Origin of the sequence: Pseudomonas sp. CFBP2511, assembly GCF_030209255.1 — a bacterium.
GTDB classification, from domain to species: Bacteria; Pseudomonadota; Gammaproteobacteria; order Pseudomonadales; family Pseudomonadaceae; genus Aquipseudomonas; species Aquipseudomonas avellanae.
Genome location: NZ_JARVSI010000001.1, coordinates 172,749 through 287,185, shown reverse-complemented (window position 1 = coordinate 287,185; position 114,437 = coordinate 172,749). Strand labels below are relative to the sequence as shown.

At 57.8% G+C, this 114,437-nt stretch carries 110 protein-coding genes, 6 tRNA genes and 1 pseudogene (2 of these 117 cut by a window edge); 65 read left to right on the top strand and 52 right to left on the bottom strand.

From position 1 onward, the window contains the following. Positions 1-395, bottom strand: the beginning of a protein-coding gene (locus QRN38_RS01340; RefSeq protein ID WP_005736179.1) for a LysR family transcriptional regulator. 532 nt of this gene lie to the left of the window's left edge; the window shows 395 of its 927 coding nt (coding positions 1-395); the start codon lies at positions 393-395; the stop codon falls past the left edge of the window. Positions 396-518: 123 nt separating this feature from the next. Here QRN38_RS01340 and fpr point away from each other — a divergent pair, with 123 nt between their 5' ends. Then, positions 519-1,298 (top strand): ferredoxin-NADP reductase, encoded by a 780-nt coding sequence (gene fpr, locus QRN38_RS01335; protein WP_005616041.1) that lies wholly within the window; start codon positions 519-521, stop codon positions 1,296-1,298. Between the two features lie 79 nt (positions 1,299-1,377). Here the strand turns inward: fpr and tsaA are convergent, their stop codons facing one another. From tsaA to QRN38_RS01305, 6 genes are all read right to left on the bottom strand, one after another. Then, complete coding sequence (gene tsaA / locus QRN38_RS01330) at positions 1,378-2,070, bottom strand: tRNA (N6-threonylcarbamoyladenosine(37)-N6)-methyltransferase TrmO (RefSeq protein ID WP_057418679.1); 693 nt, start codon at positions 2,068-2,070, stop codon at positions 1,378-1,380. Positions 2,071-2,083: 13 nt separating this feature from the next. Next, positions 2,084-2,545, bottom strand: coding sequence for a YehS family protein (locus tag QRN38_RS01325; protein ID WP_004397572.1), 462 nt, complete (start codon positions 2,543-2,545; stop codon positions 2,084-2,086). Positions 2,546-2,626: 81 nt separating this feature from the next. Continuing rightward, the gene (locus QRN38_RS01320; RefSeq protein WP_007245430.1) at positions 2,627-3,337 is read right to left on the bottom strand and encodes an rRNA pseudouridine synthase; all 711 of its coding nucleotides are present in this window, start codon (positions 3,335-3,337) and stop codon (positions 2,627-2,629) included. Between the two features lie 93 nt (positions 3,338-3,430). After that, positions 3,431-3,871: a GNAT family N-acetyltransferase gene (locus QRN38_RS01315; RefSeq protein WP_057418672.1), complete on the bottom strand. Its 441-nt coding sequence runs from the start codon at positions 3,869-3,871 to the stop codon at positions 3,431-3,433. Between the two features lie 101 nt (positions 3,872-3,972). Further along, a complete protein-coding gene (rimO, locus tag QRN38_RS01310; protein WP_004397566.1) occupies positions 3,973-5,316 on the bottom strand; it encodes a 30S ribosomal protein S12 methylthiotransferase RimO in 1,344 nt (447 codons plus the stop codon). Between the two features lie 350 nt (positions 5,317-5,666). Beyond that, entirely contained in the window at positions 5,667-6,755 is a 1,089-nt protein-coding gene (locus QRN38_RS01305; RefSeq protein WP_057418671.1) for a catalase family protein, read from the bottom strand. 323 nt (positions 6,756-7,078) lie between these two features. Between QRN38_RS01305 and QRN38_RS01300 the strand changes: the two genes are divergently transcribed. Continuing rightward, positions 7,079-8,974: a potassium transporter Kup gene (locus tag QRN38_RS01300; RefSeq protein WP_007245433.1), complete on the top strand. Its 1,896-nt coding sequence runs from the start codon at positions 7,079-7,081 to the stop codon at positions 8,972-8,974. Positions 8,975-9,068: 94 nt separating this feature from the next. On the opposite strand, the gene QRN38_RS01295 is transcribed toward QRN38_RS01300, so the two are convergent. The 4 genes from QRN38_RS01295 to QRN38_RS01280 form a co-directional block, all read right to left on the bottom strand. After that, on the bottom strand, positions 9,069-10,403 hold the full coding sequence (locus tag QRN38_RS01295; RefSeq protein WP_011104820.1) for a virulence factor family protein: 1,335 nt from the start codon (positions 10,401-10,403) through the stop codon (positions 9,069-9,071). After that, positions 10,403-13,033 carry a bifunctional lysylphosphatidylglycerol flippase/synthetase MprF gene (gene mprF, locus QRN38_RS01290; protein ID WP_371245710.1) on the bottom strand — a complete coding sequence of 877 codons (2,631 nt, stop codon included), beginning with the start codon at positions 13,031-13,033 and terminating at the stop codon, positions 10,403-10,405. The genes QRN38_RS01295 and mprF overlap by 1 nt, the downstream gene beginning before the upstream one ends. Before the next feature lie 362 nt (positions 13,034-13,395). Continuing rightward, positions 13,396-13,472, bottom strand: a tRNA-Met gene (locus tag QRN38_RS01285). A 191-nt stretch (positions 13,473-13,663) separates the two neighbouring features. Beyond that, a tRNA-Met gene (locus QRN38_RS01280) sits at positions 13,664-13,740 on the bottom strand. 259 nt (positions 13,741-13,999) lie between these two features. On the opposite strand from QRN38_RS01280, the gene dinB reads away from it, so the two are divergent. Beyond that, positions 14,000-15,061 carry a DNA polymerase IV gene (gene dinB / locus QRN38_RS01275; RefSeq protein ID WP_005766057.1) on the top strand — a complete coding sequence of 354 codons (1,062 nt, stop codon included), beginning with the start codon at positions 14,000-14,002 and terminating at the stop codon, positions 15,059-15,061. A gap of 35 nt (positions 15,062-15,096) precedes the next feature. On the opposite strand, the gene QRN38_RS01270 is transcribed toward dinB, so the two are convergent. The 3 genes from QRN38_RS01270 to QRN38_RS01260 form a co-directional block, all read right to left on the bottom strand. Then, complete coding sequence (locus tag QRN38_RS01270) at positions 15,097-16,053, bottom strand: lipoprotein (RefSeq protein WP_007245435.1); 957 nt, start codon at positions 16,051-16,053, stop codon at positions 15,097-15,099. 66 nt (positions 16,054-16,119) lie between these two features. Next, positions 16,120-17,835 carry a proline--tRNA ligase gene (locus QRN38_RS01265; RefSeq protein ID WP_024666831.1) on the bottom strand — a complete coding sequence of 572 codons (1,716 nt, stop codon included), beginning with the start codon at positions 17,833-17,835 and terminating at the stop codon, positions 16,120-16,122. A gap of 176 nt (positions 17,836-18,011) precedes the next feature. Further along, entirely contained in the window at positions 18,012-19,358 is a 1,347-nt protein-coding gene (locus QRN38_RS01260) for an OprD family porin (RefSeq protein WP_046463746.1), read from the bottom strand. A gap of 916 nt (positions 19,359-20,274) precedes the next feature. Here QRN38_RS01260 and QRN38_RS01255 point away from each other — a divergent pair. After that, the gene (locus QRN38_RS01255) at positions 20,275-20,706 is read left to right on the top strand and encodes an HIT domain-containing protein (protein ID WP_011104815.1); all 432 of its coding nucleotides are present in this window, start codon (positions 20,275-20,277) and stop codon (positions 20,704-20,706) included. Continuing rightward, a complete protein-coding gene (locus QRN38_RS01250; protein ID WP_005766070.1) occupies positions 20,703-20,909 on the top strand; it encodes a SlyX family protein in 207 nt (68 codons plus the stop codon). Before QRN38_RS01255 ends, QRN38_RS01250 begins: the two co-directional genes overlap by 4 nt. Positions 20,910-20,990: 81 nt before the next feature. Here QRN38_RS01250 and QRN38_RS01245 read toward each other — a convergent pair whose 3' ends face one another. Next, the gene (locus QRN38_RS01245) at positions 20,991-21,599 is read right to left on the bottom strand and encodes a cold-shock protein (protein WP_007245438.1); all 609 of its coding nucleotides are present in this window, start codon (positions 21,597-21,599) and stop codon (positions 20,991-20,993) included. A 467-nt stretch (positions 21,600-22,066) separates the two neighbouring features. Here QRN38_RS01245 and QRN38_RS01240 point away from each other — a divergent pair, with 467 nt between their 5' ends. The 19 genes from QRN38_RS01240 to QRN38_RS01150 all read left to right on the top strand — a co-directional run bounded on the left by QRN38_RS01240 (position 22,067) and on the right by QRN38_RS01150 (position 37,676). Further along, entirely contained in the window at positions 22,067-22,540 is a 474-nt protein-coding gene (locus QRN38_RS01240) for a Dps family protein (protein ID WP_003314356.1), read from the top strand. Positions 22,541-22,899: 359 nt separating this feature from the next. Further along, positions 22,900-23,244 carry a ribbon-helix-helix domain-containing protein gene (locus tag QRN38_RS01235; protein ID WP_007245440.1) on the top strand — a complete coding sequence of 115 codons (345 nt, stop codon included), beginning with the start codon at positions 22,900-22,902 and terminating at the stop codon, positions 23,242-23,244. Positions 23,245-23,528: 284 nt separating this feature from the next. Continuing rightward, positions 23,529-25,304 carry an aspartate--tRNA ligase gene (gene aspS, locus QRN38_RS01230; protein ID WP_010209281.1) on the top strand — a complete coding sequence of 592 codons (1,776 nt, stop codon included), beginning with the start codon at positions 23,529-23,531 and terminating at the stop codon, positions 25,302-25,304. Between the two features lie 114 nt (positions 25,305-25,418). Further along, complete coding sequence (locus QRN38_RS01225) at positions 25,419-26,165, top strand: YebC/PmpR family DNA-binding transcriptional regulator (protein ID WP_003378984.1); 747 nt, start codon at positions 25,419-25,421, stop codon at positions 26,163-26,165. 130 nt (positions 26,166-26,295) lie between these two features. Continuing rightward, positions 26,296-26,820 carry a crossover junction endodeoxyribonuclease RuvC gene (gene ruvC, locus QRN38_RS01220; RefSeq protein WP_003364732.1) on the top strand — a complete coding sequence of 175 codons (525 nt, stop codon included), beginning with the start codon at positions 26,296-26,298 and terminating at the stop codon, positions 26,818-26,820. A gap of 108 nt (positions 26,821-26,928) precedes the next feature. Then, entirely contained in the window at positions 26,929-27,537 is a 609-nt protein-coding gene (gene ruvA, locus QRN38_RS01215) for a Holliday junction branch migration protein RuvA (RefSeq protein ID WP_007245442.1), read from the top strand. Beyond that, positions 27,538-28,599, top strand: coding sequence for a Holliday junction branch migration DNA helicase RuvB (gene ruvB, locus QRN38_RS01210; protein WP_057418670.1), 1,062 nt, complete (start codon positions 27,538-27,540; stop codon positions 28,597-28,599). 134 nt (positions 28,600-28,733) lie between these two features. Next, entirely contained in the window at positions 28,734-29,201 is a 468-nt protein-coding gene (gene ybgC / locus QRN38_RS01205) for a tol-pal system-associated acyl-CoA thioesterase (RefSeq protein WP_003378990.1), read from the top strand. Then, complete coding sequence (gene tolQ / locus QRN38_RS01200; RefSeq protein ID WP_002554655.1) at positions 29,191-29,886, top strand: protein TolQ; 696 nt, start codon at positions 29,191-29,193, stop codon at positions 29,884-29,886. Before ybgC ends, tolQ begins: the two co-directional genes overlap by 11 nt. Positions 29,887-29,900: 14 nt before the next feature. After that, positions 29,901-30,365, top strand: a complete 465-nt coding sequence (tolR, locus tag QRN38_RS01195) for a protein TolR (protein ID WP_002554654.1) — start codon at positions 29,901-29,903, stop codon at positions 30,363-30,365. After that, positions 30,365-31,435: a cell envelope integrity protein TolA gene (tolA, locus tag QRN38_RS01190; protein ID WP_005616090.1), complete on the top strand. Its 1,071-nt coding sequence runs from the start codon at positions 30,365-30,367 to the stop codon at positions 31,433-31,435. The genes tolR and tolA overlap by 1 nt, the downstream gene beginning before the upstream one ends. Positions 31,436-31,482: 47 nt before the next feature. Next, positions 31,483-32,733 (top strand): Tol-Pal system beta propeller repeat protein TolB, encoded by a 1,251-nt coding sequence (gene tolB, locus QRN38_RS01185; protein ID WP_007245445.1) that lies wholly within the window; start codon positions 31,483-31,485, stop codon positions 32,731-32,733. Positions 32,734-32,785: 52 nt separating this feature from the next. Next, the gene (gene pal, locus QRN38_RS01180) at positions 32,786-33,286 is read left to right on the top strand and encodes a peptidoglycan-associated lipoprotein Pal (RefSeq protein WP_002554651.1); all 501 of its coding nucleotides are present in this window, start codon (positions 32,786-32,788) and stop codon (positions 33,284-33,286) included. A gap of 6 nt (positions 33,287-33,292) precedes the next feature. Then, positions 33,293-34,111 carry a tol-pal system protein YbgF gene (gene ybgF / locus QRN38_RS01175; RefSeq protein ID WP_011104810.1) on the top strand — a complete coding sequence of 273 codons (819 nt, stop codon included), beginning with the start codon at positions 33,293-33,295 and terminating at the stop codon, positions 34,109-34,111. 171 nt (positions 34,112-34,282) lie between these two features. After that, on the top strand, positions 34,283-34,930 hold the full coding sequence (queE, locus tag QRN38_RS01170) for a 7-carboxy-7-deazaguanine synthase QueE (protein ID WP_011104809.1): 648 nt from the start codon (positions 34,283-34,285) through the stop codon (positions 34,928-34,930). Between the two features lies 1 nt (position 34,931). Then, on the top strand, positions 34,932-35,621 hold the full coding sequence (queC, locus tag QRN38_RS01165; protein ID WP_003378999.1) for a 7-cyano-7-deazaguanine synthase QueC: 690 nt from the start codon (positions 34,932-34,934) through the stop codon (positions 35,619-35,621). A 63-nt stretch (positions 35,622-35,684) separates the two neighbouring features. Next, positions 35,685-35,760, top strand: a tRNA-Lys gene (locus QRN38_RS01160). Positions 35,761-36,107: 347 nt separating this feature from the next. Further along, positions 36,108-36,719, top strand: coding sequence for an LbetaH domain-containing protein (locus QRN38_RS01155; RefSeq protein WP_057415482.1), 612 nt, complete (start codon positions 36,108-36,110; stop codon positions 36,717-36,719). 426 nt (positions 36,720-37,145) lie between these two features. Further along, a complete protein-coding gene (locus QRN38_RS01150; protein ID WP_057418669.1) occupies positions 37,146-37,676 on the top strand; it encodes a LysE family translocator in 531 nt (176 codons plus the stop codon). 30 nt (positions 37,677-37,706) lie between these two features. Here the strand turns inward: QRN38_RS01150 and QRN38_RS01145 are convergent. Further along, positions 37,707-37,850 (bottom strand): annotated as a pseudogene (locus QRN38_RS01145) (transposase domain-containing protein); the annotation flags it as partial. 180 nt (positions 37,851-38,030) lie between these two features. Between QRN38_RS01145 and QRN38_RS01140 the strand changes: the two are divergent. After that, complete coding sequence (locus QRN38_RS01140; RefSeq protein WP_057418668.1) at positions 38,031-38,840, top strand: YopT-type cysteine protease domain-containing protein; 810 nt, start codon at positions 38,031-38,033, stop codon at positions 38,838-38,840. Between the two features lie 123 nt (positions 38,841-38,963). Here the strand turns inward: QRN38_RS01140 and QRN38_RS01135 are convergent, their stop codons facing one another. After that, a complete protein-coding gene (locus QRN38_RS01135) occupies positions 38,964-40,562 on the bottom strand; it encodes a glycoside hydrolase family 28 protein (RefSeq protein ID WP_057418667.1) in 1,599 nt (532 codons plus the stop codon). A gap of 406 nt (positions 40,563-40,968) precedes the next feature. Here QRN38_RS01135 and nadA point away from each other — a divergent pair, with 406 nt between their 5' ends. Further along, the gene (gene nadA / locus QRN38_RS01130; RefSeq protein ID WP_010210284.1) at positions 40,969-42,027 is read left to right on the top strand and encodes a quinolinate synthase NadA; all 1,059 of its coding nucleotides are present in this window, start codon (positions 40,969-40,971) and stop codon (positions 42,025-42,027) included. Positions 42,028-42,128: 101 nt separating this feature from the next. Here nadA and QRN38_RS01125 read toward each other — a convergent pair whose 3' ends face one another. After that, positions 42,129-43,562: a M48 family metalloprotease gene (locus tag QRN38_RS01125; RefSeq protein ID WP_007245779.1), complete on the bottom strand. Its 1,434-nt coding sequence runs from the start codon at positions 43,560-43,562 to the stop codon at positions 42,129-42,131. Positions 43,563-43,702: 140 nt separating this feature from the next. On the opposite strand from QRN38_RS01125, the gene QRN38_RS01120 reads away from it, so the two are divergent. Together QRN38_RS01120 and QRN38_RS01115 are read left to right on the top strand one after the other, a co-directional pair. Next, on the top strand, positions 43,703-43,954 hold the full coding sequence (locus QRN38_RS01120; RefSeq protein WP_005767669.1) for a sulfurtransferase TusA family protein: 252 nt from the start codon (positions 43,703-43,705) through the stop codon (positions 43,952-43,954). Between the two features lie 32 nt (positions 43,955-43,986). Beyond that, on the top strand, positions 43,987-45,057 hold the full coding sequence (locus QRN38_RS01115; RefSeq protein ID WP_007245780.1) for an AI-2E family transporter: 1,071 nt from the start codon (positions 43,987-43,989) through the stop codon (positions 45,055-45,057). Positions 45,058-45,123: 66 nt separating this feature from the next. On the opposite strand, the gene QRN38_RS01110 is transcribed toward QRN38_RS01115, so the two are convergent. Then, entirely contained in the window at positions 45,124-45,597 is a 474-nt protein-coding gene (locus QRN38_RS01110; protein ID WP_005767667.1) for a peroxiredoxin, read from the bottom strand. 9 nt (positions 45,598-45,606) lie between these two features. Beyond that, complete coding sequence (locus tag QRN38_RS01105) at positions 45,607-46,170, bottom strand: glycine cleavage system transcriptional repressor (RefSeq protein ID WP_003379024.1); 564 nt, start codon at positions 46,168-46,170, stop codon at positions 45,607-45,609. 325 nt (positions 46,171-46,495) lie between these two features. Here QRN38_RS01105 and dapA point away from each other — a divergent pair, with 325 nt between their 5' ends. The 16 genes from dapA (at position 46,496) to QRN38_RS01025 (ending at position 61,590) form a co-directional block, all read left to right on the top strand. Continuing rightward, the gene (dapA, locus tag QRN38_RS01100; RefSeq protein ID WP_003379025.1) at positions 46,496-47,374 is read left to right on the top strand and encodes a 4-hydroxy-tetrahydrodipicolinate synthase; all 879 of its coding nucleotides are present in this window, start codon (positions 46,496-46,498) and stop codon (positions 47,372-47,374) included. 18 nt (positions 47,375-47,392) lie between these two features. Then, positions 47,393-48,511 carry an NlpB/DapX family lipoprotein gene (bamC, locus tag QRN38_RS01095; protein ID WP_007245782.1) on the top strand — a complete coding sequence of 373 codons (1,119 nt, stop codon included), beginning with the start codon at positions 47,393-47,395 and terminating at the stop codon, positions 48,509-48,511. Further along, on the top strand, positions 48,512-49,270 hold the full coding sequence (locus QRN38_RS01090) for an MBL fold metallo-hydrolase (protein WP_054090007.1): 759 nt from the start codon (positions 48,512-48,514) through the stop codon (positions 49,268-49,270). It abuts the gene before it with no gap. Between the two features lie 28 nt (positions 49,271-49,298). Then, positions 49,299-50,009: a phosphoribosylaminoimidazolesuccinocarboxamide synthase gene (gene purC, locus QRN38_RS01085; RefSeq protein WP_003379028.1), complete on the top strand. Its 711-nt coding sequence runs from the start codon at positions 49,299-49,301 to the stop codon at positions 50,007-50,009. A 91-nt stretch (positions 50,010-50,100) separates the two neighbouring features. Then, positions 50,101-50,190: transfer RNA gene (locus QRN38_RS01080), tRNA-Ser, on the top strand. Between the two features lie 735 nt (positions 50,191-50,925). Then, positions 50,926-52,107, top strand: a complete 1,182-nt coding sequence (locus tag QRN38_RS01075) for a reverse transcriptase family protein (RefSeq protein WP_007245785.1) — start codon at positions 50,926-50,928, stop codon at positions 52,105-52,107. A gap of 2 nt (positions 52,108-52,109) precedes the next feature. Beyond that, entirely contained in the window at positions 52,110-52,328 is a 219-nt protein-coding gene (locus QRN38_RS01070) for a retron Se72 family effector protein (RefSeq protein WP_007245786.1), read from the top strand. A 452-nt stretch (positions 52,329-52,780) separates the two neighbouring features. Further along, entirely contained in the window at positions 52,781-53,062 is a 282-nt protein-coding gene (tnpB, locus tag QRN38_RS01065) for an IS66 family insertion sequence element accessory protein TnpB (protein ID WP_046463462.1), read from the top strand. Positions 53,063-53,160: 98 nt separating this feature from the next. Then, positions 53,161-53,826 (top strand): hypothetical protein, encoded by a 666-nt coding sequence (locus tag QRN38_RS01060; protein ID WP_007245789.1) that lies wholly within the window; start codon positions 53,161-53,163, stop codon positions 53,824-53,826. Between the two features lie 110 nt (positions 53,827-53,936). Further along, positions 53,937-54,356: a type VII toxin-antitoxin system MntA family adenylyltransferase antitoxin gene (gene mntA / locus QRN38_RS01055; RefSeq protein ID WP_057418666.1), complete on the top strand. Its 420-nt coding sequence runs from the start codon at positions 53,937-53,939 to the stop codon at positions 54,354-54,356. A gap of 239 nt (positions 54,357-54,595) precedes the next feature. Continuing rightward, positions 54,596-55,078 carry a gas vesicle accessory protein GvpU gene (gene gvpU / locus QRN38_RS01050; RefSeq protein ID WP_003379032.1) on the top strand — a complete coding sequence of 161 codons (483 nt, stop codon included), beginning with the start codon at positions 54,596-54,598 and terminating at the stop codon, positions 55,076-55,078. 312 nt (positions 55,079-55,390) lie between these two features. Next, on the top strand, positions 55,391-57,082 hold the full coding sequence (locus QRN38_RS01045) for an NAD-dependent malic enzyme (protein ID WP_003379033.1): 1,692 nt from the start codon (positions 55,391-55,393) through the stop codon (positions 57,080-57,082). A 232-nt stretch (positions 57,083-57,314) separates the two neighbouring features. Then, on the top strand, positions 57,315-58,958 hold the full coding sequence (locus QRN38_RS01040; protein ID WP_005770396.1) for a phosphoethanolamine transferase: 1,644 nt from the start codon (positions 57,315-57,317) through the stop codon (positions 58,956-58,958). Positions 58,959-59,163: 205 nt separating this feature from the next. After that, positions 59,164-60,297, top strand: a complete 1,134-nt coding sequence (gene rnd / locus QRN38_RS01035; RefSeq protein ID WP_057418665.1) for a ribonuclease D — start codon at positions 59,164-59,166, stop codon at positions 60,295-60,297. Continuing rightward, positions 60,294-60,587: a YcgL domain-containing protein gene (locus QRN38_RS01030; protein WP_005770399.1), complete on the top strand. Its 294-nt coding sequence runs from the start codon at positions 60,294-60,296 to the stop codon at positions 60,585-60,587. The genes rnd and QRN38_RS01030 overlap by 4 nt, the downstream gene beginning before the upstream one ends. 70 nt (positions 60,588-60,657) lie before the next feature. Next, positions 60,658-61,590: a D-2-hydroxyacid dehydrogenase gene (locus QRN38_RS01025; RefSeq protein WP_007245793.1), complete on the top strand. Its 933-nt coding sequence runs from the start codon at positions 60,658-60,660 to the stop codon at positions 61,588-61,590. 75 nt (positions 61,591-61,665) lie between these two features. Here the strand turns inward: QRN38_RS01025 and QRN38_RS01020 are convergent, their stop codons facing one another. After that, entirely contained in the window at positions 61,666-62,259 is a 594-nt protein-coding gene (locus QRN38_RS01020) for a nitroreductase family protein (RefSeq protein ID WP_005770403.1), read from the bottom strand. A gap of 211 nt (positions 62,260-62,470) precedes the next feature. On the opposite strand from QRN38_RS01020, the gene QRN38_RS01015 reads away from it, so the two are divergent. Continuing rightward, positions 62,471-62,920: a YcgN family cysteine cluster protein gene (locus QRN38_RS01015; RefSeq protein WP_005619852.1), complete on the top strand. Its 450-nt coding sequence runs from the start codon at positions 62,471-62,473 to the stop codon at positions 62,918-62,920. 4 nt (positions 62,921-62,924) lie between these two features. On the opposite strand, the gene QRN38_RS01010 is transcribed toward QRN38_RS01015, so the two are convergent. From QRN38_RS01010 to QRN38_RS00980, 7 genes are all read right to left on the bottom strand, one after another. Then, the gene (locus tag QRN38_RS01010) at positions 62,925-63,305 is read right to left on the bottom strand and encodes a YgaP family membrane protein (RefSeq protein ID WP_005770406.1); all 381 of its coding nucleotides are present in this window, start codon (positions 63,303-63,305) and stop codon (positions 62,925-62,927) included. Between the two features lie 108 nt (positions 63,306-63,413). After that, complete coding sequence (locus QRN38_RS01005) at positions 63,414-63,911, bottom strand: RNA methyltransferase (RefSeq protein WP_007245794.1); 498 nt, start codon at positions 63,909-63,911, stop codon at positions 63,414-63,416. Between the two features lie 72 nt (positions 63,912-63,983). Next, positions 63,984-64,859 (bottom strand): copper resistance protein B, encoded by an 876-nt coding sequence (locus tag QRN38_RS01000; RefSeq protein WP_057417952.1) that lies wholly within the window; start codon positions 64,857-64,859, stop codon positions 63,984-63,986. 11 nt (positions 64,860-64,870) lie between these two features. Further along, complete coding sequence (locus QRN38_RS00995) at positions 64,871-66,640, bottom strand: copper resistance system multicopper oxidase (RefSeq protein ID WP_057417953.1); 1,770 nt, start codon at positions 66,638-66,640, stop codon at positions 64,871-64,873. A gap of 298 nt (positions 66,641-66,938) precedes the next feature. Continuing rightward, positions 66,939-67,310, bottom strand: coding sequence for a YajD family HNH nuclease (locus QRN38_RS00990; RefSeq protein ID WP_057417816.1), 372 nt, complete (start codon positions 67,308-67,310; stop codon positions 66,939-66,941). A 65-nt stretch (positions 67,311-67,375) separates the two neighbouring features. Next, positions 67,376-67,852, bottom strand: coding sequence for a cyclic nucleotide-binding domain-containing protein (locus QRN38_RS00985; RefSeq protein WP_007245797.1), 477 nt, complete (start codon positions 67,850-67,852; stop codon positions 67,376-67,378). 84 nt (positions 67,853-67,936) lie between these two features. Next, a complete protein-coding gene (locus QRN38_RS00980) occupies positions 67,937-69,994 on the bottom strand; it encodes a S9 family peptidase (RefSeq protein WP_057417817.1) in 2,058 nt (685 codons plus the stop codon). Between the two features lie 132 nt (positions 69,995-70,126). Here QRN38_RS00980 and QRN38_RS00975 point away from each other — a divergent pair, with 132 nt between their 5' ends. From QRN38_RS00975 to QRN38_RS00965, 3 genes are all read left to right on the top strand, one after another. Further along, on the top strand, positions 70,127-70,603 hold the full coding sequence (locus QRN38_RS00975; RefSeq protein WP_005770416.1) for a hypothetical protein: 477 nt from the start codon (positions 70,127-70,129) through the stop codon (positions 70,601-70,603). A 76-nt stretch (positions 70,604-70,679) separates the two neighbouring features. Beyond that, complete coding sequence (locus tag QRN38_RS00970) at positions 70,680-71,468, top strand: class II glutamine amidotransferase (protein ID WP_005619831.1); 789 nt, start codon at positions 70,680-70,682, stop codon at positions 71,466-71,468. 46 nt (positions 71,469-71,514) lie between these two features. After that, positions 71,515-72,039, top strand: a complete 525-nt coding sequence (locus QRN38_RS00965) for a DUF2937 family protein (protein WP_005770418.1) — start codon at positions 71,515-71,517, stop codon at positions 72,037-72,039. Positions 72,040-72,071: 32 nt separating this feature from the next. Here the strand turns inward: QRN38_RS00965 and QRN38_RS00960 are convergent, their stop codons facing one another. The 4 genes from QRN38_RS00960 to QRN38_RS00945 all read right to left on the bottom strand — a co-directional run bounded on the left by QRN38_RS00960 (position 72,072) and on the right by QRN38_RS00945 (position 76,461). Continuing rightward, a complete protein-coding gene (locus QRN38_RS00960) occupies positions 72,072-72,788 on the bottom strand; it encodes a WbqC family protein (RefSeq protein WP_005770420.1) in 717 nt (238 codons plus the stop codon). Positions 72,789-72,989: 201 nt separating this feature from the next. Continuing rightward, a complete protein-coding gene (locus tag QRN38_RS00955) occupies positions 72,990-74,168 on the bottom strand; it encodes a vWA domain-containing protein (protein ID WP_054089997.1) in 1,179 nt (392 codons plus the stop codon). A gap of 39 nt (positions 74,169-74,207) precedes the next feature. Continuing rightward, positions 74,208-75,053, bottom strand: coding sequence for an AAA family ATPase (locus QRN38_RS00950; RefSeq protein ID WP_005770425.1), 846 nt, complete (start codon positions 75,051-75,053; stop codon positions 74,208-74,210). 337 nt (positions 75,054-75,390) lie between these two features. Further along, a complete protein-coding gene (locus tag QRN38_RS00945) occupies positions 75,391-76,461 on the bottom strand; it encodes a DUF748 domain-containing protein (protein ID WP_005770427.1) in 1,071 nt (356 codons plus the stop codon). 127 nt (positions 76,462-76,588) lie between these two features. Between QRN38_RS00945 and cysK the strand changes: the two genes are divergently transcribed. Both cysK and QRN38_RS00935 read left to right on the top strand, forming a co-directional pair. Beyond that, a complete protein-coding gene (gene cysK / locus QRN38_RS00940; protein WP_054089996.1) occupies positions 76,589-77,563 on the top strand; it encodes a cysteine synthase A in 975 nt (324 codons plus the stop codon). A 177-nt stretch (positions 77,564-77,740) separates the two neighbouring features. Then, entirely contained in the window at positions 77,741-78,679 is a 939-nt protein-coding gene (locus QRN38_RS00935) for an aspartyl/asparaginyl beta-hydroxylase domain-containing protein (RefSeq protein ID WP_003383332.1), read from the top strand. A 55-nt stretch (positions 78,680-78,734) separates the two neighbouring features. Here QRN38_RS00935 and QRN38_RS00930 read toward each other — a convergent pair whose 3' ends face one another. After that, positions 78,735-82,208: a hybrid sensor histidine kinase/response regulator gene (locus tag QRN38_RS00930; protein WP_054089995.1), complete on the bottom strand. Its 3,474-nt coding sequence runs from the start codon at positions 82,206-82,208 to the stop codon at positions 78,735-78,737. Between the two features lie 243 nt (positions 82,209-82,451). On the opposite strand from QRN38_RS00930, the gene QRN38_RS00925 reads away from it, so the two are divergent. Further along, positions 82,452-84,326 carry an MFS transporter gene (locus QRN38_RS00925; protein WP_044392495.1) on the top strand — a complete coding sequence of 625 codons (1,875 nt, stop codon included), beginning with the start codon at positions 82,452-82,454 and terminating at the stop codon, positions 84,324-84,326. Between the two features lie 637 nt (positions 84,327-84,963). Here QRN38_RS00925 and QRN38_RS00920 read toward each other — a convergent pair. Together QRN38_RS00920 and rdgC are read right to left on the bottom strand one after the other, a co-directional pair. Next, the gene (locus tag QRN38_RS00920; protein WP_057417819.1) at positions 84,964-85,911 is read right to left on the bottom strand and encodes a bile acid:sodium symporter family protein; all 948 of its coding nucleotides are present in this window, start codon (positions 85,909-85,911) and stop codon (positions 84,964-84,966) included. Positions 85,912-85,999: 88 nt separating this feature from the next. Further along, positions 86,000-86,920, bottom strand: a complete 921-nt coding sequence (gene rdgC / locus QRN38_RS00915; RefSeq protein ID WP_005770437.1) for a recombination-associated protein RdgC — start codon at positions 86,918-86,920, stop codon at positions 86,000-86,002. A 171-nt stretch (positions 86,921-87,091) separates the two neighbouring features. Between rdgC and QRN38_RS00910 the strand changes: the two genes are divergently transcribed. From QRN38_RS00910 to QRN38_RS00890, 5 genes are all read left to right on the top strand, one after another. Continuing rightward, positions 87,092-87,167, top strand: a tRNA-Val gene (locus QRN38_RS00910). A 20-nt stretch (positions 87,168-87,187) separates the two neighbouring features. Further along, positions 87,188-87,264, top strand: a tRNA-Asp gene (locus QRN38_RS00905). A gap of 361 nt (positions 87,265-87,625) precedes the next feature. Further along, positions 87,626-88,021, top strand: coding sequence for a hypothetical protein (locus QRN38_RS00900; protein ID WP_005770439.1), 396 nt, complete (start codon positions 87,626-87,628; stop codon positions 88,019-88,021). A gap of 122 nt (positions 88,022-88,143) precedes the next feature. Beyond that, positions 88,144-89,334, top strand: coding sequence for a CaiB/BaiF CoA transferase family protein (locus QRN38_RS00895; protein ID WP_057417820.1), 1,191 nt, complete (start codon positions 88,144-88,146; stop codon positions 89,332-89,334). A gap of 56 nt (positions 89,335-89,390) precedes the next feature. Next, a complete protein-coding gene (locus tag QRN38_RS00890) occupies positions 89,391-89,780 on the top strand; it encodes a VOC family protein (protein WP_005770444.1) in 390 nt (129 codons plus the stop codon). 72 nt (positions 89,781-89,852) lie between these two features. Here the strand turns inward: QRN38_RS00890 and QRN38_RS00885 are convergent, their stop codons facing one another. Further along, positions 89,853-90,368, bottom strand: coding sequence for a cupin domain-containing protein (locus tag QRN38_RS00885; protein WP_057417821.1), 516 nt, complete (start codon positions 90,366-90,368; stop codon positions 89,853-89,855). A 266-nt stretch (positions 90,369-90,634) separates the two neighbouring features. On the opposite strand from QRN38_RS00885, the gene QRN38_RS00880 reads away from it, so the two are divergent. The 5 genes from QRN38_RS00880 to QRN38_RS00860 all read left to right on the top strand — a co-directional run bounded on the left by QRN38_RS00880 (position 90,635) and on the right by QRN38_RS00860 (position 94,681). Beyond that, complete coding sequence (locus QRN38_RS00880; RefSeq protein ID WP_057417822.1) at positions 90,635-92,050, top strand: DUF4329 domain-containing protein; 1,416 nt, start codon at positions 90,635-90,637, stop codon at positions 92,048-92,050. 206 nt (positions 92,051-92,256) lie between these two features. Next, on the top strand, positions 92,257-93,030 hold the full coding sequence (gene bamJ / locus QRN38_RS00875; RefSeq protein WP_005770450.1) for a BamJ family beta-barrel-assembly machinery protein: 774 nt from the start codon (positions 92,257-92,259) through the stop codon (positions 93,028-93,030). 388 nt (positions 93,031-93,418) lie between these two features. Next, positions 93,419-93,871, top strand: coding sequence for a YkvA family protein (locus QRN38_RS00870; protein ID WP_005770452.1), 453 nt, complete (start codon positions 93,419-93,421; stop codon positions 93,869-93,871). Positions 93,872-93,971: 100 nt separating this feature from the next. Further along, the gene (locus tag QRN38_RS00865) at positions 93,972-94,313 is read left to right on the top strand and encodes a helix-turn-helix domain-containing protein (RefSeq protein WP_005770454.1); all 342 of its coding nucleotides are present in this window, start codon (positions 93,972-93,974) and stop codon (positions 94,311-94,313) included. Continuing rightward, the gene (locus QRN38_RS00860; protein WP_005770456.1) at positions 94,310-94,681 is read left to right on the top strand and encodes a hypothetical protein; all 372 of its coding nucleotides are present in this window, start codon (positions 94,310-94,312) and stop codon (positions 94,679-94,681) included. Before QRN38_RS00865 ends, QRN38_RS00860 begins: the two co-directional genes overlap by 4 nt. A gap of 198 nt (positions 94,682-94,879) precedes the next feature. Here QRN38_RS00860 and QRN38_RS00855 read toward each other — a convergent pair whose 3' ends face one another. Further along, on the bottom strand, positions 94,880-96,652 hold the full coding sequence (locus QRN38_RS00855) for a bifunctional diguanylate cyclase/phosphodiesterase (protein ID WP_005770458.1): 1,773 nt from the start codon (positions 96,650-96,652) through the stop codon (positions 94,880-94,882). 133 nt (positions 96,653-96,785) lie between these two features. Continuing rightward, on the bottom strand, positions 96,786-98,867 hold the full coding sequence (locus tag QRN38_RS00850; protein WP_174518569.1) for a carboxy terminal-processing peptidase: 2,082 nt from the start codon (positions 98,865-98,867) through the stop codon (positions 96,786-96,788). Positions 98,868-99,005: 138 nt separating this feature from the next. On the opposite strand from QRN38_RS00850, the gene QRN38_RS00845 reads away from it, so the two are divergent. Then, positions 99,006-99,968: an NAD(P)H-quinone oxidoreductase gene (locus QRN38_RS00845; RefSeq protein WP_005770462.1), complete on the top strand. Its 963-nt coding sequence runs from the start codon at positions 99,006-99,008 to the stop codon at positions 99,966-99,968. Between the two features lie 18 nt (positions 99,969-99,986). On the opposite strand, the gene QRN38_RS00840 is transcribed toward QRN38_RS00845, so the two are convergent. From QRN38_RS00840 to QRN38_RS00815, 6 genes are all read right to left on the bottom strand, one after another. Further along, complete coding sequence (locus tag QRN38_RS00840; RefSeq protein WP_003382736.1) at positions 99,987-100,640, bottom strand: HAD family hydrolase; 654 nt, start codon at positions 100,638-100,640, stop codon at positions 99,987-99,989. Positions 100,641-100,714: 74 nt separating this feature from the next. Further along, entirely contained in the window at positions 100,715-101,704 is a 990-nt protein-coding gene (locus QRN38_RS00835) for an ABC transporter ATP-binding protein (protein WP_005770464.1), read from the bottom strand. A 1-nt stretch (position 101,705) separates the two neighbouring features. After that, a complete protein-coding gene (locus QRN38_RS00830) occupies positions 101,706-102,503 on the bottom strand; it encodes an ABC transporter permease (protein WP_005770465.1) in 798 nt (265 codons plus the stop codon). Continuing rightward, positions 102,490-103,332, bottom strand: a complete 843-nt coding sequence (locus tag QRN38_RS00825; RefSeq protein WP_007245814.1) for an ABC transporter permease — start codon at positions 103,330-103,332, stop codon at positions 102,490-102,492. The genes QRN38_RS00830 and QRN38_RS00825 overlap by 14 nt, the downstream gene beginning before the upstream one ends. Continuing rightward, entirely contained in the window at positions 103,329-104,135 is an 807-nt protein-coding gene (locus QRN38_RS00820; protein ID WP_005770470.1) for an alkaline phosphatase family protein, read from the bottom strand. Before QRN38_RS00820 ends, QRN38_RS00825 begins: the two co-directional genes overlap by 4 nt. A gap of 78 nt (positions 104,136-104,213) precedes the next feature. After that, positions 104,214-105,281 (bottom strand): ABC transporter substrate-binding protein, encoded by a 1,068-nt coding sequence (locus QRN38_RS00815; RefSeq protein WP_005770471.1) that lies wholly within the window; start codon positions 105,279-105,281, stop codon positions 104,214-104,216. Positions 105,282-105,638: 357 nt separating this feature from the next. Here QRN38_RS00815 and QRN38_RS00810 point away from each other — a divergent pair, with 357 nt between their 5' ends. Further along, positions 105,639-106,358 (top strand): UTRA domain-containing protein, encoded by a 720-nt coding sequence (locus QRN38_RS00810; protein WP_005770472.1) that lies wholly within the window; start codon positions 105,639-105,641, stop codon positions 106,356-106,358. A gap of 57 nt (positions 106,359-106,415) precedes the next feature. Here the strand turns inward: QRN38_RS00810 and QRN38_RS00805 are convergent, their stop codons facing one another. From QRN38_RS00805 to minC, 5 genes are all read right to left on the bottom strand, one after another. Next, positions 106,416-107,705: a M18 family aminopeptidase gene (locus tag QRN38_RS00805; RefSeq protein WP_007245816.1), complete on the bottom strand. Its 1,290-nt coding sequence runs from the start codon at positions 107,703-107,705 to the stop codon at positions 106,416-106,418. Positions 107,706-108,076: 371 nt separating this feature from the next. Next, positions 108,077-108,712 carry an RluA family pseudouridine synthase gene (locus QRN38_RS00800; RefSeq protein WP_005770474.1) on the bottom strand — a complete coding sequence of 212 codons (636 nt, stop codon included), beginning with the start codon at positions 108,710-108,712 and terminating at the stop codon, positions 108,077-108,079. A gap of 90 nt (positions 108,713-108,802) precedes the next feature. Beyond that, complete coding sequence (gene minE / locus QRN38_RS00795) at positions 108,803-109,057, bottom strand: cell division topological specificity factor MinE (protein ID WP_002552653.1); 255 nt, start codon at positions 109,055-109,057, stop codon at positions 108,803-108,805. Then, positions 109,057-109,869 (bottom strand): septum site-determining protein MinD, encoded by an 813-nt coding sequence (minD, locus tag QRN38_RS00790; protein ID WP_003382726.1) that lies wholly within the window; start codon positions 109,867-109,869, stop codon positions 109,057-109,059. Before minD ends, minE begins: the two co-directional genes overlap by 1 nt. Before the next feature lie 229 nt (positions 109,870-110,098). Continuing rightward, positions 110,099-110,839, bottom strand: coding sequence for a septum site-determining protein MinC (minC, locus tag QRN38_RS00785; protein WP_005770475.1), 741 nt, complete (start codon positions 110,837-110,839; stop codon positions 110,099-110,101). A gap of 120 nt (positions 110,840-110,959) precedes the next feature. Between minC and QRN38_RS00780 the strand changes: the two genes are divergently transcribed. Both QRN38_RS00780 and QRN38_RS00775 read left to right on the top strand, forming a co-directional pair. Then, complete coding sequence (locus QRN38_RS00780; protein WP_005770476.1) at positions 110,960-111,892, top strand: lipid A biosynthesis lauroyl acyltransferase; 933 nt, start codon at positions 110,960-110,962, stop codon at positions 111,890-111,892. A gap of 32 nt (positions 111,893-111,924) precedes the next feature. After that, positions 111,925-113,106 carry a patatin-like phospholipase family protein gene (locus QRN38_RS00775; RefSeq protein WP_057417610.1) on the top strand — a complete coding sequence of 394 codons (1,182 nt, stop codon included), beginning with the start codon at positions 111,925-111,927 and terminating at the stop codon, positions 113,104-113,106. A gap of 62 nt (positions 113,107-113,168) precedes the next feature. On the opposite strand, the gene QRN38_RS00770 is transcribed toward QRN38_RS00775, so the two are convergent. The 3 genes in view from QRN38_RS00770 to QRN38_RS00760 are tightly spaced (each overlapping or abutting the next) and all read right to left on the bottom strand, a layout consistent with a single transcriptional unit that may run on beyond the window. Beyond that, positions 113,169-113,405: a Rieske (2Fe-2S) protein gene (locus QRN38_RS00770; protein WP_005770478.1), complete on the bottom strand. Its 237-nt coding sequence runs from the start codon at positions 113,403-113,405 to the stop codon at positions 113,169-113,171. Beyond that, complete coding sequence (locus QRN38_RS00765) at positions 113,389-114,246, bottom strand: iron-containing redox enzyme family protein (RefSeq protein ID WP_007245820.1); 858 nt, start codon at positions 114,244-114,246, stop codon at positions 113,389-113,391. Before QRN38_RS00765 ends, QRN38_RS00770 begins: the two co-directional genes overlap by 17 nt. Continuing rightward, positions 114,246-114,437, bottom strand: partial view of a dihydrodipicolinate synthase family protein gene (locus QRN38_RS00760; RefSeq protein ID WP_005770480.1) — the end only. The gene runs 606 nt beyond the window's last position; 192 of the gene's 798 nt are visible here — the last part of the coding sequence; the start codon falls outside the window, past its right edge; its stop codon occupies positions 114,246-114,248. The genes QRN38_RS00765 and QRN38_RS00760 overlap by 1 nt, the downstream gene beginning before the upstream one ends.

The following is a 114,437-nucleotide window of genomic DNA, read 5'->3' as shown; positions in this document are numbered from 1 at the left end:
ATATGCGCTGTGTTCTGGACGTGCAGCTTGACCTGGCTTTCCGGGTGACGCTGCATGTAGCCGCCGATGAGCAGGGTCGCCAGGTAGTTGCCGATGGTCAGCGTGGCCCCCACGGCCAGCGAGCCAAAGCCTGATTTGCCATTGAGCAGGTCTTCGATTTCCTTGGCCTGATCCAGCAGCGCAACGGCCTGAGGCAACAGTTGCCTGCCGGTGGCGTTGAGGCTCAGCCGTTTACCGGCACGATCAAATAGCTGGCAGCTCGACTGGCGCTCCAGTTCGGTGATGGAGGTGCTGGCAGCCGACTGCGACAGCGAAAGCAGCACTGCCGCTTTGGAGACGCTTTCCTGTCGGGCTACGGCGACGAACACTTGAAGCTGGCGGAGAGTAAATCGCATATCTATATAACCGATAACCTATATCTTGATAATTCATTTAACAGATATTGTGTCTGCCACTAGAATGTCGCGCAATAGCGCAGTGCTTCTGCGCGCACTATTTTTTCAGGAGTCCTCACGTACATGAGCAACATGAACCACGAGCGTGTCCTCAGCGTCCACCATTGGAACGACACCCTCTTCAGTTTCAAGTGCACCCGCGACCCTGGTCTGCGTTTCGAGAACGGTCAATTCGTCATGATCGGTCTGCAGCAGCCCAATGGTCGTCCGCTCATGCGCGCTTACTCGATTGCCAGCCCGAACTGGGAAGAGCATCTGGAGTTCTTCAGCATCAAGGTGCCGGACGGCCCGCTGACCTCGCAGTTGCAGCACCTCAAGGAAGGCGACGAAATCATCATCAGCAAGAAGCCTACGGGTACGCTGGTGCTGGATGACCTCAAGCCGGGCAAGCATCTATACCTGCTGAGCACCGGTACAGGCCTCGCGCCGTTCATGAGCGTCATCCAGGACCCGGAAACCTACGAGCGTTTCGAGAAGGTCATCCTGTGCCACGGCGTGCGTTACGTGAACGAGGTCGCCTATCGCGAGTTCATCACCGAGCACCTGCCGCAGAACGAGTTCTTCGGTGAATCGCTGCGCGACAAGCTGATCTACTACCCGACTGTCACTCGCGAGCCGTTCGAGAACGAAGGCCGCCTGACCGATCTGATGCGCAGCGGCAAGCTGTTCAGCGACATCGGCCTGCCACCGATCAACCCTCAGGACGACCGCGCCATGCTGTGCGGCAGTCCGAGCATGCTCGACGAAACCAGCGAAGTACTGAACAGCTTCGGCCTGACTGTGTCTCCGCGCATGCGTGAGCCGGGCGATTATCTGATCGAGCGTGCATTCGTCGAGAAGTAAATCAGGCTGACAAGACCCGCCTTTTCCTTGACCGGATCAGGCGGGTTTTTAGTGCGCGGGATTTGTTGCAGACATCGTTTCAGGCGCGCAGCACTTCAAGCACACAAATAACGCCCGTTTGCGGGTAGTGCCAGCGCACATCCACATCCCAGAACCGGGCACCGTAGCGGCGTTCCGGCGCAGGCAGCTGATAAGCTGGACGCGGGTCCTGCGCCAGGCACTGTTCGATCAGCTCGACCAGCGGCTCACTCAGGCGTAATGCGTGTTCACGAGCCTGTAGAAGGGCGGCGTTCTGCCATTGCACCGGTATCAGGGCCGGCGCAGAACTGGCAATTTGGTTGGTCGCTTCGGCAATGACATCGGCGTAGGGCACGTAAGGCTTGATGTCGAGCACTGGCGTGCCATCCAGCAAATCGATGCCCGACAACCACAACCGGCCGGCTTCCACCTTGTCCAGCTTGACCACGGACTGGCCGATGCCATTGGGGCGATGCGTTGCCCGAGTGGCAAATACGCCCATCGATTGATTGCCGCCCAGGCGTGGCGGGCGCACCTTCAAACGCGGTTTGTCTTCCAGCGCCAGATGGAACAGAAACAGCAGCCAGACATGACTGACCTGTTCCAGCCCCTGTACGGCTTCACCCTGATCGAACGGCGCGACCAGCTCGAGCACTCCGCGAGCGGCCGGAGCCAGCTGTGGCTGGCGCGGGATGGCGAACTTCTCCTTGAAGCAGGAGCGCACGAAGCCGACAGGGGAGACGTTGTAACTCATGGTGTCAGCCGGTTCAGCCACGTACACGCAGGGTCAGACCCTTGAGGAAGTTGCGCAGCAGTTGATCGCCGCACGCGCGGTAGTTGGTGTGCCCGACCTTGCGAAACAGTGCGCTCAGCTCTGGCTTGGAAACCGGAAATTCTGCAGCTTTGAGGATGGCATGCATGTCGTCTTCTTTCAGTTCGAAAGCTACACGCAGTTTTTTCAGAACGATGTTGTTGGTGATCGGTAGATCGATCGGCTGCGGCGGACGGCTTTCGTCCTTGCCGCGCTTGAAGTACACCAGCCCATCAAGGAAATGCGCCATGATTTCATCGCTGCAATCCAGATAGCCTTCTTCTTCCTCTTTCTTCATGAAGGCGATGACATCGCTTTTGGATACTTCAAAACCGGTCAGGCCGATGATCTCGACAATCTTGCTGTCGCTGATATCGAGCATGTAGCGCACGCTGCGCAGTACGTCGTTGTTCATCATGAGGCGTGTTTCCTGATAAGTCGTATGGCGGCGCATGACGGCGATCATGCGCGCTGAAAATAGGTGAGGGTGGCGAAGGCGTTAAAACTTTTCCTTGGTCGTCATGTAGCGCCACTGGCCTTCGGGCAGTTTACCCATGGACACGCCGCCGATGCGGATGCGGCGAATGGCGACGATTTTCAGGCCGACGGCCTCACATAAAAGGGCGATGATGCCGGGCTGCGGGTTTTTCATCGCAAAACGCAGGCGGTTCTCGTTCTGCCAGCTGGCCTTCACGGCGGGCAGTTCCTTGCCCTTGTAGGTCAGGCCGTGGTTGAGACGGTTCAGGCCGTGAGCGACCATCTCGCCCGAGATTTCCACCACGTATTCCTGTTCGATTTTGCTGCGGTCGTCGGTGAGCTTGCGCAGGATTTTCCAGTCCTGGCTGAACACCATCAGCCCGCTGGCATTGGCTTGCAGGCTCGAAATCGCCTCAAGGCGCATGAAATGGCCCTTGAGCGGACGCTTGCTGTAGCTATGCTCTGCAGAAAGGGTGCCCGGGGTAATCATCTGCAAGGCGCTTTCGGCGCTGGCCGAGGCAGGCTTGTGCAGAATGATGGTGACCGATTCCGGCGAATCGGCCTTGGCCTCCGGGCTCAGTTCGATTTTCTGGGTGCTGACCTTGAAGTGCGGCTCGTCGATAACCACGCCATCCACTGTGACCCAGCCACCCTCGATAAACAGTTCGGCCTCCCGGCGGGAGCAACCGACCAGCTCGATAAGGCGTTTGGAAAGGCGAATGGGGTCTGTCATGACAAAAAAGCCGCTTACTGATGAGAAAGAAGCCATTGTAACCGCCAAAGCCCGGTTAATCGCGGCAACATTGCATTTGCTCTGCAATCGACATCATGGCGGGCTGATCAGGCGCATTCTGAGCATGGGGTAAGGCTGGCCAAGACCATCGACTTCAGAGCGGCTGACAACCTCAAACCCGTGCTTGCAATAAAAGCCCAAGGCTCTGGGGTTCTGCTCGTTCACGTCCAGTTCGGTAATGCCGAAGTGGCCGACAGCATGTTGCAACAGCTGTGTGCCCAAGCCCTGATGGCGGTACTCCGGAGCGACGAAGAGCATGTCCAGCCGGCCACGGTTGACGCCGGCAAAGCCTGCGATGCTCTGCTTATCGGTACGCAGGCAGAACAACGTGACGCTGTCCAGGTACTGGGTGAGCAAACCCTTGAGCCGGATAACGTAAGCGTCCGGCATAAAGTCGTGGGTGGCGCGTACCGAGCGCTCCCACACTTCAGCCAGTTCCGGATAATCCTTTATGTCCGGTGCACACAACTGCATAGCGCGTCCTCTTTTCATACCAGTCGTCGATAGACACCATCGGCCGACAAAAAAGCCCTGCCGTGTGAAGGGCAGGGCTTTTTGATAACGCGTGGCCGATGTCAGAGCATCTCGGCCCACAGGTCATATTCGTCGGCGTCGGTGACGCGACACATGATCTTGTCGCCCGGCTGGACGGTACTGCCGTCTTCAAGGCCGATGAACACGTTGCCATCGATTTCCGGCGCGTCGAAGAAACAACGGCCTACCGCGCCGCGATCATCGACTTCGTCGATCAGCACTTCGATTTCCTTGCCGATCTTCATCTGCAGGCGGGCGGCGCTGATGGCCTGTTGATGAGCCATGAAGCGATCCCAGCGATCCTGTTTGACGTCATCCGGCACAATGGCGGCGTCCAGCAGGTTGGCAGGAGCACCTTCTACCGGCGAGTACTGGAAGCAGCCGACGCGATCCAGCTGAGCTTCGGTCAGCCAGTCCAGCAGGTACTGGAAGTCCTCTTCGGTTTCACCAGGGAAGCCGACGATGAACGTCGAACGGATGATCAGATCAGGGCACTGCTCGCGCCAGTTCTTGATACGCGCCAGGGTCTTGTCTTCGAAGGCCGGGCGCTTCATCAGCTTAAGGATTTTCGGGCTGGCGTGCTGGAACGGGATGTCCAGGTACGGCAGAATCTTGCCTGCCGCCATCAGCGGGATCAGCTCATCGACGTGCGGGTACGGGTAGACATAGTGCAAACGAACCCAGACCCCCATCGAGCCCAGAGCCTGACACAGCTCGGTCATGCGGGTCTTGACCGGCTGACCGTCCCAGAAACCGGTGCGGTATTTGACATCGACGCCGTAGGCGCTGGTGTCCTGAGAGATCACCAGCAACTCCTTCACGCCGGATTTGACCAGACGCTTGGCCTCGTCCAGCACATCGCCAACCGGACGGCTCACCAGCTTGCCGCGCATCGACGGGATGATGCAGAAGCTGCAACTGTGGTTGCAGCCTTCGGAAATCTTCAGGTACGCGTAATGGCGCGGGGTCAGCTTGACGCCTTGCGGTGGCACCAGGTCGATCAGCGGGTTGTGATCCTTGCGGGGCGGCACGACATCGTGCACGGCATTGACCACCTGCTCGTACTGCTGCGGGCCGGTCACCGACAGCACACTCGGGTGTACGGCGCGAATCACGCTTGCATCGACGCCCATGCAGCCGGTGACGATGACCTTGCCGTTTTCCTTGATCGCTTCGCCGATCACTTCCAGCGACTCGGCCTTGGCCGTGTCGATGAAGCCGCAGGTATTGACCACAACCACGTCGGCGTCCTCGTAGGTCGCAACGACTTCGTAACCTTCCATGCGCAGTTGGGTCAGGATGCGTTCGGAGTCAACGAGCGCCTTGGGGCAACCCAGAGAAACGAATCCGACCTTGGGGGCGGATGGCGTGGTGACGGTGGACATGGCAAACCTCGGCGTGAAGGGCACCTGAACGCAACGCGCAGGCACTGACTGGGCGCTCGTTGCGCCTCTGATCAAAAAGTGCGCAATTCTAGCGGTGAGTGGCCGGGATGACCAGCGTTTGGGTGAGAATAACGATGAGTGTTGTGTGGGGGAGGGCATCAAACGTGACTGAGCTGAGCAAATTATAATGCACCACTCAGCAACGTGTTCAAGGCGATGCCGGGTACTGGAGAGGGGGGTGTGACAATGTCTATGTTGATATCGGGTAAGCCGGTTCCCATGAATTTGTCAGTCCAAAGCCCGCAATTGCGGACTTTGATTCATATGCCGTTTACCTCGCGGACACTCCGTCAGCCCCGCGGCTCACGCATCGGACACCCATTATGCTGGCTGCGAAACCCGGCCGAGTGCTCATAAGCAGGCTTGCGCACACGCATGACTCCGCCCAGCGGGCGGTGTGCTTCCAGGCCTTGCCATGGGCTGAAGGCCATCGCTTCGTCGATTTCCTGAACGCTTTGCTCCGACCACGACGACTGGCGTGGCACATCGATCCGAGCGACGGCCACGTAAGGGCTGAGGTCTTCCGGCCAGACGGCTGAGGCGTCTTCGATGGGCATTTTTTCAAGGTCTGTTGCCAGCTGGATACGGACCTCCCAGCTGGCATCGTTTTCGAGGAAGAACGTTTTGACCGCTTCACGCAAGCCGTCAGGATTATCCTTCAGGTCCACAGCCTTGTCGGTCAACGCAACCAGCTCTGCCGAGATGGGAACGATGCTCAGTTTTGCGTAGTAAGGCCCGTACAGAAAAGGCACGACCGTGTAGTACGTTTCGCCGAGGATATGGGTAATCGGATGCCCGCCCAGACTTTTCAGCGTGCCGCTTTCACCCCCCACCGACTCGATCACAGACTCGATGCCCCGAAGTACGGCGGAGAGCGCCTTCTTCATGCCCGGTGCCTTGTCGGTCGTTTTGGCCAGCAGCTTCAAGGTCTTCAAGAAGGCCTTGGGGTCCTTGGCGGTGAATGCCTTGGCGTTCTGCATGACAAAATCCTGCGTAGACGCCTCGGCACTGCCCGGCAATCGCGGTCCTTCGACACCGAAGATTTTGACCGCCAGGCCGCGGGGCGTCGATACCTTGTCATCAAGGATGTCTCCGGGATTGGTCGAGAAGCGCATGACGACTGGCAGGTTGCCGGGTGTCGCAAACGCGCCTTGAGCCAGGGGCTCGGGCAGCTCGCCGTACACCTGTATATGCCCGTGCAGCAGGCCGTGAGCTTTTGCGTGCACACTGCGTATGGCGTGGCCGGTGTCCTGAAACGTGGTTTCAAGGATGGCGTGCATCGCTTCCACCAGCTCTTTACTGGTTTGCGCTTCATCGTCAGGGATCACTTCAAATGAGGGCTGGAAGTGCAATGGCTGAACAGTCAGTTCGTTGGTCATCAGAGCATCTCGGTCAGGAAAGAATCAGGGCGCCTGAGCGTCGATGCGGTTCTTGAGTGACCCTATGAGCGACAGGCCTGACTAGTGACTGGCCGGTTTTGCGGTCGTTCCAAAAGAAACGTCGCGCCGCGATGGCGCGTCAAGGGCGTCGTAACAAGACCATCACACGCAAGATCTGCGTTTCACCAAGAATTACAACCGGTGCTGCGTTATGCTTCGCGCCATCGTGGTCGGGCGTGTCAACGTCTGGCTGAATCTGAATTGTTACGTGTTGTGATGTTCTCAGTGTGTTGAACCTCATGTCTGGTTTCCGGGAGTAGTGGATGAGTCAAACAAACAGTCATGCCCAGGCCGGAGGCACTGCGAAGCCCATCGGGTTGTTGATTGCAGCAGTGGGGGTGGTTTACGGCGACATCGGCACCAGCCCGCTGTACACCCTCAAAGAGGTGTTTCAGGGCGGATACGGCGTAGAAGTCACGCATGACGCGATACTTGGGGTTTTGTCACTGATCTTCTGGTCGCTGATCTGGGTGGTTTCGTTCAAGTACATGGCGTTTGTTCTGCGTGCCGATAACCAGGGTGAGGGCGGCATCATGGCGCTGATGGCGCTGGCGCGCAGGGCGTCGGCCAAACACCCCAAACTGCAAATGATGATGGTGGTGTTCGGCCTGTTCGGTGCTGCACTGTTCTATGGCGACAGCATGATCACCCCGGCGGTGTCGGTTCTGTCGGCGATGGAAGGGCTGGAACTGGCGTTCGATGGCCTTGATCACTGGATCGTGCCCATGGCACTGGTCGTGCTGGTGGGGCTGTTTCTGATTCAGCGCCACGGCACGGCGCGCATCGGCGTGCTGTTCGGGCCGGTGATGGTCGTCTGGTTTTTGGTGCTGGGCGCGCTGGGCGTTTACGGCATCATGCAGTCGCCGGAAGTGCTGAAAGCGGTCAATCCGGCATGGGGTCTGAATTTCTTCATTATCCATCCAGGGATCGGCGTTGCCATTCTGGGCGCTGTGGTCTTGGCGCTGACCGGCGCCGAGGCGCTGTACGCCGACATGGGCCACTTCGGTCGCAAGCCCATCTCGCGTGCCTGGTTCATCCTCGTATTGCCCGCGCTGTTGCTCAACTATTTTGGTCAGGGCGCGCTGGTGCTGGGTAATCCGGAAACAGTGCGTAACCCGTTCTACCTGCTGGCGCCGAGCTGGGCGCTGCTGCCACTGATCGGCCTGTCGACCATGGCGACCATTATTGCCTCCCAGGCGGTCATTTCCGGCGCGTTCTCGATGACGCTGCAGGCCATCCAGCTGGGCTACATTCCACGGATGCATATCCAGCACACCTCCAGCGACGCGCAGGGCCAGATCTATATCGGTGCCGTGAACTGGGCGTTGATGGTGGGTGTGATCATGCTGGTGATCGGTTTCGAGTCTTCCGGCGCGCTGGCCTCGGCCTATGGCGTGGCGGTAACCGGGACCATGCTCTGCACCACGATTCTGGTCTCGACGGTCATGCTGATGCTCTGGAAATGGCCGCCGTTGCTGGCCGTTCCGCTGTTGATCTGCCTTTTGCTGGTAGACGGCCTGTTCTTTGCGGCCAACGTGCCGAAGATCTTTCAGGGCGGTGCCTTTCCGGTGCTGGCAGGCGCGGTGTTGTTCATCCTCATGACCACCTGGAAGCGTGGCAAGCAATTGCTGGCCGAGCGGATCGACGAAGGCGGGCTGCCGCTGCCAATCTTCATTGGCAGCATTCGCGTGCAGCCGCCGCATCGCGTGCAGGGTACGGCGGTGTTCCTGACCGCGCGTTCGGACGCTGTGCCTCATGCGTTGCTGCACAACATGCTGCATAACCAGGTGCTGCATGAGCAAGTGGTGCTGTTGACGGTGGTGTATGAAGACACACCTCGCGTGCCTTCTGCGCAGCGCTTTGAAGTGGAGTCGTATGGCGAAGGCTTCTATCGGGTGATCCTGCACTTCGGCTTTATCGACGAGCCTGATGTACCTGCTGCGTTGGCGCTGTGTCATCTGGCCGAGCTGGACTTCAGTCCGATGCGCACCACCTACTTCCTCAGTCGCGAAACCGTCATCCCGTCCAAGATGGATGGCATGGCGCGCTGGCGTGAAGCGCTGTTCGCCTTCATGCTCAAGAACGCCAACGGCAACCTGCGCTTCTTCAAGCTGCCGTTCAACCGCGTGATCGAGCTGGGTACGCAGGTCGAGATGTAACCCGCTGCTGTACAGCCGTCAGTGCAGACAAAAAAATCCCGGCGACCTTACGGTGCCGGGATTTTTTATGCCTGCAGACTTCGATAGGCGATGCTTACTGAGCGGCAACCTTGCCCTGACGCTTGTTGATGGCATCGATCAGGCGCTTGGCCAGTGCCGGGTAGTCTTCATCAAAGTGATGACCACCGGGCAACTGAACGGCCTCGCCGACTGCGGTGGTGTCGGTACAACCGCTGTCTTTCTTCTCTTCGATGCCATACACACAGAACACCTTGGCGGCCGGCAGTCTGGCCATTTCCTGCCCGGTGGTGGCTTCCTTGCCTGCGTTGCCAAGCCAGCCGTCTACGTGAATCTCGAAGCTGCCGGTGCGCGCGAAGGCGAGCAGAATGATCGCATCGACCCGGTTCTGATCATCCGCTGCAAGGCGATTGTAGATGGCAGGCATGACATCGGCACCGAACGAATAGCCCGCCAGAATGAAGCGCTTGGTGCCCCACTTCTGCCGGTAGTGGTTCATCAGGTCGGTGAGGTCGGCAGCGGTCTGTTCCGGCGTCTTGTGTTCCCAGTAATAGCGCAGCACGTCGATGCCCACGACCGGATAACCCATCTTGGCCATGTCGCCTGCGACGACCTTGTCCAGGTCGCGCCAGCCACCGTCACCGGACATGAACAGCGTCACGGTGTCGGAAGGCTGGCTTGCCGGCACTTCGACGGTCGGGATGCCCAGGCCGCCGCTGTCGTTTTCACCAAGCAGCAGGTGACGCAGCTCGCTGTTGAGGACCTGCGGCAGCGGAATGTCGTAGTCGCTGATGCTGGTTTCGGCATTGGTCTGATCGCGCACGAACGCTGCACTCGGATCATCCGGTGCGTCGTTCCAGGCGGCCAGCCAGTGCCCGTGTGCAGCTTTTTGTGGCAGCGGCACGTCACAGATTTGTGGCGGCTTCTCGTCCTCCTCCAGAACAGGCGGAGGATTGGAAACATGTTCAAGCGCAAAGCCGACGGAGATGGCCTGCGCTTTGTCGTCAGTTTGTTCCGCCAGCCAGCGCCACGCCAGCGTTGCGCCAGGGCCTATGCCGCCGACAACCTTCGCTGGGCCGTCGAGCTTCTGCAGGGCAGCCTGAAAGGTTTTCTGTTGCAGTACGCAGTCGTCCTTGGGCAACACCACCTGAATGATACGTGCCGAAGCATCTTTACTGATCGCCAGCAATTGCTTGTCAGTGAGCATTTCTTCGGCGGTGACTGCCAGTGCAATGCGGGTCTTGATGGTGGTGGCCGGTGTCACGCTGGTCAGCGGCGCACCGCCTTCCAGGTCCAGGTGTTCCAGCGATGCGGGTGGAGCGGGGCGCGTCCAGATCCATACGCCCGAAGCTACGATAAAAAGAACAATTGCCAGGGCTGCGAGCAAAAGGCGCCAGGAGCGTCGAATCATCAGCGTTTCACCAATCCAGTCAGGCCGCCCGCAATCAGGGCGGCGGTGTCAGCCAGTGCCACAAGCGGATCAAGTCCGGCAGGCACGGCCATATATCGAGGTTCCCAATCGGGCTGGAACTTGTCCTTGAAGCGGCGCAGCCCCTGGAAGTTGTACAACTGTTCGCCGCGTCGGAAGATCATCGACCCCAAACGCTGAGTGATCGGCGCGCCGCGTCGCGGTTGCAGGCCGGAGAGCGGCACCATCCCCAGGCTGAAGCGTGCGTAGCCCTGGGCTTTGTAATGCAGAATCAGACCGACCATCATGAACTCCATGGTCAGTTTCGGAGCGTCCGGGTGCGAGCGCATCAGGTCTAGGCTGGCCAGTTCCGGGCTGGTGGTTTCCAGCAGGTTGGAAAAGGCTACCGGCTTGCCCTGAAAGTGCACGATGGCAATGCGGAAATACTTGAGGTACTCAGGGCTGAAGCGGCCCAGCGAGAAGCCTTTTTCGCGCACGTTCTTACCGGTCAGCCAGGCATCGGAAATGACTTTCAGCTCGTCGATGGGCGCTTGGCCCGGCTCGTATATTTCCAGCGAAAGCCCATCACGCCCACCACGGTTCCAGGTGTAGCGCAGGTCTTTCATCTCCTTGCCCTTGGCTTCGATGTCGAAGCGTCGCAAATCCACACGCGCTTCTTCGCCAAGCTTGATCGCCGTCAGCCCGATGTCCATATAAAACGGCAGGTTTTCCGCGCGTACCTGGTAGAACACCGGGCGAGCATGGTGCACGTCGCACAGGTCGCGGAACTGCCAGATCAGCTCTGCACGCTGTTGGGTCGGACCGATCGGATCGTACAGCGCCACCAGACTGCGCCCGCGATGCGAGTACATCAGAAACGCGTTGCCGGTCGGGTGAAACAGAATGGCCTTGTCGCCGGTCAGAACCAGCCCACCATCGGGCTGGCTGGAGGCCTTGAGAATTTCGGCGGCCTTGTCCAGGTCGGCGGCATCGGGCAGCTTGATCACCGGCCTTGCGGTGCGCAGCAGCCAGGTCAGCGAGACCACGACCAACAATACCGCACTGCCCAACGCCGAACGCAGCCCGCGCGGCGCGTCCGCATCAAGGGTGAATTGCCACCACAGTTGATGGCTGTAGGGCACGTCCTGATAAGCGAACAGCAGCAGCCAGATAGACGCACCGACCACGCAGATGCTGGCAATCAGGTAGAGCGGCGAGAACGGCAACTCCAGCAGGCGACTTGGACGGTAGAACGAACGACGGAAGGTCAGCAGCAGGCAGGCGGTCAGCAGCAGCATGCTGGCCTCTTCCCAGTCGAAGCCCTTGAGTATCGACAGCACTGCACCTACCAGCAGCAAAATGGACGTCAGCATCCAGGCGGCAGACAGTCGACGACGCAGGCCCTGGGCAAGCAGCAGGCACAGCACGCCGACCAGGCTGGCACCAAAGTGCGAAGCGTCGATCAGCCGATGCGGAATCATGAAGCCGACGTTTTCCAGCCGGGTATCGATTTCAGGGGTGGCACCAGAGAAGAGCAGCACCACCCCCGACAAGAAAACCAGTAGGGCCAGAATGGGCGCCGCCAACCCCGAGGCAACGCGCATGGCTTGCTTGGTCGGCAGCAGGCGCTGGGCTTCGGTAAACAGCAGGGTCAGACAGGCCAGCAGCAGTGGCAGCACTACGTAGATCAGGCGGTACAGTAGCAGCGCAGCGGCGAGAGGGGCAGCCCCCAGTTCGTTGGCAAACGCTGCGAGCAGAATGGCCTCGAACACGCCAACGCCGCCAGGCACATGACTGAGTACGCCTGCCGCGAGTGCCAGCAGGTAAATGAGGATGAACGCGCCGAGAGGTGGCGCATGCGGCAGCAACAGGTACAGCACCATCGCGGCGGCGGCGACGTCGAGCGCGGTGATCACCAGCTGGATCAGGGTCAGCTTCAGGTTCGGAAGGCGCAGGGTGCGGCGACCCAGGCGGACCAGAATATTGTGCGCAATGTTCTGTTCCGGCAAGCGACGACGATAGACGAAGGCCGCCAGCAGCAGGCTGCCGATCAATACGGCTGTGGCAACGACGGCCAGCACTTCTACCGGAAGCTTGAGCGCCAGTGAGGCACCGGACAGGTTGCTCAGCGTTGCCAATGCAGCGAGTGGTGGTAACGCGCAGCCGAGTGAAAGGCTGGCAAATACGGTCATGCGGGCGATTTCGATTGCCCCCACGCCGTAGCGTGAGTACAGGCGATAGCGCACCGATCCACCGGAGAGCATCGACAGGCCTACCGCGTTACCGATGGCAAACGAGGTAAAGCCGCCGAGTATCAGCGTTTTTGTCGGCAGGTCGACGTTGGCGTAGCGACTGGCGGACAGTTCATAGCCCATGAGAATGACATAGCCAATGACTGCCGCCAGCAGCGCTCCGCCCAGAGCGGGCAGGGGGACCGCGAACAACGAGTCGTGCAGCGCATACCAGTCCATTTCAACCAGCATGTGGCGGCAGGCAATCAGGGCAAGACCGAACAACAGCAGCATCACCGCCAGCCCGATAGGCTGTCGGTATTTGCTCAGCAGCTCCCGCCAGTTCAGGCGCGGTGCGGAGCCTTGTTGTTCTGCATCAACTGTTTCATTGGAATCGGACATTTTGTCGCGCATCAATCACTCCTTGGATCGTGCGCGACAGGATGGAGGTATACAGCCAAGTTACCAATCCCTACGCAGAAAATATTTCAGGATGTTAGCGCGTCAACGCCTAACGAGCGAATAGCGAATCGAGCCGGTTGAAGCTGTTCAGCTACGGTTCAGTCGTGATCAGCTTAGTAACAAGCCTATCGGCAGCGCATGCTAAAACTGTCGTCAATGAAAGCATTACGTTACAGATGTGATGATAGGGTTTCAAAGGGCTTTGGAAATAGTCTTTTTTGTCAGACAGTTAGCAGTTGCGTGGAGTGTTTTTCCAGCGCAAACAAAAAAGGCCACTCTTTCGAGTAGCCTTCTTTGATGTTTGGTTGCGGGAGCCGGATTTGAACCGACGACCTTCGGGTTATGAGCCCGACGAGCTACCAGACTGCTCCATCCCGCGTCTGTGTGGCGGCATTCTACAGCCGAACGCGAAAGTGTCAACCCTTAATCTCGAAAGGAGGTAAATGAGTGGTGATGCGTGTTTTTCTCCACAGGGAGTTTTCGTCGCGAACCGGAGAAGCAAGCGTGAGCGAAGCACTTTTCAGGCGCGCACAAAAAAGGCCACTCTTTCGAGTAGCCTTTTTTGATGTTTGGTTGCGGGAGCCGGATTTGAACCGACGACCTTCGGGTTATGAGCCCGACGAGCTACCAGACTGCTCCATCCCGCGTCTGTGTGTCGGCATTCTACAGAGAGATAGCGGGGTGTCAATGGCTAGTTTTAAAAAAGTGCTTTTTCTTCAATCGCTTAGCGAGGCAGATCAACCGTTTGGTCCAGCACTGGTGCAGTTATGACGGGATTGTCGGGCCATAAAGGTCGCGCTTGTGGCCGGCTACGCGATTTTTCCGCTGCCTTTTGCATCATGGGGTGTTACTTGTTGATACGGGTGAGATACTGCGCAGCCATTGATTGCAAAATCCCATCAGGTCATGACGCAGCGCAAAATCATCCACATCGACTGTGACTGCTTTTATGCAGCCATCGAAATGCGTGACGAGCCCGAACTCGCCGGCAAGCCGCTGGCGGTGGGCGGCTCTGCGGAACGGCGCGGGGTGATTGCTACCTGTAACTATGAAGCGCGTGCGTATGGGGTGCGCTCGGCCATGTCGTCTCGCCATGCGCTCAAGCTCTGCCCGGACCTGACCATCGTCAAGCCGCGCATGGAGGCTTATAAAGAAGCCTCGCGGGAAATTCACAGCATCTTTCGTGATTACACCGACCTGATCGAGCCTTTGTCGCTGGATGAGGCGTTTCTGGACGTATCTGACACCCATCACTTTTCCGGCAGCGCCACGCGCATCGCCCAGGACATTCGGCGTCGGGTCTCGAATCAGTTGCACATCACGGTTTCGGCGGGCGTGGCCCCCAACAAGTTTTTGGCCAAAATCGCCAGCGACTGGAAAAAGCCCAACGGTTTGTTCGTGATTACGCCGGATCAGGTCGAGGATTTCGTTGCTTCGTTACCGGTGACCAAGCTGCACGGCGTCGGAAAGGTGACTGCCGACAAGCTGGGTCGGCTGGGAATCGTCGACTGTGCGGACCTGCGCAGCCGTAGCAAGCTCGCGCTGGTACGCGAATTCGGCAGCTTCGGCGAGCGTCTCTGGAGTCTGGCGCACGGGATAGATGACCGGCCGGTGCAAAACGACAGTCGACGTCAGTCAGTCAGTGTTGAAAATACTTACGACACAGATTTACCCGATCTGGCCGCCTGCCTGGAAAAGCTCCCCGCCTTGCTGGAAACCCTGGGTACGCGCATGGACAGAATGGAAGGGCAGTACCGGCCCGGCAAACCGTTCGTCAAAGTGAAGTTTCATGACTTCACACAGACCACGCTTGAACAGTCCGGGGCAGGCAGGGATCTGGGTAGCTATGAGCAGTTGTTGACGCAGGCGTTTGCCCGGGGGGGCAAGCCGGTTCGGTTGCTGGGCATCGGCGTGCGTCTGCACGACCTGCGCGCCGCTCATGAGCAGTTGGAGTTGTTTTCAACGTAATGGAGGACTGCGGTTGCATCCCGCAGCCGCTCGCATTACTCGCTTTGGGCGGGAACCGCGACCAGTCGGCCAGCGTCCCTGGCAAGTGATTTGAGAAACTCGCCCTGCAACTGCGGATCGTTGCGCGTGAGTTCGATCAGGCTTTGCTCAAGCTCGCTCGCTTCCTCTTCCAGGCCCATGTCAGAGAGGCGTTTGACTCGATGCACCCACTGGCTGACCTCGTCATCTTCCAGGTCGTCGTAGATCAGCGCATGCGCCTCCAGCAATTTACCGCGCAGAGAATGGCTGATCGGCAAGCTGGCATTGGCGTGTGCGCTGTCCTGATCATCTTCGACATTGATGTAAATGCGCGTGATGCGGCTCAGGTCCTGTTCGGCAAACGGACTGTCCAGCAGATTCAGGCGCAACACGCCGTTGCGGTCAGTGCTCATTTCATGCGTTTGGTTGCCGGCCTTGACCATCACCGGGCGCTCATTCCATGGCAGCGTGGAGTTCTCGATTCGCTTGTCCTTCTGGACCTCATCGATACTCGCAAGATTCTGCTGGGCGCGACCATGGGAAGGGGCGTTCATGAATGGATTCAGGCCAGCCACTCCATAGTGAATCCAGTCCTTGGTCATGCTTTCCGGCAAGTTGCCCAGTGCAAACACGTTGACCACATTCGCGCCGACGCCAGCGACGACTGCAACCGCGCCAAGCGGGATCTCGTAGATTTCCCGCCACGGCTGATAAGGGGTGTAGCGGTCATAGTGACGCGTCACCTCGAAATCGGTGACTTCGAATGACTTGTGTTCGTGAATCCGCACACGCCGTTGCGGCAACTCCAGCGTTTTGGGTTCGCCAATGTCGACTTGCAGCGTGTGTTCGAGCAGTTTGCGCTCGACGCGCTCTTCGTGCTCACTGCGTTGCGATAACTGGTTGGCACAGCCGCCGACGAGAAAAGTGCCGCACAGAACGGCGCTGCCGAGGCTTAAGGTGCTTCGTTTGAGCATGGGATCTCTGATGCGGATGGGGTAAGTGATGAGCGGCGCACCTGTAAGGCAGGTGCGCCTTGTGGCTCAGCGTTTCACTCGGCCCTGAATGAACGACAGCACATCCGCGACGGCAATGGCTTGCGGTTGCGACTCGGTACGGCTCTTGTATTCCAGATTGCCTTCGGCCAGGCCACGATCACTGACCACGATGCGATGCGGAATACCGATCAGTTCCATGTCGGCGAACTTGATGCCCGGGCTGGTCTTCTTGTCGCGGTCATCAAGCAGCACTTCAAAGCCGGCGGCGGTCAGCTCGGCATACAGTTTGTCTGTCGCTTCACGGACGGCGTCGGTTTCGTAACGCAGTGGAATCAGCGCGATCTGGAAAGGTGCCAGTGTGTCGTTCCAGATAATGCCGTTTTCGTCACTGTTCTGTTCGATGGCGGCGGCAACCACTCGAGAAACGCCGATACCGTAGCAACCCATGGCCAGATTGACCGGTTTGCCGTTTTCACCCAGTACCTGACACTTCATCGCTTCGCTGTATTTGGTGCCCAGCTGAAAGATGTGGCCCACTTCGATACCGCGTTTGATTTCCAGCGTGCCCTGGCCATCCGGGCTTGGATCGCCGGCAACCACGTTACGCAGGTCAGCAACGGTCGGCACCGGCAAGTCGCGCTCCCAGTTGACGCCGAAATAATGTTTGTCGTCGATGTTGGCGCCGACGGCGAAGTCGCTCATCAGCTCGACCGAACGGTCGATGATGCACGGCAGCGGCAGATTCAATGGGCCGAGCGAGCCTGCGCCTGCGCCGATGGCGTCACGCAGTTCTGCTTCGGACGCCATCACCAGCGGGCTGGCGACCAGTTCTTGCTGGCTGGCCTTGATTTCGTTGAGTTCGTGATCGCCACGAATGATCAGCGCGATCAGCTTGCCTTCTTCGGCAGCGTGCACAACCAGCGTCTTTACTGTCTTTTCGATTGGCAAACCGAAGCCTTCGACCAGTTGCGCGATGGTCTTGGCATTCGGTGTGTCGACCAGGCGCAGCTCTTCAGTAGCGGCCGCACGCGCTTTTTCGCGAGGCACTGCCTCGGCTTTTTCGATATTGGCGGCGTAATCGGAGCCGTTGCTGAACACGATATCGTCTTCGCCGGATTCGGCCAGGACGTGGAACTCGTGCGAGCCTGCGCCACCGATCGAACCGTTGTCAGCCTCGACCGGGCGGAACTTCAGGCCCAGGCGACTGAATACGTTGCTGTACGCCAGGTGCATGCGGTCGTATGTGACCTGCAACGAAGCGTTGTCGGCGTGGAACGAGTAGGCGTCTTTCATGACGAACTCGCGGCCGCGCATCAGGCCGAAGCGCGGGCGGATCTCGTCACGGAATTTGGTCTGGATCTGGTACATGTTGATAGGCAGCTGTTTATAGCTGTTGAGCTCATTGCGGGCCAGATCGGTGATGACTTCTTCGTGGGTCGGGCCCAGGCAGAATTCGCGGTTGTGGCGGTCGACCAGGCGCATCAGCTCCGGGCCGTATTGCTCCCAGCGACCGGATTCCTGCCACAGCTCTGCAGGCTGAATGCCGGGCATCAGAATTTCAAGTGCGCCGGCAGCGTTCATTTCTTCACGAACGATCGCTTCGACCTTGCGCAGCACGCGCAGGCCCATGGGCAGCCAGGTGTAGAGGCCGGACGCCAGTTTACGGATCATGCCGGCACGCAGCATCAGCTGATGGCTGACCACGACCGCATCGGAAGGGGTTTCTTTCTGTGTGGCGAGCAAAAATTGACTGGTGCGCATGGTAGGCCGTTGTCGGTTGCTGAGACTGGAAATGACCTTGCATTGTACGGAGGTGTTCCGGTCGCGTACAGGGCAGGGCGGGCATGCAGATGGCGGGAGGGTATTTCAGGTCTTGATGAAAATGAAAAAGCCCGGCATGCGCCGGGCTTCGTCTATTAACGAGTGCTGAGTTGCGATTACAGGATCGAGATCGGGTAATCGACAATCAGGCGGAACTCGTTGACGTCGCCGTCTGACTGAGCATCATTGCCGCGGTGCCAGGCTTGACGCATGCGGAAGGACAGATCTTTCGCCGGGCCAGCCTGAACTACATATTTAGCTTCAAGGTTGGTTTCGTGGTGTTTGCCGTCTGCGCCGTACATGTTGGCGTACAGGCTGGAGGCATCCACTTTGGTACCGTCAATATTGTCACCATTGAGGTAGCGAGTCATAAAGCTCAGGCCAGGAACGCCATAAGGAGTCATGTTCAGGTCATAGCGAATCTGCCACGACTTTTCGCCCGGGCCGTTGAAGTCAGAGTACTGAACGGAGTTGGCCAGGAAGATAGAGTCGCCACCACGATTATTGTCGCCGATGCCGATGTAGTCGAATGGAGTGTCACCGTCGACCTTCTGATACGCGACAGTAACGGTGTGCGCTGCCAAGAAGGAATAGGCTGCCGAAGCTGAATACGTAGTGTTGTTGATCGAGCCAGCTTTGGAGCTACCCTCGTCAAGTGTGCGATAAAGGTTGACGTCAAACGCCAAGGACTGGTCATTGCCCAGAGGCAGCGCGTAGTTCACGTTGCCGTAGTACTGATCCCAGATATCTTCGAGCTTGGCTGCGTAAAAAGCTACGCCCAGGCCGTCGGTTATTGCGTATTTACCGCCCAGGAAATCCGCACTATTAGCTTTCAGGCCATTAAAACCATTGGCGTAGGTTGCCCAGATGCTACCGTTGTGGCTGGTGTCATCCTGGCTTGTGCCTGAGTAAAAATGTCCAGCTTCAAGGTCAAGACCGGCAATCTCGCTGCTCTGCAGGCTCAGGCCGCTAGCGGTCTGAGGCAGTATGCGCGAACCGCCAACTGCGAATACAGGGCTGGTCGGCTGCATGTCGCCCACTTTCAGCTCTGTCTTCGAAACGCGGAATTTCACAGCACCGCCAAATTTACCTTGTGTTGCTTCGTTGTCGCCATTGGAGTCGGTAACCAGGTTGCCCGAGCCCGAATACTTGTCTGGACCCCAGAGTCTGAGGGCGCCGTAACCGAAGGCCTCTGCGGCGACACCTATAGTGCCTTGGGTGTAGCCAGTGCTGAAGTTGGCCCAGATGCCCTGAGTCCAGTCTTTGTCACTACGGCCGCCCGGAGCGGGATTATTCTTTCTGTCACGGTTGTAGTAGTAATTGCGCAACTTCAGGTCAAGCGTGCTGCCTTCGACGAAACCCTTGGCCTCAGCCTGATCGCTGACGAAAGGTGCCGCTGTTGCCAGTTGGGTGCTGGCTGCCGTAACGGCCAGTGCGATTGCGCTCCACTTCATCACTCTCATCGTGATTGCTCCTTTGGTTTTTAGAAGATTTTTGCCGTCCACCTGTTTTTTTATCTGGGCGGCTCTTTCTATTTTTGGTCGGCGGAATCTATATCACGCTGACGCTGGTTGCTATAGGTACAGCTCTATCCTTTCAGATTCTTTACGACAGGGTGTTCGGCACGTCGTGTGAAGCAGGCACAGTGCCTTTACTCAAGTGTGTCCGGATCTCGTCGCTACGTTCTGTGCCTGATCAGATCGACTCAAGCCCAGACCACCGAAACGTCTCCCAGGGTCGTACGCCTTTTCCCTTGATCTTTTCATCCCTGTTTTCCGCCAGGGATGCTTTGATCATGTGGGTGATAAAGCAACAAGCGTGCACAAAGTTCCTGGAAATGAAAAAATTTTGTGAAAAATCAGAATTCGCATTGCGTTTTGATCATAGGTAATTGATTTATATAGATATATTAATTTTGTAAAAATAGCGATAGCTTTTCATCGGTGCATCTATGCGTGGTTTTTTCACCCCAAAGCGTTACCTGAGGCCCTGCCAATTGAGTAGAAAAAGAACCCGCAGTGTTGCTGTTGCAACAGCGGTGTGTTGTTTTGGTGCAGTGATTGCCCGCTTCGCTTGAACCTGGAGCACGGTCCGGGCGACGCCTATGGTGAGGGAAGGGTTGTTTCATTTTCGTGTACCAGAGTCAGGCGGTTGTCAGGCGGCAGGTCTGCATGTGGTGGCTTGCCCCGTATTCATCGGCATGGGTACCCGGTTACGGCGTCAAATCGGTGCGATTCGAATTCTGTGGGTCGCATTCTGGTGCGCGGACACGCCAGCAGGTGAAGCGTGGCAAGAACCCTAGTATTCTGCGTGGCATCTCGCATCACCCTGTTACCCACAGGGCAGGTACATTCACCTGGCCGTCAGGAGTTTTTTATCGTGTTCGTTCTGGATTCTCGTCTTCAACAAGACACCTTGCCCATCGGCGACTTCCCGCTGTGCCGCCTGTTGCTCTCCAACGATACACATTACCCATGGTTCATTCTGGTGCCGCGTCGGGCTGATATCACCGAGGTGTTCCAACTGAGCGCCGCGGATCAACTGCAGCTCTGGCAGGAAACGACTGCGCTGTCGAAGGTGCTGAAGGAGGTCTTCGTTGCGGATAAAATCAACGTTGCTGCACTGGGCAACGTGGTCAGCCAGCTTCATATGCACGTCATTGCGCGCAAGCGTGACGACATTGCGTGGCCTGCGCCCGTCTGGGGCAAGCATGCGGCGGTTGCCTATTCCGATGAGCAATTTGCAGAGATCTGCCGGCAGCTCAAGCCTGCACTGACCAATGATTTTCGATTTGAGGGAGAGCGGCCATGAACCTTGAAGAGCGAGTCATGGAGCTGGAAAGTCGTATGGCCTTTCAGGACGACACGATTCAGGCACTCAATGATGTGCTGGTAAAGCAGCGGCGCGAGTTTGATCATCTGCAGCAGCAGATGGCGGCGATGATCAAGCGCCAGGAGGAAATGGGCAGCCAGTTCGATACGTTCGAGGAAGATGCACCGCCACCTCACTATTGATCTGTCTGCATAAAAAAACCGCGACGTCCGTTGGGATGTCGCGGTTTTTTAATGCCTGAAGCAAATTATTGATTCAGGCAATCAGCGGCGGGGCAGGGCAGCGATGACATCTTCAGCCTGCAGGCCCTTGTCGCGGTTCATGACAGAGAACTCGACGCGTTGGCCCTCGACCAGCACGCGGTGACCTTCACCGCGAATGGCTCGAAAATGCACAAAAATATCGTCGCCCGAATCCCGGGAGATAAAGCCGAAGCCTTTGGATGTGTTGAACCACTTTACGGTGCCAGTATCGCGATTTCCCATGTCGTGACTTTGAGTGGCGGGCGAAGGGGAGTAGGACCTGTAAAAGCTGACACCCAGATGCAGGGCGACGGCCACAATGGCGATGGCAAGGCTCACCATGACTGCAGGTTGACCGGCAATTATCTGTAATGGAACAAGCAATGTCAGCGTTTGCGCGACTACCGCAATGACAAGCAGGGCGCTGACCAGATTTTGCAGATTGTGTCGTGGGCCTCGATTCCAGTAAGGGATCACCGGAGCGAGTATCAGGTTAAGCAACCCAAGAAAGGCGAGGCAAAGCGCGTCAGGGTTTTGCAGGTAGGGAGACACGGCTTCGCTGCGCAGACTGGGTATGAAAGAAAGCAGCAGGGCTGCTGCTCCCGTTACCAGATGGACGATTTTCAACATTTTAAAAAGCTCACATGCAAGAAGGATTACAAGAAATAGCGGGTAACGCCCGGTACGCTTCTGAACAAGATGAGGCGTGATGCACGAGCGGTGGGCCAGCCTATGCGCCGATGCTGAATGGCAACTCATTGGCGACACGCCGTGTATTTAACAGCAAACACCGATGCTACTCAAATCAGCAATCAATAACGCCCCCTGAGCAAGCCCTGCATGGGCAGCAAGACGCTGTAGTGCGCCTCTACAAGTACCGGCGCAGAGAGCTCGAGTCGGGTTTGGTGATGTTTCCCCTCTATGTGTCTGAAAGGTCCGCTGATAACGACCCCTGCTACGGCGTCGAACCGGTGGAAGAATTTCTGGCTGGCCCTTTACGGACGGCGTGGGCTGCACGGAAAGCTGCACCATTCGGGTTCTCTTGATAGAGTAGCGGTCGTTACTGATTTTCAATCCTCACTAAAAGGGCATGAAACATGGCAATCGATATTGGTATCAGTGAAGAGGATCGCAAATCGATCGTGGACGGTCTTTCGCATCTGCTGTCGGATACTTATGTGCTTTACCTCAAGACTCATAACTTTCACTGGAATGTCAGCGGGCCGATGTTTCGCACGCTGCACCTGATGTTTGAAGAGCAATACAACGAACTGGCGCTGGCGGTTGACTCTATCGCCGAGCGTATTCGCGCGCTGGGCTTCCCGGCACCCGGCACTTACTCGACGTATGCTCGCCTGTCTTCCATCAAGGAAGAAGAAGGCGTGCCAAGTGCCGAAGATATGATCAAAAGTCTGGTTCAAGGTCAAGAAGCCGTTGTCCGCACTGCTCGTAGTATCTTTCCTCTTTTGGATAAGGTTAGTGACGAGCCGACCGCTGATCTGTTGACCCAGCGCATGCAGGTTCATGAAAAGACTGCCTGGATGCTCCGCTCGATGCTTGAGTCGAAGTAACCGCTATGGCGAGTGGCTTTCAGTGCCGCTCGCCTGCTCTGTATCTCCGCTTTTACCTGCCGCCTTGCAGCCAGCACTTGTCTGGCTGTTACTACGTTTTCGGTTCAAGGGCGCTGCGCTGTAGGCCCCAGACCTTGGCGTGCTCTGCCTGCCGCTAATTTCGTGGGCTTTCAACGTCTATTCATTAGCCCTTCAAAGTTAAACGATATTCCGCTGCGTGCTGTAGCCATGTCCTACAGTTACAGAGTGTAGGGGCGGCTGGATATATAGTCTTGAATCCTGTTTTATACATCGAAGCATTTATTTGTTTTTTAATATTTCTTCTGGTGTTTTGAATTTAATGATTCGAGGTGGTTGTCATGATATTACGAGGTGTTGAACGAGAGGTTAAAGCTTTACCGCGGGAGGTGGAAATACGCCATGATCCTTTTGTCGAGGATTTCAATATGACGCTGGCGCAGCCTCACTCGAAATCGGTTCGGCTCAACGGTCTGGCAACGTGCCTGCGGCTAGAGAACGTCTATTGGAATATTCTTACAGGCATCGCAACTTCCAATGAATGTTCCGTCAATGCGGTATTGTCCTACATCGATAGGGAGGTTCACTTGCGCTACGGCGGGGTCAAAAATTTCAGTGGCCTGATTCGTGTTGTCTGCGTTGCGCATCTGTTGAAAGGCGATCGCCTGGAAAATTCCCACGCCTAGCTCGACCTTGTCCTCATTTCTGCGGGTCCGCTTCGGCGGGCCTGCTTCCCTCCACAGTAGCACTGCCGGGCTGTGGGGGGCGCTCACGAACTTATCCGGACGGGATAGGTTCGTTCGGCTGCACGCTGGCAATTAACTCTATATAATCCTCCGTCTTGCTAGCGGGCGTGACTCTGCATGGGCCAAGGCTGGTTTGAACCTTGTGCCGGTGTCTTGTGCCACCGAGCGCAAGCCAGGAGCGAAAGCGCCACCGAATTCGAATTACGAGAAGTGAAAACACCATCATGATGCGCAGCCATTATTGCGGCCAACTGAACGAGAGTCTGGAAGGCCAGGAAATTACCCTTTGCGGATGGGTCCACCGTCGTCGTGACCACGGGGGCGTTATCTTCCTTGATATCCGCGACCGTGAAGGCATGGCTCAGGTAGTGTTCGACCCCGATCGTGCAGACAGCTTCGCTGCCGCCGACCGTGTGCGCAGCGAGTACGTGGTCAAGGTCGTCGGCAAGGTCCGCGCCCGTCCTGCCGGTGCCGTCAACGCCAACATGGCATCCGGTGCCATCGAAGTGCTGGGCTACGAGCTCGAAGTACTGAACGAGTCCGAAACTCCGCCGTTCCCGCTGAACGAATATTCCGATGTCGGCGAAGAAACGCGCCTGCGTTATCGCTTCATCGATCTGCGTCGTCCGGAAATGGCTGAAAAGCTGCGTCTGCGCTCGCGTATCACCACCAGCATTCGTCGTTATCTGGATGAAAACGGCTTTCTCGATGTCGAGACGCCGATCCTGACCCGTGCCACGCCGGAAGGTGCTCGCGACTACCTGGTTCCAAGCCGCACACACCCGGGCAGCTTCTTCGCGCTGCCGCAATCGCCTCAGTTGTTCAAGCAACTGCTGATGGTGGCCGGCTTCGACCGCTACTACCAGATCGCCAAGTGCTTCCGCGACGAAGACCTGCGTGCTGACCGTCAACCGGAATTCACTCAGATCGACATCGAGACCAGCTTCCTCAACGAGGAAGACATCATTGGTCTGACCGAGAAGATGGTTCGCCAGTTGTTCAAGGAAGTTCTGGACGTTGAGTTCGGTGACTTCCCGCACATGACCTTCGAAGAAGCCATGCGTCGCTACGGTTCCGACAAGCCGGACCTGCGCAACCCGCTGGAACTGGTAGACGTCGCCGATCAGCTAAATGCCGTGGAATTCAAGGTGTTCAGCGGTCCGGCCAACGATCCGAAAGGGCGTGTTGCCGCACTGCGTGTACCGGGCGCTGCCAGCATGGCGCGCAGCCAGATCGACGACTACACCAAGTTCGTCAGCATCTACGGCGCCAAAGGCCTGGCCTACATCAAGGTCAACGAGCGTGCGAAAGGGCCTGAGGGCTTGCAGTCGCCGATCGTCAAGTTCATCCCTGAAGAAAACCTCAACGTCATCCTTGATCGCGTGGGCGCGGTCGATGGCGATATCGTTTTCTTCGGTGCGGACAAATTCAAGGTCGTCAGCGAAGCTCTGGGCGCGCTGCGGATCAAGATCGGTAACGACCTCAAGCTGCACACCTGCGAGTGGGCGCCGATGTGGGTCGTCGACTTCCCGATGTTCGAAGAAAACGACGACGGCAGCTTCTCGGCGTTGCACCACCCCTTCACTGCACCCAAGTGCACGCCTGAAGAGCTGGAAGCCAACCCTGCCACGGCGCTTTCCCGTGCTTACGACATGGTCCTCAACGGCACCGAGCTGGGTGGCGGTTCGATCCGTATCCACCGCAAGGAAATGCAACAGGCGGTATTCCGTCTGCTGGGCATCGCCGAAGACGAGCAGCAGGAGAAGTTCGGCTTCCTGCTCGATGCCTTGAAGTACGGTGCACCGCCGCACGGTGGCCTGGCATTCGGTCTCGACCGTCTGGTCATGCTGATGACCGGCGCGCAATCGATTCGTGAAGTCATCGCCTTCCCGAAAACCCAGAGCGCGGCCGATGTCATGACCCAGGCGCCTGGCGTTGTCGATGCCAAAGCGTTGCGCGAGTTGCACATCCGTCTGCGCGAGCAGCCAAAAGCCGAGTGATGCCGGACAGGGCGTATCGTCGATACGCCCTGTATTACCCTTATTGAGTGAAGCTTTTTGCCTGGTTGTTCGGGGCGAAAGGTGAAGGTGTTTCAAAAGAATCTGGAGCGGAAAATGGCAGGTCATTCTAAGTGGGCGAACATCAAGCACCGCAAAGAGCGTCAGGATGCCAAAAAAGGCAAGATTTTCACCAAGTGGATTCGTGAGCTGACCGTTGCTGCGCGTCAGGGCGGTGGCGATCCGGGTTCCAATCCGCGTCTGCGTCTGGCGCTGGACAAGGCGCTTGGTGCGAACATGACCCGTGACACCATTGATCGCGCCGTGGCGCGTGGCGTGGGTGCATCAGATGGCGACGATGTCGAAGAGCTGGGTTACGAGGGCTACGGCCCGGGCGGCGTAGCGGTCATGGTCGAAACCATGACCGACAACCGCAACCGCACCGCGGCGGCGGTTCGCCATGCGTTCACCAAGTGCGGGGGTAATCTTGGCACCGACGGCTCTGTTGCCTACTTGTTCGATCGCAAGGGCCAGATTTCCTTTGCTGCTGGCGTTGACGAGGATTCCCTTATCGAGGCCGCCATGGAGGCCGATGCCGACGATGTCGTGACCAACGACGACGGCTCGATCGACGTGTTCACATCGTTCTCCGGGTTCTACGCGGTGCGTAACGCTTTGGAGGCGGCCGGTTTCAAGGCTGCAGATGCAGAAATCGTCATGTTACCGACCACCAGTGCTGTGCTCGATCTGGAAACCGCTGAAAAAGTCCTCAAGCTGATCGACATGCTTGAAGACCTGGATGACGTGCAGAACGTGTATTCAAATGCGGAAATTCCTGATGAAGTCATGGAGCAACTGGGCTGATCGCCGACAGGTAACACCGTGTCAGAAGCCGGGGGAACGACGCTGTGCACATCACGCAGCTATCGGCCTCCGGCTTCTGCCTTTATGCTGCACCTATTGTTTTGCGTGACCTTCTCAAGCTGCAGGCGTTATGACTCTTATTCTTGGTATCGACCCCGGTTCGCGAATCACCGGCTATGGCGTGGTGCGTGACACCGGGCGTGGCTGCGTTTACGTGGCCTCGGGGTGTATTCGCACCGGCAGCGGCGAGCTGCATGAGCGTTTGCAAATCGTCTATCGTGGTGTGCGTGAGGTCATCAAGACCTACGGGCCCGTGACGATGGGCATCGAAAAGGTATTCATGGCGCGCAATGCCGATTCGGCGCTCAAGCTGGGGCAGGCGAGGGGGGCGGCTATCGTCGCAGGGGCCGAAGAGGCACTGGAAATCGCCGAGTACACAGCCACTCAGGTCAAACAGGCGGTGGCCGGGACGGGCGGGGCCAATAAAGAGCAGGTAATGATGATGGTCATGCATCTGCTCAAACTGACCCAGAAGCCGCAAATCGATGCGTCCGATGCCCTCGCCATCGCGTTGTGTCACGCACACACGCGTTCCAGTCTGATTCCCCACGGGCTGGGCACGGCGCGCAGTCGTGGCGGTCGGTTAAGGCTCTGATTGCATCATTCGCACGCATATTTTTACTTGCAGGCCGGTTACTCCTGTGATGATTGTATTCAACTTCTTCTTCGCGCAAGCGACAGGCAACACGAAAGGATCTGAAACGTGATTGGACGTTTACGCGGCGCCATTGCCGAAAAACAGCCTCCGCACCTGGTGTTGGATGTCAACGGCGTTGGCTATGAGCTGGAAGTGCCGATGACGACGCTGTACAGGCTGCCGCATGTCGGCGAGACCGTGACCTTGCACACCCATCTGGTGGTTCGCGAGGACGCGCATCTGCTGTATGGCTTCTATGAAAAACGCGAGCGTGAGCTGTTTCGTGAGCTGATCCGTCTGAACGGCGTCGGGCCGAAGCTGGCGCTGGCATTGATGTCCGGTCTGGAAGTCGATGAGCTGGTGCGCTGCGTTCAGGCTCAGGATACGTCCGCGCTGACCCGTATCCCCGGTGTCGGCAAGAAGACTGCCGAACGTCTGCTGGTCGAGCTCAAGGATCGTTTCAAGGCCTGGGAGAGCTTGCCAGGCACTTTTACACTGGTTTCCAATGGTCCGAATCACGCAGATCCCGTGGCCTCGGCCGAGTCCGATGCGGTCAGTGCGCTGATTTCGCTGGGCTACAAACCTCAGGAGGCGAGCAAGGCCGTCTCCGCGATCAAGGAAAAAGACTTGAGCAGTGCAGATCTGATTCGCCGTGCGTTGAAGGGGATGGGTTAAGTGATAGATGCCGACCGCCTGATAACCGCCGTTGGCGGCCGTGATCGTGATGAACAGCTGGATCGTGCGATTCGCCCGCTCAGCCTTGCGGACTATATCGGCCAGCCCACCGTGCGCGAGCAGATGGAGCTGTTCATCCAGGCTGCCCGAGGCCGCAGCGAGGCGCTGGACCACACGCTGATCTTCGGCCCGCCCGGTCTGGGCAAGACGACCCTGGCCAATATCATCGCCCAGGAAATGGGCGTGTCGATCAAGAGCACCTCCGGCCCGGTGCTGGAGCGGCCCGGTGATCTGGCGGCAATCCTGACCAACCTTGAACCGAACGACGTGCTGTTTATCGACGAGATTCATCGGTTATCACCGATTGTCGAGGAAGTGCTGTATCCGGCGATGGAGGACTTCCAGCTCGACATCATGATTGGCGAAGGCCCTGCAGCACGCTCGATCAAGCTTGATCTACCACCGTTTACGCTGGTTGGCGCAACCACCCGCGCGGGCATGCTGACCAACCCGCTGCGCGACCGCTTCGGGATTGTGCAGCGTCTGGAGTTCTACAATATTGCCGATCTTTCGACGATCGTGGCTCGTTCGGCAGGCATTTTGGGGCTGGTCATCGAGCCCGCAGGTGCGTTCGAGATCGCCAGACGCGCCCGTGGTACGCCGCGTATAGCCAACCGTTTGTTGCGCCGCGTGCGGGACTTCGCCCAGGTGCGTGGCAATGGTCAGATCACCCGGCAGACAGCCGACAAGGCGCTTAACCTGCTGGATGTCGACGAGCACGGCTTTGATCATCAGGACAGGCGTCTGCTGCTGACCATGATCGAGAAGTTTGACGGCGGGCCTGTCGGTGTCGACAGCCTCGCGGCCGCGATCAGTGAAGAGCGTCACACAATTGAAGACGTACTGGAGCCCTATTTGATCCAGCAAGGCTATATCATGCGCACACCTCGCGGGCGCGTGGTCACCCGTCATGCGTATCTGCATTTCGGGCTGAACATTCCGACGAGGATGGGCGAGATGCCGGTCGCAGCTGAATTTGTCGACGATGCCGCGGATTTATAGCAATGGTTTGCAATTTATTTGCAGTCGGCGTGGTCACATTGCCAGTTCTGCTGCCATTACCGCTCACCGAGTGGCAAATCGTTGAAAAACAGTTGCCTGACCCGATTGGCAACCCGAGGAGTAAGCACTAGAGTATGCGCGCGCAAAACGGGGTTCAGTCGTTCGCACATCGCTGTCGCGTTTATTACGAGGACACCGATGCAGGCGGCATCGTCTACTACGTCAATTATCTGAAATTCATGGAGCGGGCTCGTACCGAGCGGCTACGGGAATTGGGTTTTGCCCAATCCGAACTGGCGCAGGAAAACCTTTTATTTGTCGTGCACTCCAGTGAGGCCCGTTATCACAAGCCTGCGCGGCTGGATGACGAGTTGCTCGTCAGTGCACAAGTAACCGAATTGAACCGTGTCAGCCTGCGCTTTCAACAGCAGATCAGGCGGGCGTCGGATGCAACACTGCTCTGTGAAGGGCAGTTTCTGGTGGCGTGTGTACGCGCCGATAGTTTCAAACCCCGGGCCATTCCCGAAGCTCTGCGAGCGGCCTTTGCCGACCAGGGCGGCGCGGGCATACATTCAGAGCAGGAGATAAAGCGTGGAAGCTAACGTCGTCGACCATTCCTCCATGTGGAGTTTGGTCAGCAATGCCAGCATTGTTGTTCAGTTGGTCATGCTGATTCTGGTGGCCGCTTCGGTCACCTCGTGGATCGTGATTTTTCAGCGCAGCAACATGCTGCGTGCAGGTCGGCGTGCACTGGACAGCTTCGAAGAGCGTTTCTGGTCGGGTATCGACCTGTCCAAGCTGTACCGTCAGGCAGGTAGCAATCCTGATCCTGATTCGGGCGTCGAGCAGATTTTCCGTGCCGGTTTCAAGGAATTCTCCCGCCTGCGTCAGCAGTCCGGCGTTGATCCTGATGCGGTCATGGAAGGTGTGGCGCGTGCCATGCGTGTAGCCATTTCCCGCGAGGAAGAAAAGCTCGAAGCAGGCCTGCCGTACCTGGCAACCGTAGGTTCTACCAGCCCTTATGTCGGTCTGTTCGGTACGGTCTGGGGGATCATGAACTCCTTCCGCGGCCTGGCAACTGCCCAGCAGGCAACATTGGCCACCGTGGCGCCAGGTATTGCCGAAGCACTGATTGCAACGGCCATCGGCCTGTTCGCAGCCATCCCGGCCGTTATTGCCTACAACCGTTTCGCCGCGCGCAGTGAGACCTTGATCAGCCGTTACTACACGTTCGCTGACGAGTTCCAGGCCATCCTGCACCGTAAAGTGCACACCAGCGAAGAGTGAGCAGGTAATTCCCCATGGCTTTAATCGCTCGAGATCGTCGCAGAAAACGCAAGCCGGTCGCTGAAATGAACGTAGTGCCCTACATCGACGTGATGCTGGTGCTGCTCGTGATTTTCATGGTGACGGCTCCCATGATCAACCAGGGCGTGAAAGTCGATTTGCCCAAGGTCTCCAGCGAGGCTTTGCCGCAAGACAACAACAATCAGGTCCTGACCATTTCGATCAAGGCTGACAAGACCTATTACTGGAACCTTGGCAGCGAAGTCGATACCGACAAGCAGATGGACAAGGCAATGACCCTGCCGCAACTGACCGCTGCAGTGACCAAGATCGTCGCTGCCGGTCGTGACGCAGGCAAGCAGACGCAGGTTTTCATTCGTGGTGACAAGACCGTTGATTACGGCTCGGTCATGGGCACGATGGGCGGGCTGCAGAAGGCTGGGGTCGGGAATGTTGGTTTGATTACCGAGGCACCCTGATGCAGCCGATTCGAGAGCCGTCCGCCTCGGAAAGCTTCTTCTGGCCCAGTGTCTGGGCAGTGGCATTGCATATCCTGATTTTCGGCATGCTGTTCGTCAGTTTTGCCATGACTCCGGATCTGCCCGAAGCCAAGCCTATCGTTCAGGCAACGCTCTATCAGCTCAAGTCCAAGAGCCAGGCCACTACCCAGACCAACCAGAAGATTGCCGGTGAGGCGAAGAAAACTGCTGCGCGACAGACTGAAGTCGAACAGCTGGAGCAGAAAAAGATCGAGCAGCTCAAACAGGAAGCTGTAAAAGCTGCGGAACAAAAGAAAGAAGAGTCGGCTCAAAAAGCCGAAGAGCAGAAAGCCGCCGACGAGGCCAAGAAAGCCGAGCAGAAGGCAGAAGAGGCCAAAAAGGCTGATGATGCAAAGAAAGCTGACGAAGCCAAGAAGGTCGCTGACGCTAAAAAGGTTGAAGAAAAACAATTGGCTGATATAGCCAAGAAGAAGGCCGAAGACGAGGCGAAGAAAAAAGCCGAAGAAGACGCCAAGAAAGCTGCTGCCGAGGAAGCCAAGAAACAGGCTGCTGATGAGGCCAAGAAAAAGGCCGCAGAAGACGCCAAGAAAAAGGCTGCCGAGGACGCGAAGAAAAAAGCCGCTGCCGATTCTGCCAAGAAGGCGCAGGAAGCAGCTCGTAAATCCGCTGAAGACAAGAAGGCGCAGGCACTGGCCGATTTGCTGTCCGACAAACCGGAACGGCAACAGGCTTTGGCTGACGAACGTGGCGATGAGACGGCTGGCAGTTTCGATGATCTGATTCGTGTTCGGGCGTCCGAGGGCTGGAGTCGTCCACCATCGGCACGTAACAACATGTCGGTAACGTTGCAGATCGGAATGTTGCCGGACGGTACGATTGCTTCCGTATCGATTGCCAAGTCCAGTGGAGACGGGCCGTTTGACAGCTCTGCAGTTGCAGCGGTGAAGAACATTGGACGTTTGACAGAAATGCAGGGTTTGAAGCCGGCTGACTTCGCTCCCTATCGTTCATTCAAGATGACATTCACACCTGGAGATCTAGCCTTGTGATCAACCTTTTTCGAGGACTGCTCGTCGTTCTCTGTTTCGCCTCCGCAATGGTGGCGGCAGAAGAAAAGAACATTCTGGTCACCAGCGGCAGTGACCGCGCGGCTCCAATCGCGGTCGTGCCATTCGGTTGGCAGGGCGGTAACGTGCTGCCGGAAGACATGGCTGAGATCGTCAGCAATGACCTGCGCAACTCCGGTTATTACGCGCCGATTCCAAAGCAGAACATGATCAGCTTGCCGACCCAGGCCAGCGAAGTCATTTTCCGTGACTGGAAAGCGCTGGGTGCACAGTACGTCATGGTCGGCAACATCACGCCGGCTGGTGGACGTCTGCAGATTCAGTACGCGTTGTTCAACGTGGCCACTGAACAGCAGGTCCTGACCGGTAACGTGTCCGGCACCAACGATCAACTGCGGGACATGGCGCATTACATTGCCGACCAGTCGTTCGAGAAGCTCACCGGTATCAAAGGTGCATTCTCTACTCGCATGCTGTACGTGACTGCCGAGCGTTTTTCGGAGAACAACACGCGTTACACGCTGCAGCGTTCGGATTACGACGGTGCTCGTGCGGTAACCCTGTTGCAATCCCGTGAGCCGATCCTGTCGCCGCGTTTCGCGCCAGACGGCAAACGTATTGCCTACGTGTCGTTTGAACAGAAGCGTCCACGCATCTTTGTTCAGCATATCGATACCGGCCGTCGCGAGCAGATCACCAACTTCGAAGGCCTGAACGGCGCACCTGCGTGGTCGCCGGATGGCAGCAAGCTGGCGTTCGTACTGTCCAAGGACGGTAACCCGGAAATCTACGTCATCAATCTGGCTTCGCGTCAGTTGAGCCGCGTAACCAATGATTCTTCGATTGATACTGAACCTTTCTTCGGCAAGGACGGGTCTACGCTATACTTCACGTCGGACCGTGGCGGGAAGCCACAGATCTACAAGACAAACATTAATGGCGGCGGTGCCGAACGTGTAACGTTCGTGGGTAACTACAACGCCAACCCGAAATTGTCAGCCGATGAAAAGACGCTGGTAATGATTCACCGGCAGGACGGCTTCACTAATTTCAAGGTGGCAGTGCAGGATTTGGCCCGCGGTAGCGTAAAAATCCTCACAGATAGCAACCTTGATGAGTCGCCTACTGTTGCGCCCAACGGCACCATGGTAATCTACGCCACCCGCCAGCAGGGCCGGGGAGTCTTGATGCTCGTGTCCATCAATGGACGCGTAAGGCTCCCGCTTCCTACCGCTCAAGGCGAAGTCAGAGAACCTTCCTGGTCCCCTTACCTGAACTGACGCGGCGCTACACGATTTGCTTAACACACTGGGGTTCATTAGGAGTTTCAAGATGGAAATGCTGAAGTTTGGTAAATTTGCTGCGCTGGCTCTGGCCATGGCTGTAGCTGTAGGTTGCTCGTCCAAAGGCGGCGACAATGCCGGTGCAGGCGGTGCTGTTGATCCTAACGCTGGTTACGGCGCCAACACTGGTGCAGTTGACGGCTCCCTGAGCGAAGAAGCTGCTCTGCGCGCAATCACCACCTTCTACTTCGAATACGACAGTTCGGACCTGAAGCCAGAAGCCATGCGCTCCCTGGACGTGCACGCCAAAGACCTGAAAGCTAACGGCGCTCGCGTTGTTCTGGAAGGCAACACCGACGAACGTGGTACTCGCGAGTACAACATGGCACTGGGCGAGCGTCGTGCGAAAGCCGTTCAACGCTACCTGGTTCTGCAAGGTGTTTCCCCAGCTCAGCTGGAACTGGTTTCCTACGGCGAAGAGCGTCCAGTTGCTACCGGCAACGACGAGCAGTCCTGGGCTCAAAACCGTCGCGTCGAACTGCGTAAGTAATTTGACATGCGAACGTGCCGACGTGCTCTAACCGTTTTGGCCCTCGCCCTTCCGCTTTCAGCGTTGGGTGCGGCACCTGTGGTCGATAACAATTCTGGCTCTGGCAGCAGCAGTTATCCGCCAGCGGGTTATGGCACGTCCGGCGCCTATGCCGGGGGAGGGGTTACGGCCCCTGCCTCGGCACAAGGTCAGCTGTTCATGCAATTGCAGCAAATGCAGGACGAAATCGCGCGTTTGCGCGGTGTTGTCGAGGTCCAGCAAAACGACATCCAGCGCATGAAGCAAGAAGCTCTGGAGCGTTATCAGGAACTCGATCAACGCATAGCCAGTGGCGCATCCGCTCCGGCTACCAATAATTCTCAACCTTCTGGTGGCGCTATCGACGCCAGTGGGACGCCTTCGGCCTCAGCGGCTCAGCAGGCACCGGCAGCAGGCACGGAGCCTCCTGATCCGGCGAAGGAAAAGCTGTATTACGAAGCGGCCTTCGATTTGATCAAGGCAAAGGATTTCGACAAGGCCAGTCAGGCCTTCACCGCTTTCCTGCGCAAATACCCCAACAGTTCATACGCGGGCAATGCCCAGTATTGGCTGGGCGAAGTGAATCTGGCCAAAGGCGACCTTCAGGGTGCCGGTCAGGCGTTCGCCAAAGTCAGCCAGCAGTACCCCAAGCATGCCAAGGTGCCTGACTCGCTGTACAAGCTGGCTGATGTCGAGCGTCGTCTGGGTCATACCGACAAGGTCAAAGGCATACTGCAGCAGGTTGTCGCCCAGTATCCGGGCACTTCAGCTGCACAGTTGGCGCAACGGGATCTTCAGCGCCTCTGATGTTCTGACCCGCTGATCAAGAAAGCCGCGCTAGTCGCGGCTTTTTTCGTTAGAATCTCGCACCCGAAATTCCGGTACACCTTACGCTTTTCCGGATTCTGCGATTGCAGGGTTCCTTGAAGTGCCTGACGGAGGCGGACGGCCTGTTTAGCTGTTACGCCCGTGGCTGATATGCAAGAAACATTACGCATCACCGAAATCTTTCACTCGTTGCAGGGTGAAACCCGTACGGCTGGCCTGCCCACCGTATTTGTCCGCCTGACCGGCTGCCCATTGCGCTGTCAGTATTGCGACAGTGCCTACGCGTTCAGTGGCGGCACCATTCAGACGCTGGATGACATCGTCGGGCAAGTCGCGTCCTATCGTCCTCGCTATGTCTGCGTGACCGGTGGCGAACCGCTCGCCCAGCCCAACGCCATTCCATTGCTCAAGCGTCTTTGTGATGCGGGCTATGAAGTGTCGCTGGAGACCAGTGGCGCATTGGATATCTCGGCAGTGGACCCTCGTGTCAGCCGCGTCGTCGATCTCAAGACCCCGGGGTCGAAGGAAGTCGCACGCAACCGCTACGAAAACATGGCGTTGCTGACGCCGAACGATCAGGTCAAGTTCGTGATTTGCTCGCGCGAGGATTATGACTGGGCGGTTTCCAAGCTGATCCAGTACGGCCTCGATCGCCGTGCCGGCGAAGTGCTGTTCTCTGCCAGCCATCACGAGCTTAAAGGCCGCGACCTGGCAGACTGGATAGTGGCCGACAATCTGCCGGTACGCCTGCAGATGCAACTGCATAAAATTCTTTGGGATGACGAGCCGGGGCGCTGACATGAGTGAATTGACCAATACCGAAAAAAGAGCTGTGATCCTGCTGTCCGGCGGGCTCGACTCCGCGACCGTGGTCGCCATGGCCCGCGCAGAAGGTTACGCCTGCTACACCATGAGCTTCGACTACGGCCAGCGTCATCGCGCCGAGCTGGATGCCGCAGCCCGCGTTGCCCGCGATCTGGGTGCGGTCGAACACAAGGTTATCGGCCTGAACCTCAACGGCATTGGCGGCTCGGCACTGACCGACAGCTCCATCGCCGTGCCTGAGTCGCCCTCTGAGGGCATTCCGGTAACCTACGTACCGGCACGCAACACCGTGTTCCTGTCGCTGGCGCTGGGCTGGGCAGAAGTGCTCGGTGCGCGGGATATCTTCATCGGCGTCAATGCGGTGGATTACTCAGGCTACCCTGATTGCCGTCCCGAGTTCGTCGAGTCTTTCGAGCGCATGGCCAACCTGGCGACCAAGGCTGGAGTGGAAGGGCAGGGCTTCACAATCAGGGCGCCGCTGCAGAACCTGAGCAAGTCGGACATCGTTAAGGCGGGCACTGCTTTGGGTGTCGACTACGCACTGACGGTTTCCTGCTATCAGGCTGACGATCAGGGCCGCGCCTGTGGCAAATGCGACAGCTGCCGCCTGCGCGCAGAGGGCTTCACAGCCGCCGGCATGGCAGACCCGACACGTTATTTTTAAAGTTTTTCAAAAAAGGTGTTGAATTACTGATAAAAATCAGTAATATACGCGCCACACAACAGAGGGTCGTTAGCTCAGTTGGTAGAGCAGTTGGCTTTTAACCAATTGGTCGTAGGTTCGAATCCCACACGACCCACCATTTCAAAAATCTGGAAGGCCCATGAAAATGAGGATTTCCGGGTTTTTTTTTGCTTTGCGGATTGTGTTTCAGGATCGCTGCCTGAGCCGTCGTCCAGGGTTGAGGCAACAATCTGTAAAGCAGATCGCAAGCCTTCAAGGTTGAACGCAAGCAGTACCGTTTGAGTGCAATGTGCTTCCGGTCAAGCCGCCGTCTGTCGCGAAACATAGTGCCGGCAAGTGGTGATCTAAAATTGCAGCGCGGAGAGTTTTCCTGGCGTCAGCGCACACACCCTTCGGCTCAGGCGATTTTAACAATATTGTTTGCTGGCCCGGACGCTGCACCTTACATGTATAGGAGGAGTTTCTATGAAGCTATCTGAGATCAGTACGTTTATTGCTCAATGGCCCTCGTTAGGCTTGGAACCCCCTAGCGCGTGGCTTGTAGCTCAAGACTGCGAAAATCAGGTTTTAGCATTGCAGGCGGGCCTTGGCGCGGGTTATCGGCGTCACGGCAACTGTGTCGTCCATGAGAGTGCGATTGTCGAGGAAGGAGCAGTGCTGAAAGGCGCGATTATCATCGGCGAAGGTTCATTTGTGGCGTCGGGAGCTTACCTGCGTGGAGGCGTCTATCTTGGCAGCAATTGCATCGTTGGCCCAAGCTGCGAAATAAAAAGCAGCTTCATGCTTAGTGGAAGCAAACTGGCGCACTTCAACTTTGTTGGCGACTCGTTAATCGGTGAGGGCGTGAATATTGAAGCAGGTGCAATCATTGCCAATTACCGTAACGAACTGGATGGCGCAGATATCAAAATCCTTCATGACGGCGATGTCATCGTGACGGGAGTGAAAAAGTTCGGTGCTTTGGTCGGTGACGGCTGCAAAATTGGGGCAAACGCCGTCATCGCTCCGGGCGCGTTACTACGGCCAAATACCCACGTTCCACGTCTGGGGTTGATTGACCAGTTCGCCTACGATTAATTTTAGGGCTTGCGTTCTCAGGCCAGGAGTGAGGCTTGGCTGATATCTCTCAAGAGCGCAATAGTTCGTTCTTCCCCAAGACACACCTCCGACGTAGTTGGGATTGTCCGCCCAGGCAATCCCAACTACCTAGTCCAGAAGTCCGCTTCCTCGCCTGTTTTTGCCTTGCCTGACCTTCGCCCGCCGACTTTTTGTACAGAGCCTAAGTATGGATACAAGATGACATAGTGGCCCGAGCGTCAGATCAGTAAATCTAGCAAGGACTCGTAGATTCGACGAGTACCTACTGCAGAAACAAAGTTTGAAAACTCGATCCGCCCATGGCGGTCCAGTGCCAAATGACGCCGAGTGCCGCTCCAGTAGTTTAGATGGCCAGTTGCGATCGCCTTGGCAGTGCCGATTGCTAGTGTTTAAATCGGGTACCTAATGTCCTTGGCGCACAAAAATCGACTACGGAAAATTCGATATGAGCGGAGTTATATAGCTCTAACTTTCGCCGGGCTAACGGCTGTGATCTTGGCATCCAAAACGATTTTTATTATCATAAAATTGCTAGGTGCTGCCTACCTTATCTACTTGGCGTACAAGTTATGGGTCGGCGATGTGAGTGCAATGGCTCAAAAGGGTGGTGAGTCAGAAGGAAGAATACCAACGCTAATGCGTCGAGAATTTCTTTTGGCAATTGGAAACCCTAAAGCGATATTGATATTTACTGCATTCCTGCCTCAATTTGTCGTACCTGATGAGGATGTACTCACGCAATTTATTATTCTTGGAGCTATATTCTTAGCTCTCGAATGGGTCGCTATTGCAATTTATGCATATTTGGGGCTGCATCTTCAGCGGTGGCTTGCGGGAGCCAAGGCAAAAAAGATATTTAATCGAGTTTGCGGTTCGCTTCTTGGTGGGGCCGGTTTATCTTTGCTCGTTGCTGGACATGCGGTAAGTGCTCCATAAACCCCATCCTGTCAAAAACGGGCAGTGCGTTTAGGAACGCAAATGAAGCGTGCAGTTCCACGGCAACAGGGCTTCGTAATCTTCAACTGAGGTCGCCAGTGGCAGCCGTTCTAATGCCTGGCGTAGTCACGCATAGGGTTTTTGGTCGTTGGCTTTAGCCGTCTCGACCAAGCTGCTCGCTGACTTCTTCGCCAAGGGTGTGTTTGCGGCAGCCACAAAGGCATGTCAGTTCATGCTACTCATAGTCCTTCCGCCACCAGCTAATAAACAGAGCTGCCCCACATCAGATAGCCAGGGAACCGATTCGCTTCTAAAACCACTCAATCCGCATCTTTTGATTAGGGTGCTGAAAATATGACAAACGTCTCTGGACACATTGGAAAATACCCGAGCCTCGCTAACGTTCAGGCTGGGTCTTCGGCGTCGGTCGAAAACCAGATGCCTGATCCTGCTCAGCACAGCGATGGTCGGTGGAAACAGCTTCCGACTCAGCTATCGTCTATTGCATTGTCGAGATTTGATCAAGGTATTTGCACGAATAATCACGGCATAAGCCAGCGTGCAATGTGCTTTGGCCTTTCGTTGAGCTGGATCAATATGATTCATGCAGGGAAAGACCATGCAACACCCTATGCGTCGGCAGAAAGAATGAGATTTTTGGGGTCATTCGAGGGTGTGGTGCACGCTCGTACTATTCATAACTTTTATCGAACTGAACATAAGTTTCTGTTGGAGCACTCGTCCTCAAATCCCGGTGTGTCGACTGGCGCCATGGCTGGTACGGAAAGCTTGTTGCAAGCGGCTGAGATTAAAGGGCTAAAACTTCGGCCCGTGTTGGAGGATAAGTCAAACTCTGGGCTGCCATTTCTAATTGCCTGTAAGCAATCAGGCAGGCAGATCGTTACTGATGAAGCGGCGCTGAATTCCTTATGTGAGGCAATTGTAGAGAATCGCAAAGGGGTATTGGTCATATACAGTGAAGAAATTGCTCATGCTTTGGGTTTCTCTGTGTCACCCGACGGCAAAAGCGCAACCTTGTTTGATCCCAATCTAGGAGAGTTTCATACGCACTCTAAGGCGTTGGCGGACACTATCGAAAATATATCATCAGCAGACGGGCTGACTTTAGTCGGCGTTCAGATATTCGCTTCAAAAATGCGCTGATCTGAGGTCTCCAGATTTGTATTCGTAGGGTGTTTTTATTGTTCGGGCAAGGATGTTCGCAACTGAGCAGCCGTCTGCGGAGGACTTCAATTCCCCCGCAGCCTTGGCTGAAAAGAATACCCCTTAAAACGGAGCCCCAGGCACCACCGATTTCATCGGCACAAACGCTGCCGTGCAATCGACCGGCGTGCCCTCTCCAGGACTGCCGGACACCGTGACGTCATCCTTTATCGAAGGCACCAGCTTGTTGGCAAAACTCACCGGCCCTGGCCCCAGAATGAAGTGGGTCGCCGTAAGACCGGTGAGGTTGGGCTGGGTGCCATCGAAAACAACGTTATCCAGCGTAATGGAAATCGGCCGTTTCTGACCGTTGTCGTTGTAGCCGACAAAAGTCATCTTGCCGCCGCCGAATCTCGGGCTGCCCAGGTAGTGGAAGCCTTTGACGGTGATACCGCTGAAGTCAGGGTACGAGGTTCCGCTGGCGCTGCCATACTGAGTGTCGAACACCAGCGGGAATTTGACGTTACGCATGCACACGTTCTCGTAGCTGACGCCGTCTACGGTTCCGCCGTTTTTGGCTCCCGACTTTATTCTGAGCCCAATGCCGTCCTGGCTGTCTGCGCCGTCCGCTGCCAGGTCCACAACGCTGACGTTATGTACGCCGCCGTTGGTTTCACTGCCGATGGACAAGCCGTGCCCATAGTAGAAATGGTTGTGCGCAAACATCAGGTCGCGGCTGCCGGAGGTCCGGCTGGACTTTATCGCTACATTGTCGTCGCCGGTGCTGATGTAGGAGTAGGCCAGCAGTACCTTGTTCGATTGGCCTGGGTCGAAGCCGTCTGTGTTCTTCACGGTTTCCGGGGTGAAGCAGGTGCCAGGGGTCTTCTGGTCGGGCGTCGAGCCGGTAGGGCAGTGGTAGCCTTCAACCGTGTAGACCCGGCTTGGAGTCAGAATCTTGATCCCCCAGACGGTCACGCCTGTTACGCCGTCAGTCACAATGTTGAAGTCCGGGGCGTTTTGCAGTGTCACTCCCTGGATAACGAAGTCCGCTCCGCCGCTGACCTGGATGAGACGCGGTTTTTGCTGATAAACGTTGGACAGGGTCTTCTGGTAGACGAGGTCCCACCAGCTGCGCTGGTTGGCATTTGCCCCGGAGGTGAGCAGGCTGCCACCTCGACCGTCTATCACGCCTTTTCCGATCACGCCGCTGGCGCGGGTATTTTTTGCTGAAATCAGCGCGCTGCAGGCGTCCTGATTGGCGACCGTTGTTACGCCGCAGGTGCCTTTGCCGTTGTCGTAGTCTTTGGGGTTGCGTGACGCGAAGAGCGTAACGCCGTCGTCGATCCACAGCGTCACGCCGGATTTAAGCTGCAGGGCTCCGCTGAGGAATGCCGAGTTGTCGCCAGTGCCTTTGACCAGTTGGACGGCTTGCCCGGCTGCGCAGCCATTGATTGCGCTCTGAATTCTGTCCTGGTCAGGTCTGGAGTCGAGCGCCGCACTGTCGACGCTGTCCAGCGAGCCATCCTTGGGGGCCAACGTGGCCGGTAGTTGCTTGCAGACCTGCGGGCTGGCGGGCTCGTTTATCGTGCCCCAGGGCGTTACCACCGCAGCCTCGCCAGCGGCCTGTACGGGCGCGGCGATCATCAGCGAAGCGGTCAGAGAGGTCATTGCCCAGGAGGTTTTTCGGAAAACGGAGTTGGAGAAGTGTGCGGCGCCTGACATCAAGAATCCCTGTGAAATTGAGTAGTTTTATTTGGAGCACGAAAGATAGTTTACGAATGTGTCAAAGTGAAATTTATTACTGATTGTTGCCAAATATTATTTTGAAATGAGCCTGCGTATTCTGAGCAGTCAAGTGCTCAAGAACGCTTCTCATCAGCATCCGGGAAGCCAGAAACTGCTGTTAAATCAGTTTTTTAGCGTTAGAATCGGCGCGCCGTCAGATGTCAGTCTGATCTCTACTGAACATTTGCAACCTGCTTGATCGCAGGCAGTAGCGCCTAAACAGCGCGATGCATGCGTAAAGCTGGATTGGCCATCTCAGATGAGGTTTCCGGCTTTTTTATGGCCTGTCTTTATCGGGTGTAAACTTGCCTCTCGCGCTCAAGCGCCTTCAGGTATCGCGAACATGACACAGATTTCCGAACGCTTTCTGGTGCAGGCGCACCTTGATGCCAAGCAGCCCAAGGCGCTGAGCCCCGAAGAGCAAGCGCACTACCGTGCCGCGATTGCTGCCGAGCTCAAGAAGCAGGATGCGGTCATGGTCGCTCATTACTATTGCGACCCGGTGATTCAGGCGCTCGCCGAAGAAACCGGCGGCTGCGTGGCTGACTCCCTGGAAATGGCGCGCTTCAGCAACAATCACCCGGCCAGCACCGTACTGGTCGCTGGCGTGCGTTTCATGGGCGAGACCGCCAAGATCCTCAACCCGGAAAAACGCGTGTTCATGCCGACGCTGGAAGCCACCTGCTCGCTTGATGTGGGTTGCCCGGTCGATGAGTTTTCCGCGTTTTGCGATCAGCATCCAGAACGTACCGTGGTGGTCTACGCCAACACCTCGGCGGCAGTAAAGGCCCGTGCCGACTGGGTGGTGACCTCAGGCTGCGCACTGGAAATCGTCGAAAGCCTGATGGACAACGGCGAAAAGATCATCTGGGCGCCTGACAAACACCTCGGTCGCTACATTCAGCGCGAAACCGGCGCCGACATGCTGTTGTGGGACGGTGCCTGCATCGTCCACGAAGAGTTCAAATCCAAGCAGCTGGAAGACATGAAAGCCCTGTACCCCGAGGCTGCGATTCTGGTTCATCCAGAGTCTCCGGAAGCGGTCATCGAGCTGGCTGACGTGGTCGGCTCCACCAGTCAGATGATTGCAGCCGCCCAGCGTCTGCCGAACAAGATGTTTATTGTGGCCACGGATCGAGGCATCTTCTACAAGATGCAGCAGCTGTGCCCGGACAAGATATTCATTGAGGCGCCTACGGCCGGTAACGGCGCGGCGTGCCGCAGTTGCGCACATTGCCCGTGGATGGCGATGAATACGCTTGAGCGCACCTTGCAGTGCCTGCGCGAGGGCAGCAACGAGATCTTCGTTGAGCCTGCGCTGATTCCCAATGCAGTGCGCCCGTTGCAACGCATGCTGGACTTCACGCAGGCCGCTCGCTTACGTCAGGCGGGCAATGCCTGACCGCTGCAGCGAGAAATGCAACGAAAAAGCCCGACTGACGTGTCGGGCTTTTTCATTCTGGTGACGGTAAGGCCGTTTTAACGGAGCTCGCTCATGAACTATCAGTTCATCATGTCCTTTACCATGCGCTCCTGCTCGATCAAATCCTTTTGCCGGGCATCGATGCGCGAGGCCAGCTGGAAGTTGTTGGCGGCCCGGCGTTTGGCGAAGTCCAGTTGCTGGATCGCCTGACGGAAGTCGCCGACCAGCGCGAAGTACTCGGCACGGGCCTGATGCAGGCCGACCGTGTTGCCGTTCAGGCCACGGGTTTCTGCCACCACGTACCAGATGTCCGGATCATCGGGACGGGTCTTGAGCAACGCTTCAAGGCTTTTTTCGGCTTCGGCGGTACGGTTCTGTTTGAGCAGCACATCAATACGCACATCGTTGAGCGGGTAACTGGTCGGGTACAGCGTCAACATGCGATCGACCCGTTGCTGTGCATCCGCCAGCCGGTTGTTGGTGATGTCCAGGTCGATTTGCGTCAGGTTGTAAGTGATGTCGTTCGGCGATTTTTCCAGCAGAGGCTTTAGGCTTTCCCGTGCTTCATTGAGCTGTCCACCCTTGATCTGCGCGATGGCCAGACCGTAGCGCGCGGGCTCGGATTTCGGATTTTCAACCAATTGTGCACGGAAGCGCTTGGCGGCAATGCCTGGCGTTTCTTCATAGACAAGCGCCACCCGCGCGCGCATCAGTTGGTACAGCACGCTGTCTTCCTTGCCGCCCGGTTTGGCCTGCTCGGCGCGGTTGCGCGTGTCGGCGATACGCGATTCGCTGACCGGGTGAGTCAACAGAAACTCCGGAGGCCTGGCGTCGAATCGGTACTGGCGCATGAGACGCTCGAACATGGTCGGCATATTGCGCGGGTCATAGCCGGCTTTTTCCAGGTTGAGAATGCCGATGCGGTCAGCTTCCTGCTCGTTCTGACGCGAGAACCGGCGCTGCTCCTGAATCGCAGCCGCCTGTGAGCCGGCGATGGTCGCGATACCGGCATCACCGGCACCCGCAGCCGCCATGACAATACCCGCCAGCATCGCCGCCATTACGGGCACCTGCATGCGCTGCTGGGCTTCTATGCCTCTGGCGAAGTGGCGCTGGGACAAGTGAGCCAGTTCGTGAGCCAGAACCGATGCGTATTCCCCCTCGGTCTGAGCGTTGAGAAACAGGCCGCCGTTGACGCCGATGATCCCGCCAGGTGCTGCGAAGGCGTTGAGCTGCGGGCTATTGATGAGGATAAATTCAAGTCGCCGGTCCTGAACCTGGCTGGTTTCGGCCAGACGATAGACCGATGTCTCGACGTAGTCCTTGAGTTGCGGGTCCGACAGTTGCCCGACCTGACCACGCAGTAAACCCAGCCATGCACGGCCCAGGCGGTGTTCCTGCTCCGGGGAAACAATCGATGAGCTGGAGTCGCCCAGTGACGGAAGATCGTCAGCGATGCCGTGTGTGGCGAACAGGCAGGCGAGGGTGAGCAGTGTAGGACGCAAAAAATTCATGCACGAAGCTCTGGTCAGAAGAACCTGTACTGTAGCTGGCCCAATGGCGTGCTGACCAGAGTGAGGTATTCTTGCTGCCTTGTCCGCTTTGCCTTTTCGGACCTGCTTTGTAATTCGATGTGTCCGCCTGGAGAGAAACGATGTCTGACGCTGTACTGCGCCCCGAGGCCTGTGACGCCGAACTGGATGCCAGCGGGCTCAACTGCCCGCTGCCCCTGCTGAAGGCCAAGATGGAACTCAATCGTCTGGCCAGCGGTGCGGTGCTGAAGGTGATCTCGACCGATGCCGGGTCGCAACGGGATTTTCGAACCTTTGCCAGGCTCGCCGGCCATGAACTGTTGCATGAAGAAGCCGAGGCCGGCATTTACCGCTACTGGCTTCGCAAGGCCTGATCTACCGCCGTTTTTTCCGAAAAGGATGTTTGATGTTCAATGTGCTTCGCAATTGGGTGCAACGCTATTTCTCTGACGAGGAGGCGGTGGTACTGGCGGTCTTGCTGTTTGTGGCGTTTACCCTCGTCCTGACACTGGGCGGGATGCTCGCTCCGGTGCTGGCCGGGCTGGTTCTGGCTTTTTTGATGCACGGGCTGGTCGGTCTTCTGGAGCGCCTGCGGATGCCCGAGGTGGCCGCAGTCGGCGTGGTGTTCACGTTGTTCATCGGCGCGCTGCTGGTGTTTCTGCTGGTGCTGGTGCCGTTGCTCTGGCATCAGTTGATCACGCTGTTCAACGAGGCCCCGGGCATGCTTGCCAAATGGCAGTCGGTGCTGCTGTTGCTGCCCGAGCGCTACCCGCATCTGGTTTCCGACGAGCAAGTGCTGCTGGCAATCGAAGTCGCCCGTGGCGAGGTCGGCAAGATCGGCCAGCTGGCACTGACGTTCTCGATCTCCAGCCTGCCGTTGCTGGTCAACCTGATGATCTATCTGGTGCTGGTGCCGATTCTGGTGTTCTTCTTCCTCAAGGATCGCCATGTGATCGGTCGCTGGGCGCGTGGCTATCTGCCTCGCGAGCGTGCGTTGCTCAATCGGGTGGCGGACGAGATGAAGCGCCAGATTGCCAATTACATTCGCGGCAAGGTCATCGAGATCTTCATCTGTGGCGGCGTGACCTACATCGCCTTCGTGGCGCTCGGGCTCAATTACGCCGCGCTGCTGGCAATGCTGGTGGGCATCTCGGTGGTGGTGCCTTATGTCGGCGCGGTGGTGGTCACGGTGCCGGTGGCGCTGATCGGTCTATTCCAGTGGGGCTGGAGCGATCAATTCATCTACCTGATGATCGCTCACGGTGTCATTCAGGCGCTGGATGGCAACGTTCTGGTGCCGCTGCTGTTTTCCGAAGCCGTCAATCTGCACCCGGTCGCGATCATCTGCGCCGTCTTGCTGTTCGGCGGGCTGTGGGGCTTCTGGGGGATCTTCTTTGCGATTCCGCTGGCGACCCTGTTCAAGGCCGTGCTGGATGCCTGGCCACGCAATGAGCCCACCGTAGCGCCGCTGCTTTAGCGCGTTGCTGCGAATAGCAGGGCGCAATCGCTGCGGCACCTTGCGTGCCGCAGCCGGTATCGGTCATCAGCCTTTGTTAAGGGCTTGGGCCTTGGCCAGCACATCAGCGACATGGCCGGGCACTTTCACGCCGCGCCATTCCTCACGCAACACGCCTTCCTTGTCGATCAGGAACGTGCTGCGATCAACGCCCAGGTATTCCTTGCCATAAAGCTTTTTCAGCTTGATCACGTCGAACAGCTGGCAAAGCGCTTCTTCCTTGTCCGAAATCAGCTCGAACGGAAATGACTGCTTGGCCTTGAAGTTCTCGTGGGTTTTCAGGCTGTCGCGGGAAACGCCCAGTACCACAGTGTTGGCTGCCTGGAATTGAGCGATGTGATCGCGAAAGTCCTGACCCTGCGTGGTGCAGCCGGGCGTGTTGTCCTTGGGGTAGAAATAAATCACGACCTGCTGACCCTTGAGCGCAGACAGCTCTACCGTCTGCCCGCTGGTAGCAGGCGCCTGAAAATCGGGAACCGGTTGATCTACTGTAACGGCCATGAGGATTCCTTACATGGGGGCTTGTGGGCGCCACGGTTCGATCAGCGCATCAAGATTCAGCGCATCGGCAAAATCGAGGAACTGATCACGCAGCCAGCTGATTTGCGTACCGGCGGGCAGTGTTACCGTGAACGTTGCATTGAGCATGGTGCCGCCGGTCTGCGGGGCCTGATAGGTATCGCAGATCAGGTTTTCCAGCTCGACATTGTGGTCGATAAAGAACTGGCACAGCTCGTTGATGATGTCCGGGCGGTAGGCCGAACTGACATACGCCACGTAGGGCAGGGCCTCGGGGCGGCTTTCCAGCGTGGCACTGCGCACCACGCTGGTGGTGAAGGCGTGCTTCTTGGAGAGGCTCGACAGGCCGGTTTCAAGACGCGCCAGCGCGTCCCAGCTACCCGATACCTGCAGAATCAGTGCACTGCACTCACCATGACGGGTCAGGCGAGAGGTGACGACCGAGCAGCGGTTTTCATGGCTGGCGCGGCACAGGACGTTGGTCAGCTCCATGGGGTTGGCGCCAAGGGCACTGATGACAAGGAATTGTTCGCGAACTGTGGGGGTGGACGACATGCAGCATTCCTAGACGATGAGCGGTCGGTACTTTTTCGGACTTGCGGGGCTGTTTCGCCAATCGGCGGAGCGAGATAGCTGCCCGGGTCCCGGAGCGTCTGGCTTGCATGGACATGCCATGACTGGGCTGGAGTGCACTGGGGCGGGGCTTCTGGCGACAAATTCGACCGATTGAGCGAGGTGCGCAGGTGACCAGTACCGATCAAAGCACGAAGGGTAGCGAAAACCATCGCTCAGGGGAATGCTCAGAGCGCGGTACTTCGCTTGTACAAGGTTGATAGCGCCAGTACCATTACCGCTCTCTTTTTCCGGCAGGAGCGGTTGCATGATTGCGGGCAGTATGGTGGCACTGGTCACACCAATGGATGCACAAGGTCGTCTGGACTGGGACAGCCTGAGCAAACTGGTTGACTTCCACTTGCAAGAGGGCACCAACGCCATTGTTGCCGTCGGCACCACAGGTGAATCGGCGACGCTGGATGTGAGCGAACACATCGAAGTCATCCGCCGTGTGGTTGCTCAGGTTGCAGGACGTATTCCGGTCATCGCCGGTACAGGCGCCAATTCGACGCGCGAAGCCGTCGAGCTGACCACCAACGCCAAGACCGCTGGCGCTGATGCGTGCCTGCTGGTAACGCCTTATTACAACAAGCCGACGCAGGAAGGCCTGTTCCAACATTTCAGCCACATCGCCAATGCCGTAGACATCCCGCAGATCCTCTACAACGTGCCGGGCCGTACGGCCTGCGACATGCTGCCAGAGACTGTTGCGCGTCTGTCCAGGGTCAAGAACATCATCGGCATCAAGGAAGCCACCGGCAACCTGCAGCGCGCCAAGGACATTCTGGCCAGCGTCAGCAGCGATTTTCTGTTGTACTCCGGTGATGACGCGACGGCTGTCGAACTGATGCTGTTGGGCGGCAAGGGCAATATTTCCGTCACGGCCAACGTTGCACCACGCGCCATGAGCGATCTGTGCGCAGCGGCCATGCGTGGCGACGCCGAGACTGCACGGGCGATTCACCAGACGCTCATGCCGCTCAACAACACCCTGTTCATCGAATCCAACCCTATCCCCGTGAAATGGGCCTTGCATGAGATGGGTTTGATGCCAGACGGTATCCGTCTGCCGCTTACCTGGCTCAGCGAAGCCTGTCACGAACCGCTGCGTCAGGCCATGCGCCAGTCCGGCGTCCTGGTTTAATTGAGGAAGTATCACGCAATGAAGCGATTGGCCGGACTATCCGCACTTGCTCTTATTATCTCCAGCACCAGCGGTTGCGGTTGGCTCTGGGGTGAAGATGGCTACTTCCGTGATCGCGGTAGCGATTACCTTCAGGCAACCCAGACCCCTCCCATGCAGGTGCCTGCCGATGTTTCCGGCGTCAAGCGCCTGGATCCGTTGTTGCCGATCCCGCGTAACGTGGCTGACAGCACCCAGAAAGACGGTGAATACACCGTTCCTCGTCCTCTGCCGCTGGCCTCGACGTCCGAGTCGAGTGATTTCAGCTTGCAGAAGAGCGGTGATTCGCACTGGATTCTGGCCCAGCGCCAGCCAGCCGAAGTCTGGCCGGTGGCCCACCAGTATTTTGAAGACAATGGTTTTCGCATCGCTGAAGAGCGTCCGCAGACGGGCGAATTCAGCTCTTCGTGGCAGCGTCTTGATGAGCTATCCGCCTCGGTGGCCAAGCGTCTGAGCGCGGCGGGTGTCGCGGCCGACGCAGAAACCCGTGTGCGGGTTCGCATCGAGCCAGGCGTGCAGCGCAACACCAGCGAAGTTTACGTGGTCAGCGTCGAGCGTCCTGCCGGCAGCACGGCCGATGTGGCGTTCCCGACACGCACCACCAACCTGGGTCTCGATGCAGCACTGACCGATGACCTGCTGGCCAGCATGGGCCGCAACGCCGAGAAGGGCGGTTCGATTTCCCTGCTTGCAGCGCGTGACTACGATACCCCGAGCCGTGTTGCCTTGAGCGAAGACGGCAGCGGCAACCCGGTCTTGAACCTCGGTGCCGATCTGGACCGTGCGTGGTCGAGCGTCGGCCGTGCGCTGGATCAGGGCGACTGGCGTGTCGAGGACATCAACCGCAGCCTGGGCCTGTACTACATCAACCTGGCTGAAAAAGCCAAAACGCCTGAGAACGAGCCTGGTTTCTTCGGTCGCATGTTCGGCAGCAAGTCGAGCAAGGAAGAGATCGATGCCCGCGCCGAGCGTTATCAGGTGCGCCTGAGTAAGGTCGGTGACAACGTTCAGGTGACCGTCGAGAAGAACATCAACACTGTTGCACCTGCGGATATCGCTCGTCGGGTGTTGAGCGTTATTCAAGATAACCTGGGTTAAGTGCGTTTCGCAGTTCTCGGCAGCGGCAGCCGTGGCAACGGCACGCTGGTCGCAAGCAACGATACGTATGTATTGGTCGATTGCGGTTTCTCCCTGCGGGAAACCGAGCGGCGTCTGGCTCGTCTGGGTGTCGCGGCAAGCCAGCTGAGTGCCATTCTGGTGACCCACGAACATGCCGATCATGTGCATGGCGTGGGTTTGCTGTCGCGGCGCTACAATGTGCCGGTCTACCTCAGTAGCGGCACCTTGCGCGGAATGCGCAAGCCGGTGGAAGTTGCCGGTTTGCTGGCAGGCGGGGAGAGCTTGCAGATCGGCGCACTGGACATCGACGTGGTGTCTGTTGCGCATGATGCACTTGAACCGACGCAGTTCGTCTTCAGTGACGGCTCGCGCCGCTTCGGCCTGCTGACCGACCTCGGCTCTTACTGCTCCAACATATTACAGCGTTATCAAGGCCTGGATGCCTTGATGATCGAGGCCAATCACTGCCGCGACATGCTTGCCCGAGGCCAGTACCCGGTCTTTCTCAAGCAGCGCGTGGGCTGTGAAACCGGTCATTTGAACAACCATCAGGCCGCTAGTCTGGTGAGCGAACTGGGATGGCAGGACCTTCAGCACCTGGTGCTGGCGCATCTCAGCAGCAAGAACAACCTGCCGCACCTGGCCCGGCAATGTTTTGTCGACACCCTTGGGTGCGACCCGGACTGGCTGCAACTGGCCGATCAAGATTCAGGGCTCGATTGGCGACATATCGCCTAGCCCAACTACTTAGCAAGCGGAGCCCATCATGGAAAAACGTGAAGAACTCTACCGCGGCAAAGCCAAATCGGTTTACAAGACCGACGACGCTGACCGCTTGATCCTGCTGTTCCGTAACGACACCTCGGCGTTCGACGGCAAGCGTATCGAACAGCTGGACCGCAAAGGCACCGTGAACAACAAGTTCAACGCCTTCATCATGCAAAAGCTTGAAGAGGCGGGTATCCCGACCCAATTCGACAAGCTGCTGGGCGACAACGAATGCCTGGTCAAGAAGCTGGACATGATCCCGGTCGAATGCGTCGTGCGTAACTACGCCGCTGGCAGCCTGGTCAAGCGCCTGGGCATCGAAGAGGGTACCAAACTTAATCCGTACACCTTCGAACTGTTCCTTAAGGACGACGCCAAAGGCGACCCGTTCATCAACGAATCCCACGTTGTGGCATTCGGCTGGGGCACTGCCGAGCAACTGGTTCGCATGAAAGAGTTGTCGATCAAGGTCAACGAAGTCCTGACCAAACTGTTCGACGACGCTGGCCTGCTGCTGGTCGACTTCAAACTCGAGTTCGGCGTATTCCACGGCGAAATCGTCCTCGGCGACGAATTCAGCCCCGACGGCTGCCGCCTCTGGGACAAAGACACCCGCAAGAAAATGGACAAGGACCGCTTCCGCCAGGGTCTGGGCGACGTTATCGAGGCTTACGAAGAAGTCGCAAACCGTCTGGGCGTACCGCTGTAACCCGAAAAACCACGCAAGCGCTTGATAGCACAAAAAAAATCAGCGGAAGGGCTTCGCCTTCCGCGCCGATGCTGTTATTATTCGCGCCGTTGGAGAGATGCCAGAGTGGCCGAATGGGACGGATTCGAAATCCGTTGTACCTTCACCGGTACCTAGGGTTCGAATCCCTATCTCTCCGCCATCATTCAGAAGCCTCGTAAATTTTTGATTTACGGGGCTTTTTTGTGTATATCTCTTTTTCGATTCTACTACCCTTTTCTACTACTTAGCCTGCCCCGGTAGACAGGACAGGCCATGCATTCGCATCCCCCGGAAAATTCAGCGGCAGAGACGAAGATCATCTCTCTCCAAAAGTTCAATTTTCTTTGATGTCTTGTTGACAGCATGGCCTCCTTATCCATATTCTTGTGGCAGCAGGTGCATTCACCTGTTCCCGCTCTTTAAAGTCATATATTCAAGGAAATCGATGCCTAACTTGGCGACCCCTTGGGGTCATGACCGGCGCCTCGGTAGCCTCCGTACGCGGGGTGGTGTGTTCTGCGCTCCTCCGATTACGCGCTGCGACCGTTGTCTGGCGTAAAAGTTAAGAGTCCATTTGAGTCAATACAAATATTCCTTGAGATGCTTAATCCAATTGGTCTGGCCGTGACGACAGAATTCTCTGTCTTCACAACAAGAGGGTTTCGCAATGTTCGATGTTAAAATTGAAATACATATGGCTGGTAGAAAGAAGAGCATTCCCGTAGTAGCTAGAGATAGCACATCGGGGAAAAGAATTGGCTCAAATGCAGCTTTCAGATTGACCGTGATGGCTTTCTTAGGCTGGGTTGGTCGCAAATTTATCTCCTTCTTGGGAGACGATAGCAACTAACTGACTCTTAATCTTTGCTTTGATAACTACGGAAAGGTCAAGCTAGTGGCGAAGGACAAGCCTTATTATCCTCATGCATCCATCGGTTCTGTGGCCATGTTGGCTAAGACGCTGGGTGTGCATCCAAAGCTGCTTAATGATCTGGCGGGACGGGCGACCGATTCATATACTCATTTTGTCATTAGGACGAAAGGAGATAAGGAGCGGAACGTCTATGAACCAAAGTATGAGCTTAAGAAGCTTCAAAAGAGAATAAACTCAAGACTCTTTGAAAAGGTCCATTACCCTTTCTATCTACAAGGTGGGGTCAGAGACGAGGATCATCCTCGCGACTATATCGAGAATAGTCGAATTCATGCCGGCTCAAAATCTTTAATTAGTCTAGATATTCGAAATTTCTACGATAATATTCCTTATGAAAGCGTTGTAAGTATTTTCAAGTATTTTTTTAATTTTCCCGATGAAGTTAGTGATCTCTTGTCTAAGATAGTTACTAGAGATGGAAAAGTTCCACAAGGTGCGTGCACGTCTAGCTACGTAGCTAATCTAATATTTCACAATTCTGAGTATAACTTTGTTTCAAGGCTGAGAAATCAAGGTGTTACATACTCCCGTCTTCTGGATGATGTGACGCTATCGTCAAGTAGGTTACTTTCTCAGGATGAAGTCAGTGGCTACATAAAATATGTCGCCGGGCTGTTTAGTGAACATAAGTTACGCATTAAAAAAAGTAAGACGAAGATCGAGCGGTCTGACGATTTATCGGCTGAATATACTGTCACAGGTGTATGGGTAGGGCACGGTGTCCCAAAAATTCGGCGTGCTGAGAGAGATTTGATTCGGCACTCCGTCTATATCTGTGAGCGAGAGTATCAGAAGGACAGGTTTCGGGATGAATATCACGAGCTTTGGAATAAAGTTTCAGGACAGGTTGCTAAACTAACGAGGCTTGAGCATTCTCAAGCTTTAAAGTTGCGTGCCCGGATGAGAGATATACTTCCCCTCTATGACGGTAAGGCAACAGCCGCAATTATTCGTGAAGCGGATTTGCTATTAAAGCGGCCTAAAACGAGTCATGTAAAAGTTTCTGTGGTTAACGCTTATCGGAGATTGATTAATAGGCTTGGAATCCTGACAAGGACCAACAAAACGCTGGCAAGGGGTCTTAGGCGTCAGTTGAAGACCAAATTTTCCGACGTTCCATCAAAGGTATTGATGTGGGAGTGAATATGACGGATGACCAGCTAGTTGATACCGGTTTTGTTAATTCTTATGATTCTTTTAAAGGTTTTGGGTTTATACGCAGAGAAAAGGGACGCGACGTGTTTTTCTTCTACGATGATGTTGAAGATGTTGTTAATGGTATAGCGATGGGTGATGTTGTTCGGTTTGAGGTGCATGAGGAGCCCAAGGGGCCAAGGGCGTATAAAGTTGTACGCACTGGCTGAGTGATGGTGTGTCGTCGCTGACTAACGGGCGAGACTTGGCTCTACGCACCAACATTTCCGTGAATCAATTTATTCGACGCTTCACGCAGATAAGGTGTAAATATCACCACCACTGTCCATGTGTGCAAATCCTGATTTTCCCTGTTTTGGGAATCTGAGTTCCGCCCAATCTCAAGTGGTTGCGGCGAGGAAATTCGTCCGGATATTGAGGAGGCATACCCAACGCGTACCGGCGAACACACGGACTTGCGAATATCTCTCTCAGAAATCCCTGGGAGCCCCTGTAGTCGCGTCTGAGGGACTTTGTGAGTTTGGTAGTGCTGCGCCAGCACTTTTGATATGTCGTTGCTTATCAGCTCCTTGCAGTGTAAGCGCCTCATGAACCCCACATTCCAAGCTAGCAATTGAAGCCTGATACGGTGCTCCCGATTCTTTTCAGGAGCCAGCTCCCCATGATGCGACCCGACGCCAAAGTCGAAAAAGTGTACCTCTACCCCAAGACGGTGGACTTTCGAAAGTCCATCGACGGCCTTGCTACGCTGGTTGAGCTAGACATTAAAGTTGCCGTGTTCGACCCCGTGCTCTTTGTTTTTCTGAATCGCCACCATAACCGGTTGAAAATACTTTACTGGGAGCGCAACGGCTTCTGTATTTGGCTCAAGCGTTTGAAGTCCGAGCATTTCAAAACTGCTCCGCACACGCTGTCCTTTGGTTCCGCCTCTCAAGAAATTTGACAACAGGGCATTTCCTAACCACGATGGTATTTCAGGTGAAGGAAATATTCTCTCGTTCGTTAATTAATTCTTCTTGCTGCGATTTTTAGGAGGTTGCATTGCTTGATATTCAAGGGATCCAAGCGGACGAGCGAGGGAAGCTATTGCTCAAATGGCGCACCACACTTGGCTGGAGTGCTGCATACGTAGCTAAATTATTTAGCGTGACGACACGGACCATTTCTGCCATCGAAAGCGGAGCACAGCCCATGCCGGATGCTCGGTGGCGTTTGTTGGTGCACGAGGTGCTTGCGGCAATTTCGGGTAGCTCGGAATTGATTGTGGTGGTGAATGAGACCCAGGCACTTATTGACGTGGTGTCGAGTGAATCCTACTCAGGGTGTGTAGTTAGCGATGATGGTAGGACCGGCTTGATCGCTTCCCACTACATCAATCGAGCGACCGGTATGCCCGACGTTCACCGCCAGTTGTTCAGTGTTGCACTGAACAAGCATGTTCTGGAGGCGACGAAGCGCTGGGACGAGCGGCGCTTAGAGAGCGTTGGGTCCTCGTTCACTATCTATCATTGGCTTCAGCGTCGCGTGCTCATGAATGAATTGGCCAATCCGAAGCTAACTCAGCTCAAGGCGGAGGTCACCAAAGCTCAAGCTGATGCAGTGGCCGCTAGCCAAGAGAGCGAAGAGGTGCGCAAAGCTCTTCTGCAAAAAGTAGATTTCGCCATCGCCAATCTTATGGAGGAGGCTGCCAGGCTGACCAAGGGCTAGTGCATCTTCCAGCATCGCCCGTTAGCAGGTGCCCACGAAGATCCACTTGAGCGAGAATCCGACCCCGGCTTCTATTAGGGTCTGTCTCGGCAATATTTGAGACGTTGCGTATGAACACCCACAGCTTGCTCACACACCTGCAATCCCGATTGCCTGACCTATTGGCTGTCTACCTGTTCGGCAGTCAGGCGACCGGTCATGCCAACTCCGAAAGCGACCTGGATCTTGCCGTGCTTGTGCAAGGCACTCTCGATCCTGTGGCGCTGTGGCGCTGTGGCGCTGTGGCGCTGTGGCGGTTGGCGGGGGAAATCGCAGACATCGTTCGTTTGCCTGTGGACCTGATCGATCTGCGCACCGCCTCGACCGTGATGCAATATCAGATCATCACCACAGGCCGCCGTCTTTGGTTTAAAGATGAGTCTGCGGGAGTCTTCGAGGCGTTTGTGCTCAGCGAAAAAACTTCACTTGACTGCGCAAGGGCAGGTTTGCTCGAAGATATACAGAAAAATGGAGTCGTTCATGGTCGATGATGTGCTCATTAATAAGGCAGCCTCCATTCTTTGTCCGTCGTTAAAAGGACAGAATGAGGTCATAATTCTGTCCTGTCAACACGGCTGAACTGCCGGATTGCCACCTCAAACGCCTGAAAAAAGTCAAAATGATCAAGCCCTCATCATCCATTCCAAACTATTCACCCCTCCCGGTTTCCCTTTCGCCCGATCTGATCTATACCTTGGGTTCAACGTTTTGTGAGGCGAGGAGCTATCAGATGTCGGACGTAGATCAAGTACAAAAGGCGCAACCTTCTCCCAGCCAGAGCCATGATGACGTGATTGCCCAGTTCAAGTGGCAGGGCAAGCAGATTGACTGGTTGCTGCAGTGGCTGGTCAAGTTTGTGGCGAACACCAAGGTGGAGTTGGGGGTAACGCTGTCGGTGGGCGGGAATCTGGTGTCCGGGCATCTGATTTCTCATGACACCTATTTTGAACAGCTGGCAGACGACATTTCCGCGCCGTTCAGCTCGTTTGGCAACGGCACTGACGCGACCATGAAGGAGATGATTCTGTCCTTCAAACCGGGAGAGTCGTCGGAAGACACGCCGGCGTTCCACTTCATCCACCTGAAGGACTGCCGCACCTACTCCACAGACGGCAACCCGATCTGTGACGCAGGCGTGCTGTGGCGCGGTCGGATCTCGGCGGTTGATGGCTTTACCATCGGGCTTATTGCCGAAAAAGCAGACGCGTCCTGACGTCTCGAAGCCCTGACATTCGTCGGGGCTTTTTCATCACGTCTCATTACCCCTTGTCGAGGAGCCGTTGGCATGTGCCGGCGGTATAACGCTGTGCTGGCGATAGCATCACTTAGCCACTCTCTACGCGACAAAATGTCGCAAGCGGCCGTCAGGCGAGTAATATGTGCCCCCTGACCTCACCGCCGAATGGTTTTCGGCATGGCCTGATAGAGAACTGGCGACAAGAAAAAATAACAAGAACTGAGCCAGGCTGCCCGCCCCGGTCGACGTAAAGAATTAATGAGAAGACGAAAAAGGCGATTAGAGAAAATGACCACCACTTCGCGACCGTTGTACATTTCCTACGCAGGACCCTCACTGCTGGAAATGCCCCTGCTGAACAAAGGCAGTGCCTTTACCCCGCAAGAGCGGATCGAATTCAACCTGATCGGGCTGCTGCCGCAGAACGTAGAGACGATCGAAGAGCAAGTTACCCGGGTCTACAGCCAGTACAAACAGTGCGCGAGCGACCTGGACAAGCATATTTACCTGCGTTCGATTCAGGACAATAACGAAACCCTGTTCTTCCGCCTGCTGGACTCGCATCTGGACGAGATGCTGCCGATCATTTACACCCCGACGGTGGGGCAGGCGTGCCAGGAGTTCTCCAAGATCTACCGTACGCATCGCGGCTTGTTCATTTCTTACCCTGAGCGTGACCGCATCGATGACATTTTGCGCAGCGCCACCAAGGACCGGATCAAGATCATTGTCGTGACCGACAGCGAGCGAATTCTCGGTCTGGGTGATCAGGGCATTGGTGGCATGGGCATCCCCATTGGCAAGTTGTCGCTGTACACCGCCTGCGGTGGTATCAGCCCGGCCTATACGCTGCCGATCGTGCTGGATGTCGGCACCAATAACCGCGAGCTTCTGGACGACCCGATGTACATGGGCTGGCGCCACGAGCGCGTGTCGGGCAAGGAATACGAAGACTTCATCGCGTTGTTCATCGATGCGGTGCAGCGTCGCTGGCCGGACGTGCTGTTGCAGTTTGAAGACTTCGCCCAGTCCAACGCCATGCCATTGCTTGAGAAGTATCGGGACGAGCTGTGCTGCTTCAACGATGACATCCAGGGCACCGCGTCGGTCGCAGTGGGCACATTGTTGGCGGCCTGCAAGGCCAAGAATGAAACGCTTGGCCAACAGAAAGTGGTGTTTGTCGGGGCCGGTTCGGCGGGGTGCGGGATTGCTGAGCACATCATCGCTGCGATGCGCATTGAAGGCCTGAGCGAAAGCGAAGCGCGCAAACGTATTTTCATGGTGGATCGTTTCGGTCTGCTGACTGAAGGCATGGGCAACCTGCTGGACTTCCAGCAACGTCTGGCGCAGAAATCCGCCGATGTCGCTGGCTGGACGGCAGGCACTGAGACCTTCCCGCAGTTGCTCGACGTGGTGACGCATGCCGGTGCCACCGTCTTGATCGGCGTGTCCGGCCAGCGCGGTCTGTTCACCGAGCAGGTTGTTCGCGAGCTGTACAAGCATTGCGCCAAGCCGCTGGTCATGCCTCTGTCCAATCCGACTTCCAAGGTCGAAGCCACGCCGGAAGAGATCCTGCGCTGGACTGACGGTAACGCATTGGTTGCGACCGGCAGCCCGTTTGCGCCGGTCGAGATCAATGGCCGCACCGTGCACATCGCCCAGTGCAACAACTCCTACATCTTTCCGGGGATCGGTCTTGGCGTGGTGGCCTGCAAGGCATCGCGCATCACTGATCGCATGCTGATGGCGGCGTCCAATGCGCTGGCCGAGTGCTCGCCGATGGTCACGGGGCAGGGCGACGCGGTTCTGCCGCCACTCAAAGAGATTCAGCAGGTCAGCCGCAAGATTGCACTGGCTGTCGCCAAAGAAGCTCAGGCTGAGGGGCTGGCGCTGGAAACCTCGGAGGAAGCCTTGCTGGCGGCCATCGAACGCAACTTCTGGTTGCCGGGTTATCGCGCCTATCGTCGTCGCTCGGTCTGATCGAGCGCTGTCGAATTAATGGCGCCTCCGCAAGCCTGCCTGCTTGCGGAGGCGTTTTTCTACCCGATCAATGTGGACTCATGCGAGCGAATTGCTTCACTGTGAAATAAGCTTCATTCAACTCAAACGTTGCACGTTTTTCACATAAAATTGATGACGCGCTGCTTAAAGTCCGCGCCATCGGGGGCCGGTTTCTGCGCCCGGTGCATACTAATTTGATAAGTAGATCACGATGCCGATAATGAGAACTGTTCGCCCAGAGGTTGTAACTCTATTTGTCAGCGGTTTACTGTTGTTGGGCTTCAATATCAATCTGTGGCAGCATTTATTCGCAATTACCAGTGGCGATGGCAAAGGCCTGGCCATGCGCTTTGCCTTCGGCTTGATGATTTTCTGTGTATTCAATATTTTTTTGACGCTGTTGGCGTTCCGTCGTGTGTTTAAACCTGTGGTGATCTTTCTGTTTATGGTCAGCGCCAGTGTGGTTTATTTCATGACCGAATACGGCGTCATGATTGACGCCGGTATGTTCCGAAACTTTGCCGAAACCAACGTGACTGAAGTTCAGGGGCTGTTGTCTTTGAAACTGGTCGTGTACATCGCTTTGTTGGGTGTGCTGCCGTCGCTGATTCTGTGGAAACTGCCGATCAGTTATCGCCGCTGGCACCTGGAGCTGTTCAGCAAGCTGGTGGTTATTGTGGTCTGTAGTGTGGCCATCGGCGGCGTGGCATTGGCGAACTATCAGGGGTTGTCCTCGTTGTTTCGCAATCACCACGAATTGCGCCTGATGGTCGTGCCGAGCAACTACATGGGTGCCTCGATCGGCTACCTGAGCGAACAGGTTATCTCGGCACAGCGCCCATTCGTCAAGATTGGCGAAGACGCCAAACGCTCGCCGGACTGGGCCACGCATGCCCGCAAATCACTGACGGTGCTGGTCGTGGGCGAGAGCGCCCGGGCGGAAAACTTCGGGATCCTGGGTTATGGTCGCAATACCACGCCTAACTTGAACAAAGAGAACGGGCTGGTCGCGTTTACCGATGTTTATTCATGCGGTACTGAAACAGCGGTGTCGGTGCCTTGCATGTTTTCCAACATGGGGCGCAAGAACTACAACGCAACCAAGGCCCGTAATCAGGAAGGCTTGCTTGATGTGCTGAAACATGCGGGTATAGAAGTGGTGTGGCGTGACAATCAGTCGGGTTGCAAAGGCACCTGTGACCGGGTGACGTTCCAGGACGTGAGCAATCTCACGGACCCGCTGCTATGCAACAGTCATGAATGCCGGGATGAGATCCTGTTGCAAAACCTGCAGGGCTTTATCGACAGTCTCGACAAGGACACCGTTCTTGTCCTGCACCAGATGGGCAGTCACGGGCCGGAATATTACAAGCGCTACCCAAAAGAGTTTGAAAAGTTTACCCCGGTGTGTGAAAGCAATGCGCTGAACAATTGCAGCCGGGACAGCATCGTCAATGCCTACGACAATACGTTGCTGTATACCGACCATGTGCTGTCCACACTGATTGACCTGTTGCGCAGTAATCAGGCCAAGGTTGATACGGCAATGGTGTACCTGTCGGATCATGGCGAATCCCTTGGCGAGTACAACTTGTTCCTGCACGGCACCCCCTATGTACTGGCGCCAGATCAACAGAAGCATGTGCCCATGCTGATCTGGTTGTCCGATACCTATCAGAAGTCTTTCGCCGTCACCCCGGACTGTCTTGCCAAACAGCGCAACGCGCCACTGAGCCAGGACAACCTTTTTCACTCCATGCTTGGCCTGTTGAAAGTCGATACCAAGGTCTATGACCCGAGTCTGGATATGTTTGCCGGGTGCCGGAGTGAGCTGGCGGCGGCTGACAAGCAATGACGGGTGGGCTGCGCTCAAGCTAGCGACACAACGTCAACTGACGCTCGTGCCAATGCCCGTATTGGCACGAGCGTCATCATTTTTGCCAGGCAACCCCTAGCTGTTGCCTGTCATTTGCATGAAGATGCGCCAGACCAGGACGACAGGCGCGCGATAATCTCCCGTCACGATATATACTGCGCGCCATTGTTGAAGGGAGAGCCGTGTGGCCATCGATATTCACTGGATTCGCGACGACGACAGCCTCGCCCGGCATTGCGCACAATGGCAGTCGCTGCCTTTTGTCGCGCTCGACACCGAGTTTATGCGGGTCGACACGTTTTACCCAATCGCAGCGTTGCTGCAGATTGGCGACGGGCAAAGCGCCTGGCTGATTGATCCGTTGCTGATCAACGACTGGGCACCTCTGTCTGCGCTGCTCGAAAACCCCGCAGTCATCAAAGTGGTGCATGCGTGCAGCGAAGACCTCGAAGTCTTGCTGCGCCTGACTGGCAGCCTGCCGGTTCCGTTGTTTGATACCCAATTGGCAGCCGCGTACCTGAATCTCGGTTTTTCCATGGGCTATTCGCGTCTGGTGCAGGAGGTCCTTAATATCGACCTGCCCAAGGGCGAAACCCGTTCCGACTGGCTGCAACGCCCGCTGTCGGACACCCAGATCAGCTACGCCGCCGAAGATGCCGTGCACCTTGCCGAGCTGTTCGCCATCCTGCGCCCGCGTTTGTCAGAGGACAAATACGCCTGGTTGCTGGATGACGGTGCCGAGCTGGTCGCCAATCTGCGCCGCGAAGTCGACCCGTACGAGGTGTATCGCGACGCCAAGCTGGCCTGGAAGCTGTCACGTGCCCAACTGGCGGTGCTGCGTGAACTCTGCGCCTGGCGCGAGGTTCAGGCCCGCGCCCGTAATTTGCCGCGCAACCGCATCATACGTGAGCACTCGCTCTGGCCATTGGCCAAAACGCAGCCCGACAACCTCGGCGCGCTGGCCCGTATCGAAGACATGCACCCGCGCACGGTCCGTCACGACGGCGAGTTTTTGCTGGAGCTGATTCAGACCGCAGCCAGTGTGCCGGCAGCAGAGTGGCCGCCGGCATTGCCCGAGCCATTGCCCATTGATGCTGCCGGGTCGATCAAACGCCTGCGCGCAATCGGTCAGCAGTACGCCGAGCAACTGGATATGACGCCAGAGCTGATGCTGCGCAAGAAGACCCTCGAAGCGCTGCTCAAGAGCGGCTACCCCGACGGTCCTTATCAATTGCCCGATTCGTTGCGTGGCTGGCGTCGCGAATTGATGGGCCAGGCGCTGCTGGACAGCCTGGCTTCCTCTGGAGAACAGTCTTGAAGCGTATCTGCTCGATTTATCGCAGCCCGAAAAGAAACGAGATGTACCTTTACGTCTTGAAGAGCGACGTCCTCAAGCGCGTGCCGCCAGAGCTGCTGGTGGCGTTCGGCAAACCGGTTCATGCATTTGATCTGGTGCTGAGCCCCGAGCGTGCGCTGTCGCGCGAAGATATCAATGCGGTGCTGAAGAACCTCGACGGCCAGGGCTATCACTTGCAGATGCCTCCCGCTGAAGACGAGTACATCGAGCATTTGCCCGAAGAGCTGCTGCGCCGCAACGACCCCATGTGATCGTTGCTCCGTTGTAAAGCGGTCCACATTCGCCGTGGGTTGCCTGTCCTGTTTTTAAGGTTTTTGAAACATGCGCGTTCTGATTGCCGAGCACGATTACCTCGTTTACACCCAATTGTTGCGCAAGGCTGCGCCTGACCTGGAAGTCTTGAGCACCGGCGACTCTGCCGAGCTGTCACGGCTGGCCAGCGACTGCCCGATCTGGCTGGGGCAGCCGGACCTGATGGCCAATCTGCTGCGCCAGGGGCACAAGCCACAATGGCTGCAATCCACTTGGGCGGGGATCACGCCACTGCTGGCCGACGGCCTGTCGCAGGATTATCGCCTGACGCGTGCCGTAGGGATTTTCGGTCAGGTCATGGCCGAATTCGTTTTGACCTACATGCTCGGTCATGAGCGTGAGGTGCTGGCGCGCCTGATGAGTCAGGTCGAGCGCAAGTGGGACAGTCGCATTGGTCAGAGCCTGGCAGGTCGCAAGGTACTGATCGTCGGTGCCGGTGATATCGGCCGGCGCGTTGCCGAGTTTCTGTTGCCATTCGGTGTGCAGGTCTACGGCGTGGCGTCCACGGCGCGAACCCAGGCGCCTTTCATCGAAGTAACCGCGTTGTCGGACATGTCGCGTCTGATAGGCGACATGGACTACGTCATCAATCTGTTGCCCAACACGCCGGATACCCACGATCTGTATGACGCGAGGCTGTTCGCCAGCTTCAAGCCAACGGCGTTGTTCATCAACGTCGGGCGCGGTGTGGCGGTGGTGGATGCGGACCTGGTTGAAGCGTTGCGGGTGGGGCATCTGGCGGGGGCGATCATTGATGTCTGCCGTCAGGAGCCTTTGCCGCAGCGTCATCCGTTCTGGACTGCCTACGGTCTGCTGTTGACCGGTCACAGTTCGGCACCGACATCGCCGGTGGCCATGACCGAGCTTTTCGTCGATAACCTGAAAGCGTTTCAGGATGGGGAAGCACTGCGCGGCGAAGTGGATTTCTCGCGAGGTTACTGAAGCCGTTGTCAGCGAGCCGATGCATCAAGCATCGGCTCGCAGGTTTCAGGTATGGAAACGTGCAGGAAAAGTCAGTTACAGCGAAAAATCACCCTCAGCCGCCAGTTCGTCCAGCGGTTTGCGCGGGCTCGGGACTTCGCGGCCTTGCAGGTATTCCGGCAGCGTCGACTTGTCACCCAGCTTGCCGATGGCCACGGCGGCATGCAGTGCATAGCCCTCTGGAATATTCAGCTCCTTGCGTGTCAGCTCCTGATCGAAACCGGCCATACCGTGGGTGTGCCAGCCGCTCAGGCTAGCCTGCAGCGCCAGATAACCCCACGCCGATCCGGTGTCGAAGGTGTGCCACAGGGCCGGGCCTTCTTCGGTCGCGCCGGGGGCGGTGAAGGTGGTTTTGGAAATGACGATGACCAGTGCTGCCGCGTGCTGCGCCCAGTTACGGTTGAATTCGTTCAGCAGGCCCAGGTAGCGTTCCCAATTCGGCGTGTCGCGGCGCGCATACAAAAAACGCCAGGGTTGCGAGTTATAGGCCGAAGGTGCCCAGCGGGCGGCTTCAAAAAAGCTCAGCAGGGTTTCCTGCTCGATGCTTTCGCCGCTGAACGCGCGTGGCGACCAGCGTTCGGTGAATTGCGGGTCAATCGGGTGATCGGCGATGCGCGGGTTTGAGCTCATGAGAATCCTTGATAGCGAAGGGTGGAAAACGAGCGTGGCTTGATGGGCCGTGGTCGGCAGGCATCGCTTGAACGCACTGGAAACCCGTCAACGCTACTGTTTTGCCTTCTGGCTGACAAGTCCTGACTACCGACAGTCGCAAGTGCTTGGCCCGCACCCGTTGTGCCTCTAGACTGGCGGCCTTTTCATTACCGATACCGTTGCCCGAATCATGGCCGCTAAAGTTGAACCCTTCTGGATTCGCAAGACCCTTGACCAACTCGACACGCAAGAGTGGGAGTCGCTCTGCGACGGTTGTGGTCTGTGCTGCCTGCAGAAACTGGAAGACGAAGAAGACAACAGCGTTTACTACACGCGTATTGCCTGCAAGCTGCTGGATCTGAAAACCTGCCAGTGCTCTGACTACGCCAACCGTCGCGCATCGGTGCCGGACTGTATTCAGCTGACGCCGGGTCAGGCAGATGAGTTCAAATGGCTACCGCCGACCTGTGGCTATCGGCTGGTCAGTGAGGGCAAGGACTTGCCACTCTGGCACCATCTAGTGTGTGGTGATCGCACGGCGGTGCATCACGAACGTATCTCCCAGTCCGGCCGCATGCTCAGCGAGAAGAATGTGGCCGAGGACGACTGGGAGGATTACCTGATCTTTCGCGCAGGTTGAACGCTTAAACGACCGGCTTTGGCTCGGTCAGTGCTTCCACGCCTTTGACGGCGGCTTTCTTCACGGCGTTTTCAGCGTCGTCTTTCAGGTTGCTTAACTCGGCACCCGCACGTTCGATCGTCGAACGTGCGCTGTTCAGGTCGCTGCGGCCTTTTTCTACCAGGCTCTTGGCGGCGCAATGGCCGCTGATACCACGGGCCAGCACTGCGCCGCCGATAGCCAGCTGAATCAGGCCCAGAAAACCGCCACGACGTACGCCTTTGCCCATCATCAGTACGCCGCCAGCCAGCGAGCCAATGCGCTCCCAGCCCTGGACGTTCTGATCAGGATTACGCTGCAGCAGTTCAGGTGTGTCGATGCGTTCGATAATCGGGGTGTCGCGCATGTTGGCTCTCCATGAGGCAGTAGGTCGCAGGTAGTGGGTAATAAGTAGTCACCCGGTCCAGAGAAACTGACTGTCCGCCTGCGACACAGGTTCAATGCTTTTCTGTTATCAGTCGCTGGCCGGGCCAACTTTCTCGCGACCGAACTGCGGCCCTGAACGGGTATTGATGCCTTTGGCCATGCGGTCATAAAGCACGACGTTGACGGTGGCTGCCAGATTCATGCAGCCCTCGGTCGGGATGTAGACCACGTCTTCGCACCAGTCGCGGATCTCCTGGTCCAGCGAGCCGTCTTCCGGGCCGAAGATATACAGCGCGCGATCCGGGTGTGTGTATTCCGGCAGCGCGCGGGCACCTTCCACCAGTTCGACGGCAACCGGGATGCAGCCCAGTGGCAGAATGCTCTTGAGGTCCTCGATGCCGATCAGCGGGATGTCCTGATGGATTTTCTTGGTGTCGGTGATGAAGTCCCGGGCACGCTCGTAGCGCTTACCGGTATAGAACACCGACGCCACGCCATAGCAGCCTGCGGCACGCATCACTGAGCCGACGTTTTCCGGGGACTTGGGGTTATAAAGACCGATGCAGGCGTACCGTTTGTTGGCCACGGGGAGGGAGCTCTGGAGAAAACCGGGGATTATACGGCAGCGTCAGATCAATGCCATTTCCAATTCCGACGCTCAGAACCACAGGCGCAAACCCACGACAAGACGCGCCTGGGCAACATCCTCATCGTCTTCGCGTGCGTAATCAGCAGTCTTGCCGTAGGAACGATTCCAGGTCACGCCCACGTAAGGCGCAAATTGCGGTGTGATTTCATAGCGCAGCCGCAGACCGAACTCACTGGTCGACAGGCCCGAGCCGTTGCCACGTTGCGGGTCGTTCTTGCCATAGAAATTCAGTTCGCCAGTGGGTTGAAGTATCAGGTCGTTGGTCAGCAACAGGTCGTAGTCGGCTTCCAGACGCGCTGCCGTCTGTCCGGCTTCGCCAATGAATGCCGTGGCTTCAACGTCGAGATCCGAAATCGCCTGCCCTTGCAGGCCGAAAGCCGCCCAAGTCTGTGGCGCGCCCGGTTTGAAGTCCTGGCGTGCTCCGGCCACCACGTCCCACGACGAGCTGACGGCATGGCCCCATAACGCCTGGACTTCTGCCTCTTCGGTCTTGCCGTTGGTGCGTTCGCCTTCGGAGCGCAGCAGCAAGCGGTCGATATCACCGCCAATCCAGCCGGACAGATCCCAGGCCAGCGCGCTGCCGTCGTTTGCGTCCTGCCATTCCAGCTTGTCGGCCACAAAGTAACTGTTGATGGCGCTGTCGTGGACCTGATGCCCGCTATGGCTGGTGTACACCGCAGCCCGGTCCGCGTCGGTGACGGGCGGGATCGGCGTTCGGCTCTGCGCCGGGGCGTCGCTGCTGGCGCTGGCGTCCATGGGCATCGAGTGGCTGCCATGATCCATGCCTTCCATGCCGGCAGCCAGCGCGGGTGCCCAGGGTGTCATGGCCAGGCCTGCAGCCAACAGCAGGGTTGGCAGGCGGGACGAATTGCGCGATCCATTCAACGGTAAAGTCCTCATTCTTCCACCCGCACTTCGCGGAACATGCCCATTTCCATGTGGTACAGCATATGACAGTGATACGCCCAACGGCCCAGAGCATCAGCGGTGACGCGGTAGCTGCGGCGTGACCCCGGGGGCATGTCGATGGTGTGTTTGCGCACCATGAACTGACCGTTTTCGTCTTCCAGATCGCTCCACATGCCGTGTAGGTGAATGGGGTGAGTCATCATCGTGTCGTTGACCAGCACGATACGCACCCGCTCGCCGTATTTGAGCATCAGTGGCTTGGCGTCGGAGAACTTCACGCCATCGAACGACCAGGCGAATTTTTCCATGTGCCCGGTCAGGTGCAGTTCGATTGTCCGGCTCGGCTCGCGGCCGTCCGGGTCCTCGAAGGTGCTGCGCAGGTCGGCGTAGGTCAGGACCTTACGGCCGTTGTCCCGAAGGCCGATGCCCGGATCATTGAGTTTTGCCGACGTGCTCATGGCCTGCATATCGACCAGCGGATTATTCCTTTCGCTGTCCGGGTGCGACTGCATGACCGGTGCTTCTTGCATCGGCATCGTGCCGTGGTCCATGCCGGGCATCGAGTCATGGTCCATCTTGCTGTGGTCCATACCGTCCATTGCCGGCTTGGCGCTGTGGTTCATGCTGCCGTGATCCATGCCCGCCATGCCCATGTCGTCCATGCTCAGCAGCGGACGCGGGTCGAGAGGCGGGACCTCGGCCTGCATGCCGGGCCTGCTGGTTAAAGTGCCTCGGGCAAAGCCGGTGCGGTCCATCGATTGGGCGAACAGCGTGTAGGCACCGTCAGCCGGCTCGACGATCACGTCGAATGTCTCTGCCACCGCGATCCGCAGTTCATCGACAACCACCGGTTTGATGTGCAGGCCGTCGCTGGCGACCACGGTCATCTTCAGGCCGGGAATGCGCACATCGAAATAGGTCATCGACGAGCCGTTGATAAAGCGCAGGCGAATCCGCTCGCCGGGTTTGAACAGCCCGGTCCAGTTCATGTTTGGCGCCTGGCCGTTCATCAGGTAGGTGTAAGTTGCGCCGCTGACGTCCGCCAGATCAGTCGGGTTCATCTTCATCTGCGCCCACATCCAGCGCTCGGCGGTGGTCGCGCTCCAGCCTTTTTCGCCGACGTCGTTGATGAAGTCGCCGACGGTGCGCTTGTTATTGTTGTAGTAGTCCGACTGTTTCTTGAGCTTTTTCATCACCCGGGCCGGGTCTTCGTCTGTCCAGTCGGTGAGCATGACCACGTGCTCGCGCTCGTAGGTGAACGGCTCGGGTTCTTTGGCGTCGATCACCAGTGGCCCATAGACGCCCGACTGCTCCTGAAAACCCGAATGGCTGTGATACCAATACGTGCCGTGCTGCCTGACCTTGAAGCGATAGACATACATGCCGTCGGGCGCAATGCCATCAAAGCTCAGCCCCGGCACGCCGTCCATGTTGGCCGGCAGGATGATGCCGTGCCAGTGAATGGAGGTGGTTTCGTCGAGGCGGTTTTTTACCCGCAGGGTGACAGTGTCGCCCTCGCGCCAGCGCAACAATGGGCCTGGAATGCCGCCGTTGATAGTCATCGCGGTTCTGGCATTGCCGGTGATATTGACCTGGGTTTCGCCGATGGTCAGGTCGAACTCGGTGCCGGACAACCCGTCAGGCTGGCCCGGATTGGGGAGTGCCCACGCCGGGCTGCGCCAGAGCCCCAGCCCACCCAGAATACTGCTGGCGGCAAGCCCTTTCACGAAGGTGCGTCTTGATGTTCGGGTGGGCATGGCGAGGTATCCGGTCAGTCGGTTCATTTCGGGCCGGCAAGCGGGGTGCTTGGGCGGGGCGATTCCGTCGAGGGCGGGGCAGCGGGTTTTTGGGGCATGCTGGAGGTTTCGTGGGAGAGGCCGGGCGAGCGCAGTCACAAAATGTAGGTGTCAGAACCATTGTCTTCGCTGACAAGTCAGCTCCCACTTTGAAGTGCGTTCAGCCTCAGCTTTCCTTCGGTCACTCTTCTTCATCACAAGGTGCGTTCAGCCTTGACTCAGCCATTCTTCATCACAAAAGGCGTTCAGCGTCCCGTCACTAGTCCTTCTTCATCAACCCTGCCAGCGCGGCGAACGGGTTGTGCGTGGCCTTGGCGGTTTTCGGCGTGCTTAGCGAACCGTCGGCGAAGTATTGCTGGTCGGTGTAACGCGAGTGCTCGTTGTCGTGGCAATACAGGCACAGCAGCTCCCAGTTGGAGCCGTCCTGCGGATTGTTGTCATGGTTGTGGTCGCGGTGATGCACGGTCAGTTCGCTGAGGCGTTTGCCGGCAAACTCGCGGGCACAACGGCCGCACACGTGCGGGTACATGCGCAATGCCTTGTCGCGGTAACCCATTTCGCGGTCGCGCTGGGCGTCGGCCAGAATGCGGTCCAGCTTGGCAGTATGGGAAGGAGGGTTGGCCGTGCTCATGGTGTCACCTGTGCGTGTGCGCATTGAAAGCGGAATGGGGCAAGTTTAGCGCCAGATGGGCAAACTCACACCTGCTGCGAAAGTAATTGGCCGTCGACCATGCGCAAGCGCTTGGACAGCGAGATGGCCAGGGCGCGAATGATCTTGGCGGCGATTTTCGGCGCATCGTCGAGCATCTTGTCCAGCGAGTCGCGTCCCAGATTCAGTAACTGGCAACTGGTGGCCGCAATACAGCTGGCCGAGCGACGTTCGCCATCCAGTACGGCCATCTCCCCGAATGCACGTCCGCGGCGCAGCACGGCGATCTCCACCTGTTGACCGTCACCGGCCAGTTTCTGCACCGATACGCTGCCCTGATGGATGATGCACATGAAGGTCCCGGCATCGCCTTCGGCAAAGATGGTTTCGCCTTTTTCGATATCGGTGATGCTGAAGTACCCGGCCACAGTGACAAAGTCACCGGGCAGCAAGGTGTCGAACAGGCCGCAGTCCAGCAGCATGTCGCGTATGGCGTGGTTCAGGTTGGACAGGGGTTCTGACATGGTCTGTTCTTGTAATCCGGTGACGAAGGAGGGCAGATCCGTGCCCCCCGATGCTATTAAGACAGGTGTTTCACACCAAGTTCATCAGGCTATCTGCAATACCTTGAAGATAAAAGCGTACTCCAGTGCCACATCACGCAAGCCCTGATAACGACCACTCATGCCACCGTGCCCGGCACCCAGTTCGGTCTTGAGCAGCAGCAGATTGTCGTCCGTCTTGCGATCGCGCAGGCGGGCGACCCATTTGGCGGCCTCCCAGTACTGCACGCGGCTGTCGTTGTAACCGGCGATGACCAGCATGGCCGGGTACGCCTGAGCGCTGACGTTCTCATAAGGCGCGTAAGCCTTGATGCGCTCATAAACGTCCGGTTCCTGCGGATTGCCCCATTCGTCGTACTCGGTGACGGTTAGCGGCAGGTCCGGGTCGAGCATGGTGTTCAGCACATCCACAAACGGCACTTCGGCAATCGCCGCCTTGAACAGCTCCGGGCGCTGGTTGAGTACCGCACCGATCAACAGGCCACCGGCGCTGCCACCGCTGATCACCAGTTGTTCGGCACTGGTCAGGCCTTGGGCGATCACATGTTCGGCGCAGGCAATGAAATCGCCGAAGGTGTTCTGTTTGTGTTCCTGTTTGCCGTCGCGATACCAGGCCTCCCCCAGTTCGCCGCCGCCACGCACATGCGCGATGGCAAAGGCCACGCCACGGTCAAGCAGGCTCAGGCGCGCGTGGGAAAACCACGGGTCCAGGCTCTCGCCGTAGGCACCGTAGCCATACAGGTACAGCGGGGTCGCCTTGCCGACCAGCTCGCGCTTGACCACCAGGCTGATCGGCACCTGCGTGCCGTCGCTGGCCGTGGCCCACAACCGCTGGCTGACGTAGGCATCGGCGTCGAACGTGCCCAGCACTGGCGTTTCCTTGAGCACCACTTGCTCGCCAGTGGCCAGGGTCAGTTGGCGTACCTGCGCGGGGCGGTTCAACGACTGATAGCGCAGACGAATCCTGTCGCTGTCGAACTCCAGCGTGTCCTGCACATAAAGGCTGTAGGCAGCATCTGGCAACTGCACGCGATAGGCAGGCAGACCTTGCGGGCGCACTTCGATGATCGGCAAGCCACCTTCGCGCAGGCTCAGGCTCAAGCCCCGGGCGTTGAGACTCAGGCCTTCAAGCATCACCTGTTCGTCGTGCGCCACCAGCGTCTGCCAGTCATCACGAACCGGAACGCCGCCGGTTTTTTCCGCTGCGTGATACAGCGCGAAGTTGATGCCACTCTGGTTGCTGCGAATGAACCAGCTCCAGACGCCATCGAGCAGGCCGTGGTCCGGGTAATATTCGTGGCCTTCGACGCGCGGCGCCAGGCAGGTAAAGGCCTGCTCGGGATGATCGGCGTCCAGCACCCAGGCTTCACTGGTGGTCTTGCTATTGAGCAGAATGACCAGTTGACGCTCGGAGCTGGTACGGAAGCAATGCAGGAAGAATCGACCGTCCGGCTCGTCGAACACCAACTCGGCCGAGGCCTCGCCAAGCCTGTGGCGATGCAGCCTGCCGGGGCGATGGGTTTCGTCCAGCTCGCCGAAAAACAGGGTCTGGCTGTCGTTAGCCCAGGTCATGCTGCCGTCGCAGTTTTCAAACGGCAGGCTGCTGATCAGGCCAGTGCTCAGTTCCTTGACGTAAAGCTGGTACACCTCGTCGCCACTGGTGTCCAGGCTGTAAGCCAGACGCTGATGGTCGGGGCTGATGCTGAACGCGCCCAGCGAAAAGAAGCCGCCATCGGCCATTGCGTTCGGGTCCAGCAGCAGTTCTTCGCGGCTTTCATCCACCGTGTTGGAGTCGTTGGCCGGACGCGGGCAACGGTAGTGCCGGGCGTACTCGTCACCTTCGGCGGTGCGCGTGTAGTACAGGTACGGACCCCAAGGGGAGGGCAGTGATAGGTCGGTTTCAAGAATGCGGCCCTTGATCTCCTGAAACAGGCTTTCGCGCAGCCCGGTCTGATCCGCCAGTTGCTGTTCTTGCCAGGCGTTTTCGGCCTTGAGGTAGTCGAGCACCTCGTCGGTATCGCGATTCTGCAGCCAGGCGTAAGGGTCGGGACCGTCAGCCTTGCGAGCAATCGGGGCGCTGGAGGTTGCATTCGAAAAGGACATGCTGGGCTCTCTGTAAAGGCATCAAACCGGAAAATATCGGTACACGCTGAACTGATTACTGAAGCGAGGCAAGCCGCGTCAGGCAAAAGCCGTTATCATAAGCGCCTCTTTACCTGCCTTTCCACGGACGTCATGACCGAAAACGACTATCTGATCGCCTGGAGCGTCTACGCCTTCGCTGCGTTGGGTTGCCTGCTGGTATGGTTCCTGATGACCCGCTGGATGTGGCGTTATCTCAAGGAACCATTGCGGGTGGCGGTCGCGGTGTTGCTGTTTACGCCGACCATGGTTGACCCCGTCAAGGACTTGATGGCGCCGGCAGTGGCTGTGAGTGCACTTGACCTGATGTTCAAGGTCGGCAGCAATGTCTGGACCGCTGTGTCGGACCTGGCCATGTACGGCATGTTCGCCTTCGGTGCGTACTTGCTGTTCGTGCTCATCCGCTGGCCGATCGAGCGCAACCGCAAGGCACGTCAGCCTCAGCCGGTCGCGCAGCCTGTTGAAACAGACCCCGCTGACGAGCCGTTCGCCGATGACGATCGTTACGCCCGCAAGACCACGGCACCTGTCCCTCCGGTCAGAGGTGCGCGGGTAGAGCCGCGACTGTAGACCCCGCTTCGTTGGTATGTGCCGCCGCGTGCGGCACGCGACCTGCCGCAAAACGTCTTGAAGCGAGAACCTGAGCATGTGTGAATTATTGGGCATGAGCGCCAATGTCCCGACCGATATCGTTTTCAGCTTTACCGGGCTTATGCAGCGGGGCGGACGTACCGGCCCGCACCGCGACGGCTGGGGCATTGCCTTCTACGAGGGCCGTGGCCTGCGCCTGTTTCAGGACCCGGCCGCCAGCAGCGAGTCAGAAGTCGCGCAGTTGGTGCAGCGTTATCCCATCAAGAGCGAAGTGGTGATTGGCCATATCCGCCAGGCCAACGTCGGCAAGGTCTGCCTGTCCAACACCCATCCTTTCGTGCGTGAACTCTGGGGCCGCAACTGGTGCTTTGCACACAACGGCCAACTGGCGGATTTCGCCCCCGCTGCCACGTTTTATCGGCCGGTGGGCGATACCGACAGCGAAGCGGCATTCTGCGACCTGCTCAATCGCGTTCGTGAAGCCTTTCCCGAGCCGGTTGAAGTCGAACAATTACTGCCCTCACTGATACAGGCCTGCACCGAATACCGTAGTAAAGGCGTGTTCAACTGCCTGTTGAGCGACGGTGACTGGTTGTTCTGCTTTTGCAGTACCAAACTGGTGCAGATCACCCGCCGCGCGCCGTTCGGGCCGGCAAGGTTGAAAGATGTCGACGTGATTGTCGATTTTCAGGCAGAAACAACGCCGCACGACGTGGTCACAGTTATTGCCACCGAACCTTTGACCGAGAACGAAAACTGGAACCGCTACGAGCCGGGCCAGTGGAGCCTGTGGCGCAAGGGTGAGTGCGTGGCGAGTGGTTCGGTCGAAACGGCGGCTCAGTAAAGGCGCCTTCACGGGCATACAGGATAAAAAAAGAAGAGGGATATTGATGCTGCGAAGTTATCTGCGATTGGTCCTGTTCACAACGGGCCTGCTGTTCGGGGTACAGGTTCCCGGTTTCATCAGTGATTACAGCAAGCGCGTCGAAGCGCACCTGATCGAGGCGCAACAGGCGGTCAAAGGCTATACCGCGACTGCGCAGCAGTTCTTCAAAGGCGATATACAGGCGTTGATCCAGCACTATCGCAGCAGCGAAGACCCTGTTTTTCGAGCCGATGCGGACAACATCGATACGTTGATGAACCGTACTCATATTCTTGAGCGCCAGTGGCTCGGACTTCAAGGCCCTTGGTATTCCAGGGCCCTATACGTCGCCACGTCTTCCGACCCGGATATTCGCCGTGAAACGTTCAACGGCTATACGTGGCAGGTGTTGCTGGCACCCGAGGTCATTGCCTGGGGCATTATCAGTGCACTGCTGCTGGCACTGGTGATCGAAAGCTTTGTACTGTTGCTCGGCTGGGTCGTTCACGGCGGTCGGCGCAAGCCACAGCTTGAGCGCGACTGGCGCTGATTGCAGGTAAAGGCTGTTGTCACCCGGACGGCTTATATGACCGTCCGTGTTTCATCGCGCAGATAGGCAAGCACTGTTTGAGGCGCGTTCCACATCAGCACATCGATAATCGAAAGGTTCTCGACAAAGCTCATGGGGGCTGTGGAATAACTGAATGACGCCGGTTCGAGAAACCTCAGTTCAATGCCTCTTGCCTGCCAGTCAGCCGGCGTGAAAATGTCACGTCCACCTGTGGCATTAACGTACTGACGAGCCTCCAGCACGGTGCTTATTTCAAGTGCCCACTGGCCTGCATGTTCAATGGGCGGCAGGTCAAGGTTCATTGCCGCACAACTTTGCCAGTCAAAGCTCATGCCCAGATAGTCGCAGACCACCCGCAGGCCGCGCGTGTTGAGTTCACTCAGGTGGGTGGAGGGTGTGCCCAGTGTCTGGTCAACCAACTGCAAGGTTTCCCGAAAGTAGGGTGCCTTGCTTCGATAGTGCTCAAGCTGGCTCCTGATTCGCTGGTGAGCTCTGGCCAGGTCGATAAGGGTTGCGTCCTTGATCAATGCGCCCTCGCGGGCACAGACCGGAACGTTGATGTATTGCCAGTCGCCTTTACTGTCCAGTACCCGATTACGGTTCATCCAGCTTTTGCGTTTGTATTTGACGATGTCAAAGACAATCCCGCGCTCAACGGCTGCAATGAGCTGGAAGTAACCGATGTAGGGAAAGAAATAAGGCTGCATGATCCCGAGCGTTTCGTTCATAAGTAACCCGCGAAGTCGCGACGGTTGCTCAGGCAAAACGATGGAGTAACTGCAACACTATCTACTCAATCAGCACATCTCCGTCTGATTGGTGGTCTGGAACTGTCAGGGTAGTTCGGGGTTCTGGAATGTTCGTGCTGGTGGTCGGGTCGTACGGGCCAGTCGATGACCGGCTTATACGTTATTGGACGCACGCCTGGTTCACTTCGCCAGGTAGCGCATACCGTCTTCCAGACCTTGCAGAGTCAACGGGTACATGTGTTGCTCAATCAAGTCGCGCACAATATGGGTGGACGTGGTGTAGTCCCAGGCGTCCTTGGGGTAGGGATTGATCCAGATGACTTTCTTGAACTTGGCCATGAAGCGTTGCATCCACACATAGCCTGCTTCTTCATTCCAGTGTTCGACGCTGCCGCCGGGCTGGGTGATTTCATAAGGTGCCATCGAGGCATCGCCGATAAAAATCACTTTGTAGTCCGCGCCGTATTTGTGCAGCAAATCCTGGGTGGCGGTGCGCTCCGAGCCACGGCGCAGGTTGTTCTTCCACACGGTTTCATAGATGAAATTATGAAAGTAGAAGTACTCCATGTGCTTGAACTCGGTCTTGCAGGCCGAGAACAGCTCTTCACAGACCTTGACGTGCGAATCCATCGAGCCGCCGATGTCGAACAGCAACAATAACTTGATGGTGTTGCGCCGCTCGGGGCGCATCTGAATATTCAGCAGGCCGGCATCGCGTGCGGTGTGGTCGATGGTGCCGTCGATATCCAGTTCGTCTGCCGCCCCCTGGCGGGCAAACTTGCGCAGCCGCCGCAGGGCGACCTTGATGTTGCGTGTACCCAGGTCAACCTGATCGTCCAGATTCTTGTACTCGCGCTGATCCCAGACCTTGACCGCCTTGCCCTTGCGTTCCCCGGCGTCGCCGACGCGAATGCCTTCCGGGTTATAACCGCCCGAGCCGAACGGGCTGGTGCCGCCGGTGCCGATCCACTTGTTGCCACCGGCGTGGCGTTCCTTCTGCTCCTCCAGGCGCTTCTTGAACTCATCGATAAGCTTGTCCAGGCCACCCAGCGACTGGATTTGCGCGCGCTCTTCGTCGCTCAGCGAGCGCTCGAATTCCTTGCGCAGCCAGTCTTCCGGGATCAGCGCCTGCAAGTGATCGTCGAGCTTTTCCAGACCGTTGAAGTAGGCACCGAAGGCGCGGTCGAACTTGTCGAAATGGCGCTCGTCCTTGACCAGAATCGTGCGTGCAAGAAAGTAGAACTCATTGATGTCGGCAAAGATAACCCGCTGTTTCAGGGCATTGATCAGGTCCAGCAGTTCACGCAGAGACACCGGCACCTTGGCCGCGCGCATTTCGTTGAACAGGTTGAGCAGCATGGCTGTCGCCCTTTTACGTGGCAGGGTGGATAAAGACGATCAACGATTGCCGCGACGGCTCATGAAGGCCAGGCGTTCCAGCAGGTGCACGTCCTGCTCGTTCTTGATCAGCGCCCCGGCCAGCGGCGGGATCGCCTTGGTCGGATCGCGCTCGCGCAGCACCGCTTCACCGATGTTGTCGGCCATCAGCAGTTTCAGCCAGTCCACCAGTTCGGACGTCGAGGGCTTCTTTTTCAGGCCGGGCACTTTGCGCACGTCGAAAAAGACGTCCAGTGCTTCGCTGACCAGGTCTTTCTTGATGTTCGGGTAATGCACATCGACGATGCGCTGCAGAGTTGCCCGGTCCGGGAAGGCGATGTAGTGGAAGAAGCAGCGACGCAGGAAGGCGTCCGGCAATTCCTTCTCGTTATTGGAGGTAATGATGATGATCGGGCGCTTTTTGGCTTTGATCGTTTCATCGATTTCGTAAACGTAGAACTCCATCTTGTCGAGTTCCTGCAACAGGTCGTTGGGGAACTCGATGTCGGCCTTGTCGATCTCGTCGATCAGCAGAATCACCCGCTCATCGGACTCGAACGCCTCCCACAGCTTGCCTTTTTTAAGGTAATTGCGCACATCGTGGACCTTGTCGACGCCCAGTTGCGAGTCGCGCAGACGGCTCACGGCATCGTATTCGTAGAGGCCCTGATGCGCCTTGGTGGTGGACTTGATATGCCAGGTGATCAACCGTGCGCCGAAGGACTCGGCCAGTTGCTCGGCCAGCATGGTCTTGCCGGTGCCGGGCTCACCTTTTACCAGCAGTGGGCGCTCCAGCGTGATCGCCGCGTTGACTGCCAGCTTGAGATCGTCAGTGGCGACGTATGCCGGGGTGCCTTCGAACTTCATGATCAATCCTTATCGTTTGGGAATGCCCAGCCTGTCGGCGCTGACAACGTAACAGGGGCAGGAGATGCGCGGACTATAACGTGGCTGCCGGACGACTGTGAATGCAGGCGTCTTATTCAGTTCTTGAATGGTGCGTCACGCTGTGACCGGGTAAAAATTGTAACGCTGCTTCTGGTATGGCTGATTTTGGCGATACTGTTCGCGTACAGCTGGAGCGTCGAATGGCCTGAACTGGACATCCAGATAGACGCGGATACTTTGGTTTCCTGCAGTTAAGTCAACGCCGCCCCGATGAAAACAAGTGGGTTTTCATCAGTTGGCGCGTTTGAGAAAACCACTAGCCCCCCTTACTGCTCTCATACCGCGCATTGAACGCCTGCACGAACGCATTGCGCAGAATCTGCAGAAACGCCTGGAAGCCGCTGATGTCCTGCTGGTGGACGCTGCCGCTCAGGTCGACTCGGGTGGCGAACTGGTTTTCGCGCTGGTTTTTCAGCACTGTTTCGCTGGTGCCGACCAGCGCTTCCCAGATCGAGCGGAAGACGCCTTTGTCCTTGTTTTGCACATCCTGCTGCCAATTGAACACATCGACATTGCGCAACAGCGGTTTAATGTAGCCGCTGAGCTGGCCTTTGTTGGCTTGCGCCTCGATCACGACGTCGCCGTCACCGGCATTGAAGTCGAATTTGGCGTAGGCCGAAGAGAAGTCATTGAGCTTCTTGAGCTGAATGCCGGTAGCCCGAAGGCGGAAGTCAAAGTCCTCGAAATTGCTGAACGGGTCGAACCTGGCCGTGCTTTCCAGATCGGCATGGCCCAGCAAGCGCGCCTTGCCTTTGAACTCGGCATCGCGGTTGCCCTCGACGTCCACCACATTGGTCAGGTTATAAAAGCTGGCATTGACCTGATCCGCCTCGATTTTCACCTTGGGCGTGGAGTTGAAATTGTTGAAGGTGATGCGCCCATTGTCGATCCGCAGTTCGTTGAGGGTAATGGGCAACAGCTTGTTCATCTGGGTACGCCAGTCAGTGCCCTGACCGGTCTGCGAGGCCTGCTTGTTGTTGCCACCGTCGACAAAGTTGATCTGCGGGTTGGTGAACAGTGCCTTTGCCACTACGGCATGGTCATACCAGAGCGAATGCCAGCTGACGGCCAGCTCGATCATCGGCGCGTCGAAGAACGGCACCGGAACCTTGCCGTCGGTCTTGACGATTTTCAGGCCCTTGATCCGGTAGGCGCCTCGCCACAGTGCCAGATCCACGTCGGTCACCTCGCCCCGGTACTCGCCCATGTCTGCCAGCTTGTCGTTGAGATAGTCGCGTACCACGTAGGGCAGGGCGATATTGATAGCGATCAGCAGCACGACCAGAGCGGCCAGCGTCCATAGCGGCCAGCTGTAGCGACGTTTCATGACACGAGTCTCCTGTTTCAATGAAAGGATTGACTGCACGCGCGAGCATCCGTTCGGTCAGACTGGACGCCCAAAGGCTGGCGGCATAGGCTTTGGTTCTTTAACCGATGTGTACAAGGACACCCTCATGAGCCGTATCTACGCTGATAACGCCCATTCCATCGGGAACACACCGCTGGTGCAGATCAACCGTATCGCGCCGCGCGGTGTCACCATTCTGGCCAAGATCGAAGGGCGTAATCCGGGCTATTCCGTCAAGTGTCGGATCGGCGCCAACATGATCTGGGACGCTGAAGCCAGCGGCAGGCTCAAGCCCGGCATGACCATTGTCGAACCCACCTCTGGCAACACCGGGATCGGTCTGGCATTCGTTGCCGCCGCTCGCGGTTACAAACTGATGCTGACCATGCCCGCTTCCATGAGCATAGAACGTCGCAAGGTGCTCAAGGCGCTGGGGGCTGAATTGGTGTTGACCGAGCCAGCCAAGGGGATGAAAGGCGCGATTGCCAAGGCCGAAGAGTTGCTGGCTGGCGATCCCGAGACATTTTTCATGCCTGCCCAATTCGACAACCCGGCCAACCCGGCCATCCACGAGAAAACGACCGGCCCCGAAATCTGGGCTGATACCGACGGCACCATCGACGTGCTGGTAGCCGGCGTCGGGACGGGCGGGACTATCACCGGTATTTCCCGATATATCAAGCACACAGCGGGCAAGCCGATCCTGTCGGTCGCCGTAGAACCCGACAGTTCGCCGATCATCACCCAAGCCATGGCCGGTGAAGAAATCACGCCTGCTCCGCACAAGATTCAGGGCATCGGCGCGGGCTTCATTCCGAAAAACCTCGACCTGTCGGTTGTTGACCGGGTAGAGCGCGTCACCGACGATGAGTCCAAGGCGATGGCCAGGCGCTTGATGCAGGAAGAGGGCATCCTGTGCGGAATCTCCTGCGGCGCAGCAATGGCGGCTGCCGTTCGTCTGGCTGAAAAGCCGGAAATGCAGGGCAAGACTATCGTCGTTATTCTCCCAGACTCCGGCGAGCGTTACCTGTCGAGCATGCTGTTCAGCGATCTTTTCACTGACCAGGAGCTGTCGCAGTAACACATCTTCGCACCTGTGTACTTCATGCGGGCAGCGCAAGGGTTTATGATGGCCACCTTGCCAGACGCTGGACGATTCTCTCTGTTCGCCCGGCGCTTGTGGCCCCTTATTCAGAATCCTGCATCAGTACTGCCCGCGTGACGTTTGGCGTTATCTGCCTGCTTCAAGGAGAGCTTCATGACCTTTTCATTTGTTGCCAAGGCATCGATCCTGATGCTGTTCCTCGGCAGCACGCTTTACGTTCACTTGCGCGGTCGGGCTCGTTTGCCCCTGTTGCGGCAGTTCGTCAATCATTCGGCATTGTTCGCGCCTTACAACGCCCTGATGTATCTGTTTTCCCGCGTACCGTCCGAGCCGTATCTGGACCGCAGCAAGTTTCCTGAGCTGGATATCCTCAAGGACAACTGGGAAGCCATCCGCGACGAAGCCATGCACCTGTTCGATGAAGGCTATATTCGTGCGGCCGAAAAAAACAACGACGCCGGTTTCGGTTCGTTCTTCAAGAAGGGCTGGAAGCGTTTCTACCTGAAATGGTATGACAAGGCATTGCCGTCTGCCGAAGCGCTGTGTCCCAAGACCGTCGAACTGGTCAACAGCATTCCCAACGTGAAGGGTGCAATGTTTGCCCTGTTGCCAGGCGATAGCCACCTCAACCCGCACCGCGATCCGTTTGCCGGCTCCCTGCGTTATCACCTGGGCCTGTCTACCCCGAACTCCGATGCCTGCCGGATCTTTGTCGATGGCAAGGAGTATGCCTGGCGCGACGGTGAGGACGTCATGTTCGATGAGACCTACGTGCACTGGGTCAAGAATGAAACCACCCAGACCCGGGTGATTCTGTTCTGCGACATCGAACGTCCGCTCACCAACCGCTTCATGACCCGGATAAACCGCAGCGTCAGCGCCTTTCTGGGGCGCGCGACGGCACCGCAGAATCTGGATGACGAGCGTGTCGGCGGGATCAATCAGGCGTATGCGTTCAGCAAGCGTTTCAGCGACGGTTTCAGTGGCAAGGTCAAACAGTTCAAGCGCGCCAACCCCAAGGCCTATCGCGTCTTGCGCCCGGTGCTGGCCGTGGTGGTGCTGACATTGCTGGGTTACTGGTTGTTTGGTTAAGTAGCGGCTTTGATGCGGTTGTTCGCTGTCGCGGCGAACAACCGTAAGCCCTTTCTCAGTCCAGATTCACATGCCGGCTCAACAGTGCTCGCAGCGCTGCTGGCTTGACCGGCTTGGGCAGGTAATCGAGCCCGGCGGCATGCACCTGAGCAATCAGCTCCGGCCTGCCGTCGGCGCTGATCAACACGCCCGGCACCGGTTGACCCAGACGGGTGCGTAGCCAGGCCATCAGTTCTGTGCCGGTTTCACCCTCATCGAGGTGGTAATCCACCAGCGCAATCTGTGGCCGCACGCCATTGTTCAGCAGCGCTTCGCACTCCTGACGATTGCGGGCGGTCCAGACCTGGCAGCCCCAGCGAGTCAGCAGGCTGTTCATGCCGATCAGGATGCTGTCTTCGTTGTCGATGCACAGCACTTGCGTACCGTTCAGTGCGGGTCGGCTGACTTCGGTCTGCAGTACCGGCATCGGTGCCTGCGCGGCGGCCAGCGGCACCCGCACGCTGAACACGCTGCCCTTGCCGGTCCAGGAGCGCACCTGCAACGGGTGCTCGAGAATGCGGCACAAGCCATCGGCAATCGCCAGCCCCAGGCCCAGCCCCTTGGCTGCATGGGTCTTGTGGCTGTCGAGGCGCTTGAACTCCTCGAATATCACTTTGCGCTTGTCTTCGGGAATCCCCGGCCCACGGTCCCAGACTTCAAGGCTCAGGCTGTCGCCGCAACGCCTGACGCCCAGCAGAATCGGTCCTTTGGCATAGCGGAAGGCGTTGGTAAGGAAGTTCTGCAGGATCCGACGCAGCAGCTTGATGTCACTGTCGATGCGCAGCGAGCTGCCCCGCACGCGGAATTTCAAACCCTGCTCCTGAGCCAGCGCCTTGAACTCGGCACCCAGCGTGTCATACAACGCGTTGAGCGAAAATGGCTGGCAGTCCGGGGTGATCTTGCCGTTTTCCAGGCGGGATATATCCAGCAGGTCGCTGATCAGGTCCTCGGCAGAACGCAGCGAGCTGTCCAGGTGCTGCACCAGTTGCTGCGCTTCACTGGAAATGTCGTCCTGCTGATGCGACAGCGCAGCGGAAAACAGCCGTGCCGCATTCAACGGCTGCATCAGGTCATGGCTGACCGCTGCCAGAAAACGGGTTTTCGATTCATTGGCCGCTTCGGCAGTGCCCTTTGCTTCGGTCAGCGCCTGATTGAGCTGCGACAGCTCGTGGGTACGGGCGGCCACGCGCTGTTCAAGGCTCTCATTGACGCCTTTGAGCGCCTGCTCCGCTGCGCGGAACTCGGTAATGTCGGTGAAGCTCATGACAAAGCCGCCGCCCGGCATCGGGTTGCCGATCAGTTCAATTACCTGACCATTGGGGAACAGGCGTTCGGAAGTATGAGCACGGCCCTGGCGCATCCAGTGCAGGCGCCGCGCCACGTGAACTTCCGCCTCCCCAGGCCCGCACAGCCCGCGCTCGGCGTTATAGCGAATGATGTCGGCAATCGGCCGACCAACGCTGATCAGGCCTTCGGGGTAATTGAACAGTTCCAGATAACGACGATTCCAGGCCACCAGCCGCAACGACTGATCGACCACACTTATGCCCTGGGTAATGTTCTCGATGGCGCCTTGCAGCAATGCACGGTTGAATTGCAGGACTTCGGAAGCCTCATCGGCGATGCGCACCACGTCTTCAAGTTGCATGTCACGGCCTTCGATGGCCGCCTTGACCACGGCGCGGGTCGACGACGTGCCCAGTACGCCCGCCAGCAGGCGTTCGGTGTGCGCGATCCATTCACCGTCGGCATTGAGGCTGGGGTTGAAGCCCTTGCCCTGCCGGTAGGCGAAGCGAATAAAGCTCTGGCGTGCCCGGTCTTCACCGACGAAGCGTGCCGAAAGGCTCAGCAGGTCTTCGATCTGCACCGACAGTAGTGGGCGGCTGTAGTCACGGCCCTGGGTTTCCTGACCGATGAAGCGACCCGCCTGCCAGTGCTCGGAAACGCGGGTGCGCGACAACATCGACACCCAGGCGAACAGCGTGCAGTTACCGGCCATCGACAGCACCACGCCTTGCGTCATGGGCGAAATGGGCAAGTCAAACGGGTTGCTGTGCAACCATTCCAGCAGCGGAAAAGTGCTCAGCGACCAGCCCATGCCATGCGCTGCCACCGGCAGCACGAGGGTGTAGAACCAGATGAATATCCCTGCCGCCAGCCCCGCAAACACGCCACGACGATTGGCCTGCTTCCAGTACAGCGCGCCGAACATGGCCGGTGCCAGTTGAGTGATCGCGGCAAAGGCGATCTGGCCGATGGTGGCCAGGCTCGCGGTCGAGCCCAGCATCCGGTAACTGACATAGGCCAGCAGCAGGATCATCACAATGCTGATGCGCCTTACCGAGAGCATCCAGTAACGAAACGCTTCAAACGGCCGTTCGGTGTTCTTGCGGCGCAGCAGCCACGGCAGCAGCATGTCGTTGGAAATCATTGTCGACAGCGCCACGCAGGCCACAATCACCATGCCGGTTGCCGCCGAAGCTCCACCAATAAAGGCCAGCAGCGCCAGTGACGGGTGAGCATGCGCCAGCGGAAGGCTGATCACGAACGAATCGGGCAGCATGGAGGCAGGCAACAACATTTGCCCGGCCAGCGCTATCGGCACCACGAACAATGCCGCCAGCGCCAGGTAGGCAGGAAACACCCACTTCGCCAGATTGAGGTCCTGAGGCTCGATGTTTTCGACCACTGTGACGTGAAACTGCCGCGGCAGGCAGACGATGGCCATCATTGCCACGCCGGTCTGCACGAACATCGACGGCCAGTTGATGGTGTCTTGCCAGTATTCCTCAAGACGCGGTGCGAGTTTGGCCTGATTGAACAGATCATCGAAGCCGTCATACAGACCGAACGTGACGAACACGCCAACCGCCATGAACGCGAACAACTTGACCAGCGCTTCAAAGGCGATGGCCAGAACCATGCCACGATGGTGTTCGGTGACGTCCAGGTTGCGCGCACCGAAGACGATGGTGAACAGCGCCAGAATCAGCGACACCACCAGCGCCGTATCCTGGGCGCGGGTGCCGGTGGAGTCCGCCACCGCACCGATCAAAATATTCACGCCCAGCACGATGCCTTTCAACTGCAGGGCGATATACGGCAGCATGCCGATCAGGCAGATCAGCGCCACCATCACCGCCAGAGACTGGGACTTGCCATAGCGCGCCGCGATGAAGTCAGCAATGGAGGTGATGTTTTCCTGCTTGCTGATCAGCACCATCTTTTGCAGCACCCAGGGCGCCAGCACCATCAGCACAATCGGCCCCAGATAAATCGGCAGGAACGACCACAACTGTTCGGCGGCCTGACCCACCGCGCCGAAAAACGTCCAACTGGTGCAATAGACGGCCAGCGACAGGCTGTAGACCCAGGCGCGCATGGTCGGGCGCAGCGATGCGCTGTAGCGGTCGCCATAGAAAGCGATCGCGAACATGATGGCCATATAGGACAAGGCAACGGCCGCAATCAGCCCGCTGGACAGCGACATATCGAATTCCACACCGTATCAATAGCGCGCAGTCTCGCACGATGCACTCGGTTCGTCTTTGTCGACCAAGGTCGAGCGTGGCGGGGTGTCGCAGCGGCCTTGTCAAAGGCGTCTGCAAAGAAGATCAGTGCGGCGTAGTGTGTAAAAAGAAATGTCCTATCGACATTCGCTGTCGTTACGTCTTCAATGTGCCTCGGATTGGCGGTTGCGTCAGTTCGCCCCAGCCTCTCAGGACCACGGACGATGAGCCAACAGTCACAATTCAGCTTGCTCGGGAAACGTCGTTTCCTGCCTTTTTTTATCACGCAGTCCCTCGGGGCGTTCAATGACAATATCTTCAAGCAGTCGTTGATTCTTGCGATCCTTTACAAGCTGAGCATCGATGGTGATCGCTCTATCTACGTCAACCTGTGCGCTTTGCTGTTCATTCTGCCGTTCTTTCTGTTCTCGGCGCTGGCCGGGCAGTTCGGCGAGAAGTACCCCAAGGACAAGCTGATCCGCATTATCAAGTTCGCAGAGATCGTCGTCATGGCGGTCGGGGCTGCGGGCTTTCTGTTCAATCATCTGGAGTTGATGCTGGCAGCCCTGTTCGCAATGGGCACGCACTCTGCGCTGTTCGGGCCGGTCAAGTATTCGATTCTGCCGCAGCACCTGCGCGAGACTGAGCTGGTCGGCGGCAACGCGCTGGTCGAGATGGGGACTTTTCTGGCGATCCTTGCCGGCACCATCAGTGCCGGGGTGATGATGTCCTCCTCTCACTACGGCTGGATAGTGTCGGCGGCGATTGTGCTGGTCGCGTGTCTTGGTTTTGTGGCCAGTTTTGGTATTCCGAACGCCGCTGCCGCTTCGCCGGAAATGAAGCTCAACTGGAACATTTTCACCCAGTCCTGGGCAACCCTGCGCATGGGGCTGGGGCAAACTCCCGCCGTTTCGCGTTCGATTGTCGGCAACTCCTGGTTCTGGTTTGTCGGTGCGATCTACCTCACGCAGATTCCGGCTTACGCCAAAGAGTGGATGTACGGTGACGAAACAGTCGTCACGCTGATCCTGACGGTGTTCTCTGTCGGTATCGCACTGGGCTCGCTGCTGTGCGAGCGGTTGTCCGGGCATAAAGTCGAGATCGGGCTGGTGCCGTTCGGCTCGATGGGCCTGACAATCTTTGGTTTGTTGCTGTGGTGGCATTCCGGTGGTTTCCCGCAGAACGTGCAGGCCAATGACTGGCTGGCGATCCTTTCCTACGGGCAGGGCTGGCTGGTGCTGTTCGACATTCTGGGCATCGGCGTGTTCGGTGGCTTCTACATCGTGCCGCTGTATGCACTGATCCAGTCCCGTACGCCGGTGAAAGAGCGCTCACGGGTCATCGCCGCCAACAACATCCTCAACGCGCTGTTCATGGTGGTTTCGGCGATTGTTTCGATCCTGTTGCTGAGCTTCGCCAAACTGTCGATTCCGCAGCTGTTCCTGGCGATATCGCTGATGAACATCGCCGTGAATATCTACATCTTCAAGATCGTCCCCGAGTTCACCATGCGCTTCATGATCTGGCTGCTGGGCCATTCCATGTACCGCGTCGAGCACCGGGATTTGAACCGGATACCTGACGAGGGCGCGGCATTGCTGGTCTGCAACCATGTGTCCTTTGTCGATGCATTGCTGATTGCCGGTGCGGTGCGGCGACCGATCCGCTTTGTGATGTATTACAAGATCTACCAACTGCCGGTGCTCAACTTCATCTTCCGCACTGCCGGGACCATCCCGATTGCCGGGCGCAACGAAGACATGCAAATCTACGAGCAATCGTTCAAGCGCATTGCCCAGTACCTCGCGGAAGGTGAGCTGGTGTGCATCTTCCCTGAAGGCAAGCTGACCACCGACGGTGAGATCAACGGCTTCAAGAACGGCATGAGCCGCATCATCGAGCAAACCCCGGTGCCGGTCATTCCGCTGGCACTGCAAGGCCTGTGGGGCAGCTTCTTCAGCCGTGACCCGAGCAAGACCCTGTTCCGCCGCCTGTGGTCACGCGTGGTGCTGGTGGCGGGTGCGCCCATACCCGCCGATGTCGCGACGCCGGTGGATGTGCGCGAAGAGGTGAAAGCGCTGAGAGGGAAAGTGCAGTAGCGTTTACGCTCTGTACAACTGACGTGCCAATCACTTCGGATTGGCACGATGGCCAAAGGTGACCTGAGCTGGAACCCACATCCACCTGACCTCGCAGAACCGCTGTGTGACGCGGAGCGTCACGAACTGCACTCCCACGCGGAGCGTGAGGAACGATAGTCAAAATCGCATTAACTACCACCGAAATGCTTTTCAACCGCGGTGGCACAGACGACGCAGAGTGCGACGTAAGTGACGGCTGAGTCCTGGCGCTGATCCGGGGGTAGCCTGGCAGGACGCCAGGCTAGCCGCACCGGGCCATGGATGGCCCGTTGCGGCGACCCCCGGAGCAGTGACAGGGCGAAGGAACCCGACGAAGTCGGGCCGGAAACGGAGCTGGGACTTTGCTCACTTTGGTCCCTCAAAGTGAGTCGCCGAGGGGCGAAAAGGTGACCTGAGCCGAACCCCGATCCACCTGACACCGCAGAACCTCCGTGTGACGCAGAGCGTCACGAACTGCATTCCCACGCGGGGCGTGAGGAACGATAGTCAGAGGGGCGAAAAGATGACTTGAGCCGAACCCCAATCCACCTGATGTCACAGAACCGCTGTATGACGCAGAATTCCCACGCGGAGTGGGAACGACAGTCAACTGGCATCAACGAGCGGACGTATTCTCTTCCTCCGGCATCTTCCTGAAATACGTCGACAGCAACGCCCCGGAAATATTGTGCCAGACACTGAACAGCGCACTCGGCACCGCCGCCAATGGCGAGAAGTGTGCGCTGGCCAGTGCCGCGCCCAGGCCGGAGTTTTGCATGCCGACTTCCAGCGCCAGTGACTTGCGTTGCGCCAATGGCAGCTTGAAAACCTTGCCGGTGAAATAACCCAGCAGAAAACCAAACGTATTGTGCAGGATCACCACCGCCATGATCAGCAGGCCCGACTTGGCAATTTTCGCCTGGCTGGCGGCGACCACCGCGCAAACGATCATCACGATACTCACCACCGAAACCAGCGGCAGCACGTCCACGGCGTAGCGGACCCGCGCACCTAGCAGGCGCTGCGCAACCACGCCAAGCAAAATGGGCAGCATGACCAGTTGCAGGATCGACCAGAACATATCCAGAAATGACACTGGCAGCCAGGCCGACGCCAGCAACCAGATCAGCGTCGGAGTCAGTAAAGGGGCGAGCAGGGTGGTGACCGCAGCAATCGCGACAGCCAGTGCCAGATCGCCCTTGGCCAGCCAGGCCATGACATTGGACGACGTACCGCTTGGGCAGCAGCCGACCAGAATCACCCCTACGGCGATTTCCGGTGGCAGCTGAAACACCTGACACAGCAACCACGCCACGCCCGGCATGATGACAAAGTGCGCGACCACACCCAGCGCCACGCGCCACGGGTTACGCGCCACCTCGGAAAAGTCTTCCAGCTTCAGGGTCAGGCCCATGCCGAACATGACCAGCCCCAGCAGCGGTACGATCCAGCCTTTCAGGCCGATGAAAACCTGCGGGAACATGAATGCGAGGATGGCGAACAGCAGCACCCAGTAAGCAAAGGTATTACCGACAAACCGACTCAAGGCTGCCAAAGCGCGCATGGTCTGTTCCTTATTGTAAAAATCAGGTGTGAAATGAATGCGCCGTCTGAGAAGACGGCGCGGTGTTGCAGGCAGCAGCGTTAGGAGATCAGATCCCCTGCGGGATTTCTTCGCCGCCCAGCGCCTCGAACAACTCGGGAAGGAACTCGCCGAACGTCAGCATCATCAGCGTGAAGCTGGCGTCCAGTTGACCCAGTGCCTCTTCACCGCCGTCCTGCTCCGCCTGATCCTGCAGCAGGTCTTCGAACTTCAGGCGTTTGACGACCATTTTGTCATCCAGCACGAACGACAGCTTGTCCTGCCAGGCCAGCGACAGCTGGGTGACGACCTTGCCGGTGTTCAGGTGCAACTGGATTTCGTCGCTGGTCAGGTCCTGACGCTTGCAACGCACGATGCCGCCATCTTCGTGGGTGTCGCGCAGTTCGCACTCGTCCAGCACAAAGAAGTTGTCGGCCGCTTTCTGGGTCTTGACCCAGTCGGTCATGGTCGCACTTGGCGAAACCTTGACGGTCAGCGGGCGTACCGGCAACGAGCCAATCACTTCACGCAGGGTCGACAGCAGGTCTTCGGCGCGCTTGGGGCTGGAAGCGTTGACCAGAATCAGGCCTTGCCTGGGTGCGATGGCGGCGAAGGTCGCGGAGCGGCGGATAAAGGCGCGCGGCAGGAACGCCTGGATGATTTCATCCTTGAGCTGATCGCGCTCTTTTTTGTAGACCTTGCGCATCTGCTCGGCTTCGATCTCGTCGACCTTTTCCTTCAGGGCGTCGCGTACGACGCTGCCCGGCAGAATGCGTTCTTCCTTGCGTGCAGCGATCAGCAGGAAGTCCTGACTGATGTGTACCAATGGTGCGTCTTCGCCCTTGCCGAAAGGCGCGACAAAACCATAGGTGGCCACCTCCTGGCTGGCACAGGCGCGGGCCGGTTTGGTCGCCAGTGCTGTCTCCAGCGCTTCGGCGTCGAAAGGCACGTCTTGGGTCAGGCGATAGATAAGCAGGTTTTTGAACCACATGAGGTGAATCTCTCTTTCTATACAAAGGCGGGCATTATTCGCTCCTCAGCCGCTGGGGCCAACCCTGCACAGAGCGTTTGTAAGCCTTTGGAAGGATTATAAAAATTATTTAAAAAAGTGCTTGCCAGACTATAGGTCGCTCCGTAGAATGCGCGCCACACAGAGAGTGAAGGGTGATTAGCTCAGCTGGGAGAGCAGCTGCCTTACAAGCAGCGGGTCGGCGGTTCGATCCCGTCATCACCCACCAACTCGCTTTTAGTGTTACGCGCAGCGGTAGTTCAGTCGGTTAGAATACCGGCCTGTCACGCCGGGGGTCGCGGGTTCGAGTCCCGTCCGCTGCGCCATATTCAGCTTCAAGGCCCTTGAACTCCTTGAAGCAAACAGAAAGCCCGCCTTGTGCGGGCTTTCTGCTTTTCGCCGTTCAGAAACTTTCTGCTCGCCCTCGATGTGCATGGCTTCACGCTTTGATCCTCAATCATGTAAGACTCTTTCTTTCTCGATGTAAGTTATTTCCTTATTTATTGAAATTGCATAGTCATTCATTAATGTAGCCTGTTTAGCCCTTGATTTCTTCTCTTTACTGGTATTAGCTGAGTTGGTTAGTTTGATGCATCAAGCCGTTGGGCTACTGAACATCAAATCCCTCACACTCAAAAAGTTGCCAAATACTGGCGACTTGGTACTGTATCAAGTAAAGGAATGCATATGAAAAGTCGTTTAACCTTGTGGGTGGGTATCACCGCGTTGACCCTGTCTGTAAGTGCTTTGGCCAAGCCAGTGCTGCACACCGCCACGATCGACCAGCACGGCAATGTCGTTGCGCAGTCGTCCCCGTGGATCAAGTCCGTAAGTTACAGCAGCCAGAAAGATTACTTTGCAACTTATAAAGTCTTGTTCAAGGAAGGCCAGTTTAAAAAGTCTCCTGGCTTCTGTTCCGTGTCGTCTATTGATACCAGTGATCATGAGCGTCTGTTCTACGGTCACGCCAAGTTGGGCGGCGCCGCTACAGCAGAGGAAGTCAATGTATTGGGCCTCATGGTGGGCAAGCGCGGTGCTTCGGGTGATTCTTCGATGAGTTTTCAGCTGGCTTGCAGCAATTGATCGAGTGAGCCTCGTCGTGGGCGGGGCTTTAGCCGGAAGCTGAAGCTCGTCAACTGTCCGGCTTTCCATCCACCGCATTTGCGCAGATCATTCGTCCATTCCCTTACAAGAACGGACGTGTCATGAACCTACCTCTGCAAGGCATCAAGGTGGTGGAGCTGGGGCAACTCATAGCCGGACCTTTTGCGGCGAAGATCCTTGCCGAGTTCGGCGCCGAGGTCATCAAGGTCGAGCCGCCGTTGACCGGTGACCCGCTGCGCAAGTGGCGTTTGCTGCACAACGGCACCTCCGTATGGTGGGCGGCGCAGTCGCGCAATAAGCAGTCGGTCACCCTCGACCTGCGTCAACCCCAGGCGCAGGAGATGGTCCGCCGACTGATTCGAGACGCCGATGTGCTGGTCGAAAACTTCCGTCCCGGTACGCTTGAGGGCTGGGGGCTGAGCTGGGAAGACCTCCATGCGCTCAACCCGAAGCTGATCATGCTGCGTGTTTCGGGCTACGGGCAGACCGGCCCTTATCGTGACCGGCCGGGGTTTGGCGTGATTGGCGAGGCGATGGGCGGTTTGCGGCACCTGTCGGGTGAGGTCGGGCGTACACCGGTACGTGTCGGCGTATCGATAGGTGACTCGCTGGCAGCGTTGCATGGCGTGATCGGCATTCTGCTGGCCCTGCGTCACCGTGAGCAGAACGCCGGGGAAGGGCAGCAGATAGACGTCGCGCTGTACGAGTCAGTGTTCAACATGATGGAAAGCCTGATTCCCGAGTACTCAGTGTTCAATACGGTGCGCGAGCCGGCTGGCAGCAGTTTGCCGGGCATCGCACCGACCAACGCCTACCGCTGCAATGACGGCAAGTACGCATTGATTGCAGGTAACGGCGACAGCATCTACCGTCGGCTGATGGAAAAGATCGGTCGCCCGGACCTGGCCAATGATCCCCAGCTTGAACACAACGACGGCCGGGTCAGGCACTTGGCGCGCATCGATGCCGCCATTTCGACGTGGACTGCCGAGCGATCTCTGGACGATGTGCTTGCTGCGCTCACCGACGCGCGTATCCCTGCAGGCAAGATTTACGACGCTGCCGACATCGCCAGCGACCCGCATTATCAGGCGCGGGACATGTTGCTGCAGAGCGCGCTGGACGATGGCACGCCCGTCACCGTGCCGGGTATCGTGCCTAAACTGCAGGACACGCCGGGGCAGATAAGATCGCCCGCGCCGACATTGGGTCAGCACACCGATGCGGTTCTGCAAGCCCACGGTATCGATGCGGCGACTCGCGAAGAATGGCGTCGGCTTGGCATTATCTGATCCAAAGCATGGCTGCTATCGTAAGCAGAACTCCATTCCAAAACGGAGCTGATCCCGTGATTGATCATCTGGACCACATTGTACTGACCACCACTGACGTTGACGCCTGCAAGGATTTCTACGTGCGCATCCTGGGTATGACCCCTGAGCGCTTCCGTCAGGGGCGCCTGGCGTTTCGCTTTGGCAATCAGAAAATCAACGTTCATGAGCGTGGCAAGGAGTTCGAGCCCAAGGCCCACTTGCCGGTGCCGGGTGCACTGGATTTATGTTTCATCGCCAGCATCGCGCTGGAAGAGGTGATAGCGCATCTGCAGGATCAGGAATGGCCCATTGTCGAAGGTCCGGTCGAGCGTACCGGGGCAACCGGGCCGATCCGCTCGGTGTATGTGCGTGACCCTGACCTGAACCTGATCGAGATTTCCGAACTGGCTGATCCACGCACCTGATTTATCTTCCAGGGCGTTTTGCCGGTCTTGATCGGGTTGTCCCGTAGCAAGCCCGACACTGACGTCAAATCATCAGCACCCTTTGTCGGCCGCCCCCGCCTTGGGCACGAAGGCCGCTTTTTCGCCCGGTTTGGTGATGATGTAGGCGCGTCGCCAAGGCTGGTCATCAAGCAGCTTCCAGCGATGGCCTGGGCCTGTAGTGTCCTGTGCCAGCAGTACTTCCCCGGGGTGCAGCACAAAATTTTCTCCACCGGTGGTGGAAAATTCGAGGGTACCGGAAAGGGTGATCACGTATTGCTCTTCTGGCGCGGCGTGCCAGTCGTATTGCGAGTGCGCCGGGGTTTCCTTGAAGTGCAAGGCGCTGACATCGGTCATGACCTTCTGGTCAATCGATCCTTCGATGACGTGAGACAGGTTGTCGGGCCCTGTGCACAGCCTGAAAGCCTTGATTCCCTCGGTCACAACGATGGGTGGTTTTGCGGCGTGGGCCGCGCTGACCGGCAGCATCACTGCGGCAGCGAGTGCGGCACAGCCGGCCAGCTGGCGCGCGTTAGGGATCTTCAGACTAAATCGAGCGGTCGATGGCATAAACATGTTCCTGAACGCGACAAACTGCATGAGCCCTGATTGCCAGTTGCGATAGCTGGCGCAGGGTTTGGGCAGATTCGCCCACGCAGCGAATCGAACCACATCCCGGAACGCTTAAAAATTATCTTTAATTTCATGTTGATGAGCGTCGCTCAGGCGATCTGTTGTCGTATTCATCCCCTCTGTCGTATTCATCTATGTCACTTGCCGGCTCAGCCTTCCTTACGCTCATGGCTCTCTATAGTCAGGCTCAAGGAGCTGTAAACATGCACCTCAGAACAAAACGCATCAAGCGATCCGTCGGTGACGAAGAACACTCCTCCATGCCGGCGCTCAGCGCAGCATTCGATCATCCTGATGATGCGGCTCGTTACGCTCATGAACGAATCGGCAACCGGCGAGACCGTGAGTACGGCGGTTTCATTCTGGTTCGTGACGACGGCAAGTACGTCGCGACCGAGCCAATGAACGGCAGTGAGTTCAGCTTCGACCCCAACGAAGTGTTTCCGCGCAATGATCAGGAGGGTTATGTGGTCTACCCGCAAGGGCACAACGATTACGCGGTCTACCACTCTCATCCGGCACTTGAAGCCGGTTTGCCTGAGTGGTCGGAAAGTGAAAGGGCTACTTATCCGAACAGTTTTTCGGTCGGTGATATCTATGCAGTGATCGATGATCAGGATGTCTGCCCGGCGAGTTATCTGTCCGGGCCTGACGGGTCATTGATCAAGTACACAGTGTCCCGTTCTGCGGCCGAAAAGCGGCTGTTCAAACGCGTAGCCGGCCCGGCAAGCATGCCGAGCCTCAGTACGCTCAGTCAGGTTCACAGAGCGCTGCAGAACCTCACGCTCATGCCCAGTGATGTGGTTCGTCTGCTGGCGCGTGCGGGGCGTCTGGAGGTCGTCGTGCCCAGCCGCCTGTGGGGCAAGGTCGGCAAAGTGACCGGCGACTGGCGGCCTTACTCTGATAAGGAGGGTGCCGATACGGCGGTTGTCAGGTCGCCCGCCGTCTGCGAGGCAGTGTGGCCGCCCAAGGCGCTGAGCCTGAGCGGCGAGTTCGCGCATGCCGATGACGCCGCACGTTATGCCCACGGAAGGCTCGATGCGCGCATTCATTCGCAGGTCATCGGTTTTCTGCTGTTCAACCCTGTGAGACGGACCTACCGGATTGCGGAGCCGATTCTTAAAGAGGGTAATCCGGTCTATGCGCCTTGCTCGGTCTTCCACCCGGATGCTTATTATCGGCCACCTCTGCCTGCCGGTTACCGTATTGACGGGATGTATTTTTCTTCCGCCAATCTGGCCGCGGAAGGCGGGCGCAGCGAGCAGCGTCCGTTCTTCGAGCCGGATGACCTGCATCGCGTGTTCAGTTATCGACACAAACCTGCAAAGCGTCCCAAGGATTTGCCCATTCGCTATGGGTTCGAGATGTCGGCAATCTATTTTTCTGCCCTCGATGGCGCGTTGCTCAGTTACACGCCCAGCCATTCGGAGCAGGAACTTGAGCTGTCGCGGCGCGTATCGCGGGTGTATTCAGGGGCTGAGTCCATTCAGGCGCAACTCGCTGAGGGCTTGATGGGGGCGCAGGACTATGTCCGTCTTGTTGCGGGTGCCGGTCATCTTCGCGTGTTGCAGACCAGTGAGCGCTGGCCTGTTGCCGGGTTGGTCAGCCCGGTGCAGTGAGTCTTCTGCATCAAACCTGCGCGTTACACAGATGAGTCACAAACTGAACTGCGACTGAACAATCCAGTGCCGATCCGGGAAAACCTTTGGATACCTGAACTTATCGGCCTTTTCTCCCTCTCATGCCGGTAGCCATTGATCGCGGCGGCCTGATAAGCTCGCGGCTTTACTCGTTTGCCCTTTTGGCGCATGAACAAGGAATTAGCATGAAACAGCATCGGTTGGCAGCGGCGATTGCCCTGGTCGGTCTGGTACTCGCAGGTTGTGATAAGCAGGCCAGCACCGTAGAGCTGAAAACTCCAGCACAAAAAGCGTCTTATGGCATCGGTCTGAACATGGGCAAAAGCCTGGCTCAGGAAGGCATGGATGATCTCGATTCCAAGGCTGTAGCCCTGGGTATCGAAGACGCCGTCGGCAAGAAAGATCAGAAACTCAAGGACGAAGAGCTGGTTGAGGCCTTCTCTGCGCTGCAGAAGCGTTCCGAAGAGCGTCTGGCGAAGATGAGTGAAGAAGCATCGGCAGCCGGCAAGAAGTTCCTCGAAGAGAACGGCAAGAAGGATGGCGTGGTTACCACCGCTTCCGGCTTGCAGTATCAGATCATCAAGAAAGCTGATGGCGCTCAGCCAAAGCCGACTGATGTTGTGACTGTTCACTACGAAGGCAAGCTGATTGACGGCAAGGTGTTTGACAGCTCCGTTGAACGCGGCAGCCCGATTGATCTGCCGGTTGGCGGCGTTATCCCGGGTTGGGTCGAAGGTCTGCAACTGATGCACGTAGGCGAGAAGGTCAAACTTTTCATCCCTAGTGATCTGGCTTACGGTGCCCAGAGCCCGAGCCCGGCGATCCCGGCCAATTCGGTTCTGGTCTTTGACCTCGAATTGCTCGGCATCAAAGACCCGGCGGCTGCTCCGGCTGTTGGCGCTGACGCCGACGAAGAAGAAGACGCAGCACCTGCTGCATCGGCTCCAGCCAAGAAGTAACACAGCACCTGGCTACAGAAAACGCCCTGTCTCGACAGGGCGTTTTTGTGTCTGGCTTATTTCCCGAACGCTTGGTCATTCGGACAGTCCCACTATCATGGCAGCTGTGCCAGCGGGTCTGCGTATTGTCCGACAGTCCGTCAAGATGAATGCGCATGCTTAAATGGTGACGGCAGGTCAACGTTTTTTCGGGACTTTTTTGTGAGTAAAAAACGCCCGATTTGACTGCGGCCCCCCGAAAACGGGGGCTTGAGGCGGGAAAAAAGCGGCTGTTCACAAGGTTATCCACAATTATTGTGGATAACCTTGTGTCAGCGCTTGTATTAATAGCCAGGCGGGGCCGCAGGGGCTTCGTCTATCGACAGAGTTTTGCTGAGCGGGAGTGGGTATGAAAGCACCGTGGAATTTGATCCGTTATCTGCCCGGAGCCCGGCGTCTGTTGGCAGCGGGGCGGCTGCCGGGGCTGTTGTTTGCGGTGGCACGCAAGGGCAACAGTGAAGGCAATCGTCTGGGCAAGCTCAAGGAAGACCTGCGTTTGCTGCAGGCCCTGTGTCTGGCCTACTGGCGTGGCGAGTACCGAAGCATCAGCCCCAAGGCGATTTTGTCCATCGTCGCGGGCCTGATGTATTTTCTCAGCCCGCTGGACGCGATTCCTGACTGGATTCCTGGCTTGGGAATGCTCGATGACATTGCCGTACTGGCCTGGGTCACCAAGCACCTGAGCGACGAGCTGGATGCTTTTCGCGCTTGGCGGGCGCAGCAATCGCCCGAAAAGCTGATCGTGGTCGAGCAACTGCCCAAGACTCAGGCGCTGCTGGAAAAAGAGCGGGGTGGGGTATAAGTCTCACGGATTGAACACTGGCCATAGCGTTCCACTGTTAAGATGCCAACCTATGAATCAAGCCTGATCAGTAGGCGGCCGTGTAGTGCAAGGTGACTCTATGGATCTTCAAGTGATTTCTCGTGACGGGGAGCCTGAATATGCAGTGCTGCCGTGGGCCCAGTATCAGGCGTTGCTCAAGGCCGCCGGGCTGTCGGGCAAGCGGGGTGCACAAGCGGCTTCTGAGCCGCCCGGCAGCGCCGCCAGCGAACTTCCAGGTTTTGACCAGTTGGGTGCCCTGCGTGAGGCCAAAGGCCTTGAAGTGGCCAGCCTGGCCCGTACCGTCGGCATCAGCCCGTCCTACCTGGAACTGATCGAAAACGGCACGCGTGAACCCGACGCTGCGATCAAACGCAGCCTGGCATGGGAGTTGGGCGTTGCGGGCTGGCGAGGTGAGTCGTGAGCGTGCGCATCAGTCGGCAGCACTGGGACGGGCTGCTGAATGAGCTCACACAGGCGCGTCGGCAGCGTCATTTGCTGACCTATCGCGCCTTGCTGGAGCGCCTGCAACTGCCCACCCCGGCGATGCAGACGCTGACGGCGGCCCTTGAACATCTGGCCGCCATGGACGCCCGCGCAGAACAACCCCTGCGCAGTTCGCTGGTGATCAGCCAGGGCGCAAGCCGACTGCCACGCCCGGGCTTTTTCGAGTGCGCCGAGCGCCTCGGGCGCTTCTCTGGCCCGTCGGACGGCATCGCCGCTGCATCGTGGCACGCCTCGGAAGTGGTTCGAGTGTTCGAGTACAGCTACCCGGAAGTGGAAGTGCAGTAGGGCCGTTATCGTGGAGGGTCACGTCCCGAATCTTCAGTGGCTATATCGGCCCCTTCGTGAGCAAGCGAAGCGTCGCCCGGCTACTCCCACAGATGCAGCGAATCTGTGCGAGCTTGCTCGCGAAGGCGGGCTGACCTGATCAGTGGGTATTCAGTGCGTGCACAGGCCTGTTCGTAAGCAAGCCCATCTCGTCTGCCCTCACGCCTGCATCAGTAGATCCATTCGTGTCGAGTCGATGACATGAATGCTCGCGCCAGCCACGTCTTTGGCGAAGTGTTTGGCTTGTGAGGCCAGATCGGCCAACTGGCTGGCGTCGATATAGGCGCAGCTCTCTTCGTGCAGGTGCACCACGCCAATCGACAGCGACAGCAGCGGGAAGTCCTGACGCTGCCCCTGACGATTAAGGGCGATGAAGCAGCCGGCTTCCAGGTGTTCTGCGCGGTAGAACCGGCGGCACTGGTTCTGGAAGTCATCCAGCAGGTTTTTGAGACGCCGTTCCCAGTCCTCGAAGCCTAACACCATCAGAAAGTCATCCCCGCCGATATGCCCGACAAAGTCCCGGCTCGGATCAACGCGATCATTCAGGCACTGCGCCAGGCACAGCAGCACTTCGTCTCCACGGGCGTAACCGTAGATGTCGTTGAAGGGCTTGAAGCTGTCGATGTCCACGTAACAGATCATCGACTCACGGCCCTGTTGCAGCAGGCGGGTCAGGCATTGCTGGATCGGCACGTTGCCAGGCAGCAGGGTGAGCGGGTTGGCGTATCGCGCCTGCTGGATCTTCATCTCGGTAATCAGCTTGAGCACATCGATCACCCGGCCGAGCCCCAGATAGGCGCCGTTGGCGGTAATGATGAAATCCTCTTCGATGCGCTGCCGGGCACGGCTGGTCAGCAAGCGGCTGACCTGCTGCAATGACTGGCTGACTTCGACCGCCAGAAAGTCATCGCTCATCAGGCGGCTGATCGGTTTACGGGCAAACAGCTCGGTGCCGAATGGCTTGAGCAGGGCTTCGGACAGCGAGTGCCGATGGACAATCCCGCAGGGCCTGGCTTCATCATCCAGCACCGCCAGTGAATTGAGGTTGGCCTGCCTGCGGAACGCCTCAAGCACTTGTGCAGTGGGCGTGGATTGGCTCACCGAAGGCTGCGGGTTGAGCAGGGCAGAAAGGTCGGCTGCTTCTTCGTTCAACGGGGCGCTGGCGGTTTCTGCCTTGGGCAGCATGGTTCGGGTGTCGCGTGGCGGACGCTCCTGCGGGCGCGCCAGCAGATAGCCCTGAACCAGGTCCACGCCCATGTCTTTCAGGGCTGCCAGTTCTTCCGGCAACTCGATGCCCTCGGCGATCACGGTCGCGCGGGAAGCCTTGGCCATTTGCAGCATGGAGCCGACGAACTCGCGTTTCACCGCATCCTGGTGAATGCCGTCGATAAAGTGCCGATCGATCTTCACGTAGTCCGGGCGCAGTTCCGACCACAGCCGCAAGCTGGAATAACCCGCGCCCAAATCGTCCAGAGCAATTGAAAAGCCCATGTCACGGTAGTGGTGCAGTGCGTTGTACAGCAGGTCGAAATCATCGGTGGGCATCTGCTCGGTCAACTCGATCACCACATCCTTGGGCGCGATCTGGTAACGGCGCAGCATTTCCAGCGTGCGGCCCGGCGGATGAGAGGTTTCCAGCAGTGATTCGGGAGAGACGTTGAGAAACAGCTTGCCCGGCAATTTCTGCTGACTGAAACGACGGCAGGCGCTTTCACGGCAGCTCAATTCAAGCTCACTCAGACGGCCCGCCTGACGGGCAATCGCGAACAGGTTGAGGGGCGAGTGCAGCGGGCTGTTGGACGGGCCGCGCGTCAGGGCTTCATAACCCAGAATCCGGCGCTCCGACAGCGAGACGATGGGCTGGAACAGGCTGTGCAAATCACTACGAGCCAGAATGGAACTCAGTGCGCTCAGCTGTTCAGTGATGGTCATGGTCGTCTCTGTGGGGTAATAAAGCGTCGTGCAATAAAAAGGGCTGAGCGCTTTCGCGTTCAGCCCCGTATTTCACGACAGCTTCATGACTGTTTGATGACCTTGACGCTAAATAGCCATCAATGAACCCGCCTTATTTTTTCGCGACCGCAGCGCTCAACCCCAGGTAGTCGATCAGAATACGCCCGGTCTCTGCCAGGTAGGCATCGTCCTCGGGCTTGGTCTTCTCGTCTTCGACAGGCAGCGCGTCTTCGTCTTCCTTTTTCAGCTCTTTGAGCGGCTCTTCACCCTTGGCCTTGCGGCGAGTGTTTTCCAGCGCCAGTTGCTTGCCTTCGATGGACGCGTGCTCGGCGCGGCGGTCGGCTTCATTGAGGCTGACGGTCTTCTCGTTCATCAGCTTCTTGGCCAGTGCAAGGCGATCTTCGATGAACACGAACTCGGCGTCTTTCGACGAGCGTGCTTCATGACGTGACTGCAACTGCGCCAGGAACGGCTTGAACGGATCGATCGCCGGCTTGATGGCCGGTTTGATGCTGTCCCATGGCATGGCCTCGGGCAGCGCACTCTCACCAATTTCCTTGGTGTCGATCAGCGACGGGTAAGTGATGTCCGGTACCACGCCCTGATGCTGGGTGCTCTGGCCGGAAACGCGGTAGAACTTGGCCAGGGTCAGCTTCAGTTCGCCGTGATTAAGCGGCTGAATGGTCTGCACGGTGCCTTTGCCGAAGGTCTGGCCACCGATCACCAGCGCGCGGTGGTAGTCCTGCATGGCACCCGCGAAAATCTCCGAAGCCGACGCCGACAAGCGGTTGACCAGCAATGCCATCGGGCCTTTGTAGAACGCGCCCTTGGCTTCATCTTCCAGCACATCGACCTTGCCGTCTGCGTTACGCACCAGCACGGTCGGACCTTTGTCGATGAACAGGCTGGTCAGCTCGGTCGCTTCCTGCAACGAGCCGCCACCGTTGTTGCGCAGATCCAGGACCACGCCGTCGACCTTCTCGGTCTGCAGTTCGGTCAGCAGTTTCTTCACGTCGCGGGTGGTGCTCTTGTATTCCGGATCGCCTGCACGGTAGGCCTTGAAGTCCAGATAGAACGCGGGAATGTCGATGACGCCGAGCTTGTAGTCCTTGCCATCCTGTTTGAGGTGCAGAATCGACTTCTTGGCCGCCTGCTCTTCAAGTTTCACCGCTTCACGGGTGATGGCCACGATTTTACTGGTCTGGTCATTCGGTGCATTGCTGGCCGGGATGATCTCCAGGCGCACCACGGAGCCTTTCGGACCGCGGATCAACTTGACCACTTCGTCCAGGCGCCAGCCGATCACATCGACCATTTCCTTGTCGCCCTGGGCAACGGCGACGATCTTGTCGGCGGGGGCGACCTGCTTGGTCTTGGCCGCCGGACCTGCCGGCACCAGACGCACGATTTTCACGTTGTCGTTATCGCTCTGCAACACAGCACCGATGCCTTCCAGCGACAGGCTCATGTTGATGTCGAAGTTCTCCGCGCTGTCCGGTGACAGGTAGTTGGTATGCGGGTCGTAAGACATGGCAAAGGTATTGATGTAAGCCTGAAAGATATCTTCGGCGCGGGTCTGGTTCAGGCGCGCCTGCTGATTCTTGTAGCGTTTGGTCAGGGTTTCCTGAATCTTCGCGGGGTCTTTGCCGGCGATCTTCAGGCGCAGGACTTCATCCTTGATGCGCTTGCGCCACAGTTCGTCTAGCTCGGCCGTGTCCTTGGGCCATGCGGCGTCCTTGCGGTCCACCAGCAGGGTTTCCTTGGTATTGAAGTCGAGCTTGTCGACGCCTTTGCTCAATTCAGCCAGCGCGAAGTCCAGACGCGCCTTGATGCGGTCCAGGTAGCGCTTGTAGATGGTGAAGCCCGGGTTCAGGTCGCCACTTTTCAGAAAGTCATCGAACTGGAACTGCCACTTGTCGAATTCGGCAATATCGCTGGCCATGAAATAGCTGCGCGAGGGGTCCAGTTGCTTGATGTAGCTTTGATAAATAATGGCCGAACGCTTGTCGTCCAGGGGCGGCTTGCTGTAGTGATGTCGCTTGAGCAGCTCAACGACGTTGAGGCTGGCAATCACTTCGTCGCGATCCGGCTGAAGGTTATCCCAGCTGTTGGCGGCAAAAGTACTGGCTGACATCGGCAATACGCCAAGGCCGACAAACAGTGCGAGGGCAGTGCTGGGGAGTAGTTGCTTCATGCTGATTCGACGCGAGGACAATTGATAACGCATATTAGGCCGTCTGTGAGGTCGCCGGTTCCGTTGGACCCGGCCGCATAATGCAAAAGCCCGGGCAAAACAGCCACGGGCTCAGTCTGGACTCACTATGGAGGCACCGTGAAGGCATTGCAAGGCGTTGAAGGACATGTGGAATGGGTCGAGGAGCCAAGTCCGGCCCTTGATGTGGGGCAGGTACGTATCAAAGTGGCTGCGGCGGGTTTGAATCGGGCCGATCTTTTACAGCGTGCGGGGATGTATCCGCCGCCGCCGGGCGTCACCGCGACGCTGGGCCTGGAGTGTTCGGGGGTGATCGCCGAAGTCGGTCCGGGCACCTCGTGGCTGGTCGGTGACCGCGTCTGCGCGCTGTTGGCGGGCGGTGCGATGGCCGAGGAAGTGGTGGTTGACGGGCGGCATGTTCTGCCGGTGCCGGAAGGTCTGTCACTGCACGAAGCTGCCGCGATTCCCGAGGTGTACGCAACGGCATGGCTGAACCTGTTTCAGCTCGCCGGTTTGAAGCCGGGTGAAAAAGTATTGTTGCACGCGGGCGCAAGTGGGGTTGGTTCAGCCGGTATTCAGCTTTGCAAAGCGTTCGGCAACCCGGTCTGGGTCAGCGTCGGCTCGACCGAGCGTCTGGCCTATTGCGTCGAACTGGGTGCGCAGGGCGGTGTGGTGCGCAGCGAAAGCCTTGAGGGCCTGAACGATTTTGCACCGTTCAACGTCATCCTTGACCCGGTCGGCGCCAATTACGCCGAGCTCAACGTCAAGCTGCTGGCTCTGGACGGCCGTTGGGTGCTGATTGGCATCATGAGCGGGCGTGAGGCCAAAGTGGACTTGGCGCATGTGCTGGGCAAGCGCATCCAGTTGATGGGCTCGACGTTGCGCAGTCGCGATGAGACGTTCAAGGCCGATCTGATCAGCGATCTGGGTCAGCACGTCTGGCCGCTGTTCACCGAAGGCCGCTTAAAGCCGCAACTGGCAAAATCCTTTGCGATCAAGGATGCCGAAGCGGCGTTCGAGGAACTGGCGACCAACAAGGTGTCCGGCAAGATCGTGCTGGTAATTGACGAAAGCCTGGTCTGATTCAGAGACGCGCCTGATTCAGACCCAGGTGTGCACCGGCCAGCCAGCCTGCTGTGCATGTTCCAGCAAGACAGGATCAGGGTTGACCACATTGGGGTGGTCAACCTTGAGCAGCAGCGGCAGGTCATTGCGCGAATCCGAATAGAAGCTTGCGCCCTCGAGGTTTTCCCCTTCGGCATCCAGCCATTCCATCAGCCGCGTGATCTTCCCTTCCCGGTAGGTCAGCACGCCGACTGTGGCACCGCTGTACACGCCATGTTGCACGTCCAGTTCGATACCCAGCACTTCGTCGATCCCCAGTCGTTCTGCGATGGGTTTTACCAGGTGCACACCTGACGCCGAGATCACCAGAATCCGGTCGCCTTTGGCGCGATGCTGAGCAATACATTTGCAGGCGTCGCTGTAGATGATCGGTTCGATGACATCCTCGACCCACGGGCCGACCAGATGATCGACTTCTTCCGGCGTACGACCCGCCATAGGCTCCAGGCTGAAGGCCATGAACTCTTCCATCGCCAGTTTGCCAGCGCTGTAGGCGTCCATCAGTTCGTGGTTGCGCTGCATGAACGATTCGGGGTCGACCCAGCCCAGGCGACCCATCTGCTCGCTCCAGAGCGTAGCGCAGTCGCCACCGATCAGGGTTTCGTCGAGGTCGAAAATTGCCAGGGGCATGTGTGCTTATCCTCAATATTTGTTAGATCAGCTTCAAGCTTCAAGCTGCAAGTGAAGCCAGGCGTTAGGTGCTGTCAGTTCAGAACGCACAGCGCCGAGGGCTCGATGTTCAGCGTAACGCGTCGGCCGTCCGGGTGCAGGTCTTCGGCGCTGCGGTTGAGTACGTCGACCACCAGGTCCACGCCACGCGCCTGTATCCGGTAGCGGATGACGTTGCCGAGCAGACTGTGACTGCGAACCTGGCCTTCCAGTTCGCCGGTCAGGCTCAATTGGATCGATTCAGGGCGGATCGCGATGCGGCTGGCAATCGGGCGCTGCATCAGGCGCGTGGCGTCTTCGGCTTCCAGCAGGTTGTAGTTGCCGATGAAACCGGCGGCAAACACGTCGACCGGCGCGGTGTAGAGGGTTTCTGCATCGCCGCTCTGTACGATCCGGCCCTGGTTCATCAGAAAGATGCGGTCAGACATGGTCAGCGCTTCCTCCTGATCGTGGGTCACGAAAATGGTCGTCAGGCCTAATTCGCGCTGAATGGCACGTATCTGTTCGCGCAGCAGCTTGCGGATCCGCGCGTCCAGCGCCGACAGCGGTTCATCGAGCAGCAGCAGGCGCGGGCGGGTAACCAGTGAACGCGCCAGGGCCACGCGTTGGCATTGCCCGCCGGACAGTTGATGCGGGTAGCGCTTGGCGAAATCATGCAGCTCGACCATCCGCAAGATCTCGGCGACGCGCCGTTCACTGTCGTCTGCGCTGACTTTCTGCATGCGCAGGCCGAACGCGACGTTCTGCTCCACGGTCATGTTGGGGAACAGCGCGTAACTCTGGAACACCATGCCGATATTGCGTTTTTGCGGCGTGAGCGGCACCAGGTCATTGCCATCGAGCAGAATGCGCCCGCTATTGACCGGCGTCAGCCCGGCAATGCAGCGTAGCAAGGTGGATTTACCACAGCCCGACGGGCCAAGCAGGGTGACAAACTCGCCTTTAGCGATGCGGCAGTTGATGTCGCTGAACACTGACGTGCTGGCGTAGCTTTTCTGCAGGTTTTCAATGCTGACAAAACTCATCTCAGTCTTTGTCCTTGTTCAGTCGATTGGCGGCCCAGGTCAGCACCAGCACGAAGAGGAAATAAGAGATCACCAGCGCGCTGTTGAAGTGACCGCTGCTGTTGCGCATGTTGTTCAGGTACACCTGCAGGGTTTCGTAGCGGGTGCCGACCAGCAGGTTGGCGAACACGAACTCGCCGAACAGAAAGGAGAACGACAACAGCAATGCAACCATCAGGCCTTTGCGCAAGTTGGGCAGCACCACCAGAAACGCCGCTTGCCAGGTACTGGCCCCGAGCAGTTGGGCGGCGTCCATCAGGTCGGTCAGGTTGATGGCCTGCAGGTTATTGGTGATGGCGCGGTACATGAAGGGCAGGGCAACGGTGAAATAGCAGCCGATCAGAATCCACGGCGTGCCGACCATGGCCATCGGCCCTGAGCCGTAGAGTTGCAGCAAGCCTACCGACGACACCACCGGTGGTACCGCAAACGGCAGCAGAATCAGGATGTTCATCAGCCCGTCGAGGCGCGGAAAGTAGTAGTGCACCACGAACAGCAGCGGCAGTATCAGCACCACCGACAGGATCAACGCACCGACGCAAACCAGCAACGACTGGCCGAATGCTGCCAGAAAACGCGGGTCGCTCCACAGCGCCACGTACCACTTGAAGGTCAGGCCGCTGGGCAGAATGGTCGCCGACCAACTGGTGGAAATCGAGTACAGAAAGGTCCCGGCCAGCGGCAGCAACAGGATCAGGAACAACAGGTAAACCACGGACTTGTGGTAAATGCCCGCGGGCCTTCGTTCAGCGCGAGACATGGTAGCTCCTCTTCAACAGCCACTGATGGATCACCGTCACCAGGGTCATGAGCCCGACCAGAATCATCGCCAGGGCGCTGGCCATGTTCGGGTCCAGAGTAATATCGCCTGCCACCATCGCGGCAATGCGGATCGGCAGCACGTTGAAGTTGCCGGTGGTCAGGGCATATACCGTGGCGTAGGCGCCCAGCGCATTGGCCAGCAGAATCACAAACGTGCCGAGCAGCGCCGGGGTCAATACCGGCAGGCCAATGTAGCGCCAGAACTGATAACTGCTGGCCCCCAACAGCGCCGCCGACTCGTTCCAGTCCTCGCGCACGGCATCGAATGCCGGGTAGAGCAGCAGCACGCCAAGCGGGATCTGAAAGTAGGTGTAAAGGATGATCAGCCCGGTCTTGGAATACAGGTTGAAGTCATCGATGATTCCGGTCTGCTTGAGGATCAGGGTCAGTGCGCCGTTGAAGCCCAGCAGGATAATGAAGGCAAATGCCAGTGGAACGCCGGCAAAGTTGCTGGTCATGTTGGCGAACGAGTTGACGAAGTCGCGCAGCCGCGAGTCCACCTTGCGCAGCGAATAGGCGCCCAGCACGGAGATGATGATGCCGAACAGGCTCGACCAGAAGCTGATCTCCAGGCTGTACTGGATCGCCTGACGGTAGAACTTCGAGCTGAACGCCCTGGTGAAGTTTTCCCAGCCCCAGCCGGCATCGCTTTGCAGGCTGTGGATCGCCACCCAGAGCAGCGGCGCTATCTGAAATACGATGAAAAACACGGCAAAGGGCAGCAGGCACAACAGCCCCAGCCATTTGCCTCGGGAAAATCGGGTCAATTGAGCATCTCCCGGCAGACCGGTTTATCGTGAGGTACACCGAGCAGTTCGCAGATCGTGCCGCACAGGTCAGTCTGGCGCGGCGCTGCATCGACATTCAGGCTGAACGCATCACCCAGCACGAACAGCGGCACTTCGCGTTCTTCCGGCAGCAGGCCGTTATGCGAGCGGTCATTGTTCATGCCGTGGTCGGCGGTCACCAGCACTTGATAACCGGCGTCCAGCCAGCGTTGCAGGTAGTCAGCCAGAATGATGTCGGCGTTGCGGGCGGTGTTGCGGTATTGCGCAGTGTCGAGACCGTGCTTGTGCCCGGCGTCGTCGATATTCATGGGGTGGATCAACAGAAAATTCGGCGCGTGTTTCAGCCGCAGGCTTTCGGCGTCGGCGAACAGGTGCGAGTCCGGGTAGTGATCGGCCCAGTAGAACAGACCATGCTGAATCGGCAGGTCGGGTGCGTCGGTGTGGCGGTCGCGTGCCGTGTCGAACGGCGTGCGGTTGTACAGTTCGCTGACCCAGTGATAAGCCGCCGCTGCGGTGCTCAGCCCGGCGTCGCGGGCATAGTGAAAGATGCTGCGTTCGCGGGACAGGCGCGAGACGTTGTTATGCACGATACCGCTGTCGATAGGCGCGACCCCGGTCAATATGCATTCATACAGCGGGCGGGAGAGGGCGGGCAACTCGCACTCCAGTTTGTACAGCGCTGCCCGGCCGGCATCATGCCAGGCCTGAAGATGGCCCATCGCGTGGCGCGCCACGTCGTAGTTGAGGCCATCGAGCACGATCAGGATGACGTTGTGTTTCATGGGCGACTCGCTTAGGCAAAACGGGCGAGACTCGCTCGCCCGGTGGACACGACTTCATCCTTGAGTCGCAGTGGAGGATCAGTTCATCTCGATGATGACTTGTTCGTTCCACTTCTGAGGCAGGGCCTTGGAAGTCTTTTCCCAGGCTGCTGCATCTTTGATCGGTGTTACGTTCTTGTACTGTTCGTGCGGCAGCAACTTGGCTTGTACGTCTTCAGGCAGCTTGATGTGCTCGGCACGAATCGGGCGTGCATGACCACGGGCCAGGTTGATCTGACCGGCATCGCTGAAGGTGTATTCACGGGCCAGTTTGGCGGCGTTCGGGTGCTTGGCGTATTTGTTGATGATGGTGGTGTAACCGGAAATCACCGAACCGTCCGACGGGATCAGCACCACGTAGTCATCCGGTTTGGCCATCTTGGCCCGGTAGCTCAGGCCGTTGAAGTCCCAGACCACGCCGACTTCGATTTCGCCTTTTTCGATGGTCTGAATGGTCGGGTTGGCCAGCGACAGGCGTTTCTGCTTGGCCAGATCGGTGAACAGTGCCAAGCCTGGCTCTATGTTGCTTTCATCGCCTTTCATGGCGAAAGAAGCGGCCAGCACGCCGTTTGCGGCTTGCGCGGCGGTGCTCACGTCACCAATCGAGACTTTGTATTTGCCGGTTTTCAGGTCAGCCCAGCTTTTTGGAATTTCAGAGCCGTGCAGCAGGTTCTTGTTGACGATAAAGGCGATGGTGCCAGTGTAGGCCAGCGCCCAGTGGCCTTCCTTGTCCTTGGCCCAGTCCGGAATCTGCTCCCAGGTGGTTGGCTTGTAGGGTTGGGTCACACCTTTTGCGGTCGCTATGGGACCGAACGCAGCGCCGACGTCGCCGATGTCACCGCTGGCGTTGTCTTTCTCAGCCTCGAACTTGGCGATCTCCTGGGCCGAACTCATGTCTGTGTCCATGTGCTTGAGGCCGTATTTGGCTTCCAGGTCTTTCCAGATGCCGCCCCAGTTCGCCCAGTCATCCGGCATGCCGAGGCTGTTGACCGCGCCTTCGGCCTTGGCCGCCGCTTCCAGCGTTTTAAGATCTGTGTCCGCAGCCATGACCAAAGAACTCATTGCCATGGCTGAACCGAGGAGTGATGCCAACAAAAGATGTTTCATTCGGAGCTCCTAGTGCACTTCATTTTTGCCAGAAGTGTTCGTTGCGGATTGTTTGGTCTAGATCAGCAATACCTGAGCCAACTTAGGCCTGTTGCATGACATTTTCGTGTCGGATGCAGTAGGGAAGGACCTTTTTCATGCGGCTAAGGGTTGCCTGGCGCTAAGCGTAGACCATGGGCAAGTGCTTGCTTTGCAGGGCTTTGAGAGCAATTTTCAGCGCAGTTGGCATGGTTCGTGATTCGTTCTGTCACACGACAGTCATCTGGCCAGCCTAGGCTTGCGGCGATGGAGTCAAGGGCGGTTGTCGCACTGATGTGTGCTCCGCAAGAGGGCTGGTCTAGTCCAGGCAGGTACAGAATGCGCGAAGATGTGCCACGAGCGGTAACGACGATCTGCAGTGCCTTGCAGGAGCAGATCGAACATGGCCTGTTGCCGCACGGCAGCAAACTGCCTGCCGAGCGCAAGCTCAGTGAGGTGTTCGACACCACCCGCATCACCCTGCGCGAGGCCCTCCTGCAACTGGAGGCTCAGGGGCTGATCTATCGGGAAGAACGTCGCGGCTGGTTCATCTCGCCGCCGCGTCTGGCCTATGACCTGATTCGGCGCAGTCATTTTCACGCGATGGTCTGCGCGCAGGGAAGGGTGGCGCACACTCAGTTGCTGTCGGCGCGTCTGCAACCGGCTTCAGCGATGATCTGCGAAATGCTGGAGCTGCCTGCACTGTCGAGCGTGATTCAGATCTGCCGCGCCCGGCGTATCGATCAGCGGCTGGTGCTCTACGTCGAGCATTACCTGAGGCCGGAATTATTCCCCGGTATCCTTGATCACGACCTGAACGAGTCTCTTACCGAGCTATATGCCCGCTGTTATGACGTGCATTACGGGCAGGTACGTTTTGATGTGGTGCCGACCGCGTTGCATGCCGACGCGGCTGCCGCCCTGAAGGTTTCGCTTGGCAGCCCGGGCCTGCGCATTGCACGTGTCAATTATGATCGCAAAGATCGGTTGATCGACTGTGACCTCGAATACTGGCGTCATGATGCTATTCATGTGCGCGCGATGGTCCGAGACAACTGAAACAGGCGTTGCGGGCACCTGATGTCGCCCGCAACTCAGGTGTTTCAACGTTGCGGGTTATGGCAGCTCGTGACTGGCATAGAACGCGCCCAGCACTTTGACCAGATGCGCCAGATCATGACTGCCGGCCAGCTCGCGGATCGAGTGCATGGCGAACGTCGGCAAGCCGATGTCTACCGTGCGAATACCCAGATGACTGGCAGTGATCGGTCCGATGGTCGAGCCGCAACCCATGTCGCTGCGCACCACGAAGCTTTGTACCGGGACTTCTTCGGCCATGCACAGGTGACGGAAGAAACCGGCGGTTTCGCTGTTGGTGGCGTAACGCTGGTTGCTGTTGACCTTGATCACCGGCCCGGCGTTGAGCTTGGGACCATGATTGGCGTCGTGCTTGTCAGCGTAGTTGGGATGAATGCCGTGGGCGTTATCGGCCGAGATCAGCAGCGACTTCTGAATCGTGCGCACGTAATCTTCGCTGCTTGGCAACAGGCGCTGAACGATCTGCTCGAGCATCGCACCGTCTGCGCCACAAGCGGAAGACGAGCCGACCTCTTCGTGATCGGTGCACACCAGCAGGGCGGTTTCGTCGCTCTCGGTGTTGAGCAGTGCCTGCATCCCGGCGAAGCACGACAGCAGATTGTCCAGACGAGCGCCCGCCAGGAAATCACCGTTGAGGCCGACCACCGCTGCGCTCTGAGTGTCGTAGAAGCTCAACTCGTAATCGAGCACCACATCGGCGTTCAGGCCATGTTCGCGTGCCAGTTGGTCCGTCAGCAGGGCGCGGAAGTCTGCGCGCTCATCACCAGCCACCTGCGCAAGAATCGGCGGCAGTTCGTTCTGCGGATTGATCGCCCAGCCTTCGTTGGCCGTACGGTTCAGGTGGATGGCCAGATTGGGAATGACCGCAATTGGCAGCTTGAAGTCGATCAGCTGGCTTTCAACCTTGCCATCGCGACGGAACGTGACACGCCCGGCCAGCGACAGGTCGCGGTCGAACCACGGTGCCAGCAGCGCACCGCCGTAGACTTCGACACCCAGTTGCCAGAAGCCCTGGCGTTGCAATTCCGGCTGCGGCTTGACCCGCAGGCACGGGCTGTCGGTGTGCGCGCCGACCATACGGATGCCGCCGGTCAATGGCGACTGGCGACCCATTCTGATGGCGACAATGGAAGAATCGTTACGGGTAACGTAATAGCGGCCGCCGGTCTCGATGGCCCAGGTGTCGCGTTCGTCCAGACGCTGAAAACCCGCGGCTTCGAAGTGTTGCACAAGGGTGGCGGTGGCATGAAAAGGGGTAGGTGAGGCCTTGAGGAAATCGATGAGGCCTTTGTTCAACTCGTCGCGCATAAATAGCTCCAGACAGCAATGGCGCGAGTTTACCGCATTGGCTCATTTGCTGCCTTGGGTTGCGTTCGTCGTTATGCACGCGTCTCGATGATCCCGGAAAACGGAGCGGGGATTTTGCTGACTTTGATCCTTCAAAGTCAGTCGCCGAGGGGCGAAAAGGTGACTTGAGTCTTATTGAAATCTACCTGACATCGCAGAACCCTTGTGTGACGCGGAGCGCCACAAAGAGGACGCAGAGCGTCGGTACGATAATCAGTCAGATTTGCGTATAAAGATGAGCGTTGGAGTGCGCGGGACGAGAGGTGACTGGGCCGAACGCTTACCTTGTGAGCGCGTTTGCATGAGAGCCAGTCCGGGTGTTTAGCAACCCCTCAAAACGGCGCGGGGCATTCAAACGTCAAGCGTTCGCCAGTCCCAGGATGCGTAAAGCTCAGCATGCTGGCATGCAGGCACAGGCGTGGATACGCGGCCAGCGCCTCGGGATGTGCATACAGGCCATCGCCCAGCAGCGGATGCCCGATCGACAACATGTGCACACGCAATTGATGCGAGCGGCCGGTAATCGGCGTGAGTTCCACCCGGCAATGACTGTCATGCCGCTCTACAACCTTCCAGAACGTCAACGCGTGCTTGCCTGCTTCGTGATCCACCACATGTCGCGGCTTGGTCGGTGGGTCGTAACGCAACGGCAAGTCTATGCTGCCGCTGTCCAGCGACGGCTGGCCCCAGCACAGCGCTGTATAGGCTTTCTCGGTTTCGCGATCGTGAAACTGACGCGACAGTTCGCGATGCGTGTCAGCATCACGGGCCAGCAGGATGATGCCGGACGTTTCCCAGTCCAGACGATGGACAATTCGGGCTTCGGGGTAGCCGTTTTCCTGCAGGCGGGTAATCAGGCAATCCTTGTTGTCATCGGCGCGGCCGGGGACGGAAAGCAGCAGGGTAGGCTTATCGATCACCAGAACGGCAGCGTCCTGATGAATGATGCGGATGTTCGACAACGGCATGCAACGGCCTCGAAGCGCTAGAAACGCCAACGGCGGTAAAGGCGCAGCCCCATGAGGAGTGCACCGATACCGCCGCAAGCGATTGCCTGATCAGCGATCTGGCAGGGTGATATTGAGTTCCAGAATCGAACAGCTGCCCTGGCTTTCCAGAGCAACCTGAACCTGATCGGACTCGATATTGACGTATTTACGGATCACTTCCACCAGCTCTTTCTGCAGTGCAGGAAGGTAGTCCGGGGTACTGCGCTGGCCGCGTTCGTGCGCAACGATGATCTGTAGACGCTCTTTCGCTACCGAAGCCGTGCTTTCTTTTTTGCGGTCACGAAAGAAGTCAAAAATATTCATCAGTTACCCCCGAACAGACGTTCAAAGAATCCTTTTTTCTGTACATCCAGGAAGCGATGCTCCCGGTCCTTGCCCAGCAGGCGGTCAACGGCATCGCTGTAGGCCTGACCGGCGTCGCTCTGGTCGTCCAGAATAACCGGAACGCCCTGGTTGGAGGCCTTGAGGACAGCCTGCGACTCCGGGATCACGCCGAGCAGGGTAACGGCAAGGATTTCCTTGACGTCTTCAACGCCGAGCATCTCGCCTTTGCTGACTCGCTCAGGGTTGTAACGGGTCAGCAGCAGGTGTTCCTTGATCGGGTCTTCGCCACGCTCGGCGCGACGCGACTTGCTGGCCAGCAGGCCCAGCATGCGATCGGAGTCACGTACCGACGAGACTTCCGGGTTGGTCACGACGATGGCTTCATCAGCGAAGTACATCGCCAGATGAGCACCGGTTTCGATACCCGCCGGCGAGTCGCAGACGATGTATTCGAACGATTCCTTCAGCTCCATGAGGACTTTTTCAACGCCCTCCTTGGTCAGTGCATCCTTGTCCCGGGTCTGGCTGGCGGCCAGTACGAACAGGCCTTCGATCTTCTTGTCCTTGATCAACGCCTGTTGCAGGTTGGCTTCGCCATTGACCACGTTGACGAAGTCATACACGACACGACGCTCGCAACCCATGATCAGGTCGAGGTTACGCAGGCCGACGTCGAAGTCGACGATGACTGTCTTGTGGCCGCGCAATGCGAGGCCTGTACCGATAGCGGCGCTGGTGGTGGTCTTGCCCACACCACCCTTGCCGGATGTAACTACGAGAATCTTGGCCAAGGTGAATCACCCCTAGAGGAAAAGGACGTTTAGTCCCTGAAGAGCATCTCCTGGCGCAGCGTTTGTCGAAGAACTGGAAATCACGAGGCTTGATCCTGGAAAGGTAGCGTTAAGCTATTACTTTCGACTCATATACCGACTGCCAAGCAGTGCTTGTCAGAATTTCCTACAGCCTTCACGACATTTTCGCGACGAATCAGAGATGCTTTGAAAATTGCGGCAGTATCCGTTAAAGACGAATGATGTTCAACACATCACCGGACAGGCTGACCTGCACGGGCGAGCCCCATAACGGGTCTCGGCGCAGGTCTTCGGAAACCTTGTATTGCCCGGCAATGGAAATCAGCTCGGCGCTCAGTTGCTGACAGAAGATGCGTGCCTTGGTGTCGCCCTTGATTCCTGCCAGTGCTCTGCCGCGCATCGGGCCATACACATGGATGTTGCCATCGGCGAGAAGTTCCGCACCTGGGCTGACAGGCGCGACGACAACCAGATCGCCGCCCTGAGCATAAATCTGCTGGCCGCCACGCACCGGGGAGGTAATCACCCGGGTAGGCTTGATGAGCGGCTCGGGCGGTTTTTCCGGAAGTTTCTTCGGCGCTTCGGCTTCAATCGGGTCGATAACGCGCTCACGTGCGCCAGACGGCGGAAGTACCGGAAGATCGACGGCAATGGCCGCTGCGATGTCTTCGATCCGGTTGGCGCGGATGGCCAGCGTGCGCAGGCCGTGCTGGCGACAGATGCGCACCAGTCCCGGCAGGTCCACTGGGCCTTCGTTGGGCGCGAGCTTGTCGAGGGCCAGGATCAATGGCGTATTGCTGAAGAAATTGGGGGCCTGGGCCACTTTCGCGGCCAGTTGCCTGTCGAGCGCTTCAAGGTTGCTTCGGGCCAGCTCCATCACGGTGATGGCAAGCATGCTGCCCTTGAGCTGAAATACAGGTTCAGGGTTTTGCGATTCAATCTGGCTCATGGTTGATATACACAACAGCTTGTCGCTAAAAGTGCCGTGACTTATAGCGAGAACGCCCGCGAGCCGCAAGCGGGTAGAACCGTTGTAGAATGCTCGGCCTTTGTTCTGACGGAAGCCCAAATGGATCGCCCGCGCTTTAAAGCCAGTTTCCTTCACCCTCGTTTCTGGCCATTGTGGCTGGGGCTGGGGCTTTTGTGGCTGATCGTCCAGTTGCCGTTTCGCGTTCTGCTGATCATCGGCAGGGCGCTGGGGGCAGTCATGTATCGCGTGGCCACTGATCGAAAAAATATTGCGTCGCGCAATCTGGAGCTGTGTTTCCCTCATTTGTCTGCGGCCGAGCGCAAGCGCTTGCTGAAGGAAAACTTCGCTTCTACAGGCATCGCCTTCTTTGAAATGGCCATGAGCTGGTGGTGGTCCAGGTCGCGTCTGGCGAAGCTCGCCCATGTCGAAGGGCTCGAGCACCTGCAACATGCCCAGCAGAAGGGCGAGGGCGTGATTCTCATGGCGCTGCACTTCACCACGCTTGAGATCGGCGCAGCGCTGCTGGGCCAGCAGCACACCATCGACGGCATGTACCGCGAACACAAGAGCCCGCTGTTCGACTTCATCCAGCGTCGCGGGCGCGAACGTCACAACCTTGACTCACTGGCTGTCGAGCGCGATGACGTACGTGGCATGCTCAAATTGCTGCGTGCCGGGCGTGCCATCTGGTACGCGCCGGATCAGGACTACGGCGCCAAACAGAGCGTCTTCGTGCCGCTGTTCGGCATTCAGGCGGCAACCGTGACCGCGACCAGCAAGTTTGCCCGACTGGGGCGCGCCCAAGTGGTGCCGTTCACTCAGCAGCGCCTGGCCGACGGCAGCGGCTATCGGTTGGTGATTCATCCGCCGCTGGAAGATTTTCCCGGTGAAAGCGACGAAGCCGATTGCCTGCGCATCAATCAATGGGTAGAAAGGGCTATCACAGAATGCCCGGAACAGTATCTTTGGGCCCATCGACGTTTCAAAAGTCGCCCGGCCGGTGAACCGAAGCTATACAAGAAACATAAATAAAAAGCGTCGTTGATCACCGAGGTCCGTTGTAGATGCCAGATCCCGCAGTAGTGACCCGTGCTGTAAGTGATGTCGAGCCTGTGACCGGGCTCATTTTGTCAGGTGGCGGTGCTCGTGCCGCTTATCAGGTGGGCGTACTTGCAGGCATTGCCGACCTGTTGCCGCCCGGGTCGCCGAACCCCTTTCCAGTCATCGTCGGCACCTCTGCCGGGGCCATCAACGCCGTCAAGCTGGCCAGTGGCGCCCTGCATTTTCGGATTGCCATTCACCAGTTGACCGAGTTCTGGCAGTCATTTCGCAGCCATCAGGTTTTACGCAGCGACTGGGGCGGGGTCATTCATCAGGCCAGCCGGTTTTTTGGCCGCAGCCTGATGGGCTTCGGGCGCAATATTCCGGTTGCCCTGCTCAATAGCTCGCCGTTGCGGGACCTGCTCAACGAGCGGCTGGATCTTTCCGGTATCGAAGCCGCCATTGACGCTCATCATTTGCGCGCCGTGGCGGTGACCGCATTTGGTTACGAATCAGGCCAGGCGGTCACGTTCTATCAAGGCCGCGGCACCATCGAACCCTGGCTGCGCCATCGGCGCATTGGTCGTCCGACACAACTGACCGTGGATCACCTGCTCGCCAGCTCAGCCATTCCGTTGCTGTTCGCCCCGGTGATGCTGGACGATGAATACTTTGGTGACGGTGCGGTGCGTCAGTCGGCGCCGATCAGCTCGGCGCTGCACCTGGGGGCCAATCGTGTTCTGGTCGTAGGCGTCAGTGGCAACCCGCGCGGGCTTAAAACCGAACGACCGGCACCGCGCCTGCCCGTTGGTGTGCAGCCAACGCTGGCACAGATCAGTGGCCATATGCTCAACAGCACGTTCATTGACAATCTGGAAAGCGATATCGAGTTGCTGGAACGCCTGAACATGGCCAGTTCGTTGCTGCCCGATGATCAGATCAGGCAACCGGGCATGGAGCCGGTCGAAGTGCTGGTCATTTCACCGAGCCGCCCACTGGACGAAATCGCCGCCCGGCACCGCCGCGAATTGCCCCCCGCACTGCGAACCTTCATGCGCGGTCCAGGCGCGACCAAGAGCAGTGGTGCCAGTGTGCTGAGCTATTTGTTGTTCGAGTCGGGCTACTGCAGCGAGCTGATTGAACTGGGCCGTCACGACGCCGTTGCCCAGGGTGCAGAATTGAAACGCTTCCTGCGCCTGAAATAACGCCTGCGCGGCAGAAGCAAACTCTGCCGCAAGGCGCTGTTATTCAGCCGGTACTCAAGGTGTTACTTGAGCCGCTGCACCTGTAACCGGCCACACGGCGGGCCACTCAACTGCTCGCCGGTTTCCAGGCTGAACACCGAAAAGTGCAGGGGGCAGGTGATGGACCTGCGCTGTTCATTGACCACCCCATGCTCCAGCCATCCTTCACGGTGCGGGCAGTTGCTCGGCACGCGATACTCCTCCTGATCGATGCGCACGGTGAAGGCCTCTGGGCGTCGAAACTCAGCAGGCTCGTTCAAGGATCGCCTCCTTGTTGAAATGCTTGAGACGACGGGCCTTGTCTACGGCCATGTCGAACGCCGAATTGGTGATCTCGCGGCCCATACAGATACCGCGCCAGGCTTTCACCGGGTCCAGATCTCCGCTGACGTCCATGGCCTTGAGCAGGCGCTGACCCTCGATGGCATGGAAAACGTCGATATGAACGTGTTCCGAATAGTAAGTGTGAGCCTGTATCTGCAAGCGCTCGCAGAGCTGGGTGTAACACTCGAAAAAGAACGGCACCACAGTCTCGAAGTAGGTGATGACCCCAGCGAACCATGACGGGTCGTCGGCGCGCATCGCCAGCCAGCAGAACATATTGGGAAACGTGAAGCCGGCGCTGGAATTGGCCTCGACGTAGAACGGCAGGTCCAGCGGCATTTCCAGTTCGCTCAGCAAGTCTTGATAGAGCGTGGTATGCGAGCGTTTGAGATTTCCCGAGCCGAACTCGTCAATCATCATGCGCAGCATGGGCATCTGCGCGGGCAGGCTGAGTCTTGGCATCAGGTGGTAGAAGACCTGCGCTTCGGTCAGGCCATCCAGGGCAAACTCCTGAACCAGAATCCGGAACTCGTCGAGCGTCATGTCAGTGGCGACGTACTGGGCGCTGGGCGGTACTTCGCTGCTCTCCAGTTCGACCAGTTCAACCAGCTTCCTGCGCAGGCTGGCGAGGTCGGCCGGAGCATCCGCTGTCATGCTGCGTTCGATGGCGTCGTCGATCCAGCCTTGCTCGAAAGCAAGAATTTCCCGGGGGATGGGTACCAGCTTTTCGATAAGCGCCCGGTTGGCCAGAAACAGTTGCTTGTGCATGCTTTCCATCACGCCGCCTCCCCGGTCAGAACCCGGTCGCTGTTGATCACGCCACGGGCTTTGAGCTCGCGCTTGATCTGGGCGTACCAGTCCGGCGCGCTCAGCAGATAACGTTCGTTAAGCGTCGCGATTTCGTGACTGAGCGCTGGCTGTTGCCGGACAGTTGCTTGCCGACAGAGCAGTGGTTCCAGATTGGCGAG

Coding starts and splice junctions, on each gene's coding strand:
- QRN38_RS01150 (WP_057418669.1), top strand. CDS start 37,146: ATGTCCTTGGCGCACAAAAATCGACTACGGAAAATTCGATATGAGCGG.
- QRN38_RS00840 (WP_003382736.1), bottom strand. CDS start 100,640: ATGCCCCTGGCAATTTTCGACCTCGACGAAACCCTGATCGGTGGCGAC.
- queE (WP_011104809.1), top strand. CDS start 34,283: ATGCAAGAAACATTACGCATCACCGAAATCTTTCACTCGTTGCAGGGT.
- QRN38_RS00965 (WP_005770418.1), top strand. CDS start 71,515: ATGCTGCGAAGTTATCTGCGATTGGTCCTGTTCACAACGGGCCTGCTG.
- tolR (WP_002554654.1), top strand. CDS start 29,901: ATGGCTTTAATCGCTCGAGATCGTCGCAGAAAACGCAAGCCGGTCGCT.
- QRN38_RS01320 (WP_007245430.1), bottom strand. CDS start 3,337: ATGACAGACCCCATTCGCCTTTCCAAACGCCTTATCGAGCTGGTCGGT.
- QRN38_RS01105 (WP_003379024.1), bottom strand. CDS start 46,170: ATGTCGTCCACCCCCACAGTTCGCGAACAATTCCTTGTCATCAGTGCC.
- QRN38_RS00945 (WP_005770427.1), bottom strand. CDS start 76,461: ATGAAACGTCGCTACAGCTGGCCGCTATGGACGCTGGCCGCTCTGGTC.
- dapA (WP_003379025.1), top strand. CDS start 46,496: ATGATTGCGGGCAGTATGGTGGCACTGGTCACACCAATGGATGCACAA.
- tolA (WP_005616090.1), top strand. CDS start 30,365: ATGCAGCCGATTCGAGAGCCGTCCGCCTCGGAAAGCTTCTTCTGGCCC.
- QRN38_RS00850 (WP_174518569.1), bottom strand. CDS start 98,867: ATGAAGCAACTACTCCCCAGCACTGCCCTCGCACTGTTTGTCGGCCTT.
- QRN38_RS00810 (WP_005770472.1), top strand. CDS start 105,639: ATGCGCGAAGATGTGCCACGAGCGGTAACGACGATCTGCAGTGCCTTG.
- mntA (WP_057418666.1), top strand. CDS start 53,937: ATGAACACCCACAGCTTGCTCACACACCTGCAATCCCGATTGCCTGAC.
- QRN38_RS00805 (WP_007245816.1), bottom strand. CDS start 107,705: ATGCGCGACGAGTTGAACAAAGGCCTCATCGATTTCCTCAAGGCCTCA.
- ruvC (WP_003364732.1), top strand. CDS start 26,296: ATGACTCTTATTCTTGGTATCGACCCCGGTTCGCGAATCACCGGCTAT.
- minC (WP_005770475.1), bottom strand. CDS start 110,839: ATGAGCCAGATTGAATCGCAAAACCCTGAACCTGTATTTCAGCTCAAG.
- QRN38_RS00835 (WP_005770464.1), bottom strand. CDS start 101,704: ATGAGTTTTGTCAGCATTGAAAACCTGCAGAAAAGCTACGCCAGCACG.
- QRN38_RS01295 (WP_011104820.1), bottom strand. CDS start 10,403: ATGATTCGACGCTCCTGGCGCCTTTTGCTCGCAGCCCTGGCAATTGTT.
- QRN38_RS00885 (WP_057417821.1), bottom strand. CDS start 90,368: ATGCCATCGACCGCTCGATTTAGTCTGAAGATCCCTAACGCGCGCCAG.
- QRN38_RS01300 (WP_007245433.1), top strand. CDS start 7,079: ATGAGTCAAACAAACAGTCATGCCCAGGCCGGAGGCACTGCGAAGCCC.
- QRN38_RS01020 (WP_005770403.1), bottom strand. CDS start 62,259: ATGAGCTCAAACCCGCGCATCGCCGATCACCCGATTGACCCGCAATTC.
- QRN38_RS01250 (WP_005766070.1), top strand. CDS start 20,703: ATGAACCTTGAAGAGCGAGTCATGGAGCTGGAAAGTCGTATGGCCTTT.
- purC (WP_003379028.1), top strand. CDS start 49,299: ATGGAAAAACGTGAAGAACTCTACCGCGGCAAAGCCAAATCGGTTTAC.
- QRN38_RS01315 (WP_057418672.1), bottom strand. CDS start 3,871: ATGCAGTTGTGTGCACCGGACATAAAGGATTATCCGGAACTGGCTGAA.
- queC (WP_003378999.1), top strand. CDS start 34,932: ATGAGTGAATTGACCAATACCGAAAAAAGAGCTGTGATCCTGCTGTCC.
- QRN38_RS00775 (WP_057417610.1), top strand. CDS start 111,925: ATGCCAGATCCCGCAGTAGTGACCCGTGCTGTAAGTGATGTCGAGCCT.
- QRN38_RS00975 (WP_005770416.1), top strand. CDS start 70,127: ATGACCGAAAACGACTATCTGATCGCCTGGAGCGTCTACGCCTTCGCT.
- QRN38_RS00830 (WP_005770465.1), bottom strand. CDS start 102,503: ATGTCTCGCGCTGAACGAAGGCCCGCGGGCATTTACCACAAGTCCGTG.
- QRN38_RS00990 (WP_057417816.1), bottom strand. CDS start 67,310: ATGAGCACGGCCAACCCTCCTTCCCATACTGCCAAGCTGGACCGCATT.
- bamJ (WP_005770450.1), top strand. CDS start 92,257: ATGAAACAGCATCGGTTGGCAGCGGCGATTGCCCTGGTCGGTCTGGTA.
- tsaA (WP_057418679.1), bottom strand. CDS start 2,070: ATGAGTTACAACGTCTCCCCTGTCGGCTTCGTGCGCTCCTGCTTCAAG.
- QRN38_RS01040 (WP_005770396.1), top strand. CDS start 57,315: ATGCCGATAATGAGAACTGTTCGCCCAGAGGTTGTAACTCTATTTGTC.
- QRN38_RS01235 (WP_007245440.1), top strand. CDS start 22,900: ATGATATTACGAGGTGTTGAACGAGAGGTTAAAGCTTTACCGCGGGAG.
- gvpU (WP_003379032.1), top strand. CDS start 54,596: ATGTCGGACGTAGATCAAGTACAAAAGGCGCAACCTTCTCCCAGCCAG.
- rdgC (WP_005770437.1), bottom strand. CDS start 86,920: ATGTGGTTCAAAAACCTGCTTATCTATCGCCTGACCCAAGACGTGCCT.
- aspS (WP_010209281.1), top strand. CDS start 23,529: ATGATGCGCAGCCATTATTGCGGCCAACTGAACGAGAGTCTGGAAGGC.
- QRN38_RS01045 (WP_003379033.1), top strand. CDS start 55,391: ATGACCACCACTTCGCGACCGTTGTACATTTCCTACGCAGGACCCTCA.
- mprF (WP_371245710.1), bottom strand. CDS start 13,033: ATGTCCGATTCCAATGAAACAGTTGATGCAGAACAACAAGGCTCCGCA.
- QRN38_RS00855 (WP_005770458.1), bottom strand. CDS start 96,652: ATGACCATCACTGAACAGCTGAGCGCACTGAGTTCCATTCTGGCTCGT.
- fpr (WP_005616041.1), top strand. CDS start 519: ATGAGCAACATGAACCACGAGCGTGTCCTCAGCGTCCACCATTGGAAC.
- QRN38_RS01245 (WP_007245438.1), bottom strand. CDS start 21,599: ATGTTGAAAATCGTCCATCTGGTAACGGGAGCAGCAGCCCTGCTGCTT.
- QRN38_RS01140 (WP_057418668.1), top strand. CDS start 38,031: ATGACAAACGTCTCTGGACACATTGGAAAATACCCGAGCCTCGCTAAC.
- QRN38_RS01115 (WP_007245780.1), top strand. CDS start 43,987: ATGTTCAATGTGCTTCGCAATTGGGTGCAACGCTATTTCTCTGACGAG.
- QRN38_RS00880 (WP_057417822.1), top strand. CDS start 90,635: ATGCACCTCAGAACAAAACGCATCAAGCGATCCGTCGGTGACGAAGAA.
- QRN38_RS01155 (WP_057415482.1), top strand. CDS start 36,108: ATGAAGCTATCTGAGATCAGTACGTTTATTGCTCAATGGCCCTCGTTA.
- QRN38_RS00995 (WP_057417953.1), bottom strand. CDS start 66,640: ATGCCCACCCGAACATCAAGACGCACCTTCGTGAAAGGGCTTGCCGCC.
- QRN38_RS01240 (WP_003314356.1), top strand. CDS start 22,067: ATGGCAATCGATATTGGTATCAGTGAAGAGGATCGCAAATCGATCGTG.
- QRN38_RS00820 (WP_005770470.1), bottom strand. CDS start 104,135: ATGAAACACAACGTCATCCTGATCGTGCTCGATGGCCTCAACTACGAC.
- QRN38_RS01010 (WP_005770406.1), bottom strand. CDS start 63,305: ATGCGCGACACCCCGATTATCGAACGCATCGACACACCTGAACTGCTG.
- QRN38_RS01110 (WP_005767667.1), bottom strand. CDS start 45,597: ATGGCCGTTACAGTAGATCAACCGGTTCCCGATTTTCAGGCGCCTGCT.
- QRN38_RS01305 (WP_057418671.1), bottom strand. CDS start 6,755: ATGACCAACGAACTGACTGTTCAGCCATTGCACTTCCAGCCCTCATTT.
- QRN38_RS00870 (WP_005770452.1), top strand. CDS start 93,419: ATGAAAGCACCGTGGAATTTGATCCGTTATCTGCCCGGAGCCCGGCGT.
- QRN38_RS00800 (WP_005770474.1), bottom strand. CDS start 108,712: ATGCCGTTGTCGAACATCCGCATCATTCATCAGGACGCTGCCGTTCTG.
- rimO (WP_004397566.1), bottom strand. CDS start 5,316: ATGTCCACCGTCACCACGCCATCCGCCCCCAAGGTCGGATTCGTTTCT.
- QRN38_RS00930 (WP_054089995.1), bottom strand. CDS start 82,208: ATGTCGCTGTCCAGCGGGCTGATTGCGGCCGTTGCCTTGTCCTATATG.
- QRN38_RS00815 (WP_005770471.1), bottom strand. CDS start 105,281: ATGAAACATCTTTTGTTGGCATCACTCCTCGGTTCAGCCATGGCAATG.
- QRN38_RS00865 (WP_005770454.1), top strand. CDS start 93,972: ATGGATCTTCAAGTGATTTCTCGTGACGGGGAGCCTGAATATGCAGTG.
- QRN38_RS00970 (WP_005619831.1), top strand. CDS start 70,680: ATGTGTGAATTATTGGGCATGAGCGCCAATGTCCCGACCGATATCGTT.
- QRN38_RS00985 (WP_007245797.1), bottom strand. CDS start 67,852: ATGTCAGAACCCCTGTCCAACCTGAACCACGCCATACGCGACATGCTG.
- tolB (WP_007245445.1), top strand. CDS start 31,483: ATGGTGGCGGCAGAAGAAAAGAACATTCTGGTCACCAGCGGCAGTGAC.
- cysK (WP_054089996.1), top strand. CDS start 76,589: ATGAGCCGTATCTACGCTGATAACGCCCATTCCATCGGGAACACACCG.
- QRN38_RS00950 (WP_005770425.1), bottom strand. CDS start 75,053: ATGAAGTTCGAAGGCACCCCGGCATACGTCGCCACTGACGATCTCAAG.
- QRN38_RS01025 (WP_007245793.1), top strand. CDS start 60,658: ATGCGCGTTCTGATTGCCGAGCACGATTACCTCGTTTACACCCAATTG.
- nadA (WP_010210284.1), top strand. CDS start 40,969: ATGACACAGATTTCCGAACGCTTTCTGGTGCAGGCGCACCTTGATGCC.
- QRN38_RS01270 (WP_007245435.1), bottom strand. CDS start 16,053: ATGCTCAAACGAAGCACCTTAAGCCTCGGCAGCGCCGTTCTGTGCGGC.
- QRN38_RS01260 (WP_046463746.1), bottom strand. CDS start 19,358: ATGAGAGTGATGAAGTGGAGCGCAATCGCACTGGCCGTTACGGCAGCC.
- QRN38_RS01325 (WP_004397572.1), bottom strand. CDS start 2,545: ATGATGAACAACGACGTACTGCGCAGCGTGCGCTACATGCTCGATATC.
- pal (WP_002554651.1), top strand. CDS start 32,786: ATGGAAATGCTGAAGTTTGGTAAATTTGCTGCGCTGGCTCTGGCCATG.
- QRN38_RS00955 (WP_054089997.1), bottom strand. CDS start 74,168: ATGCTGCTCAACCTGTTCAACGAAATGCGCGCGGCCAAGGTGCCGGTG.
- QRN38_RS00960 (WP_005770420.1), bottom strand. CDS start 72,788: ATGAACGAAACGCTCGGGATCATGCAGCCTTATTTCTTTCCCTACATC.
- ybgF (WP_011104810.1), top strand. CDS start 33,293: ATGCGAACGTGCCGACGTGCTCTAACCGTTTTGGCCCTCGCCCTTCCG.
- QRN38_RS00935 (WP_003383332.1), top strand. CDS start 77,741: ATGACCTTTTCATTTGTTGCCAAGGCATCGATCCTGATGCTGTTCCTC.
- QRN38_RS01120 (WP_005767669.1), top strand. CDS start 43,703: ATGTCTGACGCTGTACTGCGCCCCGAGGCCTGTGACGCCGAACTGGAT.
- ybgC (WP_003378990.1), top strand. CDS start 28,734: ATGCGCGCGCAAAACGGGGTTCAGTCGTTCGCACATCGCTGTCGCGTT.
- tnpB (WP_046463462.1), top strand. CDS start 52,781: ATGATGCGACCCGACGCCAAAGTCGAAAAAGTGTACCTCTACCCCAAG.
- QRN38_RS00980 (WP_057417817.1), bottom strand. CDS start 69,994: ATGTCCTTTTCGAATGCAACCTCCAGCGCCCCGATTGCTCGCAAGGCT.
- QRN38_RS01135 (WP_057418667.1), bottom strand. CDS start 40,562: ATGTCAGGCGCCGCACACTTCTCCAACTCCGTTTTCCGAAAAACCTCC.
- QRN38_RS01070 (WP_007245786.1), top strand. CDS start 52,110: ATGACGGATGACCAGCTAGTTGATACCGGTTTTGTTAATTCTTATGAT.
- QRN38_RS01015 (WP_005619852.1), top strand. CDS start 62,471: ATGGCCGCTAAAGTTGAACCCTTCTGGATTCGCAAGACCCTTGACCAA.
- QRN38_RS00765 (WP_007245820.1), bottom strand. CDS start 114,246: ATGGAAAGCATGCACAAGCAACTGTTTCTGGCCAACCGGGCGCTTATC.
- QRN38_RS00925 (WP_044392495.1), top strand. CDS start 82,452: ATGAGCCAACAGTCACAATTCAGCTTGCTCGGGAAACGTCGTTTCCTG.
- bamC (WP_007245782.1), top strand. CDS start 47,393: ATGAAGCGATTGGCCGGACTATCCGCACTTGCTCTTATTATCTCCAGC.
- QRN38_RS01265 (WP_024666831.1), bottom strand. CDS start 17,835: ATGCGCACCAGTCAATTTTTGCTCGCCACACAGAAAGAAACCCCTTCC.
- QRN38_RS01125 (WP_007245779.1), bottom strand. CDS start 43,562: ATGAATTTTTTGCGTCCTACACTGCTCACCCTCGCCTGCCTGTTCGCC.
- QRN38_RS00895 (WP_057417820.1), top strand. CDS start 88,144: ATGAACCTACCTCTGCAAGGCATCAAGGTGGTGGAGCTGGGGCAACTC.
- QRN38_RS00780 (WP_005770476.1), top strand. CDS start 110,960: ATGGATCGCCCGCGCTTTAAAGCCAGTTTCCTTCACCCTCGTTTCTGG.
- QRN38_RS00920 (WP_057417819.1), bottom strand. CDS start 85,911: ATGCGCGCTTTGGCAGCCTTGAGTCGGTTTGTCGGTAATACCTTTGCT.
- QRN38_RS00900 (WP_005770439.1), top strand. CDS start 87,626: ATGAAAAGTCGTTTAACCTTGTGGGTGGGTATCACCGCGTTGACCCTG.
- QRN38_RS01225 (WP_003378984.1), top strand. CDS start 25,419: ATGGCAGGTCATTCTAAGTGGGCGAACATCAAGCACCGCAAAGAGCGT.
- minE (WP_002552653.1), bottom strand. CDS start 109,057: ATGAATATTTTTGACTTCTTTCGTGACCGCAAAAAAGAAAGCACGGCT.
- dinB (WP_005766057.1), top strand. CDS start 14,000: ATGACGCAGCGCAAAATCATCCACATCGACTGTGACTGCTTTTATGCA.